We start from the raw sequence: 115,343 nt of genomic DNA on the forward strand, positions 1-115,343 counted from the left end.
CAGATATATTAAAAATACCACAATCTACTGTTTCTCAGCATCTATCAAAAATGAGAGGAAAGATCCTACGTTCGGAAAGAAGAGGATTAGAAATGTACTATCATATTGAAAACCTTAAAGCGTGTCAGATTGTTAGTGTACTAGGTTTATAGAAAAGTATTAGATAGCAAAAGTCCTCACAATTAGCGAGGACTTTTAAATGTGCTTAGATTAAATTTGTTGTGGTGCACCACCATGGTCGCCGACACTATATGTAGGAGCAGGGTAATGTCCATGAGTAGCAAGTTGGTCTGTTTGAGAAAACTGAGTAATTCCCACCGTTAACGCCCCAATAAAAGCAATACCAGATAATAATAAGTTAATTTTTTTCATTATTTTAACGCTCCTTTTTCGATGGATTTTCGTCTAGCTTGATAACAAATATGGAAATAGTCACTTACCTTTTTGTGGTTTTCTAATTTTCTACATATTGTAGCAAATAATTCAGCATATTCCACAACATAATCCCATAACTCTTCTTTCTCAAAGTATACAATTCCTTCTTGAATGATTTTTTCCAATTCTTCCAATGGAATATTTTTGTTTAAGCTATTTAAAATAGAGAAGTGATGCGTATATTCCTCGTTATTAATTCCCCTACAGATCTGTAATCCCTTATCAATGAGTTGGCTGGCTGCCGATTGTTCTCCTAATTTATAATGTTCCTTAGCTTCTAGGAAGATAGCCTTAAAGTGCGTAGGCATTTTAGCTGTTACCTCTGAAAGATGACGAATAGCTAAAGTAGACATGTTTTGATCAGAATATAGCCACCCTATTGTACTTCTTACATATAACAAGGAATCTTCTTCTTTATTCTTTTTAAGTAAATCAATTGCAGAATTTAGATATTCTTCTGCTTGTTCGTACTGCTTTAAATAGATACAGCAGCCGCCTAGCAAGCTATTACAAAAGGCTGTTTTCACTTCATAGCCTTCATGCTTCGAAAAGATTTCTTTTGATTTATTTGCGTATTCAATTGAAGTGAGCATGTTATAAGTATGGTGATAAAAAGTTGCGATTCTATAATAGAATTCAGCATGTTCAACTTCATCCGGTATATCTACTATTATCTTTTCTGCCTGTTTATAATGTTCCTCCGCCATAGTATAATTTGCGATAAAAGTGGCATGCATGGCTTTGAAAAAGTGATAATAAAAGCGAAGAAATTGGTCTGTAGGCATATCATAATCGCTAATAGTATCAAAACTATTTTTTTGAATACTAAGGCTATCTGTTAAGACTGTGTAACGAAACTCAAGTAGTGAGTAATATAGTAACAAATTTTGATCCTGACAATCTTGATTCAGCTCAGTACTTAACTTACTAATTTTTTCATCGATTTCCTTTTTTAGATTGGTAGCTTTTAAAACTTGTTGAGATAACATAGATTGGTACCAGTCGTTCAATAGAGAGGTTAATTGCTCATTTCCTTTTACTAATACACTCATTATATATTCCCCCATCCTATAGAAGTATCCTAATCCTATTTAATTAGTGTCATCATAGCAAAATAGCAGCATTATTTGAGTGATTTCGAGTTATTTTTCAACAAAATTCAGAAAAGATAGTTAATTTTTATCGATTTTATTTACACTAATACTTTAACTTGTACCAATTCACGCTTGCGTGAAAGGAGAGTGTCTGAAAATGAAAGCAGAACGAATTTTTGAGGGTACTAGTGAAGATGGAGTATGGAATAAGGCTATATTCAAGGTGAAAGAAGGTATCTATTATTATGTGTCTGAGAATAGTACCGTTGAGATAACTGGCCATGAATTGATAGTAAACATATTAGAAGACGTACACCAGGGAGATGATCATAATTTATTTGCTGTAAAAGGGGATGAAAGAGGCATTTTACAGCAGTTAGAGCTGGATGGTTTTGATTATCAAGATGTCGAATGGAATCCCCTTAATCTTTTGGATAATGAAATTCTTAGTAGTACGGATGCAATAGAAGAATGGGGAATTGATGCATCAACATTACGTAAAAGAATTAATGATTTTCCAAAAGGTTCAATTCGTAAAATTGGAACGACATATGCTGTTACTCGATTTAGAATGCGCTGCGTCTTCGGTTCAAATGAGAAATAAGTAAAAATACGATTGGGGAGTGAAGGTCAATGAAGAATTACATCAAGAGTTCTCAAGAGCAACTACTGCAAACCAATAAAAATGGTCGCACCTAAAACAAAAACAGCGTGAAACCATATCAAACTGGCTAAGAGAGGCATATATAGAGAAGATTAAGGTTCATAACCGTAGATTGAAGCCGAGAGAACATGAGGATGTTTTAGAAAGAGTAATGAGTAAAATCTATGATCGTGAAATTAGGATTTCAGATTACGAAGTAGAGAAGTATTACAAAGGGAAGATAAATAATTGGTATAACAAACAAATTTCACTTCATGAAAAAAGTGATGAGGAGAAGAAAATATGAAACATACTATCGGAAATGTAAGTACCTCATATATAATGCGTCTAATCCTAAGTGATTTAGACACATATATTACTGCATAGCTAATTGCTTCGAAGTCAAGATCACCCTGCATAGATTGGAAAATCTTATATGCGAACAGTTGCCAGGCGAACAATCCAGTGGCACGAAGGAGCGGATTAGGGTTTTCAGGGGCAAGGAGCACATTCTTGATGTTCTCCATTTGCTCTCCGAGGCGTGTATCGTCTTCAAAGTGCTCCAGAAGCTCACGAAGAATAGCCAGAATTAGTAACAATGGGGGGATTAATGTCAGTAAACCACTGCCTCCTGCAGCCGCAATCGCGGCGATTCCGGGGCCAATGACAGTTCCATTGCTGTCTACAAATTTCTCGATATCCTTAATTGTCTCTTTAAGCAATCCCTTGAGAAAACTAGCATCAGCACACGCACGCATCAATAAAGTAGGATTACCGGCCGTGTGGGGATTATCAGGATTAGGCCTGTACCCGTGATTTATACCAGCCATTGAGAAAAGTGGTCCCTGAATGCGCTCGTTGCATGTTTCTATAATGTGCCCTACCCTCTCTTTTCGACCTTGTGGGTCTATATCTGTGGGGAGCGCAAGTTCCCAGCGCTTGGTAATACCCACGAGGTTTCGCTGAAAATTCATATGTGGGGTAAGGCAAATTGCGATTTGTAGAAATCGTTGTTCCCCGACTACGGGAGTATGCGGATAGAAAAGTGGATTGGGTGGGATCGCAATATCTTTAAATAATGGACTGTTACGGCTCTTGATTTGGTGTTTAATGTCCTGCCAGATATGTAGTCGTCGTCGCTCGTATAAAGAATACTGAGGCACTGCTTTGAGCACAACGGAATAGATTACCCCAAATCTGCCAGCGGAGACAAGCACCGCATTGAAGAAATTATTATTTCTAATGATTTCGAAATTCTTGGGACCACCAAACTTTTTTTTCTAAACTCTTTCTTCAACATGGAATCATCAGTAAGCTGCGGATGATTATTGTTTACCGCCATCAGTTACAAGGTGTATCGCCATTACTGCATCAGCGATGGGGGGCGATCAAAATCTCCACCATGTGCACCTGTATTTAGTGCTCCAACGATAGTCTGACCGCCAGCACCGCCGAGGGTGGCGAATCCCCATGGTCCGCTATAATCGGCTTTATTGTCAACCTGGTCAATGATAAAGCCTGCCAAAGTGTTCTTATCGCCAATATCAACAATCTGATCTAGTTCGGCGTAGAGTTGGTAGATGCGTTTACCTGATTCGACATGCACTAGGTATGACTTCTGCTTTTTTTCTTTTTCAGTTTCAACCATGTGCTTGATGTAGTCTCGGTTCAGGCAATTAGGTATAACATTTGTAAGAGTCTTTCCCATGGCGCGATGAACGTCTCGAGGGTCGTTAGTTTCGATGAATGTGTGGTCGCTAACCGCTGCTTCCGAAAGGGCCCAGTGACTTCCGGCTGCTTTGAAACGCTGACCGGAAGGCCTGTTTTGGCAAAGTTCAATTAATTCTTCTAATGATTTAGGGTAGACAATTTTCGGAGCGTGAGATATGAAGTGTTTCCGTGTCCAAGGGGTGTTTTGTGACTCTTCAATAGGCATACTTAACTTCCTCCTTTAAGACGAAACTTTTTAAAGTAACGCATGTTTGCTTAACTTTCCCTTCGATTCATCTGTTTATTCAACTCTTAGGGTCTCCAGTAATTTTAGATTACTCTCCCTCGGGGGGAGGGGTGAAAATTCAGAAATTTATTTCAATCAAATTTAGGTGATATCGTATATCACCTAAAATCAAGATATTAATTGTTAATATTGATATGTAAGTACAATCGGTCACAAACTTCCACGTAGATTTTTAGTGTCTTTTCTAATTCAGCCTTAGAGAAAGATGAATTGTTTTTAGAAGAATTAACAAGAAGAGAATTCACAGATAATATTGTATTGAAATAAAAACATCAGGCAATTTTAAAAGTGGAATATTGAGTAAATGATATTAAATATAGCTACTATATCAATGAGAAAATAAGAATTGTGTTGATTCAAAACCTTATTTAATTACCATAAAAAAGACAGAAGTAGTTCATATATCCTTTAAAAAGGGTGTTATTTTCAAATGGAAATTTATTGTTATATGTATTATTTAAAAGAAATAGTTGTTTATAAATCCAACAAGCGTCATAAAATGCATATAAGTGCTAAATGTTTGATGTAATAATATAAAATATATTTCAGTAAGTTTATAAATCCAACAAACGTCATAAAATGCATATAAGTGCTAAATGTTTGATGTAATAATATAAAATATATTTCAGTATGTTTATAAATCCAACAAACGTCATAAAATGCATATAAGTGCTAAATGTTTGATGTAATAATATAAAATATATTTCAGTATGTTTATAAATCCAACAAACGTCATAAAATGCATATAAGTGCTAAATGTTTGATATAATAATATAAAATATATTTCAGTATGTTTATAAATCCAACAAACGTTTTTAAATACATCTAAGTGTCAAGTGTTTGATGAAGAAAAAATAAAATTACCGATATAACAGTATTTGATTAAGTTATGGGATAATGCTAATATAATTGTATTAATAAACCCAACAAACGTCATTGGATTATGCTTAATGCCAAAAGTTAGAAGATTAATTCATGTTTCATTTTATGAGTAAATTAAAAACCCAACAAACGTCATTGGATTATGCTTAATGCCAAAAGTTAGAAGATTAATTCATGTTTCATTTTATGAGTAAATTAAAAATCCAACAAACGTCATTGAATTGTGTTTAATGCCAAAAGTTAGAAGATTAATTCATGTTTCATTTTATGAGTAAATTAAAAATCCAACAAACGTCATTGAATTGTGTTTAATGCCAAAAGTTAGAAGATTAATTCATGTTTCATTTTATGAGTAAATTAAAAACCCAACAAACGTCATTGAATTATGTTTAATGCTAAAAGTTAGATGATTAATTTATGTTTTATTTTATGAGTAAATTAAAAATCCAACAAACGTCATTGAATCATATTTAATGACAGAATTTGATGTGTTTTAATGATCAAAAATGTTTTTTGAGTAGGCTTTGAGTACTGAAATAGACAAATGCTTATTTGGAAGTGCTGTTACTTAGTGTCATAACAATATGAGATAAAGGAGTAATGTGTAAGTGTCAGTAATGAGAGAACCTGAAATAAAAGAAAAATTTGCTAATCAAAGATTTACGACAAAAGAACTCTTTGAATTTTACAACGAGCTAGAAGGTGATTTAAAGCAAACAACATTTAGATGGAGAGTGTATCATCTAAAACAGCAAGGTGTAATCAAGACTGTTTCGCGAGGTGTTTATGAAATAGGTTCCGAAATTTTGTTTATACCAAAGCTGTCTAAGGATGCGAAGCGGATCTTTAGAAAGTTAAAAAACGAATTTCCTTATGTGGATTTTGTTATATGGGAAACAGAATGGCTTAATAATTTTATGGTTCATCAACCTAATACAATGAATATAATTGTTGAAGTAGAATCGGCGTTAATAAATGATATTTTCAACTTTTTATATTTAAACGAAAAAAATGTAGTATTAGCTCCACGAGATAATACAGCGACTAATTACATGCTAAAAGACGGGTATAGTACAATTGTTTCATCTCTAGTATTACACAAGCCAACTTTGCAAGTAGAAAAATTTACTGTTCCCAAGATAGAAGCCATTATTGTAGATTTATTCATCGATGAAATAATATTAACGTCATATCAAGGGCAAGAAAAAGTTAATATAATAGAAAACTTATTTAATGAATATACAATTAAGCGATCTACAATAAAACAATATGCTAGTAAACGTGGAGTACTGGATAAAGTTTTAGAATTTTTAAACGAAGAAACCAATATTGATTTTTAATTGTACGGGGGGATATTACATGATTGCAACTAGGACATTTGAAAGTGAATGGATTACGAATCTATCTAAAAAATTCGGAAGCGAAAGAGGAAGAGGGACTAGAAGTAATCCAGAGCTCGTAGAAAAAGTGACTAAAGCTTTACACTTATTAGAATTGTTAAGTCAAAGCGAACTAAACTTTATTTTTAAAGGTGGAACATCGCTACTTTTACTATTAGATAATATTCATAGATTTTCTATTGATATTGATATTATCGTTGAAAAGGAAAAGAATGAAGTAACTATACAAGAGTTAGAGGGAGTTATTACTGAATTAGTAGAAAAAAGCAGCGTCTTCAACGACTGGGAAGAAAGCGAAAGAAAAGCAAATGATGTTCCAAAGTCTCACTATAAGCTTCATTATAAATCAGCAGTAAATGAATCTCAGCCGCACTATATTCTTTTAGATGTTTTATTTGAAAAAAGCCATTATGAAGAAACTACTTTTAGAAGTATCAAGTGTGATTTCATTGAACATGAAGACCCGGAAGTTCAAGTTAAAATGCCTACCGTTGAATGTATACTAGGAGATAAATTAACAGCTTTTGCACCTTTAACGACTGGTATACCTTATATGAGAAATAAAGAATTAGAGATTATAAAGCAACTATTTGACGTTGAAAATCTCTTTGATGAAGTTGGAAATTTAGAAATAGTAAAACGCACATTTAGTCAATTTGCTCTACAAGAACTAAGTTATAGGGACAAAAAGGAATTGAGTGTAGATAATGTGTTAGAAGATATTTTTAACACATCTTTAATTATTTGTGCACAAGGTTCGGTTTGCGAAGGTGAGTTTAAAAACTTACAAGATGGTGTTACTCGTATTAAAGATTTTATCTTTAGTAAACAGTATATGTTCCGCGATGCTGTAATTAGTGCGTCGAAAGCTGCCTATTTAGCGCAGTTGCTTTTAAAAGGAAAATCGACTGTTGAGCGATTTAACAACAGTGATATGTCTGATTGGAAAGTTGCAATCCCGGTTAATGTGAGGCAAAGTGAAAATGATATTTGGCGTATAAGAAATATTAATACTGTGAAAAAAAGCTCTCCAGAAGCTTATTTCTATATCTATAAAGCGCTTGAGTTACATAATCAACAATAGCAAACTCATAGTTACTAATCACCTAGGTTAAGTGAACTACTCGCCACTTAGCAAAGCTTGAAGTGGGAGCTTCTCAGTTCCACGACGAAAGTAACCTTTCGTCTCCCTGAGCGTTACTTCGGGATGTTCCACCCCTAGATGTCCAACGTTTGGACGCTCTTTTGGTACGGTTGATATTTTACGCAGGAATCGAATGGATTGGTTTTCGCACTCTATTTTCTTCCTGCAACCTCATATATCAAGTTATCAAAGAGCTTCATATAGTTCGTTTATCAAAAGTTTTTGGCTATGCTAAACCGAAATTCAGCTCCCACCTACCGTTGGGCTACGCCCTTAACACGCTTGAGGAAGGAGAATTCTTTCGGGGAATTCGTTAAATATTTTATGCTGACTATGGAAGGGTTTTCCTTGCCTTTGAGCGTACAGCAAGATGAATGTCGTTAAGTAATATGTATACCTGTTGTACGTTGAAAAATACGGAAAAATTTACCTCTAGTTTATAGCACCATCCCCTAAAAGTGTTGGACATATGATAGAAATCCCTGTTTTCTAGATTGGAAAGTAGGGGTTTTTGTCATATATACACCATCTCATATATCAAGATGTATAGTAAATTTCATTAATTATTATGGTAGTTAATGAGACTTAAGAAAGAAGCATGTCCTTCCATTAAAAACCCCTCATATCTATAATTACTTCATTATCATTCAGTACCGCGAAAATTCAGAATATTCAATTTAAATAATATCAATTTACTATATCTTACATTTATGTAAGTATGGTTACAAATGGTTTGTGGTAATTATTGCAGAATTTTTTATAAACATGCGAGGTTAATCGCTCATAAATAATCTTTACTCTTGTAATGTAATTGAGAAACTGGAATAACATATTGTTACTTAGTTACATTATTGTACACGTCATATCTAATCAATTTGTGATGCTAAAAGAAATTTAATACACCGCAAACATTTTATTTAAAAGAAGGAAGGAGGGAAATGGAAAGGTTTAAAATATATGATGAAAACTATGTGGAAATTGTAAAAATGCTTCCGGAAAATCCATTGTATTAAAAAGAGACCTATTCTTAGTAAATAGAAAGATTGGCGTATTACTTGACTCTAATAATACCTATTTAGTTTTGGATAATTGATTTTTAAATACTTAAAAGAGAGAAGATTTGTGGTTTTAACTCAAGATGTATTAAAAGTCTAAATTAACTAGACAAAAAAGTACTACATTTTAATGTTGAACCTAGAAGAGGAGAGGACGTAAATGATAATCATTATAGTATTATGTGTAACAATTCTATTAATTTATGGTGTTTGGGAACGTATATTACATAAAAAGAGGTTACATTCGATACCAATTAGAATCAATGTAAATGGTATTCGAGGGAAGTCAACAGTTACAAGGTTAATTACTGGGGTTGTGAAAGAAGCAAATTATAAGGTCGTAGGAAAAACAACCGGAACATCGGCGCGAATGATTTATTGGTTCACAAAAGATGAATCACCAATAAAACGACGAAAAGAAGGACCAAATATCGGTGAACAGCGGAGAGTGATAAAAGAAGTATCAGATTTAGAAGCAGATGCTCTTGTATGTGAATGTATGGCAGTTCAGCCGGATTATCAAATTATATTTCAGAATATGATGATTAAAGCGAACATAGGTGTTATCGTCAATGTTTTGGAGGACCATATGGATGTCATGGGGCCCACGCTTAATGAAGTATCAGATGCATTTACGTCAACAATTCCATACAATGGTTATTTAGTAACAATCGAAAGCGATTATTTAGAGTATTTCAAAAAGGTAGCTAAACAAAGAAATACAAAGGTAATAACAGCGGATAACTCGAAAATTTCAGATGAATTTTTACGGAAATTTGATTATATGGTATTCCCTGATAATGCATCAATTGCCTTAGCTGTTGCCGAAGCAATGGGAATTGATGAAGAAACCGCATTTCATGGTATGTTAAATGCTCAACCAGATCCTGGAGCAATGCGAATTACACGATTTGGAGAAACACTAGATCCATCATTTTTTGTAAATGGATTTGCAGCAAATGATGCATCATCAACCTTGCGTATTTGGGAAAGAGTAAGTTCTTTTAAATATAGTGAGAAGGCTCCCATTATTATTATGAATTGTAGAGCGGATCGTGTGGATAGAACCGAACAGTTTGCTAAAGATGTATTACCATATATCGAGGCAGAAATATTATTAGCTATAGGAGAGACAACCACTCCTATTAAGGATTTTCATGAGAAAGGCGAAATACCTGCGAAGTTGTTTATTGATTTAGAAGGTTGGTCAACAGAAGAAATTATGAACGCCATGCGTCCGTATATCAGAGGTCGTATTGTATACGGTATAGGAAACTTTCATGGAGCCGCTACACCATTAATTGATGCAATTATAAAAGAAGAGTTAGTAAGCAAAGTTAGCTAAGAGCATAAGGAGGAAAATTAATGTTTGGATCAGATTTATATATCGCATTAGTATTAGGTGTTACCTTAAGCCTCATATATACAGAAAAGACGGGGATACTGCCTTCAGGATTAGTTGTAGCAGGTTATTTATCTCTAATTTTTAATCAACCTGTATTTATGTTAATTGTATTACTTATCAGTATTTTAACATACTTAATCGTAACACATGGTATAGCGCGTTTTACAATTTTATATGGTCGTCGAAAATTTGCAGCAATGCTTATTACTGGAATTTGCTTAAAACTTATATTTGATTACCTGTATCCTGTAATGCCATTTGAAGTTTATGAGTTTCGAGGTATTGGTGTCATTGTCCCAGGATTAATTGCTAATACAATTCAAAAACAAGGTTTGCCATTAACTATTGGTAGTACGCTTTTATTAAGTGGTCTTACATTCGGAATTTTAAACATTTATTATCTATTTTAAGGAGAGGGAAAATGCAAAAAAAATTAACATTCCAGGAAAAGCTCTTAGCATTTAGTAAAAAGACTAAGAAAAAAAACACTCTATATACATTAACTACATTACTTGGTATTTCCATAGCTTTAATCTGTTTTTCATTTTTTGAACGTATTAAAGCAACAGAATCGATAGCTGCTAATACAGAGGCAATATTTACGATGACAATGGTTGGTGATGTAATGATGGGACGAAATATAAAAGAAATTTCCGAACGCTATGGTCCTGCTTATGTTTTCAGATACACTTTACCATACTTTGAGAATTCAGATTACGTTAGTGGTAACTTTGAAAATCCTGTTTTACTAAAAACGAAGGAACAGTATGAAAAAGCAGAGAAATATATCCACCTAGAAACACAAAGACAAGCAGTTGCAGCTGCTAAAGAAGCTGGTTTTACAATCTTAAATTTAGCGAATAACCATATGATGGACTTTGGTGAAAGGGGATTAAAGGATACCTTACAAGTTTTTAAAGAAGAAAGTTTAGATTACATAGGAGCCGGGGGGAATTTAACGGACGCTAAAAATATTGTATATCAAGATTTAAATGGTGTGAGAGTTGCTTCACTTGGTTTTACAGATGCATATGTGGATGGATTTATTGCAACAAAAGAACAGGCTGGTGTATTGAATATGAATCCAGATATATTTTTTGAACTTATTAGAAAAGCTAAAAAATCTACAGAAGGGAATGCAGATCTTGTAATTGTTAATGCACACTGGGGAGATGAATATGATACTGAAGCAAACCCAAGACAAAAAGCATTAGCAAAAGCAATGGTTGATGCAGGTGCTGATATTATTATTGGGCATCATCCACATGTTCTCCAATCTTTTGAAGTTTATAAAAATAGTATTATATTTTATAGCTTAGGAAATTTTATTTTTGATCAAGGATGGACAAGAACAAAAGATAGTGCATTGGTACAATATCATTTACAAAATAACGGATTAGCAAAAGTTGAAATAGTACCTTTAAAAATTAAAGAAGGAACACCACGCCCAGTATCTGGTTGGTGGGATACGGAAAGGATTAATCGACAACTTACAAAAAAAACAAAGCATGAATCAATATGGAATGAAAAAAAGGGGAAGATAGAAATTACTGTGAATCACCAACGTATTCTTGACCATAAGAACGAAAGAGCTAATCAATGACAAAGATAAGGAGATAGTAGTTTGAATTTCTTTCATAAAATACGTGGCGTAAAATTATTATTTATTCTTTTCATAATATTAATGACATTAATATTTTACTTGGTTTATCATAATCGTATATTTTATTTTTATAATAAAGATAACGTACAAAAAAGGCAAAGCATAAAGGAAGATTTCGCATACGGAGTAAGCGCTTCCCATCCGCTTGCTGTAGATGAGGGCATGAAAATTTTACAACAAGGAGGAAATGCAATTGATGCGGCAATAGTAGTTTCATATTTGTTGGGAGTTGTAGAACCTTACGCTTCAGGATTAGGTGGTGGTGGTGGTATGTTAATTTTAAATGAACATGGGGATAGTAATTTTATAGACTACCGTGAAATCGCCCCCTCTCAAATTAACAATACAGGTAATACAGGAATTCCAGGGTTCGTAGCGGGAATGGAATTTGCACATAAAAAATACGGATCTATACAGATGTCGGAATTGTTAAAACCTTCCATTTACTACGCGGAGAATGGATTTGAAGTAGACGATATACTTTCTTCTCGATTGGCTGGTGCATATCATCGAATTTATTCGAAAAGGCTAAAAATCTTTTATCCTGATGGAAATCCAATTAATACAGGACAAAAACTTATTCAGACAAAATTATCCGACACTTTGAAAAATATTCAAGGAAAAGGTGCTTCGGTATTTTATCAAGGAGAGATTGCCAATGAATTGAATAAAGTAACTAATATCCCTTTGGTGGATATAAAAAAATATCAAATTGAAGAGAGAAAACCAGTAATTGGAGAATATTGTGGATATACAGTGTACACGGCTCCACCTCCTTTTTCTGGGGTAACATTGCTCCAAATGTTAAAACAGGCTGAAATAAATAATACTTATATAAGCGCTAATAATTTAGAAACTTATATAAAATCGATGGGTAAAATTACAAAATCTTCATATCAAGATAGGATTAAAACAATAGGGGATCCTAAATTTTCTAAAATGCGTTCAAAAGAATGGATTAGTGATCACTATTTATCAACATTAATTGAAGAGGCAGATAAATTACCTCTTGAAGAGGAGCACGAAAGTACAACGCATTTTGTTGTTATGGACAAATATGGAACGGTTGTTTCTGTAACTAATACTTTAAGTAATTTTTTTGGTACGGGAGATTATGTGCAAGGTTTTTTTCTAAATAATCAGCTAGCTAACTTTAGTAAAACTCCAAACCATATAGAACCAGGTAAACGTTCAAGAACGTTTATGGCGCCCACTATTTTAGAAAAAGAAGGGAAAGAAATTATAGGCATTGGGTCGCCAGGTGGAAATCGAATACCCCAAATTTTAACGTTAGTACTAGAAAGGTATCTCCATAGAAATTCTAGTTTACAAACTATTGTAGATGAGTCACGGTTTATCTTTGAAAAAGATAACTTATATACTGAGACTCTATTACCCTTCAATGTAGAGAAAAGCGTAGTTGAAGACGGTTATAACGTTATTTACAAGGATTCACCAGTGTTTTATGGAGGGGTACAAGCTTTAATCAGAGATGAAAAAAAGAATAGGATTAATGGAGCTGGAGATGGAAGAAGGAACGGATCTTGGAGATCTAACTAAAAAGAGGGAGAGTGCAGTTTGATGGTGAAAAATACAATAAAATGGTTGGTACCAATATTGGTTATAGCAGTATTACTTATTACACTTGGGAGCTTTAAACGTTCATCAACAATCACATCTGAGGAACAAGAAAAGATTGATTATCATGTAAACGTTGAATAGAAATTTCATCGTATATTATTAACAACTTATTATACACTTTGTTTGTTATATTAGACGAAAGTTCCAACCAGAAAACCAAATATGTTAGGACGTATAGTAATCCTAAAGGAAATGAGACGTACTCTTAATTTAATGGAGGTAGCATAATGAATTTAAACTTAAAAACAATAGGGTCTTGCACCCTTGTCGTAGGTATTTTATTAAGTCAAACATTTTGGGGAGATTCCGTAATGTTTGCAGCAGAAAAAAAGAGGGACTATATAAAACAAACTAGTTTTAAAACAAACGATATATTGGATTACTCTTATAATTCGAATTTAACAAAAGAATACGAAGATGAACAGTATCCTTTCACTTTAAAAATCCCTACTATTTGGATGGACCATGTGTATGTGAATCGAGATCAATTTGATGAAATTGCGAAAGGGACAATTAGTTTTGTTGCAAGTATTGGAGGGGAAAAATACCCTATTTGTAGTATTTTGATTTTTGATAATACCCCAGAAGTGATTGATTATATTGAATCAGGACCACTTAATAAGTTGAATGAAACCGATAATTTAATTTATGTATATAATCATGCAAGTCAATATCCTGTTGAATATTATGAAAATGAGAATTTTAAAACCATTTATGATAGCATTTATAACGAAACATCAAATGTAATGAAAAGTTTTAAATTACATTCATCAGTTAAGTAGGCTATACCTGTAGGTTAAACGGCTTAAATCCTGTATTCTAATGGGCTTAAGCCGTTTAATCTTTCTTATAACGTTCTTAATTGGAAGACTGTATATAATCATCTTTTGCTTGTTGTAACGCTTCAAATATCTCATTACTTATGTAAGTAATATTTTTTCACACTTCACCATATCTGAAAACCTTTCTATTGATACATGTTGGGTTTATTTAACATTTAGATTAAGGGCAAAGCGATTGTATGTAAAAAGGAGAGACGAAAATGCAAAAAAAAAACAAATTTAAAAAAGAAAATCAAAAGAAGTATAACAACTGTGACGACTGCAGGGATATTATTAACATCCCTGCAACCAACTTTAGCGGAAGAACAACAAAAAACGGATGAATTAATGGATGTAGAGGAAAAACAAGAGAATAAAGGTGAACAGATGGAGCCATCAAAATATGAAGGTTCAGTAAGGGGAGAAGATTCATTCCTGATTCAAGAATCTATGCCAAAAGAAAAAACGAACTAAATATGATACAAAAAGCTCAGGGTGTAATAGAACTATATACTGACGAGATAACTAATAAGACTAAGTACGTGCAGGGGAAAGTGAGAGGACTAGAATATGATTCGGGGATCACGCTGAGTGTTAAGGGCTCACCTGAATCTATATGCCATGATGTTAAAAAAATGGGGAATTCAAACTGAATTACAAATGAGGGAACACAAGTAACTGTACAAGAGGGAATTGCAAGTCCAACCATTAAAGATTACTATACAACAGATACCTATGCAAAAGGAACGGCCACAGGTGCAAATAAAGTAGCGCTTCAAAAAGAAGGAACGGTCTTTGAAATCACAGCGAGAGATGCGGCAAGTACAGAAAGTGAAAAAATAAAAGGGAACGTCCTTGGTGTAAAAATCAACATGACCGCAAAATAATTCTATCTGGGAATAGACAACTATATTTAACATCCATTGAAAAAGGGAAAGTCTTTGTGGATGGTAACTTACTTAGTTAAGCGGCAGTAATAGATGGCACATATAAAATCTATGCGAAAGATCTAGTGAGAGATACAAAACAGAAAGTAGAAATAGCAGGATTAATAAGTAGCAATCAAGAGATTGAGAGAATAACAGTAGAAGTAAAATAAAAAAGACAGAACAAGTTCGGTTCTGTTGTAAAGTTTGAAAAAAGCATAAACAGGTTGGTAAATGAGGAACAATATTTAGGAAGTAGCTAGTAATTGTTGAAGTTCATTGTACGTTGAAAAGGCGGAGTCTCTTTGAAGACTTCGCCTTTGTTTATATAGGGCATGAATAGTCTCAACACCTTTTCTTATGAATAGTTAACCTGTATTTTTAGGTTTTTGATGGATTGAATATCACATAAAGTCCCTACCACACATATATCCATTGCAATGCATACTAAATGCCTATAATATGAATGAAGCTATGATGTTAGGCCGTTAACCGATAATCATAGTGTATTCTACAATAATTGTAGAAAAGTATCGAATTTACTTATAAAGGTTTAGAGAAAGTCCAAATGAGTGTACCAAGTAATTTGTTATAAATTTCAAATTTAGAACTTTCTCTACTAATTCGTGAAGACGTTTATAGAATTCCACACAAAAATATAGTCACCATATATTTCGCAATCAGTAAAAACATGAAAAAGTACAGAGGTTTAATCTGTAACCTTGATAAAGGACATTAAAAAAAGTTAGGTAGCATCAAAAAGATGATTTCTGAATTCAACAGGTACCATCTTTTTGAAATTCCATTGATATCTATAATGATTATAGTATGTCATATATTTCTTAGCCTCTAGTTTTAACTCAGTAAAAGACTCGTAAGGTTTTATATGCGCCTCTTCCGTCAGATGACAAAAAATAATTCTTGTAGGGCGCTATCCCAATAGTTTTCTCTGGTTGACATGGATTGTCCGAGCTCTAGAGTTTTGACTAACTTTTGGTAGGGAGGGCTTGTGTAGTGGGCTCCTTGATCTGAATGAATATATGCATCTTCAGTCAATCGAATGGTCTTATTCATTTTTAGTTTATGTAGTGTTGTCGCTACGAGGTCTAATGTCATCTGTTCTGAAACATGGTAAGCTAAAATTTCATTGGTTAAGCCATCTAAAATTGTGGACAAATATGCCCATTTATTCTTACTGTAAACTACCTTATTACACATAAAATATCTTTCCATAATTCATCATCTACATTATAATTGTAACAAAATAAAATATACCTAAAGATAGGTTCATTTTACACATATTTCATTTGTTTAATTTTTGAAAGGAGAGAGACTGTGCGAAATATTTTAAATAAAAATTTACTAAGACATTTAACGTTCTTAGAAATCTTATACTCGGAGAGGGATTGGATTACTCTAGGGAATATCGCTAAAAGGATTAAATGCTCAGAAAAAGTGCTGAGGAATGACATTAAGTTAATAAATGATGACTTTGAACCCTTTCAAATAGACACTTCTTCAAGAGGGATTTTGTTAACTTACCCCCCTCACCTTTCTCGTGATTATATATACCAAAAAGTATTATCCATAAGTCCTGAATTTTCTTTTATTGAACGTATTTTCTTTAATGAAACATATGATTTAGAGACTATAGCGGAAGAATTATTCATTAGTTCTTCGTCTCTTAAAAGAATAATTAAAAGAATAAATAGATGTTTGGAAAAATATAGCATGCAAATAAAAAGTAATCCATGTACTATTATTGGGGAAGAAGAGAATATTAGAAATCTTATTATTCATTATATATATGAAAAATATGGAGTTTATGAGAATCCCTTTCCATATATCCAATTAGCAGCCCTTGATCAATTACTCGTATACGGAATAAAAAAGAATTACGTTCTAAATAATTTTCCAGATTTAACAAACCTAAAATATCGTCTAATGGTTAATATCATTCGACTAAAAAATAATCACTCAATAAACATAAATCAAAAAGTTCTAGATAATATTGATATAAGTATTTTAGAAAATGAAAATTTTTGTCAACTATTTAAAAATAGATTCCATCTTGAATTAAACAAAGAAAATTTACTTCAATTATTTCATAGCTTTTTAGATAACAAATATGCTTTTACCTATAAACAATTAGAAAAAAAGGTAGATAATAGAATCGAAAACGCTCACATTATTGTTCCTAAAATAAAAAAATTACTACGTATAATCTCTAATGAAATAAATATTCCTATTCAAAATGAGCGGCAGATTATTTTGAAATTTTACAATTTACAATATATATTAAATAAGCCAACTTATATATTACATGAAAAACGAAGATATTTTGCAGAAAATAACGCACATGAACTCTCACAATTAATTTTCATTTTAAAGAAAGAATTGAACAAATTCAAATACCATAAAAATTTTAAGTGGACACCAAGCTTTTTTAATGAAGCTTTTTATATTTTAATCACTAATTGGGAAAAAATATCTATTTCATTGAAATCTAGTATACCGACTATTGAACTTGGTCTATTTTGTGATTCGGACATAGCACACACTTTATTAATTAAAGATATAATTGACTATCAATTCGGAAATCTCGTTTGCACTCATGTTATTGAAGAATTAAATATAGATGCGTTTAAAAAGGCTTCAAAAAAATATGATTTAATAATTACAAATATATCCGGGATTAATGATATAGAACTACCAATAATCTGCATTAATACCGTTCCATTTATGTCAGATATAAGTAAGATACAAAAACAAATCTATTCCTTAATTAAAAGTAAATTTTCAAAGAGCGTAAATATTGAATTTTAGACTACTAGAAAACTTAATATTACAGCTAGTGAAACTTATGTAAGTGTGGAATGAATAAGATAAAAAAGAGCCGATTCTCATATCGAGAATCGGCTCTTTTTCTTTTTCGTGTCTCAATAAAAAATGTTAATCCCTATCTTTACAATGATTATTTTAGCATTATACTTTCAAAAGTTGAATATCATTATTTTCCGGATTGAAGGTAATAATTGAACGCTTTGAGTGGTGTTTTTTGTGATAATATGTTTGTGAGTATAGGTGGATCCGACATCTTTTTTTTTAGATTTTCTCCCTCAACCCCCCAATGTAATTGGGGGCTTTTTGAGCCTTCATAATTTTATTATCAAAGAAATACTTGTCTGTCAAATTACTTACAACGTTAAGCTTTGATAAATTGGTTAAACCTTGGTGGAAATAATTGATGTCGGAAAGTAAACTTTTGGTTGGGAGGTAATGACAGAACAATATAAGGCTTATATTGAAAAAGGAAATGAATAGCTAAAAAGAGATAGATGAGTTTTACAGCGTAGTTCATTCCTTATTGTATTCGCTATAAAAAGTATGAGGAGAGAAATTATGGATAAAGTAATAGATGCTTTTAAAAATCGTTCAGGAAAATCTTTAGGTTCATTAATTGTAATGATTATTGGGATTGTGACAATCTTTGGATATCAAGAAATAAGAATTGCGAATGTAAAAGATTTTTCTAACATTATAATTAACAGTAAAGATAGTTCGGTTATGATGTGGACATGGGGGATAAACCTTGTAAGTCTAGTTCTTAATATTGTAATGGTATGGTTATGGTTGAAAGATATATTGAAAGATAACAATTTGGATATGGATTCTACAATTGGAAGAGTTGTATCGTTACTTATAGCGGTTATCCATGTTGTATTTTCATTTATTTTCATTGGCTATATTTTTTCTAATTTATTAGGGATTGTAATGGTTATTTTAATCATTTCTGTGCTTGTTTGGGTATTGTTATTACGCAATAGGGGAAAAAAGAAAGTGAGTCAAAAAAATTCAAATCAATAAATCTACTAATAATTTACACCCCACCCCAAAAGGGCAAGCTGACTAACGTCAGTGGGATTCTTGCTACCAAAGGCGAAGGCCATTTCTGGTATCGCTGAGGTGCAAGACTGCGGTGTGCCATCACCACTCTCACGACAGAACGTATAGGTTCGTGAGCTACGGTACCATACCCATACCGTACAGATCATTGCTTGTTCCTATGTTTTAGCGTCTTGTTCTTGACGACACATATCATTTTACCGATAGCGTGAATTCGGATATCGAACTCCATATGATATCTTGTTTTCAAGGAACACATAGGCGTTTTAAAGACTTGTACTTGTCTATCGTTCAAGTATGATTAAAACACAACTGTTTTTCTATGAAAAAGCGATTCTTTCATTCCATGCCTAGAGGCGGACTAAAGTCCGATATGGGATTTCCTGTATCGCGAAATTTGTAATCTTGAAGAAGCGGTTATGACCGAATAAAGAATGGAAATTGTGAAGATACTTTCACTGTTGGATAAATACAAAACAGAACCTAACTTATACGGAAGGGTTCTGTTTTGTATGTCTAAATAGTTGTTTTACTTGTTCTATGGGCCTTGTAGGACTCGAACCTACGACCGAACGGTTATGAGCCGTTTGCTCTAACCAGCTGAGCTAAAGGTCCGTTACAGAGAAAAAGCACTCTTTCGAGTGTCTTCTCATGGTTGGGTTTAATAAGAATTTTTGCTTTTCGTACATATTGCACACACATATAAACAAATAACACAACATAACTATACTATGCTTATAAAAATAGGGATTGTGTTTTTTTTCGTTATTAAATGTAATTATAAAGCATTTTACTTTCTATCATTGTGATATCATTCGCATATGGAAGATATGGTCATGGTATCTTTCTATCCTGAGTAGTACCCCTATTGCGAGAGCCCTCATTGGTTGTGAGAGGGCTTTTTGTAATTTAAAAAAGAGTCAAATCTCTACGTGAGAACCAGCTCTTTTTTCGTGTCTCGAAAATGTTATTTCCCGTCTTACAATTTATAATAATACATATATGTATTGTTAGTAACCGTAGTGAAAATGTTAGCATGTTATTTTTTGCTTTGTTAAAGGAAATATTTAATCATTTTAAGTTGTGTTTTTGAGATATTATACTTATGAACCTTGATTTTATGGAATGCAAATTTCCGTTTTTCCTCTCTGTTAAGTCCCGAAATGTATGATTTGGGACTTTTTTTGTAACCTAAATGAAATTTAAAAGGTATATTTGCGATATCTTTTGTAAGGATAGTCATGTGAAAGGTGTCTATTCTAATTCAAGAATGGTTAAGGGTGACACGGAGATTATCTTAAGTGTTTTTGACGACACTTTAATATTTTATGCTGATTTGGAAGGGTTTTCCTTCCTTTGAGCGTACAGCAAACAAACAAGACATCAAAAAACGATCTTAGCGCTCACATCTATAGTCTACTGTACGTTGAAAGGGATGGAAAATACCCGATTTTCGCATCCTGTTTATTTCCGAAATGCCCTATTTCTGTTAATAAGGATAGGGTCTTTCCCCTGTTTTGAGAACAGTTATTACGAAATGGCTGCTCTTTTTTGTGTGAAAGGAGTGTGGTGGGATGAGGGAAATACTATCTATTATATTCTTACCATTCGGGTATCAAGTTGTACAAATTGGATTATTGATATAATTAAAGTAATTCGTGAAAAACGTGATGTTGCTAGGATGGTCGAGAAGGAAATGGAGCAATTGAAGGCGATGAGGAATAACAAAACAAACTCGAAGCACTGATGGTGAATAAAAAATACGGAATCACCCTATTTCTAGTTTACATAATGATTCTTTGAAACGAAAAGTCATGTGATGGATTTTTTCTTCGTTAGATGAAATAGTGTATCAATTTTTGTTTAAATGTATGTGATATCATTCGCATATGCAAGGTAAGGTCATTGTTACTTTCCTATCCCTAGGTAGTACCCTTTTATGAGAGCTCTCAATAGTTGGTTTGAGTGCCTTTTTTTATTTAAGTGCAATATAAAAAGAGCCTGATTTCTACATAAGAACAGGCTCTTTCTCCGTATCTTGATGCTACATGCCATTTCCCATCTGAGCAATACAAATTATATCATTGAATCTTTATGGTTAAATATTTTTATTTTCCCATTTAAAAGAAAAATTCTATATCCTTAGATGATACTTTTGTGAGATTATATGTATGAATCTATTATTGGAATTGACATATATTTTATTATAGTCTCATAAAATCGATTTGCAAAATAATCATTAATTTCATCTAAAAAAGAAAAAATAATAATCCATTTTTCTTCTTTATAATATACAATGAGTACACCATCAAATAAGCGTCTTAGTTGTTTCAAACTTCTAAGCCCCTAATCCCATTGTCTCATCATTGCAATGGGATTTTTGAATTTGCATAGCATTCACTTCATAAGACTAGAAAGGAATGATAGAAAATGAGAAAGAAAATTGCATTATGGGTGCTAGGTGTTATCGGAGTAATGATTATAGGTGGTGGAGTATATGCCTATAATGTATATTCAAAGGTCTCAAAAACATTAAATGAGGTTCATAAACCGTTAAAACGTGATCAAGGTAATAAACAAGAAGAAAAAATTAGTAAATCTCAACCTGTATCTATCCTATTACTAGGAGCGGATGAACGTGGTAATGACAAAGGACGTTCAGATTCTTTAATGGTCATCACTTTAAACCAAAAAAATAATTCAATGAAAACAGTGAGTATTCCTCGTGATACATATACAGAAATCGTTGGAAAAGGTAAAAGTGATAAAATCAACCATGCTTATGCATTTGGTGGTGTAGATATGGCTGTAGCGACAGTAGAAAAGTTCTTAAATATTCCCATCAATTACTATATTGAAGTGAATATGGAAGGATTTAAAGACATTGTGGATGCAGTGGGTGGCGTAGATGTTAATAATGATTTAGAGTTCTCTCTAGAAGGGAAGCATTTCCAAAAAGGGAATGTTCACTTAACAGGTGAACACGCTCTAGCGTTCACACGCATGCGTAAAGAAGACCCACGAGGCGATTTCGGACGTCAAATGCGTCAACGTCAAGTGATGCAGGCTGTTATTAAGAAAGGCGCAAGCTTCTCTTCTTTATTAAACTATGGTGATATGTTAACAGCGATTCAAAAGAACGTGAAAACAAACTTAACGCAAAATCAAATGTTTGATATGCAAAAGAATTATAAAAATTGTCTGCAGAACAGTGAGGATATCCAAATCCCAGGTGACGGTCACAAAGCCGCTGATGGTATTTGGTACTACTATGTTCCAGATGCAGCAAAACAGGATTTAACGAAAAAGTTAAGAGCACATCTTGATGTTACCAAATAACAAACCATGTTTATATTTTTCGCATGAAAAATACAGCTACTGAGGAGTATGCATGTGTGAAGTAGGGTATTAATAGAAAAAAAGCCAGGACTCAAATGGTGAGTTCTGGCTTTTTTTGTGTGTAAATAGGTAATAGGTTTAGCGGACGAAAACTTACTTATAAAGGCGTGATGATAATCACCACAATGAAATATTATCATACTACGAAGTATATGGGTGGTTATTTTTTACCTATATACAGGTAAAAAATGAAATAAATATAATAGAAGAGACATGTTATTAGAATTAGAGTCTGTTATTTGTTTTAATTTATTTAATTTGTGTGCTCCGTTTACGGAGCCTTTTTTTGTAGAATAAAATTAAAAGCACCTATTACTAAACTATCGTAATAGGTGCTTTATTATTATATGGACCTTGTAGGACTCGAACCTACGATCCTACGATCGAACGGTTATGAGCCGTTTAGTCCGATTAAATCATTGTAATGTTTCTTTGATGGGATGGTTCTCAAATGTTCTGAAAGCTAATCCTCCAGATACGAATTGTAGTATGGTTGGAATAAAGAATATTAAAGCTGATAGAAGTAAAGTTAATACTCCAATTATGGTTGATAATACGCTATATACTTTATATATTTTCTCCTTATGCATAAATTTTTGTGCCTTAAAAGCTTCAAAGAGAACATTGCATAATTCAATAAAAGCTAACACTGTTTTTTCTGTATCTAACGAAAAAACAGCGTTAGTTCTTATTATGAAATTATAAATAGACATTTAAGTATGAATTCGGCGGAAGGTGGAGCATCAAGGGATAAAGCGTGTTATTTCAGATTTGCTTAAAAGGAAAATTGCCCGCGAATTATTAAATTAGTATCCATATAAATCGGATGTTAAAAATATATAAGAATTGTAAACCCGTATCTACCAACATGTTAGAATAGTTTACAGTCCTTAATAGGTACATGCCAGGGAAATAAACGTTACTCGGTGACGGGGAGGCTAGAGGGGGGAAGAGTTCCTCGGAAAGAAAGTGTATTTTTCGATAGTAAATGAAAATTAAAAGCGTAGTTGAAATAGATTTATGTGAATAGTTCTTCTTTTTATTATCAAAAGTGTGTTGATATGTTCATTTTTGTTGTTGGAAGCGGAACTTTTTGAACTGTTATAGAAGTTGGGAGTATGAGATTCTATAAAAGAAGTATTGTTCTCATGACAATTAAATAATATACGCTGACTAGGGAAGGTTTCCCTTCCTTTGAGCGTACAGCAAGGTAAATAAATAGATAAAAATGTCGTATTCTGCTGTACGTTGAAAGGTGCGGAAAAACAACAGGGAAATATCAGTGTCATTTTTTATATATTGCACCATTAAAAGGCTCTGTTTGTTCTTAAGGGTCAAAACAATAGAACTTTTTGTGTACGAACTATCTCATATACCAAGACGTATAGTGAGTTCCTCTAATTGTTCTAATGACTGTTATTTTTTATTTGGCAAAACGAGGTGAAGTCTACGATGCGAAATAAAAAAGAATTGTTAAAGCAATGGAAAGCGGATCTGCAAGCTGCGAAAGAAGAAAAACAGAAAAAGAAAAGAGAGAAGAAGAGTAAGAAGTTTCATATTCCTGGTAATACAACTGATTTCATGAACAGAAAACATATATACCATAAAAGGTATGGTGTTTGGAAACAAAGGGATAAATAACGTGTGATATAGGAATGATTTTCCTTTCCTTTGAGCGTACAGTGGAACAAATCTGACATCAAAAAAGCAATCTTAGTGCTCACATCTATAATCTGCTGTACGTTGAAAGGTGCGGAAAACATCAGAGAAATATTGGTGTCATTTCTTGTATATATCGCACTATAAAAAAGCTCTATTGTTCTTAAGGGTCAGAACAATAGAGCTTTTTGTGTACGAACTATTCCATATACTAAGACGTATAGTGAGTTCCTCGGAAAGAAAGCGTGTTTTTTCGTTATTAAATGAAAATTAAAAGCGTAGTTGAAATAGATTTGTGTGAATAGTTCTTCTTTTTAGTATCAAAAGCGTGTTGATATGTTCATTTTTGTTGTTGGAAGCGGAACTTTTTGAACTGTTATAGAAGTTGAGAGTATGAGAATATATAAAAGAAGTATTGTTTTCATTACAATTAAATATTATACGCTGACTAGGGAAGGTTTCCCTTCCTTTGAGCGTACAGTGGAACAAATCTGACATCAAAAAAGCAATCTTAGTGCTCACATCTATAATCTGCTGTACGTTGAAAGGTGTAGAAAACACCCAGTCTAAGGGAAGTGTTATTTACCAACTAACCTGATTTTCTTCTAGCCATCTAATATTAACATGCATTCATTGTAGGACCACATCCTTAGATGGTTGGGAGAAAACTAAGGGTTGTTAGAGTTAGGGACGCATCCGTGAAATGTTATTATCGATATAATAGGTTTTATTCATATAGCGATAGCGATTCTTCAATCCAATACATAAGAAGGTTGTTCCCTTCCTTTGAGCGTACAGCAAGGTAAATTAATAGATAAAATGTCGTATTCAACTGTACGTTGAAAGGTGCGGAAACACCAAATGATTATTGAATTTCTGAGTGCTTATTTCTGTTATCTATTCTTAATTTGATAAGGAGTCATGTTTTCTTAATTGGAGAACAGGTTTTTTTGTCGTGCGCGAGCATTATTTCATATACCAAGACGTATAGTGAGTTCCTCTGATCGTTACGGCGGTTATTGCTTATGGAAGAGCAACGGAATGGTTGCTCTATTTATTATGTGAAAAGGAGAGTGGTGGGATGGGGGAAAATACTGTCTATTATATTCCTTATCATTCTGGTAGTAAGTTGTACAAATTGGATTATTGACATTATCAAAGTGATTCGTGAAAAACGTGATGTTGGAATAATAGTCATTGAAGGCATCGCACAAACAGTGGTGCTTTTTTATTGCCTTTATTAGCTCACTTGTTCGATATTGCTTTCCATCTTCCAAATGTATTTTTCTTTATGGCTACAGGAGGATTAAGTTATCACATTTTTAACAGTATTACAGCCAATTGCGCTCGTATTGGGTGGGACAAACGGATTCCGTCCTGGTTATTACAAAGTGTAGCAAATGAAATTGAGGGGAAAATGAAAATAAGAGAGGTATAGGAGAATGAGTAAAAATGATATGAATAAAAGAATAGGAAGAATATTAGGATATGAATCTCAAAGTGAAATGCGTCAGAAACAAACGTTACTACTTAGTCTGTTTTTTCAAAAATTGCAGAGGAAACAGTCTGTTAAGATGAATTGTAAAGGAGATTCCATTACGTATGGGTTAGATTTAACGAGTCCAGATAAACGTCCACCGGATCCAGATCAACCAGATCCAAATAGCACACGTGCATCTACAACGTATCCGGAATTTTTACAGACAATTATGGATAGAGTATATCCTGGCCTTGTGACGATTCATAAAATCAGTAAACCAGGTATGACCGCTGAGGGAGCGGTAAAAGCTTGGACAACAAATAATCAAGCGGATATATCGTTATTGATGTTAGGAATGAATGATGCAGCCTATGGAGGGTTAAAAGCATTTTTAGGGGCTTATCGACAAGTAATTGAGAGAGAGTTAAGTTGGAATACAGCCTGTATCATGTTGTTACCTACAAAAATCAAGGAAATTCAAGATATGACAACAGATGTTTTTCGCGGTTCCTTGATTCAGCTGGCAAATGAATATGGTATACCATGTTTAGATTTAGGGAAAGAACTTTTAAATATTCCAAGTAGTTTGTATTCTAATACAGCTCATTTCAATGGGAAGGGATATAAGTTTTTAGCTGCAAAAATCGGGGGTTTTTTAATAAATGGGACCTGTTTATATCCAACGAAAGTATCTAATAGTTCGTTATTAATTAGAGAACGGATGGATGGTGTGCTGTTTCTGTATGTAGATGATCATTCTATTATTCATCAAAATATGCATCCAACTAGTGATGACATGCTAATTGATAAAGGAATGGCAGTATCTTTAAAACCTGGTGGGAAAATGTTGTATAGTATGTATACAGAACAAGATAATTTAGTTTGTTTTCCAGCTGCATATTTAGGAGGAAATAACATAGCTAGGCTGACTTTAACACTAAATTTTGGTGTGGAGACGCAACGAATATCGAACTCGAATTCGTTAGGGTTTCAAAAAGCAGGTGCAACGTTCGATTCCAGTGTAACCTATACTACACCGAAGGATGGGAACTTTTATCCGAATTCTTCGCAAACTAGTGGAGATACATTTACTACGAATATAAGTGGGATTCGCTCTTTAGAGGAAAAAATGTTACTCATTCCCAAAAGCGGTTACCATACCATCTTGGTTGAGAATACATCGCAAGTAGATTGTATTTTTTATGGATTGGATTTTAAACCATATGGAGAGATTATGAATCAAGTGTACGCTCATCAGATACGATGAAATGAAAGTCATCTATAAAAGAAACATAATTGAAGTGGAATTTGACACTCCCACCCTTAAAGGGGCAAGCTGACTAACGTCAGTGGGATTCTTGCTACCAAAGGCGAAGTCCATTTCTGGTATCGCTGACGTGCAAGATTGCGGTGTGCCATCACCACTCTCACGACAGACCGTTATAGGCTCGTGAGCAACCATACCGTACAGATCGTTGCGTGTTCCTATGTTTTAGCGTCTTGTTCTTGACGACACATATCATTTTACCGATAGCGTGAATTCGGCTATCGAACTCCATATGATATCTTGTTTTCAAGGAACAAATAGGCGTTTTAAAGACTTGTACTTGTCCTTAATTCAAGTATAACCACTGTTTTTCTATGAAAAAACGATCCTTTCATCCCATGCCTAAAGGTGGACTAAAGCCCGATATGGGTGTTTCCGTATCGTAAAATCTGTAATAATTAGATGCTTCCTTTGAAGAGACAATGTATATCTAATTTTTGAAAAATCCTTCCTATATTATCATGCGTAAAAACGTTATATAAAATATAAAAATGACATACCAACCAAATATTTTCAGCTTTAACGAGCAAATTACTTAGATAGTATCTATATGAATCCTTTTATACATACTAATCAATAGTTAACTTATCAGGATATATTTTGCGCAGGAACCGAATGGTTTGGTTTTGCACTCTATTTTCTTCCAGCAACCTCATATAGCTAGTTTATCAAAAGTTTTTGGCTATCGTGTTTCACACGCTCGAGGGAGGATAAATGGTAATAGTTTTTTTAAAAAGTATACAAATTGCACTTGTAATGTATTTGTAATTAAGTAAATCTCAAATGAGAGAATATTTTGATAAGTCATATTTAAAGTGTTTCATTGTAGGAGTAGCAGTGTACATACTTATAATATTTTCGTATATATACCGTTAAGACAAAGAAAAATGGTTTTAAAATGTAAGTTTTGTATGATAAAATTATAATATTGTATACACTGAGTTGAAAATAACCTACTAAGGGAAGGAATATATATGAAAACTACATTAGAACATCTAGCTTATATAAAGATAAAAAATCAAATCCTTTCTGGTGAATATCGAGAAGGACTTCGTCTAACGGAGTCTAGACTATCTAAAGATTTAAATATGAGCAGAACCCCAATTCGTAATGCACTTTCTCGTTTAACATCAGAAGGAATTTTAAATCATCAAAGTCATTGTGGAATAACTGTAGCACATACAGGAACCCCAATAAAAAAAATCATTGAAGTTTTAGAAATTTGCTTAGTGTTCGTGAAACATACAATTGAAAAGGTTCGAAAAAAAAACGGAAGTTTTGATTCAATTCTACTAAATAAACATTTGAAAACCCTTTATGACACATTAGAACATCAAGATGAAATGAAGTATCACGTTACATTATGGGAAATTTACGAGATGTTAGTAATGCCAAGCGAAAATAATAGTATGATACAAATAATAAAAGAAACTAAAGAGAAACTTTTGCTAAATTCTTTAAATCAAACATATTTAAATGAATTAAACAGTTTGTTAGAACGTTTTATTTGTCATCTTCAAGGCGTAGAATACGAACAAGCAACATATACATTTGAAAGAATTGTAAAGGAACATATAATAAATCTCTTATGAAAAATAAATATATTCTATAAGTTGTTTTATTTGTTGTAAACTGATTTTTATCATTTTCCGACATTCATCTCCCACCTAAAATGTGAAGGTGTGAAACACCATTTTAGGTGGGAGATGAATGTCGGTAGGCGTAAGCCTACTTTTTTGTTTACTATTAAGAAGAATGCTAGAAAGTGAAGTGCAATCTATATTAATAAATAAAGCATATACATTTCGTATTTACCCGAATAAAAGACAAGAAATCTTAATTGTGAAAACGATTGGTTGTAGTCGATTTGTGTTCAATCGCTTCCTTACTATGTGGAACAATACTTACAAAGAAATAGGGAAAGGAATAACCTATCACTCTTGTTCTACCAAACTCCCTTAATTAATAAACAGAAGGATACGATATGGTTAAAAGAAGTAGATTTTATTTCCCTTCAATCCACATCGAAGCATCTAGCAGATGCTTTTTTACGTTTCTTCAAGAAAATGAACAATCTTCCACGATTTAAGTCCAATTAGAGTGAACTACTCGCCACTTAGCAAAGCTTGAAGTGGGAGCTTTTCAAGTTCCACGACGAAAGTTATCTTTCGTCTCCCTGAGCGTTACTTCGGGGTGTTCCACCCCTAGATGTCCAACGCTTGGATGCTCTCTTGGTACGGTTGATATTTTACGCAGGAACCGAATGGCTTGGTTTTCGCACTCTATTTTCTTCCAGCAACCTCATATATCAAGTTATCAAAGAACTTCATATAGCTAGTTTATCAAAAGTTTTTGGGTATGCCGAACCGAAATGCATCTCTCACCTACCGTTGGGCTACGCCCTTCACACGCTTGAGGAAGGAGAATTCTTTCGGTAAATTCGTTAAAATCGCCATGCCTGTATTGATGCTGAAAAGCTTTGCAACAGGATTTTCTAAAGTCTTTTTAAGAAATGAGAAAAGAACAGCAACAAAAAACTATCCGAATTTAAGGTTTTAATAACTTCTAAAGAAAATCATAAAATAATTTGTTTAGAAAGAGAAAGAGTCTTTAATAAAGAAAAATTCCACAGGCGTAAGTTTTCTTCGTATGTTTGATATCTTTTAACACTTTCGAATACATGTGTTCAGTTAATGCGTAATGTATACAATTTCATCTGAAATATATAAGTTGTTTTCTATTGTAATCAATAATTTCCCTTCAATGATTTAGGTGTTATAAAGAGTATTCGCGTTACTGGTATGTGAGTCTAATAGTTATTTTGTCACAAATTAGACACAAATATTAATACAAATTGTATGCAATTTGTATTAATATTGCTTTAAAGGGCAAGTGATTGTGTTCTCTCTCTCTACCTTTTATGCCCGAATTTTAACAGAGCGTATTTGTCGATTTAAATTCTCTTTCCCACAGAGTATAGAATAACCTCATGACAAAAGTGTATAGATAGCATATTTTCTTTTAAATTAATAAAAAGGAGAGAGAGTACCCAGCACTTGTCTATACCTGTTTTATCTATTATCCTCTTTCCTGCTGATGTAAATAAGAAACAAGTTTCCTGTGAGAATTACGTTATTTATAAGATTTATTGAAATGAGGATAAATAACAGCGATACAACCTCCGTCGACTAAGAGGAGCACGACATAAGTTTTATACGTATTTAAAAGAGTGAGTTGAGAACGATAATAATGTAAATCGAAAATTCATCTTCTGTATTCATAGATATATAAGAAATGTAAGCAAGAGTTTTTTCATTTTAAAGATTTGCTGAAAATTTAAAGTAAGGATGACAATAATGAAAGAAAAAAATCAATTGATTTTTAAAATTTTAGAACTAATGGACACATATACAAAGGGGCACAGTCAGAGAGTTGCTAAATATGCTACAATTCTTGCGAAAGCAACTAATAAGTTTAGTAAAGAGGAATTAAAAAAATTTCATTCTTCGTGTTTACTGCATGACATAGGTAAAATGGCCATACCTGATAAGATTTTAAACAAGTCTAATAGACTCACAAAAGATGAATTTAATATAATGAAACTGCATCCTCTTTTAGGTCTGCAAGTAGCACGGAGTATATCTTTAACGCAGTGGCATGAAGAAACAATTCGTTCTCATCATGAAAAGTGGGATGGAACAGGCTATCCAGATGGTTTAAAGGGAGAAGAAATTCCACTTACAGCCAGAATTATAACTATCGCAGACTCTTTTGATGCCATGACTTCTTACAGAGAATATCAACCAACATTATCTCCACGAGAAGCCTATAGGCGTATAAATGAAGGAGCCAATACACAATTCGATCCAGAGTTAATAATGATTTTTAATAGGGTTTATCCACAGTGGCTTGATATAATTCAGGCAGATTTCACTTAAACTATTCATTGTTTATTAAGCGTATGCTTTGCGTGAAGTGAAAATATATACTTTGGTAGTCAATCAATTTCTCAAAAATATTAGAGTAGATCTAATTCCTAACGGACATTCTGTTTTCATCGCGCCACCAAATTTATGAAACCCCTTTTCGCTACAAAAATTTTTTAGAGATTAATTTTTAGTCATGAACAATTGTTGTTTGAAATTGCTTATAATAATACTTCTATAAAATTCAATAAGATAAGGGATCTCCAAAAGTGCGGATAATATCAATTCCTAGTTGGAAAATAAAATACAGCATTTGTATGTGGGGTATTTGTATTATTACTGGTGCAATAACGAGAATGATGAGGGAAATTAATAATAGGATTATAGTTTATAAGTTAATACTTTTGACAGTCCTTTTCATTTTTACATTTTGGAGGAGCGTACCCTTTTGGAATAGCCTCATTTTTATAGAAAATTAGTTATTAGACTGTTCTGTATATCTTTATAAAATTATAAAGATATACAGAAAAATGAGAAACATATTTCATCAATATGTTTAATGGAAAAAGTATTTATTAAATTGATATGAGTTTTGGTTTTTATAACTAGGACGGAGGTTATTATGAGGAAATTTAGTATAGAAGAGATCTATCAGGAAATATTAGAGGGAAAAAGAACTCGATTTCCTGCGGGTACATGGAGCGAAGATCAAGATAAAGAAGCAGCCGAGAGAGTAACGAGATATTTAATTGAAGAGGTGTTGAATTGGAATGCAGAAGATTTAAAAAAAGGTTGGAACCAGAAGCTTATTATAGATAATAAACTTGCGGGGGTCCTTAGTCTAGTATTTAATGGCAGCCCATACGCAATGTTAAACCAGGTATATCCCAATAAATTTAAAGAGTGGGAATTCAAGTCAACGCCAATGAATTTTTGGACTGAGGAAAAAGGATTAGAAGCTTTAGAATGGACAATAGAGGAAAAAGAAACGTTAACTAGTGAACAAATAATTAGAACATATGGGTATCAATGGCTATTAAAAAATAAACTTGAAACTCCTTGTAGTTTGTTTTTTAATGGCAGCCCCTACTTAATGCTAAACACATTATATCCTAATCGTTTTAAAGAGTGGGAGTTTAAGTCAACACCTAATAAATTTTGGACAATTGAAAAATCTTTAGATGCCTTAAAATGGACAATTGAAGTAAAAGAAAAATTAACTGATAATCAAATACTAGAAGTATATAATTTAACTTGGATAAGAAAAAATAATTTATCTTCACCTTGTCAAATTTATTGGAGCAATCATCCCTATGCAATGTTAAATAATTTATACCCTAATCGTTTTAAAGAATGGCAGTTGAAGAATACCAGGCATCATTTCTGGACAAAAGAAAAAGCATTAATGGCTCTAAAATGGACAATAGAGGATAAAGAAAAATTGGATAGCGAAGAAATAAAAAAACTATTTAGCTTCAAGTGGCTGTGTCAACAAGGACTGAGGACGCCAGTAATGAGATTTTGGAAAAGTAGCCCCTATGCAATGTTAAATGAATTATATCCTAATTGTTTTAAAGAATGGGAGTTACGATCAACACCTAATAAATTTTGGACAGAGAAAAAAGCGATTGAAGCTTTAAAGTGGACAGTAGAAGAAAAAGAAAATTTAACAGTTGAAGAGTTAAAAGGAGTATGTAACAAGAATTGGCTGACGAAACAAAAGTTAAGGACTCCTTTTGATCGATATTGGAATAGTAATATAAAGGAAATGCTGAATGAGTTATCCCCTAAATAATAGTGAACTACCCGCCACTGAACCTCCTTACGGCCTGTTAGCTGGTAAGGAGATATTTGCGTTTATACCCCTACCATGACGACCATTCCATTTTGGACAAGTCCATTTTTATCTTAATAAAAATAGTATTTCGAATTTAAAGTAGTGTAGAATATCTCAATTCTCTTCAATACAATTGCATCATAGTAGAGCGGTAATTGCTAGTATCATTTTTTTCGTTTTTAAAAGAAAAAATGAGGTTATTCCAAGGTTTATTTCGTGGTTAAATATTAATGAAAGCGTAACCAATATATAATAATGGAGGGATAATAATGAACTTTAAGTCATCTAAAGTAGTAATGTGCACTTTATCAGTATTAATGATTTCTACAATTACTACTCCCAGTGCGTCGGTTTTTGCAGAAGAATCTAGGGTATCAAATCTAAATGTAGACCAGCGAGTAATAGCTCCATATGCCGAATCCTATATTGATACCGTACAGAATAGAATGAAAAAAAGGGATATGGAGTCAAAACGTACTAGTAAACCAATTGATATGCAAGCACAAATAATAGATGGATGGTTTTTAGCTAGATTTTGGATATTTAAAGATCAAAATAACAATCATCAGACAAATAGATTTATATCATGGTTTAAAGATAATATTTCTAGTTCAAATGGGTATGACAACATAGCAAAACAAATGGGCCTAAAAATAGAAGCATTAAGGGACATGGATGTAACAAATATAGACTACACATCTAAAATGGGTGATACTATATATAATGGTGTTTCAGAATTGAAAAATTATACAGGTTCAACTCAAAAAATGAAAACGGATAGTTTTCAAAGAGACTATACAAAGTCAATATCCACTGCAGTAACAAATGGATTACAATTAGGATTTAAAGTTACTGCTAAAGGGATAGTTGCTTTAGCGGGATTAGATTTTGAAACCAGTGTTATGTATAATTTATCATCTACTTCAACCGAAATAAGTACCATTTCGGATAAGTTTACTGTACCATCTCAAGAAGTTACATTACCACCAGGACATAAAGCAATAATAAAACATGATTTAAGAAAAATGGTGTATTCTGGAACGCATGATTTAAAGGGAGATTTAAACGTAACTTTTAATGATAAAGAGCTTGTGCAAAAATTTATTTATCCAAATTATAGAACGATTAATTTATCTAATATCAAAAAAGCAATGGCTGAAATTGACAAATTTAATAATGAAAAACCAGTTGATTTCTACCAATTAATTGGTAAAGGGAACCGTATAAAAAACGATAACACTTTATATATAGAGTCTCCTGCTAAATTTATTTTTGATGGAGCTAATCCGTATTATAGAGCAACATTCACGGAATATGATAAAGAGGGTAACCCTATTCAAACAAAGATGTTAAATGAAAATTATAAATTATAGCATAAATGGTATCGTGATTTTTTATAGAAGTGTTTATAGTTAGTAAAATTAAGAGTCCCTAATTTTAAAAAAGGGTCTACAAAAAAATTAACTCTGAATATTTTGTAGACCTCTCTGTATATTAATATGGTAGAAAGTCACAAAAGTACCGTTAGTTCATTTTGGGCAGACTTCACCTGTGGGGAAGTTTTTCTTTCTATTATATGCATGGGTTTTAACGCTACTCAATATAGAAGTGACTGTTTCATTAGTCAATCAAATGGGACACCATACAATGGAAACTATCTATCTGTATACAACCATAGGAAATTCTAATCGTCGTAGAGCAGTTGAACGACTCAAAAAATACATTAGATGCAGGTATTCATAATGGAGCAATTAAAGGTACGAAGGGACATTCTGGGGAATATAAAAATATACAATAAGTACAATGCTAAAAAGGAACCCTATATGGGGGTCACCACACACATCCATCAACTTAAGGATTTAGACTATTTTTGAAGTTAAAAGCACGTTACTATTTTCTTATGTTAATGAGAAAGGGTGACGCGCTTTTTATGAATATGCACCAAAAACAAGAGTTATCTTTATTTGCCGAAGAGCTATATCGATATATGTCTCCCGCTATACTTAATCAATTAGCTATAGAAGCAGGCGGGATGAAACGAAAACGCAAGTGCCACGGGCACCATTTCTTATCTTTGTGTGTATGGTTAAATCAACAAATCGCTACTACCTCTCTTACTCAACTTTGTAGTCAATTAGAAACTTCAACAGGAATTTTATTAAGTCCAGAGGGACTTAATCGACGATTTAATTCGGCTTCAGCAGCCTTCTTTCGCACTGTATTTACTACACTTTTACAAGCTGAAATTGGAGGAGTATCTAAGATTTCTCATTCTCTTTCTTCTTATTTTGAACGGATTCTCGTCCTTGATTCTACAACCTTCCAAGTTCCAGATCGATTCGCAACTACTTATCCTGGTGCCGGAGGATGTAGTCATACAGCTGGTGTGAAAATTCAACTAGAGTATGACTTGTTGAGTGGGAAATTTTCTGATGTGGAAATTGAACCAGGAAAACGAAGTGATCAGGTATATAGTGCGACTCGAACAGGCATGGCACAAAAGAATGAACTATATATCCGTGACTTAGGATATTTTCGTCTACAAGACTTTAAGTCTATTCAAGATAAGCAAGGATATTATTTATCACGTCTTAAGTTACCAACTAAAATATATAGAAAAGAATTCGAAACAGTCGTATGTAAAACAAAACCCGCTCAATTGAGACCGGTATATATACAAATTCATTTGGAAGACATCATGAAACAATTACAACCTGGCCAAGTGTATGAATTACATGATGTATATGTAGGGAGTAAAGACAAACTGCCTACTCGTATTGTGGTTTATAGATGTACCGAGGAGCAAAAACAGAAACGCCTACGTGAGCGAGCTATTCGCGAAAAGAAAAAAGGAATTACATATACAGAGCTTACAAAACTTTTACAAGGTATTACGGTATATATGACAAACATTCCTACGGAATGGGTACCAAAAGAGAAAATTTATGATCTATATTCACTGCGTTGGCAAATTGAGCTGTTATTTAAAATATGGAAATCTTGGTTTCAAATTCATCGTTGTAAATCTATTAAACAAGAACGATTAGAATGTCACCTTTATGGACAACTCATTAGTATTCTATTATGTTCTTCTACTATGTTTAAAATGCGAGAACTCCTGTTGCGTAAGAAACAGAAAGAGCTAAGTGAATATAAAGCGATGTACATAATTAAGGATTATTTTTTACTTTTTTACCAAGCATTACACAAAAACACCCAAGAATTATCAAAGGTTCTCCTTCGTCTGTTTAACTTCCTACAGCACAACGGACGAAAATCTCATCGATATGAGAAAAAAACAGTCTTTGATATTTTGGGTGTTGTATATGAGTATACCACTTCTACTCATCAGGTAGCATAGTAAAAAAATTGAATCCCGTCAGGGTTTATTTGATATGCCCACTTTTATAAAATCTATAAAAGATAATAAAAAACTATATGGAAAGACCACATTTTGTATAAAAATATACCTTAAGTTGATGGATGTGGGGTCACCACACATGCCCATCAACTTAAGAATGTTCACTACCCCCTAAGTACAAAAAAACGTTATTCTTTCTAAACACTCTAAGAAAAAACACCTATATATAAAATTTAATTAATTGGTATATACTTCTTGAAACCCTTACTTATAGTTCCATTATATCCATTTTTAGTGAAGAATTTATGTGCTTTTATTCTAGTTGCACTACTTAATAAGATAATTCTTGTGGCCCCCCTTGCAATTGATATCTATTCTACATGTTTCAATAACTTTTCACCTATCCCATTACCTCGAAAATCTTCATTTACAATCACATACTCTAGAACAGTATACGGTCTAAATTGATATCCAAGATCAAGGCAAAACGTAATAAATATACTTCCTTTGACGTTACCACTTTCCTCATAGACAAACAAGAAATTATTAGAATCATTCCTAATCTGCTCAATTCTTTCTGGTAAAACCTTAATGTTTTTGCTATATGGTGCTAATTTTTTATATAGATTTTCTATTACATTACTGTCCTTTGGTTCAGCTTCACGAATCATATAATTACCTACCTTTTGCATTTAATATATCGATGACTTAAATTATTTTAACATTCCGATTAAATTATATATCAAAACAAGACTTTTTTGGTATGATTTAGGAGAGTGGAGGATAAAAATGAAAAGAATTGGAATAATTGCAGCTTGGCAACCTGAACTGAATTATTTACACGAAGAATACCCGAGTAGAAAAGTTCGTAAAATTGCCGCGTGGGAATTCCATTATCATAGTATTAACAATTTAGAGATTATATCTGTTATAAGTGGTGTTGGAAAAACAAACTGTTCTAGTTGTACACAATTACTTATATCAGAGTTTCATCCTGATGAAATATATATGACAGGAATTTGTGGAAGTTTGTCAGATAGCATAAAGGGTGGCGAAATTGTCATTGCAAGACAAATGCTCCAACATGACGTTACTAATGCTGGAAAAGGCGATGATGTGTGGGACCTGTATACTGGTAGAACATCGATTATTGATGGCAAATCCTAATCTATTAGCGGCTCCACGCTGTTTATATATAATCTTAAATTCTTCATCAGATATTGTGTAATAACGCAATAGCTCTCGTTGATCCATGTATTCAGGAATTTCATAATAATACGCCCTTTGTGATGAAGTAAGAAGCTCCCTTGTTACCATATTATTCCCCCTATTTATTTAAATATCGATAAACTGTTGTACGAGAAACCCCTAACATTTGAGCTACATCTTTAATAGGGGTTTTATTGGCAACAAGGGTTTGTATCATATCGATTTCCTTTTCTTTTAGTTTCTCTGGTCTATCACCAAATCGCCCTCTTGCTCGTGCAGCAACTCTACCAGCTTCAGTTCGTTCACGAATTAAGTTGCGTTCGAATTCCGCAAAAGAAGCAAATAAATGAAACATAAGTTGACCAGTAGCACTTGAACGATTCATTGCAATATTTTCATGAAAACTATAAAAACTAATCCCTCGTTCATTCAATTCATTAACAATCTGAATAATGTGGCGCATGGTACGACCTAAGCGATCCAATCGCCAAACTACTAAACAATCACCAGGGCGTACAAATTGAAGCGCTTCCTCTAAACCTGGTCTTTTATCTTTAACTCCACTTAATTTAACTTGAAATATCTTATCGCATCCATAAGATTTCAAAGTATCAATTTGTAAGTCTAAATTTTGATCAATTGTAGATACGCGAACATATCCAACTTTCATTTTTTCCTCTCCTTTTTGTTCAATAACTTAATTCTGCATATTTATCTGAACATACATAAGTTTATAAGATTTTTGAACACAAAAAGAGGAGAAATCTCAAGATTTTTTGTCCAATATTATCATGTACAGAAACATACAATTTTCTGTACACAGGGTAAAGCAAGTTGATATTATTTTATCTCGTAAAATTTTGATTCGAGAGTGAGAGTTTTCCTTTATAAAAAAATGTCACTTAAATGTAACAAACTATTATTATGATTTAAGTAATCGCAAGATATATAAATTTCTTATTACGGTTATTTATTAGGAGGAAAAATAAATGTATAATAAAACAATTTTGATTACTGGTGGTACAGGTTCTTGGGGCCAAGAACTTATTAAACAATTATTAAGAAAATCACCGAAAGAAATACGAGTTTTTTCACGAAATGAAACGGTTCAATTTGAGATGCAACAAAAATTTGCTAATCATGATAATTTGAAATTTATCATTGGAGATATTCGTGATAAAGATGAACTAGTTTCTGCTTGTAAAGGTGTTCATTATGTGTTCCATCTTGCTGCTTTAAAACATGTTCCTGTATGTGAATACCAACCTTATGAGGCAATTAAAACGAATATAAATGGTACGCAAAATGTAATTGAAGCATCCATTCAAAGTAATGTAGAAAAAGTAATATATGTTTCAACTGATAAAGCTGCTGACCCATCTAATACATATGGGATGACAAAAGCAATTGGAGAGAAACTAATGATCCATGCAAATGTACAATCGAGTAAAACAAAGTTTATTTGTGTCCGAGGTGGAAATGTTCTCGGGTCAAATGGAAGTGTAGTGCCTATTTTTAAAAATCAAATTAAGGAACATTCAAAGATAGGTATTATGGATTTTGATATGACTAGATTTTTCTTAACAATTGAAGATTCAGTTGAATTGTTATTTAAAGCAACACATGAAGGAAAAGGTGGTGAAATTTTTGTGATGAAAATGCCAGCTTGTAAAATTACAGATTTAGCAGAGATTTTAATCGAGGATTCTCAAAAAAACAATGTACAAATAAAAGAATTAGGTATTCGTCCAGGCGAAAAACTAAGTGAACTACTTCTTTCTGGGGTTGAAAGTAAGACAAGTGTATGTTTTGATGAGGATTATTTTGTAGTATTGCCTACTATTCAAATAGACGGTCTTCAAGAATACTATTCAGATTGTCCACCTGTTACACTATCAAATTATAGTTCTCAACACGAGCTACTGCCAAAAAGTGAAGTAAAGCAAATGTTAAAAAGGGGTGGTTTCGTATCATGAAAAAAGATGCATGTCTTTTGATTACTGGTGTAAATGGTTTCACAGGACGGCACGCGTATCAATATTTTTCAAAGCTGGGTATAAACGTAATTCCCATGTTCCAAACTCACCCTGATACAATTAAGATTCCCAATAGTGTTGTATGTAATTTGACAAATAAAACGGAAGTGATGAACTTAATTAAGAGAATAAAACCTGATTACGTATTACATCTAGCAGGACAGAATTCTGTTTTAGAATCATGGAAGAATCCTCTTGATAGTCTCGAAATCAATATAATGGGAACTTCTTATTTATTAGAGTCACTAAGACAAGAAGTTCCAAATTGTAAGACACTTATTTTAGGATCGGCGCTACAGCATGATTTAACAAAAAGTACAATACCTCCACATCCATATAGTTTAAGTAAAACAATGCAAGCCATGATTGCCGATGCATGGGGAGAATTAATGGGCTCAAATATCGTTATAGCAAAACCCTCTAATCTAATTGGGCCAGGTGAATCTACAGGGATATGCTCTCTGATTGGAAAGAAACTAGTAGATATTGAAATGGGAAAATGTGAGCCAATCATTGAGATTAATAACCTCCAAAATACAAGGGATTATTTAGATGTTCGTGATGCAGTTGTTGCTTATCATATATTGCTGTGTGAAGGCGAGCAAGGAAGAAAATATGATATAGGATCAGGTATAAAACGTTCATTATTAGACGTACTAAAGATGTATAAAGAAATAACGAACCTAGATTTTCGGATACGAGAAACAAATAGTGTGAAGAGTAAAGATCAATCGGATTTAGTTTTACATGATATAAAAAAACATGACTGGAATCCTCAAATTCAATTCATAAATTCATTGCAAGATGTATGGGGATACATGAGAAAAAGAAAAACATAAAGGAGAAGTATAAAATGGCACTTTATCCTAAAAATAAGATAGATATATTCTCTATAAATATGAAAGGTAACGATACCATAAATATAAATATTCTTGATGAATTAAATTGGAGTGATCAGGAAAAACACGCATCGCTTTTGCTAAAAAAATAAAAGAATGCGTAACTTTTGTTGAGAGTAAAGAAATGTATCAAAAAATCCCGGGTATAGTAGGGAAAAATAAATTTGTCATACAGATATTTACTAAGTTTGAATCAAGCGAATATGGAAATGACTATTATGAAATTGTAGAGGATCTTTTGCTAAATAAAGGGTATGAATTAAAGGTTTATCAAACTATATAAAAAGTTTAATCAATTAGGAACTTCAATAAATAGTAAAAGAGAAAAATAATTTTCAATTGCTTTTGCCGCATTCATTAGGAGCAAATAAAACATGGACTATGTAACAGAGCTTAGAAAAATTGTAGGACATCGCCCTTTGATTTTAGTTGGAGCTGTTGTCATTTTAATTGATAAAGAAAGTCGCATCTTATTACAAAAAAGAAAGGAACCAAAAGGAGCATGGGGGATTCCCGGAGGGTTAATGGAACTAGGAGAATCGATTGAAAATACTGCTAAAAGAGAAGTGTATGAAGAAACAGGGTTGTTAGTAGAGGATCTTACACTATTTAATGTATTTTCTGGGGAGTCATATTTTAGAAAATTGGAAAATCAAGATGAATTTTATGCGACTACCATTGTGTATAGTTCTAAAAAGTTTAGAGGGAATTTGCAAATATCAGATGATGAATCTTTAAATTTACATTTTTATAAGATTGATAATTTGCCAGAAGCGATGCTAAAGGCACACAAAAGCATTCTTTATAACTTCTTGAAAACAACAGATGTTTAATAGTCTAGTTTGAGGACTATTGAGATGATAGAAATGGTCAAGGGAAGAAATTTCAATCTCAATTAATATAGCGCTAAGTATGTTACTAAATAATAAAGGTGGAATCATTTATGCGTAAAAGAATACTATTCACTGGGGGAGGTACCGCTGGACATGTCATGGTTAATATGGCACTAATCCCTGAATTTATTAAAAAGGAATGGGATATTCAATATATTGGGTCTCACAACGGAATAGAAAAATCGTTAGTTACAAATGTACCGTATCATAGTATTTCAACAGGGAAACTTAGGCGGTATTGGGATTGGAATAATATAAAAGATCCTTTCAAAATTATAAAGGGATGTTTACAGAGTTATAGATTAATTAAAAAAATGAAACCAGATATTGTGTTTTCAGCGGGCGGGTTTGTATCTGTTCCTGTAGTTATAGGGGCACGATTGAATAAGATACCTATTATTATACGTGAACCAGATAGTACTTTAGGACTTGCTAATAAAATAGCCCTTCCTTTTGCAACGAAATTTTGTACAACTTTCCCTGACACAGGGAAGAATTTAAACTCCAAAAAAACGACTTATATTGGTCCAATTGTAAGAGAAGAAATTCTAAGGGGTAATAGATTACGTGGAAAAGCCTTTTGTGGATTCCAACTAAATAAACCTATATTACTAATAATGGGCGGAAGTCAAGGCGCACAGTGGATTAATGATATGATAAGAAAAAGTTTGGATAAATTATTGATGGAATTTAATATTGTTCATATGTGTGGAAAAGGGAAAGTGGATTTATCTATTGAGATAGAAGGATACAAACAATTCGAATATATAGGAGAGGAATTACCTGATATACTCCATCTAGCTAGCATAGTAGTTTCAAGAGCGGGCTCGACCGCTATTTCCGAACTGTTGACTTTGAAAAAGCCAATGATTCTCATTCCACTTACTAGTGGTTCAAGTAGAGGAGATCAAATAATAAATGCAAAATATTTTGAACGTTCAGGGTACGCTGAAGTATTACTTCAAGAAGACACAAAACATGATACGTTTATTCATACGATAAAAAAATTATATAACAATAAAGAAACGTACATTCAAAATATGAATAACTTCAAAAGGGAAAATAACGAAGGGATACATCAGTTAGTTAATTTAATAAGTGAAACGTGTCAACCTAACTGATGAACTTGAGTTAGAATGTATAGTCTAATTCCTTCATGTAATCAATTGATCGAGGAGGATAAAACTGTGAAACATCTAAGAAAATTCTTAAAAAGGTTTTTAATCCTTATTTGTATTTTCATTCTTATTGGTATAGGTATATTATTCGGTACCGAATATGGTCAAGGGCTTCGTATAACCGTTGCTGAGAGTATACTGACTTCTCAACACCCACAATACGTAAAGTATACCTTCTTATCTCAAAAAGAGTTAGATAAATTGAGAGAAATTATTAATAATCCTAAATGGGAAAATAGTAATAATGGAATCTATAAAAGAATAGCAGAAAAAAGATTAAAAGAATTAAAAAACCAACCCTTAAAAATTGATGTAGAAACCATTAAAAGTAACAAAACCAGTCGCTTTCATTTTGAGGGGAAATTAGTTACTATTAGTAATCCTTTTAATGTCAAACTTGTTACCCATCAAGGTACACAGGGAAAAGAAAAGGGCGAAAAAATTAGTGTAATGGCAAAACGGAATGATGCACTTGTTGCCGTGAATGCGAGTGGATTTTCTGATGAAACAGGAAGAGGCGGAGGAAGTGTTGCAACTGGAATTGTAATAGAAGATGGAAAAATCATTGATACAAATCATGATAAGAATTCGCCTGCAATCATTGCTGGATTAACAAAATTTGGTGAAATGATAACTGGAAATTACTCCCCACAGCAACTACTGGATAAACAAGTTGTTTCTGCAGCAGGATTTATGCCACAGTTAATTGTAAATGGGGAAAAAATGATAACAGAAGGTGACGGAGGATGGGGTTCTGGACCGCGTAGTATAATGGCCCAGAAAAAAGATGGATCCATTATGTTTCTAGTCATAGACGGTCGACAGACACATAGTATAGGAGCTACGTTGAAGGAATGTCAAAATATTTTGTATGAAAAAGGAGCTATAAATGCAATGGCTATGGATGGAGGGTCTTCTGCTACCCTATATTTAGGGGGAGAAGTTAGAAATTCACCGTCTACTTTATCTCATGAGGATCGATTTTTACCGAATGCTTGGGTAGTAACAGCGAATCCAAAACAAAAAGTACAAATAAAAATAGATGGGAAAAGTACGGATCTTAATTCATTAACAGATCTAGACTAAAATATTATAACTAATCAAAACTAATGTATTATGGTGTAAATAGATGAAGAAGAACGTTGATGAAAGTAGATTCTTAACGAAATCGTATTTTATGCTTTAAGTCCAAACACGCGGTGGATAAACTCTTTATGATTTTGGACAGACTTCTCCCCTTGGAGAGTTTGTCCTTTTTTATCATATGTATGAATTCGATGTCAGCTAATGCTTCGTTGTCTAGTATTCTACTATACTTCGTATCCGCTTTGAATGGAGTGATAAACTTGTTCCGCCATGATATTGAAATATTGTTCTTTTTCAACTCAATTTCTATATAAGTAATCAAATGATAAAAATATATCAAGGTATAGGATCTAATGTGGAGGAAATTTATGAGTAAACTTGCTCAAAAATTATTTATAAATATATCAATTATAATTTTTCTTATTTTTACACTGTCATTATTATTGACAAACTATTTTTTACCTAAATATTACTTATATAAAATAAGGGGAAAAGTTAATATTGTGACGACACAAATACAAAATCAATCAAAAGAACAATTTATAAATAACATTCAAAATATGGAACAAAAGTATAATCTATCTATTGTGTATACACCTATAACAAATAAACCAGAAGATTTGAGTAGGTCTTTAAGTGAGGAACTTTCAAAGAAACGAGTTACATTAAATCGTTTTTGGATTGGAATAGAAAAATTAAAACAAGTAGAAAAAGGTGAAAAAGCTGGTGAATTATATGATCAAGGAAAATTAAAGGCCCAATTCTTTGCTAATTTACTCTCAAAAAAAGATATGTTTATTGTGGTAGGGGTTTCTATGGCTCACTCTGATGAAATGATAAATACACTTAATAATTTTAATGTTTTGATATTCAGTATTACTATTGTTATAGTAATCGTATTAGTATGGATACAATCTAAAAAGATTACTGATCCTTTAAAGCAACTGAGTACAGTTACAAAAGATATTTTAAGCTTAGATTTTAAACAAACTAATATAAAAAACAATGATGAAATTCAAGATCTGGCTGAGAGTATAAATGTAATGAGTAATAAACTATGCCAAGCCCATCACGATTTAACTCACAGAAATGAAAATTTAAAAAGAGTTATGGGTGATATTACACATGAATTAAAAACGCCTATTGCATTGATTAAAGCATACTCTCTTTACCGTTATTAAACAAACTGATAATATCTCAAATTCAATTGAAGAATTTTTGAATTTTGCAAAAAAATAGAACGGAATGAATTTAAAAAAGAACAATTTAATATAGTATCACAAATTCACAATGTTTTAAAAGCGCATGAAATTGAAATGAAATCCAAAAATATAGATGTATTTTTTAAATATCCACAAGATACGATACTTATATTTGGTGATAAAGAAAAAATAGAAATGGTTCTTAATAACTTTATTTCAAATGCAATTAGATATACAACAAATCAAAAAATAGAAATTAAGTTAGAGGAGTCTCGTGAACAGTTGTTGTTTAGTATAAAAAACGGAATAGAATTTTCAAATACAACTAAAATTGAGAAAATCTATTTGCCAACGTAAAGTATATAATTCATGTACCTGTTCCATCGGAACCCATTCCCAAGGTGTATTCGTCACGTACACGTTTAATCCAGCTACCATTTTACTTTTCTCTGAGTACGCTCTATTTTTAGACTTTTCTTTTTCCGAAATCTTTGCTCGCCGTTTTTGAAGTTGCTTTTCTGTTAATCGATTAAAAATAACACGTGCAAATAGTTGTTGTTTATCACTGATATAAGCATGTTTTAATTCAAATGTTTCTCCAGCCTGTAGTTGGTTTAAAAGCCGTTTCACATCGATCTGTATGTATTCCGATTGCTTCTTAATAGCACCATTTTTAAAGTATTCTGGATCTGGATTTTTCATATATACATTCTTATTTAATTTTAAACGAGACACATAGTATGTACCTCGTTGTTCCATTTGGTCTAAGTCTTCCAATGAAAAATAACCTAAATCACGAATACATAAATCTCCTGGTCGTAAGGTATCTAAGCACTCCGTGCCAAATGTTTTGTCATTATTTTTTCCTGGTCCAACTTGAAAGTTAAGAAATTCCTCACTGTGCAGATCATATTCTAATTGAATTTTGATTCCGGCTGTTTGAGCACAGCCTCCAGAGCCTGGATATACATTATCTAAAGCATTTGGCACCTGAAATACGGTGGCATCTAGGATACGGATTCGTCCAAAATAAGTGAAGAAATGGTTAAAAATTTGTGTTTGTTCACATATTTTTTGTTGTAACAGTAAAGAAAAAATATGTTGTAAAAACAAAACTGCTTTAGCGTTTAAACGTTTATTTAAGCCCTCAGGGCTGAGTAAAGTACCAGTGGCTGCATGAAGCCTACTACATAATCGTACTAAGGGATCACTTGCTACTCGTTGACTAATCCAAATACAAATCGTAGCCAAGTCTGAGCCGGAAAACTTACGTTTTCGCTTTATAAATCCGCTCTCTCTTGCGAGTTCGTCTAAAAATACAGGTGTAATATATCGTTGTAATTCTTCCACAAATGGTTGTAGTTCATCTTGTATCGAGAGATTCATAAGAAAATGTCATCCTTTCTAATCTAGCTTCTTTAGAAAGAATAACGTTGTTTTGATACTTGGGGCTAGTAAAGTTTTTTAGTTGATGGGCATTTATGGTGAAGCCTATTAAGCATACTTCTGCGGACAAAAAACAACTTCAAAGCAATAAAGCAATCTTTAAGACTATTTTTACATTTTCATAGTTACCGATAATAGGTATTATGTAGATTTTATCAATACCTAAATACCTCTAAAAATTATATATTTTAGTAAATGATGCTTATTGAAAAAGGGGCTATGTAAATGAAGATAAATAGGAGACAATTGGTAACAACTATATATCCAGGTCAGTTATTTAGCACTGCAATTTTACCCGAAGGCACAAAGTTTTTGAAATGGGAACTAGCGGGTGGTGGCGATTTAGACGATATTCTTTTTGATGTAATGGAAGATAAATTTTGGGACATGGATGACCTTATTTTTAGTGACGTTTTACACGAAAATCGAACTGAAGTGGTACAAAAAAAAGAAATGTACATTGATAATGTTAGGCATGCTACATCATTAGTTGGAATAAAAATATATGCTGTAATTTATGAATAAATAATTTGAATTAATAAAGAAGTCTCAATATTTCTCAATACCCATTTTTTTCTATAAATTGTATATTTTAGTTAGGTTGCTGTAGTAACCTAACTAAAATATACATTTATTATGAAAAGGGGAATGGATATGGAAACCAAAGCGACAGTAGAGATTGCAAGAGTAAGATCAAGTAAAGGACCACAACCAGGACAGAAAAATCGTTCAAGTGGTAACTTTAGTACTGAAAATCTCCCTGCAGGAACAAAATATTTAAAATGGGAGATTGAAGGTGGCGGGGACCCGGATTTTATTAGTTTTAATGTAATGGAAGATAAGTCTGCTGCAACAGACCCTACTCATTTCTCTGGTGTATTAAGTGGCAATCGAACAAGTGTCGTATCTAAAAGATCTCTTTATATTGCCAACCCTAAGAATGCTACATCTGAATTTACTGTAATCGTATCTGCTATGGTTCAATAAGTAAGATTGAGAAAAAAGAGCCTAAGAAATATTTCTTAGGCTCTTTTTTGTAGATTACCTTGGTGATCCTTTCTGTTTAGCTTGTTTAGAAAGAATAACGTTTTTTGATACTTGGGGGTAATAAAGTTTCTTAAGTTGATGGGCATGTGTGGTGACCCCTATATGGGATTTTAAAATGTTATAAAGCAAATATATAATGAATATGGACATCTTAGTGAATTTAATATATAGGAATGCTACATAAATTAGCATTTTTTCTCACACATCTCATAAATCAAGAATACTATTCATTTTGAGATACGAAGCATTTTTAGCTCAGAATTATAACTTGCTACTTATCAAAATATTAATCCTGAATAATAGAAATTAATACTTTTAGTAAAAGATTCCTCGACCATCCTAAATTAGTTTACTTTATGACGTTATTCATCTCAATGACATAAGAGTACTATTCATTTTGAGATTGCTTTTTATTAGTTTTAACAACTGCGTATAATAAAGATTATGTAAACTGTAGGATTAAATGTTTATACTGCTTACCCAATATCCCCCCTTTATTAAACTACATTTATAATATTTAACCTGTGTGAATGTGACTTTAAAATATAGTCACGATGTTTCTAAGAAAGTCGCAAAGGTTTAAATAAAGTTACGACGTTTCTAAAAAATTCCGATGCGTTATCCTTGAATAGATTCCTGTTAAATAGATAGGGAAAATAATAAAAATACTTTAAGCTAGTTAGAATTATTTGGTAACATTTGTTAGTGTGAAAATAGATATATTTATCTTTTGCTTGTTATAACACTTCAAATGTTTCACACTAAATAAATAATATTTTTTCAAGCTTCAACGTACCTCAAAACGATTCCATTGTTTATACATTTTCCTACACGTGACATGATATGAATCATTCTTGCTTTTTCTATTTTTCTCTTAAAACCATTTGACGTATATTAACGTGGATGGATTGATATCTATTCCCTATTAATATAGTGACAGCTTGATCAAACTTTTGAAATACCAACCCAATATTGTTTGAATGTCACAATATATAACTAATAATAGAGCTATTGTAAAGGTCTAAAATGGTGCTTAAATACGTGTGCGATTAAATTATTTATAATAATCCTATTAATTTTTAATTTCATTCTGCGCTACCTATAAATATGACAGACTAACAAAAGTAAATTATTTGTAGCAATGATTAACGAAAGATAATGATGCTGGAAATCTAATTATGGAAGATGAATTCTAATTTCGTCGATTTATATTAGTTTTACCATTTTAGCCAAGAAGACTTCTTCCTCAAGGAACGCTTAGTGAGTAGGTGGGAGATGAATTGACTTCGGACAAGGGATGGCAGGAATCCATCTTAATTGTTCGACATACATAAACTGTTACTTTACTATCTATCGAATATACGTTTGTTGTACAATAGAAACATACCGAAATGGAGGTGAAATGAATGATGATTAATAAAGCATATAAATTTCGTATCTATCCAAATAAAGCACAAGCAACCCTAATCAATAAAACGATTGGCTGTTCTCGTTTTGTATTCAATCATTTCCTATCTCTATGGGATAATGCATACAAAGAAACAGGGAAAGGTTTGACATATGGTACATGCTCTGCCAAACTCCCTGCCATGAAGAAAGAGTTTGTTTGGCTAAAAGAAGTGGATAGTATCGCGATTCAGTCGTCTGTTCGCAACCTTGCGGATGCTTATACACGCCTTTTCAAAAAACAAAACAATGCCCCGCGTTTCAAATCTAAGAAGAACAACGTACAATCTTATACCACAAAACAAACAAATGAAAACATTGCCGTTGTAGGAAACAAAATGAAATTGCCAAAACTAGATCTTGTTCGATTTGCCAAAAGTCGTGAAGTAATTGGACGTATTTTAAATGCTACAGTTAGACGGAACCCTTCTGGCAGATACTTTGTGTCATTGTTAGTTGAAACAGAAGTGCAAGAACTTCCGAAAACAAACTCTTACATTGGAATGGATGTGGGACTAAAAGATTTCGCCATTTTGTCAGATGGAACTACCTATAAAAATCCGAAGTTTTTTCGATCATTAGAAGAGAAGTTGGCAAAGGCACAGCGTGTTCTTTCTAGAAGAATGAAAGGATCTTTTCGCTGGAATAAACAACGAGTAAAAGTAGCTAGAATTCATGAATACATGACGAATGCTAGAAAAGATTACTTGGACAAAATCTCGACTGAAATCATCAAAAACCACGATGTTATCGGTATAGAGGATTTGCAAGTATCGAATATGTTAAAGAATCAAAAGTTAGCAAAAGCAATTAGTGAGGTATCATGGTCTGAGTTTCGAACTATGTTGGAATATAAGGCAAAATGGTACGGTAAACAAGTCATTGTTGTATCGAAAACATTTGCTTCAAGCCAATTATGTCTTGTTGTGGATATCAAAACAAAGACGTTAAAAATCTAAACCTACGTAAATGGGACTGCCCTTCTTGTCGTACACACCATGATAGGGATATTAACGCAAGTATCAATCTAAAGAATGAAGCGATAAGGCTTCTAACCGCAAGGACTGTGGAGATAGCCTAATAAATTAGAGTTCGATAGAACTCTTTACTTAGGAATCCCCCTCTTCTAAACGAAGTGAAAGTGGGGGTAGTTCAAAAGGGTTCAATAATAATATCTATAGTTATGTATTTTTTATATAATTAAAAATGATAAATTAACTATTTATTTATGTACACAAAAAGGTTTAAGTTTATCTATTCGGGATAGTGTAGAGCCTTGTTATAATGAAAATGAAGTTGCATCTATAAGCCTACTTATTGTTGAAGGTGATTAGCAATTGAGAAGATAAGAGATATTTTAGTATTTTAAAATCGAAATGTTGAATGAAGACGATCATAAACTTCTAAACAGAATTTTCAATTTGGTATATTTGTCTCACTTATTTAAATTATAATTGTTGGTAAATGGCGATAGGTATCGTCATTACTTTTGTTTTATTTTAGGCATATGGTTATCTTCTTTCAACTTTTACATGTAGTTAAGGTTCTTATCTAGGCGGTATAGAAACATGCGAAAAAGCCAAGGCTTTCTTGAAAGAGAGCTTGGCAGTTGTTTTATTTTTAGATATACTAAGATAAAAATAAATGTTGGTTTCTTCGGAAATTACTCTATTATATAAATGTATCCATCCAATGGTTTTTTACTTTAATTTAGGTTACATCGACTCTACATGGATTATATAACTAATATCATATTCTACAAAGGTTGTTTAATATTTTAACTTTCGAATAACGTTATATCTAGTTATTTGAAAGTGAAAGAAGTAAACAACCCAATACTATTCACCATTTAATATTATCTTTTTTTCTTTGGTTTCGTATAATCATGATTTCCATCATTATAATAAGAATAAGTGCCATGGACCTTTTAAGGTATACTTCAATGGAAAATCCATCATATTAAGCATAATAATTCCTGAACCTATTATGCTTATATAGAAAAATCTTTGTAGCAATAATGTTATCTCTACTCTAAACATATAACTTATAATAAATAGTAAAGTTAAAATAACCCACGATCCAGCGTGAATTTGATTAAACATTTGAAACATAAATATACCCCTGTTATTTGTAGAATTAACAAAATTTTTATTTCATATTCTAGAATGAATTGTATACACTCATCCGATTACATTTTCTGCATTAAATCTCAATAAGTATAGTCCTGCTGAATGTACAATTATCACAAGTAACATTCAAAATACGCTATATATTATTTTGAAGGTACTTAATCTAAGAAATTATATTTTATTAACCTTAGTTACAAAATAAATAACAAAACCTTGACTTGAAAAATGTAGTTCCCTTTTTAATAATTTTATTAGGAAATTTAATTACTTAAAAGTAACTTGTGATATTATTAACGAGTTGTCTATTTATTAGTGTTTTACTTTTATCAATAGATAGATGCATAAAAATAAGATGTTGCTTTTCAAGAGAATAATGGTTAATGATTTTAACAGCCTGTTCAGTATGGAATAATTCAATTAATGTAGCTTGTTCTTTATAAGTAAAATCCTTAAGTGTATTTGCAATATTTGATAAATCTTTTTGATAGAGTTCGTGTATCAAGTAATCATTTTTAGTAATAAGTAGCTCTTGTAAAACGTCTTTCATATATAATCCCCTCCGTAAAGTTTGATAAGATTATAATACAATTTAATGTCGACTAATCCCAAGTTCAATAAATACCGATTCCTAGGTAAAAAACAGTATATTTGTATGATGTTTCGCTACTAAATAGTTAATTATAAGAATAATTATATTTCCATTTCCATTTCTCTTTTAAAGACTATAAACTAATAGAAATTCAATTCATTATTTAAGAATGTTTTAAAAGTAAAATAGATTACATTTTAAACCGTACCAACGAGAATGGTCCAACCCTATATTTTTCGACTTAAGAAATTATGCTTCAATATTCTTCATTTTTTCATAAATGGCATCCCAATTATGAAAAGTGAAATTTTCTGTCATTCGATTAGAACAGTTAGTGAATATTAGACAGACGGCAAGAACAAGCCGTAAAAACGAAAAAATCTACATACTTGGTCATTTTATCGTTTAGCACAATTCATCGAGTACAAAGCGACATTAGTTGGTATTAAGATCCAATATGTGAACCCTGCTTATACAAGTCAAACCTGTCCGAAAGGTTCTGAAAAAAATAAGGCACAAGACAGAGAATACAAGTGTCAATGTGGATTTGAGAAACATCGTGATATCGTAGGGGCGATGAATATTCGCTACGCAACTGTGATTGGTGGTAATAGTCAATAAGCCTAAACACCTATATGGTCTGGTTTAGGAGGGGCAATGAGATGCCCTCATTATGAAGGCTGTTCAAAACAGAAATGGACTGCGAACGTTTGTTCATTCAAGAATCCCACCCGTTAATCCGTAAGGATTAGGGCTTGCGACTTCAGTCGTGGGAGTCTCAAAGGGATAATTATTAATTTACATTCATCCCGCATCACCAATACGGACTATTTTATTAGTGTAGTATTTTTTTAGATAATTTTTTGTGTCTAGCAATAAATTACTGTTATTAACGATTTCATCTTTATTAAATACGTCGTGTAAAGTGAGTAATATTACTAAATCATAATTTCGAATTAAGGAGTAATTTAATTCTATAGATGTATGAACTTCATTGTGTCTATCATGATAGGTTGTAGCTAATGGATCACAAAAAGATACCTCTGCACCTACCTCTTGTAACTTTTCAAGAATTTCTAGACTAGGCGATTCTCGTAAGTCATCAATATTTTCTTTATATGCCATACCAATTAATAATATCTTAGATCCATTTATTGGTTTTTTCGCTCGATTTAAGGCAGTCATTGCTTTGTAAACCGTATGCTCTGGCATCATTTGATTTGTTTCCTGTGCTAATTCAATAAACCTACTAAAAAAATTAGATTCTTTTGCCTTCCAGGAAAGGTACATAGGATCTAATGGTATACAATGTCCTCCAATTCCAGGACCGGGAGTAAAGCGCATAAACCCAAAAGGTTTTGTACTAGCAGCATCTATAGTTTCCCAAATATCAATATTCATTTTTTCGCAGAGCAATGCCATTTCATTAATAAATGCAATATTAATACTACGAAAAGTATTCTCTAAAAGTTTACTCATTTCCGCTATTTCTGCAGTTGCAACAGGTACTACTTGTTGTACAATTTTGCTATACAATGCTTGACCAATCGCAGTTGACTTTTTACTAACCCCACCTATTACTTTAGGAGTATTTTCAATTTTATATACTTCATTTCCAGGATCTACACGTTCAGGTGAATAGCAAATATGATAATCTTTATCTAAGGTATATCCACTTTCATCTAATGGTTTTTGAATCAATTCCTTAGATGTTCCCGGATACGTTGTACTTTCTAAAACAATCAATGTTCCTGAACGAAAATGACCTTGAATATCATTCACAGCTGCATTAATAAAAGATATATCCGGTTGATATGATTTAGTAAGTGGTGTTGGTACACAGATTATAATAACATCTGCCTCTCCTAAGCATCGCTTCTCTGTTGTTCCAAATAATAATCCTTTATTTACAACATTAGCTATCCTCTCAGAATGAATATCAATAATGTCTGATTTCCCCTTGTTTATTAATTGCACCTTCTCTTCACTTAAATCATAACCAATTACACTAAAACCTTTTTCTGCAAAAGATACAGCTAATGGCAATCCAACGTATCCTAAACCCATAACAACAATTCCTGCTTTATTTTGTTCTATTTTTTTTGATAGACTCATATTGATACCCCTTTTTTCATTAAGTTTAATTTATACTTTTCAGTTAACCCTTCTAACAATATATATTGTGATGACCAGTCTGTTTTTAAAAAGGCTTTTTTATAGTAGAGTAAGCTATCTTGAATTTCACCCAAACGTGCTGGCATCATTTCGGTTTTCAAGTTAGTCCCCATAATTTTATTTAAATAATTGAGCACTTGATAAATTATATCTGTATCATTAGTTGGGTACCAACAAACCCAAAACCGCCAGTTATCATTATTTTTTTGTCATATTTATTTCCTCACAATCTGGAAAATTAACCTGGATAGAATTTTATCTTTACTAATCAAAAGAAAAGTCATATAAGTAATAGCAGCTAGTATCAATTTAACTCCAATTGTTAAAATTTCATTATGGTGTACCAGTAAATTATCAATACATATAATAACCGCTCCCGTACAGACACTAAACAAACCATATTTTAATACGCCATATAGTAAATTGGGTAAAGAAATAAAATTACGGGAACTATACACTTGGACTAATAAAGTTGTTAGTATGCCAACATCAAAAGCAATGGCTGTACCAATACTATGTAAGTGGGTTACTAATAAAAAATTTGTACTCAAACTAATAAATGCACCGATAATAACTGATAAAGTAAAGGGCTTTTCTTTGCCTATTGTTAGTAATATTTGAACTCCAAAAATTTCTGATAGACCTGCTAATACTAATCCTGGGGCTAATGCGATTAATACATTAGAAGCAGATGAAAAAGAACTACCCAGAAAAATTTGGATTATGTCCTTTGCTAATATTGTTATCATTACCATAATGGGTAAAGTAGTAATGCAAGTATATTTTATAGAAAACTCAATCATTTCTTTGAATTCTTCTTTTTCTCCCCGTGTATAATGGTTTACCATGCGAGGCATCATTACAGTTGATAATGCGTTAATAAATCCCATACATATAATAATCAGCTTATACGCTTGGTTGTAAAAACCGACTGCAGTATTCCCTACAATGTGGCCTAAATAAATTTTATTTATTGACATATATATTAGAGACACGCATGGAATAATGGATAAAACTAATACTGATCTAATATGTTGTTTTATACCCAAAAATGAAAGCTTAATTTGTTTAATTTCTTTTAATAAAATGCTCCATGTTATAAACTGTCCAAAGAGAAGTGATAAACTACTTATTAGAACAAATTTCCACAAATCTTCCTGCGTTCTCACAAATATAAAAATAGACACGATAGTAAGTAATCGAATAACTGAGTTTCGAATCATAATTTGCTTTACTTTTTCCAATCCTATGAAATACCAAGCTACATCTAACCCTGTTGCAATTAAGGTAATTCCATACATCCAAAATAAATTATGATAGTTATTGATTTGAAAAATATAAAAAATATACGTGCTCAATACAATAATTGTCGTCATACATTGAACACTATAAATGGCACAGAATTCTGTATGAATTTCTTTTTTACTCTGTGCTGATGCAATTTGTTTTCTACCGTATACGCCAATATTAAGAACAATAAAAACCATAAAAATTTGAACTATCGAATTAACATAGGCATCTATCCCAATATTTTTCGGTCCTAATACTCTAGACACATAAGGCGTTGTAAATATGGGTGTGATAACAGTAAGAAAATGATACATAATTACAAAAAAGTAATTTGAAGTAATTTTCTGCATGAAATACTCCTCTTCACCTAATGAGGGGACTCTTCATAAATTTTTGAAATATGTTCCGCAAGTGAAACCCAGTTTAGATCATTTTCTACTTTTTCTTTAGCTCTCAATCCGAGCTTTTTACATATTTCAGGATTTTTAAGCAAATATGACACCGCTTCTTGTAATCTTAAAGATGACATCGGTCTAACAAGTAAACCAGATTCACCATGGCTTATAATATCTGGATTTCCACCAACCTTTGAGGCAACAATCGCCTTGGAACAAGCCATAGCTTCGATAATGGCAATGCTACACCCTTCCATTAAAGATGGTTGTACATATATGTCGGCAAGAGACATCCATTTTTTTATTTCTATATTAGCAACCTTTCCAATAAAGATTACTTTTGATTGATTAATATTTTGAGACTGAATCTTTTTTCTTAATTTTATTTGTTCACTTCCATCACCAATTATTATGATAGTTGTATCTGGATGTTCCTTTAAGATCCCAGAAATACTATCAATAAAATAGCGCATGCCTTTAATTGGCTCCATACGATTCGTTGTTAAAACCACCTTATCTTTCAAAGGAATATTATACGATTTTCGAATTTCTTCTACATCATTTTCATTTAAAACGAACATGCTTGGATTTACCCCATTAGGTAAATAGCAACTTCTTTCATTGCCAAACAGCTCTCCAGACATTTTCTCAATTTCTCTACTAGGACAAATAATAAAATCCGGATCTTTAATTAATGAATATATCTTCTTATAATTCCCTTCGTTGTACAACATACGGAACCAAGATAAATGATTTGTATAAACTTCCAATCCATCCACCTTTAAATTTCGTATTACCCTAGCATCTTTATTCAAGGTATGCCAATGTACGACATCAATTTGTTCTTCTTTTTGCAATTTATTAATTAAATTTCTCATTCGATAAATGTATTGCAAATCATTTAGCTTTCTCAATCTAGAAATAGGTACTCTTAATATCCTTACATTTTCAAAGTGTTCTTCTTTTACTTTTCCATATTCTGCTTGATATTGTGTTAAAATTGTTACCTTATGTCCCATGTTGCTCAGTGCATAACTCATTTCATGTACATAAACTGCTACTCCACCAATATTAGGTAAATAATCGTGACTGACCATCAAAATATTTTTAGGTATAAAAGGTTTCCTCATTAAACCGCCCCTTTAGTTGTTAAAACCACCTTAACTGTTTTTAAAATAATAAAAATATCGAGTAATAAACTATGATTCTCTACATAGTACATATCCAATTCTAATTTCTGACCATTGTTCATATCACTACGTCCATGAATTTGAGCCCAACCCGTGATTCCTGGCTTTACTTTTAAACGTTTTTGCTGCTCTTTCGAATAATATTTCGTTATTTCTGTTATCTCTGGTCTTGGACCAACGATACTCATATCACCCTTTAATACATTTAAGAATTGAGGCAATTCATCTAAGCTAGTTTTGCGAAGAAATAATCCTATTTTTGTAATATCTGGATCATGCCCTTCCGTCTTTTTAAACACAAAATCTTCGGGAACCCCATGAATCCAATCATATTTCACTTCAACAGGCCTTTGCTTATTATGATTAAATTTATACATTGAACGGAACTTATATATATTAAACGGTTTGTTATCTTTACCAGTTCTTTTTTGGATAAATAAAACAGGGCCACCATCCTCCAATTTAATTAGTAAAGCTATAATTAACATTAAAGGTGCTGTAAATAATAAAACTAAGCAACTAATTAATATATCTACACCTCTCCTTATTAGATAGAAAATAAATTTTAATAGACTTATAATTTTAAAAAGTAATTTTTCCATTACAGTAAATTCCCTCTCTTATAAACTCTCTTTAAAGTTGCATTAAATGCATAAAAACTAAAGTAATAGCCAGTAGAAAAAAAGCTTAAGTGCTGTGTTTTCCGATACATCTTCCAAGTTCCCTTGGCCATATTCCACTTATTACCGGATAATGATGATCCTGATACGCGATACTTAGCAAGTGGATGCTCAATTCCATATGCCATATGGCCTTTTTTTAAAATATTCAACCACGTCGCGGTGTCTTCTCCTACAGGAATTACTGGCATTTTAATATTCCCTGTTTTTTCTCTGTCAATTAACACTGTTAAGCATCCAATAATTGTATTTTTGAGAAGGTTTCGATATTTTATGGTTTTTGGAACCCATATAACGTTGATTACATTATCTGATGCATTACGAATAACCTCATAAGCGGAGTATACTAATCCTGCTTGATGCATCTTCATCAGTTCCAGTTGCTGTTCTAGCTTTTCGTGAAACCATAAGTCATCACTATCAAGAAATGCTATATAACGCCCTTTACTATTCTGTAAGCCAATATTTCTTGTTATAGCAACTCCTTGATTTCTTGATTGCTTTATAAAGCGTACTCTCTTATCTATTAAATAATCTTCGATAAATTCCTGAACTGATTCAGTAGAACCGTCATCTATTATTAATAATTCTAAATTTGTATATGTCTGTAGCAAAACACTTTCAATAGCCTCTTTTATATGCGAATTTGGATTATAACAAGGCATAATCACACTTACTAATTCATCATTATAAATGCTTTGATCCATAATTCACCTCTTCAATTTTCAGGTAAGCAATTAGATTTCTGGTACGTAACGATTGTCCTACTTCATTAACATGATATACAGAGTTATAGATTTTGGATTTGGGAACATAGTAGCTTTCGGGTTTTCCTATACAATCAAATTCTACAGACAAATATTGAACCAATTCTTGTAAATATCTACTGTTCATATACTCCGAAAAATACAAAGTGGATGGGAAGGTTAATTTCACATTGATTTGATTTTTTAAGCAATATTCATTAAAATCCAATAGGTTTTGAATGGATTCAGTCTCCTCAAATTTTCGAGGGAATTTAAGCGGCCTGTTTTTCTTTTCATCTAGTACAGTTCCCTTGACATCTATATATGCGCCACTGTCACTCAAGTTAAATTGCTTCTGTACATAAGCAAGATTCAATTTCATATTTGCTAATAGAAAATAGATCTGTTCTTTCAATGTGAATATCTTAAGTTTTTTACGATCGTACATTCGATAATATTCATATGCAAAAATATCATATGGTCTTTTATAATACAAAGAGTATGCAGGGCAAATAATTACTTCGTCTCCTGACTTCAAATATTCTCTTGCAAAATCTAATAAATACCCCATACCAAGTCCTACATTCGTCCCTAAATTTACCGTAGGAACAGCCAATTCTCGATTCATTTTATCTGTATTGAAACTATAAAGCACATCACTTCCACCAACAATTATTCGTTTTGGCCCGTGTATTTGATTTATATATTCTTTCTTTACCCTTTCTAATTGCCGAATACGTTGTATACCTTTGGAAGGATAAAAATAAAAATATACTAGTAAAATCAGGAAAAATAATATCATGGTTCCACTAATTAGGATAAAATAAAACAATTTTCTAATCCCCCTCCTTTTTTTCTATGAATTCTATGTTTATCATTCTTATTGCAAGCCCTAATGCGAGCCACAGATATCTTTTTTCAATAATGGTACTTAGGGCTATAGAACTAAAAATAAATACAATCACAATTAATAATGGTATAAGGTATTGAATTGTGTTAGTTATATGCCCATGTTTCATCCATATTCGTATAGAAAGATATAGTGATATAATAATAAGTCCCACAATTGCGAAAGAAAAAAATCCAATGCCCCCAATTGATTCTAGCCAAAAATTATGTGGGGCTCTATATGCATTTCTCATTGACTCATGCCCTGTTAAATAGGAATTAATTTGAATGGGAACGTTTCCTGCACCTATCCCTAAAAAATGACTGTCCCGAATAATATCCCATGACGTTTGATAAAGATTCATTCGCTCATCCGTAGAAGCACCTTTTTTCGTAAAAGCTGAAATTATTATTTGCTCTACTTTCATTTGAGAATTTTGTTGTAAAAAAGATTCTATAAGTAGGTAAACAGATAAACCAAAGACTATGAAAACAATACTTTTTCGCATATAAAATACAAAAATAATAGATACTTCTAATACAATAGCGATTATTCCCATTCTTGAATATGTTGTAATGATTAAATACAAACTGAGTAATAATAATAGAATAGCGAAATAGATGTTCCACGGCCTTACATTCATTCTCCATATTCTACAAAATACAAGTGGAAAAAATATTGCCAAAAACATAGCATAATCATTCGTGTTGTATAAGAATGCAGTAGGTTGAAATTTACTTGTTAATGTTTCATAAAAAAGAGAACCTGATAATGACATATGCCATCCAGTGAAAACTTCTATAATACCAATAAATATTGCAAGTATATAAAAGAATATGATCACATTTACAAAATACCGATAGCTTTTTTGGTCATAAACGTAGTAGACAATTAATAGAATCAAATAACATGCTTCGAAAATATAATAAATATACCTTATTGCTTCAATCCGTATCCCTGCCCAAAATAAACTAATACCACTACCAGCTAACCAAATACCTAATAAAATGAAATGGATTTTAAAATATGAAAGCCTATTCCATTCTTTTTTGTCAAAAAACAAAAACATAATACAATGTAACATTAGTAAAATTCTAAACAAGAAAATACTCTGATTACCTGGGATTCCAAGGTAAGATCCAAGAAATGATGTAACTAAGATTCCTATCCAAAGGCTATTAATTATTTTTTTGTAAGGTACGACTATAAATACCACACACACCACTAAAAATAACGGAAGAAATACACCATAGGGTATACTAGCGGTTACAACACTCAATAGGATCAGTAGGCTTACGAGTATCAACCTTTCTTTTTTTTGATCAAGGTTAAGGAAAGAAATCTTTTCGTACTGAGTTTTACTAGAATTAATAGTAAGAATAACTATTCATCTCATTTCTTCCATAATTTCTTCCATTTAATATGGTTCCTATTACATGTGTATTTGCCTGGCTTAAAAACTCCATGGTTACTTCTAAGTCCATTTTTTTAGTTAAACCACTCCGTATGATTACAATTACACCGTCACACATGTTACCTATAATTCTTGAATCACTCAGTAACAGTACAGGTGGTGTATCAATGATTACCATATCAAAATTTTCTTCTAAGAGCTTTATTACTTCTAGCATTCTTTCTGAGTTTATTAACTTAATAGGATTTGGTGGCAATATTCCTGTTGGAAGAATAAATAAGCCTGGTTGAACCGTTTCACTAATAAACTCTAATGGATTTTTTTCGGAAATTAATATATCTGATAATCCTATTTGCTCAAAAGTATTTAATTTTTTTGATAATTTCGCCTTATACATATCACCATCAACAAGTAAAACCCGTCTATTATTAGAAGCTAGACTTTTTCCTAGATTCCAAGCGCAAAAGCTCTTTCCCTCTCCTTTACTCCCAGATGTAATAACAATTGATCTTAATGCATTGTTTTCTAGATTTCTACTAAATTGCAAACTAGTTTGAATATGATGAAACTTTTCTTTTATAAAGTTCAAGCTTCTCTTTGATTTTTGAGATGGGTTATCCTTATGGCCAAACTTAAACATATATATCCTCTTCTCTGCCGTTTGTTAATGGTACATCTCCCAGCACAATATAGCCCATTTGTTTTATCTGCTCATTTTTGGTAATAATGGAGCTGAAAAATAATATTGTAAAAATAAATATTAAACTTGACATAATCCCCGTTATTGTTCCCAATATTAATTGAAATGTGATTGAAATCTCTTTTGCTTCTTCAGACTTTGATAAAACCTTTATATTCATTCCCTCAAATAATTGTTTGAACTTCTCTTGCGCATTTCCAGCAACTGCATTAGCTACATCAATTATTTCTTTATTATTTTCTCCTGTAACCTTCACATTAATAATTAAAGATTTTTCATCTGTAATTACAGTTACTTTATTTGAATTATTTTTTATGTGTAATTGCTTGTTCACTTCTTCCATCACTTTTTTACTTTGTACGATAGAAGAAAATGTATCTACTAATTGCATGCTAGAGCGTACATTGTCAAAATAATAGCCTTCTACATTACTCTTTGGCATAGAGACAATCAATTGAGTTGCAGTTTCAAACTTTGGTGGTAATATTTCTTTATTTAATAAGTAGACTATTGTGATAACTGTAATCGGAAGCATACTTATAATTAAAAAATGTTTCTTACACACTTTCCAAAAATCATTAAATGTAATCTTCTCCATCATTAGTACCTCTATTCAAATCTTACTTGTAATAGTTGTTCATATAATTGTTCTAGTTTTTTTGATTCACTCTCCCAGTTATAATGTTTTTCAAATGCTGCTCTACCTGACTCTGATAGAGTTCTAAAAAGTTGAGGGTTATTCATTAAATTTTCCGCTGCATCTGTTATGTTAGACAGGCTATAAGGATCAACTGTTATCCCGCAATTTGTTTCAAGTGTTAATACTTTCCAATCTGGGAAATCTGATATGATGCTGGGTAACCCCGCTGCCATATATTCATACAATTTTGTTGCTAGAGAATGTACAAAATTAGGATGCGGATATAGTAAACAAAGTCCTATATGAGCTGTTCTATAATGATTCCAAATTTCATCATATGGGATACGACCATAAAGATTTACTTCTTCTTCTATTCCTAATTCTGCAATTTTTTCAGTTAACTGTAGCTCCAGCGAGATATCCACTGGTCCAATTAGCTTCAATTGTATATCCTTGTAGCCTCTATCTTTCAACTCACTAATAAGCTCTAGCATGCCAAAGACATTTCGTTCAATTACAATATCTCCTACATAAATGAACGTGAATTTTTCTTCTTTTAAGACCTTTTTTTTAAGTTGCCATGTTGGGTAATTTAAAAGCTCTTTTTTCAATCCTTTATATTCTGGGTAGTTACTTACATACGACTTTTCTGCAAATATGACAGAGTTACAGACCTGCATAGCTCTTTTTTCTTTACCATGAATCCATGAAGAAAGTGGTTTTCGTATTAACTTAGGTATCCATTCTTTTGTCATTATTTGACTTGGAAAATGCTCATGCATATCATAAATGATGATAGCATCAGGTTTTTTTTTTCGTAATTTCTCAGCCACTATTAACAACTCAGGATCATGAAAATGATAATATAATGCATCGGATTTAAGCGCCTCTTTGTATAAATATCGCCAGCGAGATGGTCTATGCCATCTTGATTTATTAGGAAGTAAATGAACTTTTACGGAAGTATCTGTAATGGAGGTGCCATTTTCAATTGCATATAGGTCTACATGATAGCCATTTCGTGCTAAAGTCATTGCTTCCTTATAATATATTCGTGTATCTATCCATACATGGACAGAGCTGAACATAAATACTTTTTTCTTATCTAATCTAGATTTCACTTTTAACATTGCCCCTCTTTTTATATTTAATATTATTTTTTCAGATTTCCAATCTTCCATTCAATTGTTTTTTCATCCATTTCTTGCTTTACCGTTGGTTTATACACAACTTTTAACTCTTTTGTGCCTTTTGCTATATTATAATATCCATTTCCTTTTAAGCTTTTACCTACTGGAATCACATCGCCAAAGTTATCTTCTTTTCCGTACATCGGATATGTTTTCCCTTTATCATCTTGGATCACAAAATCACCGGCTCCAATTCCGTTGTCATCTTTTCCCTCATTTTTTATTTCAAATTGGACTTGAACAACCTGTTCTTGTTCCGACACAGTTTTATCTTCTATGATTTTGGCTCCGGTAACTTTTATTTTCATCTCCATCTCCTGACTCACTTTCTCTTTTCCAATTTCACTTTTCACTTCTTGTTGCTCCAGGCTTTCCTTCTTTATATCTTTTGCTCCTGTACAACCTGCTGAAAACAGAATGCTTGTCATACATACAGTGGAAATCATCTTTTTGGTTAGTTGTTTCATATATTTTATTCTCCTTATTTATAAACAAGTTCCATCCCATTCACATGCATAAGATGGAACTTGTTCTGTCTTTTTTATTTTACTTCTACTTTTGTTCTAGCAACTTCCTGATTATCACTTGTAAATCCTGCGATTTCTACTTTTTGTTTTGCATCTTTCACCAAATCTCTCGCATAAATTTTATATGTTCCATTTTCTACTGTTGTTTGACGAAGTAATTCACCATCCACTATAATTTTCACCTTTTGAATGGTTGCACTTACCGTTCCTTCGATATAGTTATCTGTTCCCAAATGGAAGGATTTTGCAGTCATAGTTGCTTCTACACCAAGTACGGTTCCTTGTGTCTTTTTACTTTCTGTGCCTGCCACATCTCGCGCTGCGATTTCAAAGACTGCTCCTTCTTTTTGAAGCGCTACAATATCTCCCGTATAAATCATATACGTTCCGTCTGCATTCACACCCGCTGTTCGCACTAACTTCCCATCTACATAAATCGTTACTTTACTTGCTCCTTTTGCGGTTCCTTTTACATAAGCATCCGTTGTGTAGTACTTACTGATAGTCGGTGCTTCTGGACGTTGTTTTACCAATACTGTTCCTTGTACCCTTTGACTTTCAGTACCTGCCGCATCTCGCGCTGCGATTTCAAAGACTGCTCCTTCTTTTTGAAGCGCTACAATATCTCCTGTATAGATCGTATACGTTCCATCTTGATTCACGCCCGCTGTTCTCATTAACTTTCCATCTACATAAATCGCTACTTTACTTGCTCCTTTTGCGGTCCCTTTTGCATAGGCATCTGTCGTATAGTAGTCATTGATAGCTGGCGCGTTTGGAGCTTGTTTTGCGAGAACTGTCCCTTGTGTCCTTTGACTTTCTGCGCCTGCCGCATCTCGCGCTGCGATTTCAAAGACTGCTCCTTCTTTTTGAAGCGTTACAATATCTCCCGTATAAATCATATACGTTCCGTCTGCATTCACGCCTGCTGTACGGATTAACTTCCCATCTACATAAATCGCTACTTTACTTGCTCCTTTTGCGGTCCCTTTTGCATAGGCATCTGTTGTGTAGTAGTCATTGATAGTTGGGCTCGCAATTCCTTCTTGTACCGTTAACTCTTTTGCTCCACTTACATTTCCTGCTTTATCTGTTAAGGTAATAGATACCACAGTTCCCGCTACTTGCGCTGCAATCTCAACAGAGAACTTGCCATCCTTGTCCACTGTTCCTGCTCCGATTTCAGCTCCGTTTTTCTCTTTGATAGAAACCTTCGCACCAGGTTCTCCTGTTCCTGTTACTTTCTTGTCTGTTGCTTTCACATCATCTACTTGCGGTGCCTCAGGTGGCGTCACATCTTTTACTGTAATTGACTTCGTTCCCTCATTCTCACCTTTTACTACTTTCACATCTAACTGTGTATCGGCCTTTTGTTTCGGAATTGTAATAGAAAAAGTACCATCGTCCGCTACTGTGCCTTTCCCAATTTCTTTTCCGTCTTTAACTTTCACGGTTACCTCTGCACCTGCGGTGCCTGTTCCCGTTATTTTTTCATCTTGATCTGTTACTTCATTTACAGCTGGAATTGCCCAGATTTCTTGCACCTTTACAGTCTTTACTTCACTTTCTAATCCCTTATCATTTTTTAAGTGAACAGAAATTTCAGTCCCGACTGGATAGGAATCCTCGATATCAATTTGAAGATTACCTTTATCATCCACTTTCCCTACAAATTCTGCCTCTCCAATTTTAGCAATGGCTGTTGTATTTGCTACTCCTGTTCCTTTAATCATTGTGTCAGTTGTATAAATTGGATTTATTTCAGGTGCTACTAATGGTGCTTGGACTTCTACCTCTGTGTACTCACTTTCTTTTCCTTCTATACTTTGTTTCACACCAATTTTCGTACCCGCTTTTTGAGGTTGATTCAATGCGACCTCAAAATTCCCGTTTTCATCGGCTTCGCCTCTATAAGTTGCTTTTTGATAGTTTGTCACCACTTCAATCTTCGCATATGGTTGTGCTGTTCCTGTTACCTTTTTATCTTTCGTTGTTAATGAGTTGACAACTGGTTTTTCCAGCTGTGTTGCTTGCACCGTTACTTCCGTTGCTTCACTTATACCAGCACTATTACTTGCTGTCACAGATAATTTTGTACCTGCTTTTTGTTTCGGAATATCAATGCTATAGGTTCCATTTTCATGAACCTCTCCCGTTCCTAGTTCTGTTTCTCCTGATTTTACACTCACCTTAGCACCTTTTTGCGCGCTACCCGTCACTTTTGTGTCTGTATCCTTTACTTCCTTTACGTCAGGAGCCGATGGTACGGTTACTTCTGTCCCTCCTGTTCCTCCCGCTATCTTTCGGACCTTTCCAAAATTTGAATTGTCCAAATTAGCATCAGTTGAATTTACGCCGGTACTTGTTGACCACTTAAAATATTCTACAGCTTTCCATGACATCCCCGGTAAACTCTCAAAATCAGCATTATCTTCCCATGTATTCACATCCCCGTCGTACAGAATAATATCAGAAGGATAACCACTAGAAGTAGTTAGTATTTTACCTGTTAGATTGCTGATACTATAACTAGCAGGATTAAATAATGTTACATTACCTATTAGCACACCATTCGAACCATTATCACCAGCAATATGGAAAGAACCTTTTTCTTCTACAACTCCTTTACGAATTGTGATCGCGCCTGCTACATCACTCGCACGGAACTCTCCACCTTCTTTGACTGTCAAATTTGTTATATTGATAGGAGTCCTGTCAATATTTGGTAGCATATTTACCTTTGCATTTTTCTCTAATAATACATCCACATTGCCATAAGTCCCAGCGCCTGTATACGTTGAGCCTTCACGAAATACTACGTCTGCCCCTTGGCAAAACATCATCCTTGACTTTTGACTCGTATTTCCTTCAATACCTACTTTTATTTTTTTAGAAGTTTGATTAGATAGTATACTACTTGAACCACTATAACTAACATCTTTTATGGTGTAGACACCACTAGAAGAAGTAGTACCCTCAATTCTCAAAAAACTGGACGAGGTCTCCGAACCTGTAATTTTTGCGTTTTTTAAGGTTACACCACCGGTTTCAGTATTACCAGCCCCGTTTACTTTTATTGATTTACTATGAAATATCTTGACATTCTGATCTGCATTCCCATTAATCGTAAGATTCCGTGACTTAGTTATTTGAATAGGAATTTCCTCATTTATCTGAATGTTTTTCATAACATTAACGGTTGTCACAGATTTATTTTGTAATGCTGTCTTGAATTCTTCAAATGTCGAAACATCCACTACTTTGCCCTCATCTGCTTCTGCATCTTGCACGCTATCCGTTATCCGGTTTTGTTGTTCTTGAATCGAAGTATTTTGTTCAACTTTACTTTCACTCGTTTCATTGCCTTTTGGTTGTTCTTCTTGTTCTGTAGCAGGGGCATCATTTGAATTCATTTGCTCCTGATTTTGAATTACTTCGTTTTCTTTTATATTATCCACCAATGTTTTCTCTTTTTTTGCTTCCGCATCCGTTAGTTCGATAGGTGTCTGATTCTGTTGTTCCTCTGCATAACTTGGAGATACACCTGTGAACAAAATGCCTGCTGTTGTCACGGTTGTTACAGTTGCCTTTAAATTCTTTTTTATGTTTGATTTTTTCTTCATTCTTACTCTCCTTTGTTTTAATAATTTTCTCTGGTTCGGATATAAAAGTTCTTGTCTCCAGCCAACCCCTCTATCGTGGTGTATCACCAGCTTATCTGATCCATTTACATTCATACTGTTCTATTCCGATCTTGTATGATTGTTTAAACTTCTATCCCCCTAATTTCTTTTACGTATATATATGTATCAGTTGTACATACAGCATACTATCCATGAGAAACTTGCTTCTTTTTCATCATCAAGAAAGAAGGATAGATACAACAGGTTTATACAAGCCTAGCATTCTCTCTATGCATTATGTAAATCTAAAAAACAAGCCGTACACGTTTCCCATGTGGGTATTTCTCTATCTATTGGAATCGGAATGCAAATGGATAGAAAAGACCTGTCTATAATCGGTTTAAAAAGAAGGAATTGAAATCCTCACTGCCTTTCATAAACAATTCTAATACAAATTGTATACAATTTTCATTAGAATTTGTGTCTATTTTGTGACGAAAAAGAATCTGATCCACATGTTATTGAATGGGATTCCCTTTGTATAACCTTGTTTATTCATAAAAACAACCGATTTTAACCCATATAGCATCCTTGTAAAATTGCATACATTATTTTTTTATGAATAGGTTTCAAAATGAATAGAAAGGATTAAAAGTACAAAGAAAACTTATTTATTTGGAAATTATTTTTATTGTCTCTTTCCTCAATAACCTAGATTCTGGTGTAAATATTTGAAGAAGAGCACAAATGATAGCAGGTTCCTAGCAGAATTGTATTTTATGCTATAAGTCCAAATAATTAATGGATGAACTCTGTTTTAATTTTGGACGGACTGATTCCTTAAATCACCCTATCCCTTTATGTAGTATGTATGGCGTCCACACCACTTAATATGGAGATTGCTATTTTAAATGATTTTAACCCTAATATAGAACGTACACTTTGATGATCTTGTTCTACTATATTATTTAGATATCTAACTTACATTGCCTTTACTCTTCTTTCGGTGCTTCGATAAGTAGGGTTCCTATCTACTAATATTGCGCCAAGATTCTATCGAACAAGACCATAGACACATGAATCATCGATTTTTTATGCAAGCTTTTCTAAAAATACAGGTGTAAAATATCATTTTTAACGAATTTTCCGACAGAAGACTCCCTCCTCAATATATTTGAAGGTGTGATAGCACCAGCAGATATATTGAGGAGGGAGATGAATGTCGGTTGGCGTAAGCCAAAATGTTTGCTACCATATACTTGTACAGATTGCTCTTTGATAACTGAAGATATGAGGTTGGTTGCAGAAAATTGTTGCAATTGTAAAATCTTCAACGTTCTATCGTCCCACGCTTGCCGAAGTTGCGAAAACCAAGCTAAAGTAGGGACCGTGGTGAGTTAACGTACAAGACATTTCAATTCTCACCGTATGAACTACGGGCAGAGTCTGCTAAGATAACTGGTGGTTACATCGGTGTTCGCAGGAATCCCCCACTTCAAACATCTCATAAGAGTGTTAAGTGGGGATAGTATCACATCGCTATCAAGCTAACAAAATACCCTCTAAAATAAAAAAAAGCTATTCTTTCTGTAGAATCATAGGAAAGAATAGCTTTTTTGTATCTGATGTATTACAACTATTTTCTCAAGAAATTCAAAACTTTTTATCTCTGAATATCTTACAAGACCTTGCTAGAAATGTTGGCCTTGTGCAAAGAATTAGTAAATACCAAGAAAAAGATTTAGTCGCTTTATATGCATGGATGAGTCAAAATATCGCTATGATTTCTTTAACTTTGTTATCTAGCTGTTTAGAAGTATCAACAGAAGTACTCATCAGTCCTCAGGGACTGAATCAACGATTTAATAAAGCTGCTGTCCAATTTTTCACAGCACATATTAGCTGAATTACTAAACTCAAAATCGTCCTCATCTATGCTGGTTTCTTCTCCATGTACTTCTGTTTTTAAACGTCTTGGTATTCTAAATTCAACTCCCAGATCTCTTTTCATTCATTTATCCGGGTTCAGGAGGATGTACTACACAGCCGGGGTGAAGGATTCAGCATGAATATGATCTATTAAGTGGACAGTTCTTACATATTCATACAGGTCAGGATAAACAACATGATCGATACTACGGTCCTCTTTGCGTCCCAACTGTGACAGCAAATGACTTGTGTATCCGAGATTTAGGTTGTTTTCATCTCAAAAATCTTCAACATACACATGATAAGAAAACTACGATATCCATCGTATCAAATCCAACACACAAATTCATCAGAAAAATCTCAAACTTCAAAAGTGGGATTGCCCTTCTTGTGGCGCATACCATGATAGAGATGTTAATGCAGAACTAAATCTCAGAAACGAAACAATTCGTCTTCTAACCGTGGGAACTACGGGATTAGCCCAATTCAATTAGAAATCTCCCATTTTAAACAGTCCGTGAGGATATTATGGAGTGAGTAGTTCAATGTTTTAAACCCTCTTTTGGTGAGATAATTTGTTTAATGTACACATTTATTTTTCACTTAAAAAGTACATGTGTAATATGCTCTATATCTTTTTGATTGAAATTTCGATAGATAAAATAAACGGGTATCTCAGAGGAGAAAGATTTGTTTCTATAATTTGTAATTATAAGATCATATTTTATATTATTATCTGACTTTCTATAGATATTCATTGATACTCCAAAGACATCTTTTAATGTTATATAAGCAAGTCTTTCATATATTTCATTTCCATAATACATAAATAACACATTTTTTTTAGGATAGATAAAATCAAGAATAAGCGTTGCATTTTGTGCCAGATGCCTTATATCATGTTCATTATATTTATTAAATGTAACAGTCTCATTCCATTTAGAAATAATAAATAAATTATTATTATACAGTTCTTGGAATCTGTGAGATAGATACGTAGGTGCAATAAACAAGTATTTTATTGGAAAGGAATAGTACTTAGCAATATAAACTTTTAAAAAATGATTGAACAATTCGCGTTTTAAGTAATCAAATTCTATATTGCTCCCCTCAATATCAGAATTCATCATATCTATCAACTTCAAAAACCATTGATAAGGTTTCCCATTTTTATCTTCGTAATATTTAAGAACGGCATTTGTTTGTTGAATATTACTAAATGAACTTGAGCTAAAATAGATAAAAATCTTTAATGCATCTTTTTCATTTTTTGATAATTTCACCATACAATAACCCTCAATTTCGAAAATTATTATATCAAAACAATTTGTTTGATTTGGAGCATATAAATTAGTAAATTCAATGTTCCTATCTGTAAATTTTTTTCCAGTAATTCTATAGATAGAAACATAAACCAACACTTTTAACAAGAAATAATCTACTTTTACTTCATAAAAATCAAGAGTCTTTTTAATATTTCGAATTAAATCATCTGGTAATGATATTGTAGGCATACATTGTTCTATACTGAGATAAAAAATCAAATAAAAATATCTAATATTAATTTCTTCCCCTTTTAGTTTAACAAAATCAGTTGTAAATTCTAATTTAAATTCATCTAGAATAGTATTATATTTTTTTAAAATTTTTTTTAATGTTACTTTATTTATATATAAAATTTGGGACCACTTTTCTAAAGAATAATGCTTATTATGAAATATCTCTATTAGAATTTTATAAATCACACTTTCTTGTAAATATGACATAATAATTGGAGCAAGAGTTTCAGTTGGGGGTTTATGTAATATATACCCTTTCGCCGTCCTGCTAATTATATCCCAATTTCTAGGCAGGCTATTTTTAAGCTCTCTAATTTCGTGTATGATAGTTCTGTCCGAGCAATTAACTTGCTTTGCTAACTCAATTGAAGTTACTTGTTCTTCAGTGATTAATATTTCAAGAATTTGAAGTTTTCTATTTCTGGATTTATCATGAATTAAACTTTTTATCATTTTATGCATTACATTCACTCCTAAAACCATAATTGTAGACATAACATTTTCTTTATCATTTTAGCCAAGAAGACTCCTTCCTCAAGGAACGCGAAGTGGGTAGGTGGGAGATGAATTGGCTTCGGACAAGGGATGGCAGGAAGCCATCTTAATTGTTCGACATATATATAGTGGTACTTGACTACCTATCGGATATCTGTTCGTTGTATAATAGATGCATATCGAAATGGAGGTGAAAGGAATGATGATCAATAAAGCTTATAAATTTCGTATCTATCCAAATAAAGCACAAGCGATCCTAATTAATAAAACGATCGGTTGTTCTCGTTTTGTATTCAATCATTTCCTATCTCTATGGGATAATGCATACAAAGAAACAGGAAAAGGTTTAACATATGGTACATACTCTGCCAAACTTCCTGCCATGAAGAAAGAGTTTGTTTGGCTAAAAGAAGTGGATAGTATTGCGATTCAGTCGTCTGTTCGCAACCTTGCGGATGCTTATACACGCTTTTTCAAAAAACAAAACAATACCCCGCGTTTCAAATCTAAGAATAACAACGTACAATCTTATACCACAAAACAAACAAATGAAAACATTGCCGTTGTAGGAAACAAAATAAAGTTGCCAAAACTAGGTCTTGTTCGATTTGCCAAAAGTCGTGAAGTAAATGGACGTATTTTAAATGCTACAGTTAGACGGAACCCTTCTGGCAGATACTTTGTGTCATTGTTAGTTGAAACAGAAGTGCAAGAACTTCCGAAAATACAATCTTATATTGGAATGGATGTAGGACTAAAAGATTTCGCCATTTTGTCAGATGGAACAACCTATAAAAATCCGAAGTTTTTCCGATCATTAGAAGAGAAGTTGGCGAAAGCACAGCGTGTTCTTCTAGAAGAACGAAAGGATCTTCTCGCTGGAATAAACAGCGAGTAAAGGTAGCTAGAATTCATGAATACATAGCAAATGCTAGAAAAGATTACTTAGACAAAGTCTCAACTGAAATCATCAAAAACCACGATGTTATCGGTATAGAAGATTTGCAAGTATCGAATATGTTAAAGAATCATAAGTTAGCAAAAGCAATTAGTGAGGTATCATGGCCACAGTTTCGAACTATGTTGGAATATAAAGCAAAATGGTAAGGCAAACAAATCATTGTCGTATCAAAAACGTTTGCTTCAAGTCAATTATGTTCTTGTTGTGGATATCAAAACAAAGACGTTAAAAAACTAAACCTACGTAAATGGGACTGCCCTTCTTGTCTTACACACCATGATAGGGATATTAACGCAAGTATCAATCTGAAAAATGAAGCGATAAGGCTTCTAACCGCAAGGACTGTGGAGATAGCCTAATAAATTAGAGTTCGATAGAACTCTTTACTTAGGAATCCCCCTCTTCTAAACGAAGTGAAAGTGGGGGGAGTTCAATAAATATCTATCATTTCATCATATTATTCTCTGTATTAGATTTAGAAAGGCGTAGATTGTTGTATATTTAGTAGTTCTGTTAATTGCATTACATTATCTTAGAGCTAATTGAACAAATCATTTCCATTTATCTTTACTTTACTGGGATAACCCAAGTGATTGTTATAAAAATGAATTTTCTAACAATAATATTTGAGATACTTATAGAGTGTCTTTAATGTTAGTACCATTGTGGGTATTTCGTTCTCTAAATCTAATACCATGGTCGGATATTATTATATAATATCATCATTTTGTATTTCTAAAGTCCAATAATGCTCTTTTTTCGTTTGTTGTTACAAAAACATTCTTAGAATCTCCTATAGCATTCCAGGCTATAATCCAGCTTTTTCTCCATGGGCATACAAATTGATAAATATTTTGTGTTTTATTAAATTCAAGGATCCAGTTTTGATGAGGAGTATGATTTAGGTTACATAACATTATTACACTTGTCCACATCTACATCTCGCTACTTCAATATAACTATATATACATATCTTTTGTTTCTCTTCCACAAAAAGTTTCTTGCAAAGTTGCTAATAATATCCCAGCATTCGTCACATTCAATACTGTTCTTTTAATATTTTTTCACATTTAACCTTTTCATCATTTATATGCCCCCTTTTCAAATATTCACTATTTTCAAAAATGCTTTCTTTGCACGATTTGTATACAATATAAGAACATCATTCTCACCCACTCATCCCCAGGAAACTGAAACCTTATCGATGTGAAATTCAAAGAAAACGATTTTATAATTCGATTTTATACTAAATAAACACAAAATGTATACAATTATTTGTTTTTTCACCTGAATTATAATTGTTTAAAAGACTGAATGATTTTCTACATGAAGCTACTTTCATAAAAAGAGTAAGTAGAATCACGATTTAAAGGAAGACGGCTTAAAATATATATCATATGTGATGTCTCCGAGATTTTGAAAGTGCGTGACGTTTCTATTTATCCGAATATCATTAGACTGCATATATTCCGTTATGAAAAGGTTATTGAAAATGCTTGGAGAACTAACAACGGATAAAGCCTCAGTATGACCTGACACGTTTAATAACTGAAAGGAAAGAGGTATCCCCCGATTCCGTAACTCTCTTTATTTGAATACACTCTTCCGTAAAATAATCTGATGATATATTTTCAGGAAGGACCACAGATTCATTCTGCACATTAATACCTACCTATTTGGCCACATCAATTACTCTTACAGGTTGTTCATTTAACGACTTCCTCGAAAGAATTCTCCTTCCTCAAGCGCGTGAAGGGCGTAGCCCAGCGGTAGGTGGGAGATGAATTTCGGTTTGGCGTAGCCAAAAGGCTTTGCTTTTTATTTTGCCTCTGATAAAATCAGTCTTATAAAGAATAAAGGTTGGTATACGAATGAAATTAGATAGCAATAATCATTCAGTGTTCTTGTTGTATTATCATCTTGTGTTGGTCGTAAAATACAGAAGAAATGTGTTCGATGATGATATATCAGACTATGCAAAAGACATGTTTGTCAGGTTATCCGAGAATTACAACATAACACTGGTAGAGTGGAATCATGATGTAGACCATGTTCATATTTTGTTCAAGGCACATCCGAATACAGAAATGACAAAATTTATTAATGCTTATAAAAGTGCAAGTTCTCGACTAATCAAGAGAGACTTTCCACAAGTGAAAAAAAAACTTTGGAAAGAGATGTTTTGGTCAAGAAGTTTTTGCTTACTAACTACTGGTAGTTCTCCAATAGATGTAGTAAAGAAATATATTGAAAACCAAGGTGAAAAGTGAGGTGAAATGATATGACAAAGCAGAATAAAGCCTATAAATTTCGTTTGTATCCAACAGAAGAACAAGCATACCTTATGCGTAAAACCTTCGGTTGTGTACGTTTCGTGTATAACAGAATGTTAGCTGAACGGAAAGAAGCGTACGAAAAGTACAAAGATGACAAGGAACAACTAAAGAAACAAAAGCTTCCAACTCCTGCAAAATATAAAGCAGAATTTGAGTGGTTAAAAGAAGTTGATTCATTAGCTTTGGCAAATGCTCAACTAAACTTGCAAACTGCCTATAAGAATTTCTTTAGTGGTCAAAATGACTTTCCGACATTCAAAAGTAAAAAAGACAGAAAGTCTTATACAACGAATGTAGTAAACGGAAATATTATGTTGCTTAATGGTCATATCAAATTGCCAAAACTGAAAATGGTACGTTTCAAACAGCATAGAGAAATACCACAAGATTATATGATCAAGTCATGTACGATTTCTATGACACCTACTGGTAAATACTATGTGTCCATCTTGACTGAATACGAAAAAGAGATTGTACAAAAAGAAGTAGAAACAGTTGTTGGGTTAGATTTTACGATGGGTGGATTATACGTTAGTTCTGAAGATGAGAAAGCCAATTATCCTAAGTTCTATCGTGAAATGTTAGACCAATTAGCAAAGGCACAACGAGTATTAGCAAGGCGCAATAAAGGTTCTCAGCGTTGGAATAAACAACGTATTCGTGTAGCTAAGTTACATGAGAAAGTAGCTAACCAACGTAAGAATTTCCTTCATCATGAGCCTAAAAAGTTAGCTGCTCATTTTGATGTTGTAGCTATTGAAGACCTAAACATGAAAGGAATGTCGCAAGCACTTCATTTTGGAAAAAGTGTCGCTGATAATGGGTGGGGTATGTTCACTTCTTTCTTAGCGTATAAACTAAATGAACAAGGAAAACAACTTGTGAAAATAGACAAATGGTTTCCTTCCACAAAAACATGTAGCGGTTGTGGAAATGTAAAAAATATGACATTGTCTGAACGAGTCTATTCTTGTATATGCGGTGTAAATCTCGATAGAGATTATAACGCAGCTATCAATATCAAAAATGAAGCAATACGCCTTTTAGCGTTAGCATAAATAGTAATAAAACAACCTTTGGAACAAGGGAGTTAGCTCGGCTGTCTTAGGACGAATTCGTTAGCTATCAAAAGTAACGACTAACCGAGAAGCCCACACTTCAAACAGTCCGTTAGGACGTTAAGTGGCGGGTAGTTCACTGTAGCTGTATCAAATGATAGAAGGTATGTAGTTTCATATAAAAAAATATAAAAAAATAGAAAAGTCCTTTAATCCCAACTGAAGATCTTATTTTCGGTAATTCTTGCATGTTTGTCTAAGCTAACAAATGTACCATTTAGACTCCGTCTAACAGTACATTTAGAGTACCTCCTGTCTTTGCAAACTTCACAAATCCGTCATTAAATAATTTGATTCTATCGTCCATGATAGTAATATTGCCATTTTTTGTTTCGTTATGTTAGGTTGGATTTTATTCTGTTTGGACTAGAATCGTGAAAAATCTAGCAGATGTTTCTTGAAAAATATCTGCTGAATTATTTAATGCATATTGAAGGGAAATACTATTTACTCCTTTTAACGTTGTTTTAATTGAGTGAGCCCAACAAATCCAGAATTATAGGTTAATCATTTTCCAGTTTCTTTATAAGTAGTAAGAAAGTGATTAAATACAAAAAGGAGGCTTATGCCTACCGACATTCATCTCCCACCTTCAAATTTTTGAGGGAAGAGCCTTCAATGGGAAACGTATAAAATATAAATCATTACCTGAATATTTTTTTCATGGAATATTGAAATTTTAAATCGTTTACAAAATTGTTTTTCTGATATGATTCATTATAGAAATTAAAATAATCATAAAAGGGGCTGAATTACATGAATAAAAAAAGAATAACCAAATCGATTATTACAATGGGTACAGTTGCATGTTTGGGTTCAAGTATTACATTCCTATCACCAAATGTAGCTAGTGCTGACGAAGTACAAAAAAAATATTTAGTCGAAACACAAAACCAAAAATCACAAATTGCCATGAAAAATGTTTATGCTAATATAGATAATATGCTAGCTTCTATACGTAATGACGCATTCAAATGGGAACGTACAACTTTTGTGTATGGTAATAAGTTTTCTGTATCTGGAATAAATATCAAGGAAAGTAATGTTACGAATATTGAACCGTTATTTTTAGGTTCTAATATATTTGTGAATAATTCAGATTTGGATCAAATGTATAATACTAGTTCTTTTAGCGAAGCAGTTACGAACACAACAACAACTACTACAACACATGGCTTTAAAGAAAGCACAGCTGGTAAAGTAAAAGTGAAAATTCCATTTATTAGTGAAGTGGAAATAACACAGACTCTTGAATATAATTTTACTAATTCAAATACAAATACTACCAGTAATACTAAAACAATAACTGTTCCTTCACAACCTGTTAAAGTTCCAGCAAATAAAATATACAAAACTGAAGTGTATTTTGAAAAGAAAAAAACATCAGGTAAAGTGGAAATGTACGCTGATGTACTGACAGGTGCACGAACACTTGGAGTAGTGAATTCTGTAGGAGCAATGCTTAAACATGCAAAAAAAACATATGATATAATTAATCATCCTTCTAATCCTGATATGGTCCGTTCAAAAGGAAATGGAACCTTTACTATTGAGTATGGTACGAATTTAATAGTTAAAACTTTTGACATAACCTCAGGTTCAAGATCAGCTACCTCTACTAATTTAGTTGATACTAAAGTCATACCTTTAAAATAAAGTCATCTCTATCTAACAAATAGCTAGAAGAGAAAGATTAATCCCACTAAAAGGTTAGGTTATCTAAAACGTAAAAAGCAGGGCTGAAGCCTTGTCTGTAGTAAGAACCGTTGGATATCCAAAGTATTTCCATCCTTATCAATTGCACGATAAAGATAGCCCCACTCCCGATGTCAGTCTCATCTAAATGTCAAATATGGTGTACAGTTTTGTTTTTCTTTTAACATATTTGATAGGTGACATTCCCATATTCATGAACCCAATACATGATGGTTGTTTGGTTAACTGAAACACCACGTTATTTCAGAATTTCAGAGACATCATGATAACTCAAAGAAGAACGACAGTAATAGCCAACGGCTACTAAAATAATATCTTTCTTGAACTATTTTCCTTTAAAATATCGCATCCAAGTTTCCTACAGTCTAGCTGACTTAAAAAACTTTGCAATAGAACCGTATTTTGCATCATTGTTGTGATTTATTATTTCAAAAACTAAAATAGATAATTTTAGCTGTGTTCGAACCTTTTAATAAGTCTCTTGTATGTGCACACCATATCCTAATTTCTCAAGAATATGTTCTTATATGAATATCAATTGGTATCATCGACTCACGTATATATTCTCACAAAACTCAAGATAATATCAGCTTACGTCATAACTGTTGCACATGCAGTAGATATTTTTCCTACTCCGTCTTTACCAGTAATGAATAAAAATGGTGTGAATGCTATTGTGTTTGGGTTATATAAGTTTGTCATTACCTTTTATCGTACGTGAATCATGACGGGAATTTTGAAATCCTGCGGATTTGACAAAGCATCTCTTTACATGTCTATGATCCTGTTCAATAAGATTGTTTAAACTTTTGATAATCCATTATATATAGGTATATAGACAAAGAACCTAAGATTGAACTATATGTTGAGTTATTGACCAAAAAATAAAAACATGGTATGTTTACTATACTTTATATATATTGGATAAACTAAAAAGACGAGATGCTGGAACATCCCGTCTCATAACTGCTACTGTCAAGGTGGCTGTTATTATGCATTATCTTTTTCTAGACCCACACTTGAGCTTTCTACGGCGATGAGTGGGTTTTTTGATGTCCTTTTTTTGCAGTTGCTTTCTTAATACGCATGCTGAAAGCTCACGCACAACTGCACTTGCAATCTCTTTTAAAAGTTCAAACGAAAATTCCATGTTATATCACCCTCTTTCCTTCCAAATGGAAAGAAGGGATAATAACAAGCCCACCTTCACACGATATACAGTTACACTTCTATTTTACCATATTTCTACGCTCTTAAATAGAAAATTCACGCAATTAAAGATCATTCATAATCTTATAGTTTAAGAATATAATCAACTTTTAGTTTACTATAATCTAAATATGTATACTTATAGTTTTTTTATTACATATTCCGTTTGCATTCTTCTATTGAGCTATCATTTTTATTGATTGAATTATTACCATAGTTTACAAATATATCAATATTGTTGATTATGAAGCTTTTTCTCTAATAATTTAGTTACCTTTTTTATAATTATAGAAAAATTAAACGAACAGATAAAAAACGACCTCTCAAATTCGTCTACAGTCTACTTTATTGTGGGAGTTAATACAAATGATTCAAAAGCATATATTCATCTGTAAAAAGAACATAGACCCCCTTAAAACGATTATCGATTTTCAAGGGGCTATTTTCTCTAAATAATCAATTCTTCTATTTCTTCCTTCACTTCTTCATATAAAATTTCTTCCGCAAACTTTTTGTAACCATTATATCCTTTTTTTGAGGATTTTTTCTTTATTGCTTCTACACCTTTGGATCAAGATATAGGCTTACATGCTGCTTTTTTTCTCTTGATTCCTCTTTTGATGTATTTTCAATTTCTTGCTTAAATATTTCTAAATCTCTTTTTAAATACAATCGTTCAGTAGATTTTCCTTTAGCAATTTCTTTACATGGTAATAAACCATCTCTTGCAGCATTATGTACATATGTCTTCGATTTACCGAGAAACTCTGCTGTTTCCTTTAATGTCAGAGCATCTTTATACATTTCAACAAGTCTTTGCACATCTTCTTCTTTAAAACGGTATCCGCCATCTGCTTTCCAAGTAGCAGGATTGATAGGTTCGATTTGTTTATACTTGATTAAATAGCTTAATTGATTTTTTGTTAAACCTACCCTGCCGCATACCTCTTCGAAAGATAAATAGTTCATATTTCACCTCATTCGAAACATTCATTCTAGTTGTTGTTTAAATTTTCTTAGCTGATACTTTGTCAAATCCATTTCTTTTACTACATCTTTTATTGAGTACTCTTTATACTGCAGATACTTGATCGGATTATCCATGTAACGTTCTCTTACCTTGCTTTATATTTCTATGATCCTGTTCGATGAGATTATTCAAATGCTTGATTGTACACTGAGTGGTATGCTTATAAAAGCCTTTTTCTCTCAATTTATTGAACGCTCAAAGTAACGTGGGAGCCTTGTCTGTTGTGAGAACCGTTGGTTCTCCAAATGTTTTCACTAGTCTTTTCATAAAGGCATATGCCGCTTGATGATCTCGTTTTTTGCGAAGTTGAATATCTAATGTGTGTCCATCTTTATCGATTGCTCAATAGAGATAACACCATTCGCCTTTCACTTTGATATAAGTTTCATCCAGGTGCCAAGATAGCTGTGCAGATTTGTTTTTCTTTTCCAAATCTGACAAATGAGATTTCCATATTCATGAATCCAACGCATGATGGTTGTTGGGTGAATCGAAACTCCACGTTCTTTCAGAATTTCAGAAACGTCACGATAACTTAAAGAAAAACGACGGCTACCAAAATAATGTCTTTCTAGAACTGTTTTCCTTTAAAATATCGCATTTGTGATTCTCCTCGCTTCTTTTTTCTAGACTGTAACTAGGTTTAAGAAACTTTGCAACAGAACCATAAAAAACTACTTTGTGGGAAATAATGTATAAGAGATAAATGGGTTTATCATTATCACGAAAAAGATCTATGTAATTGTTAAAATTCATCCTACAAAATAATGAAAAAATATAAAATTAACTGCATCCAGAAAAAAGTAAGCTATAAAAAAATTGAATAGGTGGTTTAAAATGAAAAAAATATCTATATTTAATAAATTATATAACATTGAATCAAAAAAGAAATTTATTCTGATTGTATACTTATTGTTCATAGTGCATCAGATATATGAATATTTTATTATTAAAGAGTTATTTACAATAAAGATAATAGTCCTCAAAATTACCTTTTTAATTTCCATTTTTTTCTTATCGAAAATATACATATTAAATAAACATATCAATACATTTTCAAAATATATGGTATTTACATTATTTATGTTTTACCAGATTGCTCATGATGTTTTATTTATTAACACTTTTAATCAGTATATAATTTCTCCTTACTTAGATTTTTTTGTAATCATCATTGCGCCATTATATTTAAGTAAAATATTTCTTCTTATTATTTCTATATGTGAGCTGATAAGATATTATATTTTAATATACTTTTTTCAAATTAATTACTTAGGCGAGTTAATGTTTACGCTTATTCTATCTATAGTTACCTCTTTTTTAATATTACTTACGCTAAAGTCTTTAAAGAAAGAAATACAATCGGAATCTGAGAAAAGAATCAAGGAAAATATGTTGTTAACGATGGAGATTTTAGAAATGAAAGACCCTTATACAAAAGGGCATAGTCAAAGGGTAGCAAATTATGCATTAAGCCTTGCTGAGGTAACAAAAAAATACGATAAAAAAGAATTAAGTACATTTTACCTTGCATGTTTACTACATGATATAGGTAAAATAGGAATATCTGATGAAATTCTAAATAAAACTTCGCAACTTACAGATGAAGAATATAATATTATTAAAACCCATCCCAATTTGGGTATTAAATTATTAGAAAATTTATCATTAATTGAGGGGTATGAGGGAATAATTTATTTTCATCATGAAAGATGGGATGGAAAAGGTTATCCAAATAAATTAAAACAAGATGAAATCCCTTTAAGTGCCAGAATTGTGTCCATTGCAGATGCATTTGATGCAATGACATCTTCTCGGTCTTATCGATCTGCCTTAACACCAGAAGAAGCTTATAGACGCATTATTGAAGGGGCAGGTTCACAATTTGACCCCGAGTTAATTAAGTATTTTAAAATAGCATATCCTACCTGGATTAAAAGTATGATTAGATGAGTATATGAGTCCTTTTAAATCAAGAAAGATGTCAATCGCAGCACCACCTCCTTACAAAAATATTAATAACTCTAAACAACGAAAAATAGTTGAATGCTAAAAAAATTGAAACTTCACAGGGTAACTTCCTTCACCGTTTAAATAACTTTGAACAGCTAATAACTTTAATTCTTCTGAATATGTATTAAATGTTGAACCTTTTCTAGTTATGAAAAACCCCCTCCAAGTACTAGTGTAACATCCATGTATGTACATGGTCTTTTTACACTGTCTACTTAAAGGGGATAATATCAAGTTTGGGCTCTTTGAATAAATATCCGTATACATAATTTTTCTGTGACTGCGATTGTCAAAAAAATAATATCATATTGAATAAACGCATAGAAGCATGGTTTTTTCTTTATTAGATGCAATAGTATGTAGATTTACTTTGGATAATTTGTAATATTTTTGGCACATGAAGTATATCGTCGGGGATATTCTTCTACGGTAGGTTGTTCCCTTTGCATAGGCTCCCAAATATGGTAATTGGGGGCTTTTTACTATGTAAGTTTATTAATGAAAAAGAGCCAGGACTCAAATGTGAGTTCGACCTTTTTTTGTGTAATAGGTTAAGCGAATAAAAACGTATTTATATTGTTCGTATACCAGCGCATCATGCGATCTTCACCATTCACAATACTTTCAGTGGCAAACATTTCTTCCACAACTGGCTGCAATTGGATTTTACTTCTTTTGATGACTGAACCTTTCCGCTTTCTACCGTTTCGATATAATTATCGTTGTATGGATGATACTTATAAATCTTCGTCATCGTCTTCACCTAAGTTATCGATCGCACTCAATCCTAATTCTTTAAAAAGCACTAACATTTGTTTGTTCACTCTCGGTAATTCTGTTACAGCATCATTTTTCTTAGTCCCTATTTGTTTTCCGTTTGACCACTTCACCATTACACCATTTTTCTTCACTTCCGAAATCAATTTTTCTTTCATGTCCCATAGGGCTAAGTAGTCTTCAACCAAGTCCTCATAATGGTTCCCGGCTATTTCATTCCGTTCCAACTGTGCAAGTAAGTCTCTACGAATCCGCATTCTTCTAGTCTCTCTGGACACTTTTGGCATCAGCCCCCCTTATACGGAAAATGAAAAAAATATAAACTCCCCCCTCGTTGCCAGTCCCCCAGATAAAAGACAAAATCTTTGACCCGGGGGTATCTTAAACAATCAATTCAAAATATCTTTCGATAAAATCCAAAATAAAAAAGACTTCTTTACAAGAAATCTTCAATAGATTGATTACATAATTCAATTCATTTTCATTTTGTAATTTTTCTTTTACTTTATCTAATGACATCCTCTTACACTTTCTTGTATTCACACAGTTTCTAATCTGACAGTAACGCCAATAAATATACTTTTTAAACAGATTCAGCATATTGAAGCATCAAGTCCGTATCGAATGTCTAACTACCATCATTAATAATCATACCTACCACTGTTCCTCATTCATAATAGGTTTCTTCTCAATCTTATCTAACCGTTCATGCACTTCATTGTGACATCGAATACATAAACATTGTAAGTTATCCAAATCTAACGCTAACTCTGATGTGTCTTCACTTATTTTATATGATGTACATTCTCAACAGGCTTATACTTTCCTCTTGATTTACATATCTGACATTCATAGTTATCACGCTTCATCGCTTTTTGCCTTAGCGTTTTCCACTCTCTTATAAATTCCACATTAGTTAAATAAATTTCCATCTTCTTCACTCCATTTCATAAAAAAAGAGCAGCTAGCAAAAGTTAACTGCTCCAATCATGGAATATGGTTAAGAAATGGGTTGTCTGTAATATTGAAAGAATAACTAATTTTATTCAAAGAGGACTTAATTATGTAAGAAAGAGCGTGCAACAGTTCACGCTCTTTTGAGATGAGAGATTCTGTGCCTTTAGAATCTCTTCTCTATACACGATATGAATATTTGCGGGAAGTGTGCAAAAAAAGAGTGCAATTATGGCGGTTGCTACGGCACTTCAAATTATTAAAAAAACACCGATAAAATAGGGATGAAAAGAAGGATATCTAAATGTGGAATTCATCGTATCATCATATTGCAAGTTCTTTGAAAATAGAATACGTTTCATGGGAATTGGTGATAAAAGTCATCATAGCGTGCCCATTATAATAAACGTTACTCGGTAACGCGGAGGCTAGAGGGGATAAGAGTTCCTCAAAGAGAAAACGTGTTTTTTCGTTTTTAGATGAAAATTAGAAGCGTGTTCAAAAAGGTGGTTATGTAATAATGTAAGTGTGGATGACAGCTCCACAAAATCAACCATAATCTTACGGCTAGGGAAGGGTTTTCCCTTCCTTTGAGCGTACAGCAAGCCAAAGAAAAAAACAGGCGATTTCGTATTCTGCTGTACGTTGAAAGGTGCGGAAACACCAACGTGATGATATCTTTTCTAAAAGTGTATTTTATATGCAATCTTAAAAGGAGTGAAGAGTATGAAATTAAAAAGTATATTTAAATGTCTTACAATTACAGCAATACTATCTCAAATTGCTGTATCTCCTGTAACATCATTTGCCGAAAATAGTAATGGGAAGAAAGCTGATAACAAAAGAAATGTAGAAGAAAAAAATAATATACAAGGACTAGTAGGATATTATTTTAAAGACGCACAATTTCAGGACTTAACTTCTATTAAAGTTGGTGAACAGAGTGATAAATTAATAGACAAGGCGAGAGTAATAAAAAATAATCAAACCATCCACTCTGTAAGATGGATGGGAAGAGTGACTCCATCTCAAACAGGAGAATATACCTTTTCTACATCATCTGATCAACATATCATCTTGCAAATTAATGAGGAAAATATTATTGATCAGTCTGAGATGAAAAAAACTATTAAATTAGAAAAAGATAAAGTATATGAATTAAAGATTGAGTACCGAAATACAAAGGATACTTTACCTGATTTACAATTATTCTGGTCAATAGATGGTAAAGTAAAAGAGCCAATTCCTTCACAAAATATCTTATTGCCTAATTTCTCTGAAAAGGAAAATCTACCTAATAATAAAAAAGATATGTTATTATTACCAAACTTTAATCTTTTTGATAATAGATCACATTCCTCAAAATTAATAGATACTGATAAAGATGGAATTCCTGATGAATGGGAAGAACAGGGTTATACATTTAAAAATCAACAAATTGTAAAATGGGAAGATTCTTATCTTGCACAAGGGTACAAAAAATATGTATCTAATCCATATAAAGCCCGAACTGTTGCTGATCCATATACAGATTTTGAAAAGGTATCGGGGCATATGCCAGAAGCAACAAAAGATGAAGCCAAAGATCCTTTAGTTGCTGCTTATCCAGCCATAGGAGTAGGAATGGAGAATTTATTATTTTCTAAGAATGAAAATGTTACAGAAGGTGCCTCTGGTACTAAATCAAAAAGTGTAACAGATACAAACACTAATACAAATTCTGTTGAGGTTGGTGGAGAAGTAGGAGGAACACTTAATCCATTTGCCCTTGCTTCTTTTAAAGTGTCTACAAAATATTCTCATTCTTGGACCAATAGTACAGCAATTCAAAATTCCGAGAGTGATTCTTGGTCAAAACAAATTGGAATTAACACTGCAGAATCTGCATTTTTAAACGCAAATGTTCGCTATTATAATGCTGGAACGGCACCTATTTATGAATTACGTCCTACATCAAATTTTGTATTTCAAAATTCAGGTACTTCAATTGCAACGATAACTGCTGGATCGAATCAAATTGGAAATAGTTTAGGACCTAGTGATACATATCCGAAAAGGGAGCAAGCACCTATTTCCTTAGATAAAGCAAACGAAGCAGGTACAGTTAAAATTGCAATAAATGGTGAACAATTAAATGCAATTCAAAGTCATAGTGAAAAATTAAATTTAGAAACGACACAAAATAAAGGGCAATATGGAATTTTAGATGACACAGGTAAGTTAATAACAGACGCATCTAAACAGTGGGATCCGATTCGAACAAATATTGATGCTGTTTCCGGTTCCTTAATACTAGATACTGGTACTAGTAAAGAGAATTTAGAGCGGAGAGTTGCTGCGAAAAATGAAAATGACCCAGAGGACAAAACACCTGAAATTACTATAGGAGAAGCAATTAAAAAAGCTTTTAATGCAAAAGAAAAAGATGGGCAATTATACTATACAGAACGTACTGGAAAAAAAATATATATTGACGAATCTTCAGTGAATCTTATTGGAGATAAAAAAACACAAAAAGAAATTGAAAAACAACTTGAACAAATGCAAGATAAAAAGGTATATAAAACTAAATGGAAAAGAGGTATGAATATTACTCTCCGTCTTCCAGTTGCTTATTATGACTTTGAAGCAAACGGAAACACAAATTGGTATTCTACTTATCAAGAAAATGGAGGGTATACAGGCAAGAAACATGGAATGATTGGTCAAAATGGAAATGGACATGCACAAAAAAATCTTGAATTACAACCATATACATCCTATACAGCTCGAGCATATGTAAAAACGACTTCTCCTACAGGTAAGAACAATGTAGTGTTTTATGCAGATAGCACTAAAAATGGAGATGGAAACGGTGCGAGACAGAATGTGACTATTGAGGGAGATAAGTGGCAGGTAATTGAATTTTCATTTAATACTGGTGGCCATCCGGAATATTTCCAAAAATTAGGTTTAAAAAATACAGGAAATACAAATTTACAATTTGATGATGTTTCAGTAACGGAATGGAGACAAGTTCTTGGAGGAAACCTCATTAAAAATGGTAATTTTGATGAAGGGAAAAATTATTGGAAAACTACTAATGGTGATTTTCTTTTTGAGATTAAAGATGGCTATTTAATAGGTAATAATCATAGGGTTGTAAAGAATGAGAAGTTTAAAGTAAAGCCCAATACAAAATATAAACTAGAATATGATCTTAGAGCAAATCCTGGATTTATATCTAAACCAAACATATCACTTATTGGAATTGGAACTGGATACAACACACAATTTGAAGATACAGCAACTTTGTCTAATGACTGGAAAACGTATAGCTTTGATTTTACTACTAAAAAAAATATAAATTATATTTACTTTGAAATTTATGATACTCAATCAGGTGGCTACTATAACTTAGATAATGTGAAGTTTAGAGAAGTTTGTTTGTAAATAATACTAACTTCATAATAAATTGCAACTCAAGATTTTCTACGATCTCTACAAATATATCAATAACAAAAAGCTAATTATTCTGAAATCACTGAGTTAGAATGGTTATTTCATTTAAGTGACTTCTTGGGTATGTGCTTGGTATTATACCGAGCACATACCCTTTAGTTTGGTCTTAATTCTTTTTGATATAGAAATTCTGATTTTATAATACCAAAGAATTTTTCAATCAATACGTTATCATATCAGTTTCCCTTGCAAGACATACTTTGTGTAATACCACGTTTGTTGAGGTAATAACAGTATTGTTTCATTTAATAATGTCAGCGTTGATCCGAATGAATAAGGAGCGTATCCTTACCTTTTAAATATTTGAAGGTTCGATCTAATAATTAAGATGCAGTTTATTCCTTATGTACAGGAAATCGGCTTTTTCTTTATGAAATTTTGCTTAGCGTACGAAATTCGCGTTTTGTTGGTGCTATCTATCCCATCACAATCAAGCTAAAAAAGTAAATACCCCCAAAACAAGAAAATTGGCCTCTTCAGGTGAAAAATTACGATTTATTGTATAATTGATAGGTCTGTTATTTGTTTTAATTCATTTGAAAAGAAAATCCCTTTAACGTGTGGCTTTCTCTTTTTTTTACAAGGTGGCTAATTACCTTAACATGCCCCCTCTCTGACAGTTCATTTTTCGAACCACAATAACTAAATAGAAATAAAACTCTCAAATCGAATTTTATTTCTATTTTTAGTATACTAAAATAAAGAGACAAGTCTCCTTTAGGCTATTTGAGTATGTTAATGAGTTCTAAGCAAACCCCCAATTTGTCTTTAATAGAATTGGGGGTTTGTAATTTACTCCACATACCCTTCGAATGAGTTTATGATCGCTTGTTTATTGACCAAAAAATAAAAATGTGGTATGTTTACTGTAGATTAAATATATATTGAATGCATATCCAATATATATAAAGTATAGTACTTAACTGAATTGCATAAACTAAAAAGACAGGATGCTGGAAACATCCCGTCCAATATGTAACTGCCGCTGTAAGGTGGTTGATTGCAAATTTTTAGTTATTTTCTTTTTGAACCCCCTTTTGTCTTGCCGGACGCGGTGGTTCTTTTACGTTTAATATTACTTTTAACTAACTTATTTGCATAAGCAGTTGCGTAAGTTGTTACGAATACTGTTATGAATAGTTTCGTAGCATCTTGTAATAATTGAAGTAAAAAATCCATATCGGTTACACCTCCTTTCCCTCTAAAATTAAGAGAAAGAAAGGGTGCAACCTCCCACCGCACGTCTGCAGTTACTATCCACATTATACCATAATCCCTACCGTATTAGGATATTATTAAAGTAACCCTTTTAATTTTGATAATAGCTTTATAGCTTTAAATTTGAAAAAGAAGTTTCTTAGTATGTAAACTAATATCGTACATTAATTAGTTTACTATAATATAAATATGTATACTTATAGTTTTCTTTTTTCATAATATATTTTCTATGGTTTATATCAGTTTGCTTTCTTCTATTGAGTGCCTTTCATCTTAATAAGTTAAATCGTACCGCATTTTACAAAAATATCAATATTATTGATTATGAATCTTTTTCTCTCATAATTCAGTTTCTTTTTTGTAATAACAGCAATTTTGACTGAACAAACAAAAAAAACGACCTTTCAAATTTGCTTGTAACCTATTTTGGTGAAGTAACTAATATTAACGTACTCAAAAATCAATAATCAACCATATGAAGTAAATAGGACCCTTAAAACGAATTTCGATTTTTGAGGGGCTGTTTTCGCTAAAAAATCTATTATTCTATTTCCTCTTTTACTTCTTCATATAAAATGTCTTCAGCAAACTTCTTGTAGCCGTTATACCCTTTCTTTTCAGCCTTTTTCTTTATTGCTTTTAATACCTTTTCATCAAGGTATAGACTTAAATGCTGCTTTTTTTCTTTTGACTCCTCTTTTGATCTATTTTCAATTCTTTCTTTGAAAATTTCCAAATCGTTTTTTAAGTACAATCGCTCAGTAGATTTCCCTTTAGCAATCTCTTTAAAGGGCAATATCCCATCTTTAGCCGCATTATGAACGTAAGTCTTTGATTTATTTAGAAATTCTGCTGCTTCTTTTAATGTTAAAGAGTCTTTGTATAATTCCTCTAACTTTTTTACATCTTCTTGCTCAAAACGATATCCGCCATCTGCTTTCCAGGTATCCAGATTGATAGGTTCGATGTGTTTATACTTAATTAAATAGCCTAATTGATTTTTTGTTAAACCTACCCTATCGCATACCTCTTCTAAAGATAAATAGTCCATTTCTCACCTCATCCAAAACTTTCATTCTAGCTGTTGTTTAAATTTTCTTAGTTGATACTTTGTTAAGCCTGTTTCATTTACTACATCTGTGATTGAGTACTCCTTATACTGCAGATACTTAAATGGATTTTCCATATAACGTTCTCTTACCTTATTAAATGTACTCTTTTTCGATAAAGAATTCAATTGCTCTCCTTTCTCTCTGATGGAATCGAAAATGGGACAACCTTTACAATGTTTGTAGTTTCTCTGTTTTGCCTGTTCTTGCTCATCTGCACAATTCACTGATAGGTTGTTCAGAGGGCAAATTGAACAATGGGTAACTTCTAAATTATAGATTTCATATAAAATTTTCCGACGTAGATTAGTCAAAAAAATCTCCTCCTACCAAAATTGGATTGAAATGTACAAAAAAACCAATTAAACATTTCCATTATACATCTTCTAAACAGAAACGTTAAATAATAAGGTGGAAATATATATTTAATCATTTCAATTTACACCACAATAAATAATGCATTTATTGTGGTATAATTAGAATCATAAGAGTTTATATAAAATATATGTGTGTCTTTTCATTCTATTAAAGGGTGTGTATAGATTTGAATATCATAAATTACGAACATAACAATCAACTTGTAAAATCCAAATCAGATTTTTTTGATAGCAGTCATTTTGAAAAAATTATGGGTATGGGTATTCGAAATATTGATTATTCTAAATTAAGTGAAGAATCATTAGTTTACTTATTTTTACATGATGAGCCTTCTTTAACAAAAAAACGAAGTGAACGTACAAAAAAGATATATCTGCATGATCTGTCTCATTTTCTTCGGTACATAAAAGAAAAAATAGGAACCATTCAGGATTTATCTCATAATGAGATGGAAATCTATTTCTATGAACTAAGTAAGAAGTATGCTGCTACTACATTACGCCGAAAGAAAACAGTAGTTCAGCAGTTTTTAAAATATATTTATGATAACAATGGACTCTCAGACAACTTTAGTAGTCGCCTTAAAAAAGTATCTCTAAAAAAAGAAGAGCTGGTCAACCGCGACCTATTTCCCGAAGAAGTGAATGAAATCTTAGATACATTGAAAAAAACAAATTTCTTTATGTATTCCTTGTTTTTCCTCCTTACCACTACCGGTCTCCGGATTGAGGAAGTTGCAAACGCAAAATGGGCTGATCTTGCATTCCATCCTTCTTTAAATGTCTATCTCTTACGTGTAATTGGAAAAGGAAATAAAACTAGAGAAGTTCGTATCTTTGAAGATGTACTCGACGATATCTGTCACCTGCGTCAATTACGTAAACAAACAAGTGAATTGGACGCCTCTAGTACATTTGCTTTTCTACCTAAAGCCGATGGCTCTTACTATAGGGCTGACTACTTATCAAAATATGTAGCAGAAAAAATTGAAGAAACAAACTTACCATTTCTACGTTATCGAAAAGATAGAATTACTCCCCATACCTGCAGGCACTTCTTTGCAAATCATTTGATGGGAAAAGGTGTCGAGCTTAAGAAAATACGTGACTATTTAGGACATGAATCTATTATGACGACAGAACGTTATTTAAGGGAACGTACAAGACGTCAAAACTTGGCCACAATAGATATAGGAAATTCATTATTTTAGTAAGTATATATAATAGGAAGAATATCGATTTTATGGTTTGAAATTTTGATTCAGTTTTAATTATTAGTTTGTGAATCTTTCACAAACTAATAATTGTTCTGAATCTTTTTCAACTAAATTGTTTGGTTGCTCTTTACTACCAGCAACAGTATAAATGATTCCTGCCGCCAAAACGATACTTGTTAATATAGATAATATTTTCTTCATATTGCACCACCCTGGTATATTATATTATTTTTTAGAAATTCTCCCACTATCTTTTTAGGGAATTTACTATAGAACCTATTACCTAAACACTCATATAGCTCAATTGACTTTTCAATTAAAGTAATATCATTCTTTGCTATCCCAAAATAACAATATTGCATTGGGGTCAAAAACCCATTTTTCTTTTCTAAACCACTTAGAATTTCAACTGCATTTTCATGCTTTCCCTTAATGATCTCTAAAAAAGCTTCTTCAGCAGGGTGATAAATGCTTAAACTCTCCAACTCTTGTTTATTAATTAGCTTAATAAAAACATACGTATTAAGAATCGACTGCTTTCTTTTAATTTCCCTTTCAAAATTACATGGCTCTAATTGCTCTAGAGATTTATTTATATACATGGATGCATGATCATAGCTTTCAAAGGTATGCTACACTATTACTATTACTATTGCTTTGTAGCTTTGTAGCTTCTTATATCTCAGACAATTATAAAAACCAAATAGGAAGGAAAAGCTTCCAAATTTGAGGTTTCAATGTATATAATTACTTGGCTAGCAATTTCCCTTTATGCAATTAGTTATTGTATTCTTCATTTGGGCAAATTAGGGTGATTTTCATGTAAAAAGGAGCAAATTTATTTTGCTCCTTTTTTATGTCTAAAGAAGTAATAATCGTCCTTGAAATAAACCATATTAAATTGTGTCGTGAAACATTTTTAATATGGTTTAATGCTAAGTTGAATGATCTTACTTTACTAAGTGTTGCTGAATCTCCTTAATTAAAAGTTCAGCCCCTTCAGAACTAAGTACAATTTGTCCATTAGCTAATGAAATGTTTTTTTCTGAAATATCACCAGTTATTGCACAAGCATCATAAGATTTGTATTTTTGTAAAATGATCTTTTCATCTTCTACAAATATTTCGATAGGATCTTTTTCTGCAATTCCTAACGTTCTTCTTAACTCTTTTGGAAGAACAATACGCCCTAATTCATCTATTTTTCGTGTAACACCTGTTGATTTCATGTTTATACCACCCTTTTTTTATTTCTAACTACTAATCACATATGAACAAACAGATTAAATGATGTTTTTCTGGTATCATCTGCATGTAATACTACAATTATATCTCTAAATTCCTTTGTCGTCTTTTATCTCGTTTTCTCTTTCTTTAGCTTCTAACATGAATTTAGCGTAAGTCATTATCTTTTCTAGCTCATTTTTGGACGCGTTATAATCTTTGATATAACGTTCTTTTCTTCCTGGACTCATATATTTATTCTTTTTCATTTCGTTTATTGTTTCTATATTCAAGATTTTTCGTTTTCCCTTTATCTCATATAAGAGTTTTAGATTTATAGCTAGGCCTATGCTCCAAAGAGTAAAACCGATTATGAAAGAAAGTAATAGCTGTGCTGAAAGAGAATTATCAATAATCATGAAATAGAGAAAATAAATAATCGAGATTGCAAACAAAAATGGATTATAGTATTTTTGTATATTTTTGTATTTATGTATTTTTATTTCGTGTTGCTTTTTTCTCATTTCAAGAGTTTCTAACATGTATAATTAATCTCCTTTTAAATGGGGCAACGACAAGATTGCTGTCATAGACCGCAAAGTATGAACCGATAAAATTTCCAAAGTGCACCGTACACTATTGGAAAAGGTTTATAGTAATCGTTTTTGCAATTATTTTTGGTAAAACTGAATGCTATTGATACCAAGCAAAATGCACGAACTAATTAAACATATAATTGCTCCAGTTAATCGTATTACGTCAGGGACATAAAACTTTTTAGTTTTTAACCACAGAACAAAATTCATTGTTAGGATAGTTATGGAAAAGATAAGGATAGATATGATAAAAGTTAAAATCCCCATCTTGGTAACACCTTCTTTGTTTAGTTGTAGTTCACATACAATAAATAACTTTATATATCGATTATATAATGATAATACTAAAATATAAATTGTACGATGAACACATTTTTCTTTCTTACTACCACACAGAAATTGTCCCTAGCTTTTTCTATGCCTACTTTTAATTGCATCAAGATTATAAGCACGTTATAATAGTCACCTAATTACATAAAAAGAGGTGCAGAAAATGAATAAGACAGAATTAACAAAATTAGTAGCAGAAAAAGCAGAACTTACACAAAAAGATGCAGCTGCAGCGACACAAGCTGTGTTAGATATGATAACAAATGCGCTAGATAATGGAGAGAAAGTACAGATCCTTGGATTTGGTACATTTGAAGTGCGTGAAAGATCTGCACGTACAGGACGCAACCCACAAACAGGTGAAGAAATGCAAATCGCCGCTTCAAAGGCACCTGCTTTTAAAGCTGGAAAAGAATTAAAAGCAGCAGTGAAATAATTATACATAGTGAAAAGGGATCTGATTATTGTTTATCGAATCCTTTTTTCTTTCATAAGACAAATTGTATTTTACTGCATCTCAAGAATGATAGGAGTACTAGAAATTATAGGGATATATAGTATAAGTACACCCGATATACACGAAGTTATATATAAGTATAAATTAATATATAATTTTATATAATTATGTTATAATAGTATTAACCAAGAAGCATCCAACAACTTTGATTAATCTTTACATTTTCTTTTGAGCTATATCAACATAAAAAAAGACATTGTACAGTGTCTTTTTTCTATGTTTTGCACCTTTAATTAATAGTTGTTAGAACTGCTTGCTTCTGCAAAAAGACTATCTGAAAAGACACTCTTATAGGAGTGTCTTTTCTTTATGCAAAAAATTACTTTTAAACAAAAAAAAAACTCTTTATGAAAGAACGCAAGTTCGTATACAACAAGAACGAATGTTCTTGTTTTTTGGGAGGGCATCACAGTGTATGACTATTCTATCTTGCCTATATCATGTAGTAAGCACGCGGAGTGAAATCTTTTTAATTCTTTCTTTCTAAACATATTGGTTTCTTTCGCAAGAATTGTAGCATATTTTTCCACTCTCTCACTGTGTCCTTTTGTATAAGAATCCATTAAATCTAGCAGTTTGAAAATCAATTGCGTATTTTCTTTCATTTATTCTGTCATCCTAATCTTAATTTTTTGACAAGCTTTTTGAAAATCCCTCTCCATTCTATTACGCACATATTAATGAAAGTAGGAGATACATTTTTGAGGAAAAAACCCAATTTATAGAGACCAAGCTTCATACTATAAAATATCCAATTTATCTCTAACCTATTCAATTTATACGAAGGTGCAGAAGCACAAACAGATGGGCTAGAGATGAATTGAAATTTGTGTAATACAACGTACGTTTCCAGAGTAGAATATATGTTTGTCACCCGTGAGAAGGGGAGTCAAACGTACAAGTATACTAAGTGATAAACAGTGAGTGTTACATCAAATTCCCTCTGTCTATTGGCTGTACGTACGTTATTTCTCCGGATGCCCAATGTTCCATTCGATCACTTTTTCATCCTTTTCTTTTTGTACTGTCGGACTATACACAACTTTTAACTCTTTTGTGTCTTTTGCTACTCGATAATATCCATTCCCTTTTAGACTTTTACCTGCTGGAATCACATCTCCAAAGTTATCTTCTCTCCCGTACATCTCATATGTTTTTCCTTTCTCATCTTTGATCACAAAATCTCCGGCTCCAATTCCGTTGTCTTCATTCCCTTCATTTTTTATATCAAATTGAATCTGAACAACCTCTTCTTGTTCTGACACGGTTTCATCTTTTACGATTTTTGCTGCGGTAACTTTCATTTTCATTGCACGACTTACTTTTTCTTTTCCAATTTCAGTTTGAATAGCTTGTTTCTCCACGTTTTCCTTCTTTGTATCTGTTGTTCCCGTACAGCCAGCTGAAAATAGAATACTTGTCATACATACAGCTGGAATGATTTTTTTGATTACTCGTTTCATATACTTGTCTCCTTATTCATAAACAAATCCCACCCATATATATAAGATGGATGGGATTTGTCCTACTTATTTCTACACTTTGGCATTTTTTATTTTACTTCTACTTTTGTTCTAGCAACTTCCTGATTACCACTTGTAAATCCTGCGATTTCTACTTTTTGTTTTGCATCTTTCACCAAATCTCTCGCATAAATTTTATATGTTCCATTTTCTACTGTTGTTTGACGAAGTACTTCACCATCCACTATAATTTTCACCTTTTGAATGGTTGCACTTACCGTTCCGTCGATATAGTTATCTGTTCCCAAATGGAAGGCTTTTGCAGTCATAGTTGCTTCTACACCAAGTACGGTTCCTTGTGTCTTTTTACTTTCTGTGCCTGCCACATCTCGCGCTGCGATTTCAAAGACTGCTCCTTCTTTTTGAAGCGCTACAATATCTCCCGTATAAATCATATACGTTCCGTCTGCATTCACACCCGCTGTTCGCACTAACTTCCCATCTACATAAATCGTTACTTTACTTGCTCCTTTTGCGGTTCCTTTTACATAAGCATCCGTTGTGTAGTACTTACTGATAGTCGGTGCTTCTGGACGTTGTTTTACCAATACTGTTCCTTGTACCCTTTGACTTTCAGTACCTGCCGCATCTCGCGCTGCGATTTCAAAGACTGCTCCTTCTTTTTGAAGCGCTACAATATCTCCTGTATAGATCGTATACGTTCCATCTTGATTCACGCCCGCTGTTCTCATTAACTTTCCATCTACATAAATCGCTACTTTACTTGCTCCTTTTGCGGTCCCTTTTGCATAGGCATCTGTCGTATAGTAGTCATTGATAGCTGGCGCGTTTGGAGCTTGTTTTGCGAGAACTGTCCCTTGTGTCCTTTGACTTTCTGCGCCTGCCGCATCTCGCGCTGCGATTTCAAAGACTGCTCCTTCTTTTTGAAGCGTTACAATATCTCCCGTATAAATCATATACGTTCCGTCTGCATTCACGCCTGCTGTACGGATTAACTTCCCATCTACATAAATCGCTACTTTACTTGCTCCTTTTGCGGTCCCTTTTGCATAGGCATCTGTTGTGTAGTAGTCATTGATAGTTGGGCTCGCAATTCCTTCTTGTACCGTTAACTCTTTTGCTCCACTTACATTTCCTGCTTTATCTGTTAAGGTAATAGATACCACAGTTCCCGCTACTTGCGCTGCAATCTCAACAGAGAACTTGCCATCCTTGTCCACTGTTCCTGCTCCGATTTCAGCTCCGTTTTTCTCTTTGATAGAAACCTTCGCACCAGGTTCTCCTGTTCCTGTTACTTTCTTGTCTGTTGCTTTCACATCATCTACTTGCGGTGCCTCAGGTGGCGTCACATCTTTTACTGTAATTGACTTCGTTCCCTCATTCTCACCTTTTACTACTTTCACATCTAACTGTGTATCGGCCTTTTGTTTCGGAATTGTAATAGAAAAAGTACCATCGTCCGCTACTGTGCCTTTCCCAATTTCTTTTCCGTCTTTAACTTTCACGGTTACCTCTGCACCTGCGGTGCCTGTTCCCGTTATTTTTTCATCTTGATCTGTTACTTCATTTACAGCTGGAATTGCCCAGATTTCTTGCACCTTTACAGTCTTTACTTCACTTTCTAATCCCTTATCATTTTTTAAGTAAACAGAAATTTCAGTCCCGACTGGATAGGAATCCTCGATATCAATTTGAAGATTACCTTTATCATCCACTTTCCCTACAAATTCTGCCTCTCCAATTTTAGCAATGGCTGTTGTATTTGCTACTCCTGTTCCTTTAATCATTGTGTCAGTTGTATAAATTGGATTTATTTCAGGCGCTACTAATGGTGCTTGAACTTCTACCTCTGTGTACTCACTTTCTTTTCCGTCTATACTTTGTTTCACACCAATTTTCGTACCCGCTTTTTGAGGTTGATTCAATGCGACCTCAAAATTCCCGTTTTCATCGGCTTCGCCTCTATAAGTTGCTTTTTGATAGTTTGTCACCACTTCAATCTTCGCATATGGTTGTGCTGTTCCTGTTACCTTTTTATCTTTCGTTGTTAATGAGTTGACAACTGGTTTTTCCAGCTGTGTTGCTTGCACCGTTACTTCCGTTGCTTCACTTGTTCCTGCACTATTATTTACGACCACAGATAATTTTGTACCTGCTTTTTGTTGTGGAATCGTAATCGTATAGGTTCCGTTTTCATCGACAGTTCCCGTCCCCAGTTCTTTGCCTGCTGCCTGTATGCTAATTGTGGAGCCTACCTGAGCTGTCCCCGTTACTTTTGTATCTGTATCCTTTACTTCATTTACTTCCGGAGCTGATGGGATTTTTTCTGGTGTCTCACTCGCTATCTTTCGGACCTTGCTAAAATCTGCGCCGTTCAAACTAGGATCACTTGAACTTACGGTAGTATTTTTTGCCATCTTAAAATGTTCTACAGCTTTCCATGACTTCCACGGTTCACCCTCAAAATCAGCACTATCTATCCATGTATTCACATCCCCGTTGTACAGTGAAATACTACTAAAACCAGAATTAGAAAATATTGGACCTCCCTTATTGCTGATACTGTAACTAGCAGGATTCATTAATGTTATACTACTACTTCCTAGCAAACCAGTGTTTTTATCACCAGCAATATGGAGAGATCCTCCTTCTTCTACAACTCCCTTCAAAATAGTGACAGAATCTAGTACCTCACTCGAACGAAACTCTCCACCCTTGTGAACTATCAAACTATTTAAATAGAGGTCTCCATATAAAGCGTTTGGGATAGCTTTCATATGTACTTTTGCATTTTTCTCTACTATTACATTAGATAGACTAAAAACAGGACCTTCCCACGTTGAGCCTTCACGAAATACTGCATCTACATACGTTGGTTTACTACGTTCATTTTGTATTACATTCCCTTCAAAATATACTCGAGCACGGTTCGAAGAACTATAAAGACCAGTAAATAAACTTCCTGTACCTGTATGTCTAACATCTTTTAGGTTTAGGACAGAACTATTATTAAGGGACATAAAAGAAGACGGCGACGTTCCAATAATTTTTGCGTTTTTTAAGGTTATACTACTACTATTACTACCATTTATGTCTATGGTTTTTTCACTATATATACTGATATCCTTATCTGCATTCCCATTAATCGTAAGATTTCGCGAACCATATAGAGGAACTTTGATTTGCTCATTTATCTGAATAGTTTTCATAACATTAATGGTTGTCACAGATTCATTTGCTAATGCTGTCTTGAATTCTTCGAATGTCGAAACATTCGCTTCTTTCTCCACCACATATGATTCTGCATCTTGCACGCTATCTGTTATCCGGTTTTGTTGTTCTTGAATTGAAGCATTTTGTTCAACTTTACTTTCACTCGTTTCATTGCCTTTTGGTTGTTCTTCTTGTTCTGTGGCAGGGGCATCATTTGAATTCATTTGCTCCTGATTTTGAATTACTTCGTTTTCTTTTATATTATCCACCAATGTTTTCTCTTTTTTTGCTTCCGCATCCGTTAGTTCGATAGGTGTCTGATTCTGTTGTTCCTCTGCATAACTTGGAGATACACCTGTGAACAAAATGCCTGCTGTTGTCACGGTTGTTACCGTTGCCTTTAAATTCTTTTTTATGTTTGATTTTTTCTTCATTCTTACTCTCCTTTGTTTCCTTATTTTTCTCTATGCATACTTCGATTAATTCTCAGTTCTTGTCTCCATCCGATCTTTTTATCTCTTATCCATTCACTTTGATACCTTTCTCATCTTCCTCTTTTAGAGGCTTTTAAAATTTGTATCATCTCCTACTCATCGGAGAATCTATATCTTATACATATCCTTATTTCTATCAATCTAACAGACCGCATAATAACCATATGAAACTTGCTTCCTTTTTTATATTCGTGAACAAAGAAGGATAGATGAAACAGGTTTATACAAGCCTATCACTCTCTCTATTCGTTATGTGAATTTAAAAAGGTAAGAATTAAAGACTGCTATCTATAGACTTTAATTCCTCAATGGAAGTAAAACCCCTCATCAAAGAATAAGATTTGTTTTTAATTGGACATAGATAAAAAGAAAAGATTGAAAACGTCTACATGCCTTACATAAACAATATTAATACAAATTGTATACAATTTGTATTAATATTTGTGTCCAATTTGTGACATGATAAGTATTGTATTTACCTATTAGTAAAGGGCATTCCCTTTGAAACATCTGACTTCTTACATAAAAACACTCCATTCCACCCCCTATATTACTCACATGAAAGTGCATACCTTACGCTGTTAACAGAAGAGAAGGCTTCGAGAATACATGTACAGTATCGAAAGAAAGATTACTCCTGTGGGAATTCTTTTTAGTTCGCTCTTTTTTGGATAATCCATTTTAAAAATTACATGCAAAGATATATGTTTTGGGGGTTCTGGTGCAAAAACAAAATTCATTCAAGCGGAAATATTATCAACCTGAACTAATCTTATTCACAGTAAGATGGTACCTGCGGTACAATTTAAGTTTTCTGTTTTTTTAATCTAAAACTGGCTTTTTCCCAGATTAGTTGAAATTAATATACTTAGAGGTACAAACAGTTAAAGGGTGTGAGGTGTCCTATGAAAAATATTTTGAGTTCGTTAGATTCTAAAATTCAATATCTAAGCTACGAGTTTATGGGGGACCAAATTATTTTTCAAGCTAGAACGCGATTTATAAAAGCTACACGCCCATATTGTGGGATAGAAACACATAAAGTACATTCAAAATACCAGCGGTATTTCAAGATATGACCTGATCAAGAAAAACTGGGACACAAATTAGGTTACGCAATCGATTTTGACACCCAATTCAATACTGAATGGGGACGAACAAAATGGTAATATATATAAACAAATTCGGCCATCAACTGATTAACTTGAGATAAAGAAACAAGTTTTTCTCCATGTAATCATTCACGTTTAAAGATACTAAAGAACGATTCAATTACTGCGTTATCCAAACAATTTTCCTTCCGAGGCATACTTTGCTGAATCGTTTATTGTTTACAAAAATCCGTAGCCTTATAACTGGTAAATAGTGATCCTTGATTACTATGAAATAAAATATTCTTTTGTTTTCCATATCTGTTTTTTACTTGTTAAATTGTATCTTTTACTAACTGAGCACCTTAGCAAGTATCCAGCGAATAGCCAAGCACCCGCCGGGTGCTAATATCTAATGCAGCACAAAAATATACTTTCATTCCATTCACTAAACGAAATTCATTGATGTCACATGCAACGGTTGGTATTTCTTTCTTACCGGGTTTAAATAAACGCTCTAGTACATTAGGAAATATAATGTGTTCTCGCTTTCGTTTCTTATAGTAAGTGACAACTTTTGACGTCACTCTGACTTTGTATAACATTTTTTTCACTTGAGCAAATTCAGCCATATACGGTCTCGACTCTTTTGAACTGCTCTTCTTTTTTGTTGGCTTCGGATTTGCTGTTGACATGTGCTATCACCTCATTATGTATTCTTTAAACATATTTCTTTCTTACTTTATCAACTGATAGTATGTTAGCTAATTTCAGCGTTCTAACTTGTTGCTTTTGCATGCAATACACTAGTACACGATTTTGATATATCTTCCTTGCGATTACTGTCCTTTGAGAGAAATCTCCTGAATCTTTCATGTAAATTAATTCGATAGATATTTTTTGATCGAGTGAACATTTAAATAGAAGATTCATGTGATAACATCCAATAAGAACATTTTTTTCCATATAACTATATTACGCACGTTCTACTTGCAGGTTTTTTTCTAAGGGGGATTATACAATCAACGAAATATATTTTTCCTCTCATGCGGTAAAAAACGAAATTGTTCAAACCCTTTATATTGTGGTATATTGTTATCGAGCTGTTGTTATATTGTATATGCAATATGGATTGGAAAACAAAACATCTTATCAAGTCACTCAAGAGAAGGCACTCGCAAGAGTGCTTTTCCTCTTAATAACGGACCTTTAGCTCAGCTGGTTAGAGCAGCAGATGGCTCATAACCGTCCGGTCGTAGGTTCAAGTCCTACAAGATCCATATAAAATAAGCTCCTATTACGATAGCTCAGGTAATAGGAGCTTAAATTTTTAAAAAATTACATAACATACTCACTTAGCGAATATATGATTACCGATTACTGCAACCGTTTGGCGTGTAGTAATCCACTTATCTGTAGAGGTTTTGGGATTATAAAAATAAAGCCAATCAGAATTCTTTCCACTTGTAGAAAGCGCTTCATATACCACCATTCTTGCTTCAGGTGTCGCTGGATGATTACTCCTACCATCTGTAATAGGAGTAAATGCATATCCATATTTAATAGGCTCATAAATAACTTTTGTAATTGTGTCTGGGAAACCATCTGCATTTACACGATTTAATATAACTTTTGCTACTGCTACTTTCCCCTTATAAGGCTCTCCTCCTGCTTCTGCAGTAACCAAACAAGCCATTAAATCTTTTTCTTTTTCTGAAATACCTGTATTAATCATTAAATGTTGACCTACATAGATTCGCTCATTTATATCATTAGCTTGCTTAATAGAATTTATAGATATATTAAATCGTTTCGCAATGGCTTGCAATGTATCCCCTCTTCGAACCTGGTAAACAACTTGTGCTAAATTCTGTACATCACTTATTATTTTTCTTTGAGACGCAGACTCATTAGATTTATCTTCATTTAAAATAGTCAAGCGTTCACCAATGTAAAGCTAATCACTTGTTTTGTGATTAGCTTGCCTAACAGATTGAATAGTCACCCCATATTATTTACCAATATTCCAGAGTGTATCGCTTTCTTTAACAGTATGAACAGTTGCTGCTGCCTCTCCTTGGTTCGATAATAATGTAATCATTGTGGCAGACAGAATTATACCACTTTTTACTTTATGTAACTTCATCTGATTCCCTCCGAAAATTAGTTAATTATTGGTATTTAAAATTTGTATAGAACATTTATCATTTTAGCCAAGAAGACTCCTTCCTCAAGGAACGCTTAGTGAGTAGGTGGGAGATGAATTGACTTCGGACAAGGGATGGCAGGAATCCATCTTAATTGTTCGACATACATAAACTGTTACTTTACTATCTATCGAATATACGTTTGTTGTACAATAGAAACATACCGAAATGGAGGTGAAATGAATGATGATTAATAAAGCATATAAATTTCGTATCTATCCAAATAAAGCACAAGCAACCCTAATCAATAAAACGATTGGCTGTTCTCGTTTTGTATTCAATCATTTCCTATCTCTATGGGATAATGCATACAAAGAAACAGGGAAAGGTTTGACATATGGTACATGCTCTGCCAAACTCCCTGCCATGAAGAAAGAGTTTGTTTGGCTAAAAGAAGTGGATAGTATCGCGATTCAGTCATCTGTTCGCAACCTTGCGGATGCTTATACACGCCTTTTCAAAAAACAAAACAATGCCCCGCGTTTCAAATCTAAGAAGAACAACGTACAATCTTATACCACAAAACAAACAAATGAAAACATTGCCGTTGTAGGAAACAAAATGAAATTGCCAAAACTAGATCTTGTTCGATTTGCCAAAAGTCGTGAAGTAATTGGACGTATTTTAAATGCTACAGTTAGACGGAACCCTTCTGGCAGATACTTTGTGTCATTGTTAGTTGAAACAGAAGTGCAAGAACTTCCGAAAACAAACTCTTACATTGGAATGGATGTGGGACTAAAAGATTTCGCCATTTTGTCAGATGGAACTACCTATAAAAATCCGAAGTTTTTTCGATCATTAGAAGAGAAGTTGGCAAAAGCACAGCGTGTTCTTTCTAGAAGAATGAAAGGATCTTCTCGCTGGAATAAACAACGAGTAAAAGTAGCTAGAATTCATGAATACATGACGAATGCTAGAAAAGATTACTTGGACAAAATCTCGACTGAAATCATCAAAAACCACGATGTTATCGGTATAGAGGATTTGCAAGTATCGAATATGTTAAAGAATCATAAGTTAGCAAAAGCAATTAGTGAGGTATCATGGTCTCAGTTTCGAACTATGTTGAAATATAAGGCAAAATGGTACGGTAAACAAGTCATTGTTGTATCGAAAACATTTGCTTCAAGCCAATTATGTTCTTGTTGTGGATATCAAAACAAAGACGTTAAAAATCTAAACCTACGTAAATGGGGCTGCCCTTCTTGCCTTACACACTATGATAGGGATATTAACGCAAGTATCAATCTAAAGAATGAAGCGATAAGGCTTCTAACCGCAAGGACTGTGGAGATAGCCTAATAAATTAGAGTTCGATAGAACTCTTTACTTAGGAATCCCCCTCTTCTAAACGAAGTGAAAGTGGGGATAGTTCAACTCCCTACAAACTCGCCCTCAAAAATAATTCAAAATTATTTTGACCAAAACATACCTCTTATAGGAACTATTTCGTAAATTTGAGTTCCACAGGGATCATTTAAAAATAAGCTCTGATTATAATAGTCTGGATGAGCTTTAAATTTTCTTTTCAAATGACATAATAAACATACTAAGATTAGTAGTGCAGACCAAGGCATTGGTTCGCACTACTATTTTTTATATAGTAGAAGTGAAGAGAGGGGCGTGGGTGCTTTGGAATCCTGAATCCGTAAAAAACTGACCTTCTTCACTTACCTTATTTGAATCAGTTTTTAGTATGTTGGTCCTCGAGATCGTGTATAAGAAATGGGAATCGATAAGTGTAAGTTGAAGACTTCAATTCCACCTGAGGAGGAACTATATGAAACACGTAACTGCACTTGATGTCAGTATGGGTAAAAGTTATATGATAATTTATAATACACAAAAACAATGTGTATTATAAAGCGAAAACAAGCATTCTAAGCCTGATTTTGAAAAGCTACAAGAAAAGATACATAAGCTTACAGATGAGACTGGTGAATCACCTGAAATTGTGTTCGATGCAACAGGGATCTATTCCAGATAGCTATAACAATTTATGCAAGATAACCAGTATACATATTGTTTATTAAACCCATTAGAAGCCAAACTACAATGTGATTCCTTGCGGATTCATAAGACAGACCGAAGCGATGCACACCGATTAGCTCTTACTCATTTTATAGTTACCCGAAGGGTATCTACTGGAACTAATAACTTATTCTATCAGTTAAAATCTCTTTCTAGATTATATAGCGAACTGGATGGTGAATTATCAATGATTCGCAGCCATATTCATAAAGTAATCCAATTAACATTTCCAGAATTGGAAAGAATGTTTACCAGTAAATCTGATTTGTTTTTAAATTTCGTTCAACTATTCCCCCACCCAGATTGTGTTTTAGGTCTTTCTAAAACTATTATAAAAAATCGTATTCGTGCCAACACCGATAAAAAGTATCAAATATCACGGTGGAGAAAAAAGCGATTCAGATACTTGAAATAGCGAAAACTTCCTATCCTGCTGTTTCTCAGAACGATGTTCTGTGAGATCAACTCAAATTATACGCAAAGCGCTATCAAGAGCTTCTTCGCCAAAAAGAATGCTGTATTAACAAGATGGTGTATGTAGCCGAGCAACGTACAGAATACGATATCATTCTCAGTCTTCCTGGGATTGGGCCGAATACTGCCGTACGCTTGATTGCTGAAATAGAAGATATTACTCGTTTTAATAATAACAAGCAACTCAATGCATTTGCTGGCATTGATATACGCCGTTTTCAATCCGGTAAAACCTTTTTTAAAGATAAAATCAATAAAAGTGGAAATAAACATTTCCGGAAGCTCCTTTTCCTCATCATCCAAAACATGATTAAACAACGACGTTACGGACAAAATCATATTGTTGAGTATTACGATAAATTAAAAACGCAACCTTATAACAAATGTCATAAAGTTGCGTCCATTGCATGTGTAAATAAGTTATTGAAGCTTCTCTTCTACCTCATTACACATAATATGTACTATGATTATCAGTTAACCGCCTGAAACCATAGTTTCATTCATCACACCATATCTTCCCCCTAGTAAAAAATGGACACATATTAAGGGTATTTGGTTTGCATTCTAATTGACTTAAAATCTCTGACATTTAATCAATTAGAACTCTAAAAAACAGTTGACTAATCGTAAGAAAGCACCCAATCGTACTTGGGTTCTTTTTGAGGGAGAAAATCTAAGAAAATAGATGTCGACTCCATCATTGACTCAAACGGATACTCTCCTACTTTTTTCAAAGTTAACATTTCCTTTCGTTCGGTAAAAAATACATTTGTGTATTTGCGGATAAATCTTACCATCAAACAAACCGTCTTAGTTGCTTCCAGCCTCTAAGGCTACACCCCATTGGCCTCATCATCGCAATGGACTTTTTGTCTACAATAAAAAAGCCCCCAATATATACACTGAGGACCATAAAATAATAAAATAATAAGTGACAAAAAAAATCAAACATAAAAAAAAGCTTATTCACATATTCTCACAAAAGAACAAATCACACCATATCATTTTTTACCTTGTATACGGATAAATTTGATTTTACACATCTTTTAACATATACCGTACTCTTAATTCCCTCAAGTTTCTATATCAAAAGTCCCTCGAAATGCACTTACTATGTTCTAGCATTTTATACACGTTTTAAAAGAGAGTATTTTCCTTTCCTCACTCTATCATCTCAACGTTTTTTCAACAACTTATAATACAGATTATATTTCTAAAACCCCTATCTTTCTGATGAATAAAATACAATATCCCATGTGTATATCTGTAAAATACACATCCGAAAACACTTAAAAATAAAACCTTTTCGATTAATATACATCACACATACAATTATGAAAAGAATAAAAACACTTTAAATTGTATTAATATTTCACTAAGGAATGCTCGTTTACTATTTTCTTCTGTATCAGCTTGGGAAATGTAACGAACAAAAGCATGCTGAATTTTTCTATGTGATAAGAAAGAGACGATTTGAAGTATACACCTGCTGTATCTTTTTCTTTCTCCTAAAACAGCTTGTTTCTATCTGTCACATTAGAAAAGGAAATGTACTCTTTGTTCTGGTTTGCATTCGATATTCTAGCAAACTATCATGACCAGCCATACAGTAAAAAAAGAGAGATTCCTACCATCATTTCATAACCTAACAAAAAACAAGGAGAGTTCGCATGACAAAAAAATCGAAATTGAAATATAATTTAAAAGCAACGGGAACAACCGTGACAACGGCAGGTATTTTATTAACGTCCGTACAACCTAGTTACACAGAGGAACAACAATTAAATGTACCCATTCAGCAGCAACCGTCAATGGATGAAATGAAATAAAATAAAATAAAAGAAAGTAGAACAAATAAAGGAAGAAGTTGTTCAAGGCCAACAAGAAAATCAGAAACTGGATGCAGTGCCAGATGAAGCAACAGAAAAGGATGTTTCAACATTCGAAGAATTTGAGGCAGCAATACTGGATGTATCTGTGACAACGATTAATATTATGAAAAATATACAATTTAAAAAAGATTTGGAGTTTTCTTTGAGTGGTAGCCGAAAGCTAACGATTAATGGGAATGCAGATAAAGACATCACCATAGATCATGACAAATATTCACTAAGATCTAGTACGAATATTAATGGTGGTTCTAGCTTTAATCTTAAGAATGCTAACATTGTAGGGAAGATGGCGGATACTGGGTTCTTCATTTCTAACTACACAGGCTCAACTAACATAGCCGATGTTACATACAACAACATGGATAAGAAGGTTTCTTTTGTGGAGAACCATCATTTGTGCCATAACGCGGTAACCAAATAAAATTGCTTGTACATGTTGTAAATTGTATTCACCATACATGTGATGAGCTACATATAAAACTATCTTCCAGCCTTCAGCTTTACACTTTCATCAATAAATGCTCGGGACGCTTCTGCTAATTCTCTTTTATCGATGAAAGTGTATCATCTTCCACATCTAACACTAAAAATTTTGCGTTAGGATTTACTCTGGCCAAAAAATCTTTCGCCTCCACAATGGCATCATTCACACTTACATAACATCCATAGGCATACGCCGCATGAGGGATACCGTAACTCTCTAAATTCGCTACATGGTCATTATATAAATGATCTACAATGTGTTTTGTCATGATTTATCGTCTCCTTCAAAGAGTTGTTGTTTGATTTCTGATACATCTTTAGAGATAGATTCAAACGCTTTTGCTTGTTCTTCGATGACTTCTTGGTTCTTTTCAATTACTGTTTGATACTTATCTTCACTTTGCTCATTTCTTTTGTTGTTTGCCCATAATAACTATCCTGCAAGCATGGCCCATGAACCTTGCTGTAAGAACAGCTTGAAGATGTCCTCCTCCATCGTTCTCACCTTCTCGTATGATTAAGTTAGGTTTTTTAGGGACGGGATGTACCTATAAACCCAAGGGTATCTATTTTTATGAGATACTTATATTTGTAGATAGAGTGTTGCCGACCACCTCCTTGAATCTTTGTATTCGGTTGAAAGAATGGTACCTCTGTCTAATAAGGGGTCCCACCCCATGTCCATCAAGCTAACAAAGTAAATTACTAGATACGAAATGATCCTTGTTTCAAAACTAGCAAGTGATAAAAAAGTAGGCATGCTAAATAAGCCTATTAAAACGTGATTTTTTCGCTAGGCAGCTTGTCTATGCTTCACCGTCGTTTTATACACAATCCCTAGAATATCAAAGACGGTCATCTTCTTATGTCTATGACATTTACGACCGTTCTTTTTGAGCAGTTGATAAAGGCGATGCAGAATTTTTAAAAATTCTTCTGTGCCAACAGCTATCGCTTGAAACAGTAACGGAAAGTAATCTTTAATTATGTAAATCGCTTTGTATTCACTCAGCTCCTGCTTTTTCTTTTCAAGCAGAAACTGGCGCATTTGAAACATCGTAGAAGAACAGAGGAGAATGCCGATCAGTTGTCCATATAAATGGCACTCTAGGCGTTCTCTTTTTATATTTTGACATTTATCAATTTCAAAGAATGACTTCCACGTTTTAAACAAAATTTCAATCTGCCAACGAAGTGAATATAATGAATGCACGTAGTTCGTCGGTACTTCTTCTAGCGACGTATTCGTGATATATACATTCATGCCCATTAAACGTTTACTTTTATCCTTCATGACAATGCCTTTCTTCTTTTCGCGTATCGCTTGGTTTTTCAGACGTGTTTGTGTTTGATCATCGGTTAAACGATGGATAATGACACGTGCTGGAAGTTTCTGATTTTGGCCAATGTATGCCTCGGGGATTTCCATCGTTTCACCAGGGATTAGACTAGACATCATTTGTGTCATATCAAGCTGGATGTATTCTGTTTGCTTTTTTAACGTACCATTATTGAAGTATTCTGGTTCAGGGTTCTTGATATAAATGCGTGTATTCAACTTCAACCGTGAGATATAGTAAGCCTCTTTATCATGAATGGTTTGTAAGTCTCCTAAATCGAAGTAACCAAGATCACGTAAACACAAATCGCCTGCTTCTACGGTTTCAAGACAGATGGTACCATATGTTTTATCATTATTCTTTCCTGGTCCAAGCTGCACGTTAAGGAATTGACCACTAAGTAAATCATATTCCAATTGGATTTTCACGCCTGCTTTATTACTACTCCCACCTGAACCTTGATAGTCAGTGGCGAATTGATCAGGTAGTTGAAACACTGTTGCATCTAGAATACGGATACGATTGAAAGTAGAGATTATATGTGCAGAAAGTGAGTGATTTGAACAGAGTTTTTGTGTGAGAAGAGAAGTAAAGACTTCTCGAAGAAATGTGACAGCTGCTGGATTAAAGCGTTGATTCAGTCCTTTTGGACTCATGAGTGTAGCTGTACTTGCATAAAGCTGACTACATAATCGAGTAAGAGAATCGCTTGCTACGTGTTGACTAATCCAAATACATAAAGCGACCAAATCTCTTGCGCCATACTTACTTTTACGTTTTACGAAACCCGTCTCCTGCGCGGGCTGTTGAAGGATACTTGGAGATAGATATCGCTGTAGTTCTTCAGCAAATAAATGAAACTCATCTTGAATCGATAGATTCATACAAAAACGCCATCCTTTCTGTATATTTCTACAAAAAGAATAGCGTTTTTTTCGTTTTATGGATACAATTTTTTAGCTTGATGGAGATGCGGTGGGACCCCAATTATGTATCGGGTGCTTCGTCCTGACACGTTGTTCATATTAACCTCGCTTTTCTCTCTCAAAAAACGGCATGCAGGCCATCTCCGGCTTGCTCAAATCAGCGGCTAAGAGAGCAACACCGATTTCGCCTTTATAAAGACTGTCCTTCGTGAAAGCATAGGTTTGAATAAGGTTCGCTGCCCGATTGGCTAACTCGCGGGCGCGGTATACCCATTCTTTGTCGCCAGTATATTTGTAGACATTCAGCAAAGAGTAAGCTCGACCCGTGTAACCGCAGCATAAATCCGCCATCCGCTCCGTGTCTTCCCACGCATTCCATGCCGCCTTTTGAGCCAGCGTCAGGTACTTTTCCGCATTCAGCATTTCATAGGCATATGTCCACAGAAAAACAAATCCCGTACTGCCATTACACCATCCCGCGGTATAATCGTCAGAACGTCTTGATCCTAACTTCCGTTTCCATCGAACTCCTCGGCCGAACACTTCTGCACAACCAGCCAACTCTTCCAGACGATCAACCAAAGATGAGGGGAATGTGCGGTTCGCCGATTGACACCATCGCATCGTTGCATACAAAATACCTGCCCATCCGTGTGCAATTCCTAAAAAAGAAAGCTCTGTAGCCTGCTGAATTGGGGGCAAAGTATCAATTTCAGCCCAGATGCTTTGCAGCGTGCAATCTCCCAATTTCAACAAGGGTTGCGGATCGATTAAATCGTTGTCCGGCAGAACATCCAACAACTGAGAGCAAGCAAGCAATGTACTCGACTTGCCGAGAGTCAGATCCAAATTCTCACAAGGTTGCAGAGAAACTTGAACAAAATCATTAAGTGCATGTTGCAAAGAGACCATATCGCCCATCGCTTGACTGATCAACGCCTGAACACAATACACCCCGCTTACGGTGTGATAAGGCGAAACGAGTCCGACCTTCTCAGGGATCAGTTCAGGAGCGCTGTAAAATGAGTTCGGATTCCCAGCTTGATGGGCCGCTTTGGATGCCCATTGATCTGCCAAAGCCAACAGAGCAGGGCTGTTCTGCAAACAAGCGAGCCTGTAAAAAAAGTAAGCAATCCCAGCCGCTCCGAAATTAAGGGAGCAAGTAGGCTCTGAGGTGATACCCGTTTGGAACAAGGATCCGTCCGTTCCGGCCCGTTTCAGAACCTCTCTCAAAGTTTCGTCTAAAAGGAGAGTGCGTGCTTCTAACCGGTTGGGCATTTCATCCTGTTGTTCCGATACAGCCACCTGTTTCAATGCTTCTAAAAATTCTGCAACAGACGAAAAACGCTCAGACGGGTCCTTGTGTAATGCTTTTGCCAACACCGCCTCCACTTCAGGCCAAGGTTGTGCGGACTGAACAAAGAAAGGCAACGTATGATCTTCCGCAATCTGCCTTCTCATTTCCTTTTTCTCCACAGCAAATTTCAGATAATGAGAACCGGTGAACAAGTAGTACAACAAGACAGCCAACTGGTACTGCTCTCCCGCAATCGATGCTTTCGGCGGTCTGAGATTCTCAAGACGTGCTTTTGCATATTCGGGTTCCAGATACTCCCCCATGCCGCCCCTTGGTGGTTCTCCAAGATGATTGAGAATCTCTGACCTCGCCAAGCCATAGTCCAGAATCTTAACGCTACCATCGCTTTCAACCAGTAAGTTCTTCTCATGGACATCGCCATGAATGACTTTTTGCTGGTGAAGACAAGAATAGGCTTCCAGAATGTTGCACGAGAGGGACAACAGTTTACGCCTGCTCTCGATGAAGGGAAGTTTGAGATATTCTTTGGCGGCGATATGGGCGTGAACACCAGAGACCCATTCCAGGAAAAGGTATTCTCGATCTTGATACATCCCCGCTTCAAGCAAAGTGGGGAAAACAGGCCCTTTCAGGTGCTGGAGAACCGCTTTTTCCCGTTTTAACGATCCTGCCATCTCCAGATGGTCACCCGGACGGATCATCTTCAGAGCAGCAATGCGTCCCGACGCGTCCTGTACCTGATACAATTCCGTGTCTTCCAGCACTTGAATGACTCGAACCACTTCGTAGTTGCCGAACATCGTTCCAGGTTGCAGGGTAGACACGATTTTTTTACTTTCTTCAGAACCTAGGGGAACGAGGAAACGAGCAGAGATCATGTTTTTTAACAACGGGTAAGCCCCCTCAATCGCTTCTTCAGGATCGCATTGTTGTGTGATGCTGAAATTGAGAACGGCTTGGACGATCGTTTTTGGCGTCTGAAACTCTTTCAGCAAAGCCGTCGTTGCCGCATCTATCATTTTGGCCGTCGAACGCAATCCTGGACGCGATATGGCATAGGACTCCTCTTCACATTCCATTTGCTCCAGTATGTCCTTCGAGAACTCCTTGGCAGGCGTTAGAATCACATCGGCCGGCAATACAAAAATTCCTGTGACAGACATCCGCTCACTCCTCCTCCCGACTCCAACCCTTTTCCCAAATCGTTTGCAACGGCCGCCAGTTCTCCGTGTCCACCCCGTCCATCCGCAGGCGGTCTAAAGCGAATTGCCATGGCTCCAGATGACCGGAGTGCGCTGTTTTGGCCAGTAACAGGTATGTAGCCAAGCGATTGGTAAGCCACAAGCGCCAACTCTGTCGCTCCTGCCAACCAAGCACCTGCTGATGCTCTTTTGGCGGGTCCACTCCCCACGATAGCAGTCCGTCACCCGCAAGATTGGATGTGAAAGGAACTCCATGAGCGGGGCACCCCTGCAGTTTCTGTCCAATCTTATGTGCGGTCTCCTGTAGTTCCTCGTAATTTGTGAAATATGCGACCATCTTATCGGGCCGCAACATGCCGTACACATCACTGCCGATCTTAAAAATGGGAACTTTCACTTCCGTCAGAACATCCAACATCGCTGAAAACGCTTCTTGCAGGAATTCACAATGCGGACTCAGATACAACTTATAAGTCCCAGTTGACTCACTTAACGATGCCCGCTTTTGTCGAGACCGCCACACCATCCATCCGTCATGGGAAGGACGTTTCGAAACTTTTGCCCAATGCTTTTCGAGTACGTCTTGATTGACCCCGCCCGAAGGAGTCACATGGCGCAAAATAGAGTCTGTCGATGAAAATATTGCTTTCCACTCAGGAGTGACAGGCATCCGATTGTAAAAATAGAGCCTTGCGGACAGGCTGGCTGCTTCATTGATTTCTAAGTTTTGTGCGTATGTAAGGGCAGCGATGGACAATTTGGCAAGAGGGTCCTTAGCAGAAACGGACAAAGCGGATTCACAAATGAACGGATGGGCATCAGCACCCGAAAGAAACGCCCCGTTCCACTTCATTTCTAAAATTCCATCCAAGACAAGTTCTCTAACAGATCCCTCACCTGTTTTTTCCAAGGCCGATTTTACATCGTGAGGAAGCGGACCTGCTTCTTGTAACGAGTAAAAAAGCGATGCTACATTGCGGCATGCAGATTTGACCCCGAGGCTTGTATGATTTTTAGGCAGAAGAATCCCGAAGAAATCAGGATCCTTCTGCAAGTCTGCATACGCCTCACGATACGCGGTTGACAAGCGATCAAACGGGACAAGGTCGTAGCAGCGATTCGAACGAAATTCAAGGTCTAATACAGACTTGTAGAAAACAGATGACATAAAGCACCTCTCCATATAATGACTTTTAGGTATCGGTAGTCTGGCTGTTCGGTTGTAGCAACCCTTTTTGTTGCCTCACTTCTTCAAGTAGGGCACTCAGTCTATTTTCCATTGCCTTCGCTTCTTCGATGCTCTTCAGTTGGATCTTTTGCGATGTTCAGTATCTTTTCTTGGAGTTCCACACTCTCCAATGCCTGTTTCAGTTCTGCTTTCAGCAAAGAGAACTCTTCGGGGTTGTTGATGATGCGTTCAGCTACGAAAATGCTGATCCCACAGTTGGTGTGGCCCGTGCATCTAGAGCATGAAGTGCATGTAGTACAACCACTACACCTCGAGCACGCACCGCAGCCCCGAGGCTCAATGACCTGATGAGCGCCCCCACCATGATTTATGTCGTCATTTCCAGCAGCAACGATACGGATCATCAGATCTTTCGTTCTAAATTCCATATACATACCTCCTTTTTAAATTGGAATATTGAAGCTCAAGTTAATGGTGTCCAATTCTCTATTATCTATACCGCATGGGCAGACAGGCGCTGACCGATATCTAACAGCTTAAACCGCTTGGTAGGTGGCATTAACTGTATAAGTTGATAACAAGCTGAATTCGGTTCAATCCCCCAATAATATCCCTCTATTTTATATTGTTCCTCATAAATGGACACTTTATTCATGTTAGGTATCCTCTTATATTAAATGTGTCAATTGTACAATAACGATACATTTAATATAAGAAACGGTACTTTTTTCTTTCTAAATAGTAATTGGTTAGCGTAGAAAAGTAGTTTATTCATCCCAAAGGGGATTCTAGGATATGTTTTTCCTATTTTTTTGGTGGTATCCTATCGCCATCACGCTAAGATGGATTTATATCCATACTATAAAAAATATTATTCTTTTGTTAACCACATATACGAAAGGATGGCGTTTTTCTATGAATCTATCAATTTCTGATGAATTACAATTATTCACCAAAGAATTACAGCGATATATGTCACCACATGCTTTAGAACAATTAGCTAGAGAGATAGGATTTGTTCAACGAAAAAGTAAATATCGTGCACAAGATTTAGTAGCTCTTTGTGTTTGGTTAAGCCAAAACCAAAACATAGTAAACACTTCATTGACACAACTATGTAGTCGATTAGAAGCCAACACAGGTATTTCTATGAGTCCAGAAGGACTCAATCAGCGCTTTAATTCTCAAGCTGTACAGTTGTTACAACAACTCTTAGCGCATTTACTTCACCAACAATTTTGTTCTTCTAGCAAGATTCCAACTTTGTATACAAACTATTTTCGGCGTATTCGTGTATTAGATTCTACACATTTTCAGGTTCCAGATAAATTTTCTTCTACATATCAAGGTTCAGAAGGTAGTGGTCAAAATGCTGGTGTGAAAATTCAACTAGAGTATGATTTACTAAGTGGTCAGTTTCTACATGTTCATGTAGGATCAGGAAAGCACAATGATAAAACGTATGGTTCTACTTGTTTAAAGTCCCTTCAACCTAACGATATATGTATACGTGATTTAGGATATTTCGACTTAAAAGACTTACATACTATAGAAGAGTGTAATGCTTATTTTATTTCAAGATTAAAACTCAATACACGTATATATCAGAAGAATAAAGAGCCTGAATACTTTCAAAATGGAACAATAAAAAAGCACTCTGAGTACATCCAATTAGATATGGAGCAATTCATTAATCAATTGTAGTCAGGTGAAACATATGAAATTCCTGAGATTTATATTGGAATGTATCAAAAGCTTCCTGCAAGACGAATTCTGTATAAATTAACTGAAACGCAAATGCAACGTAGACAAAAGGATTTAGCATCTAAAGAACATAAGAAGCAAATTACCTATAAAGAACGCAGTAAGCGGCTTAGTGCAATTAACTTTTACATTACAAATATTCCTTTGGAATATCTACCAAAGGAGCAAGTATACGATTTTTACTCCTTACGATGGCAAATTGAACTTATCTTTAAAACATGGAAATCATTTTTTCGTATTCATCACTGTAATTCTGTAAAATTAGAACGACTAGAATGTCACTTATACGGGCAATTAATAAGTATCCTTCTTTGTTCCTCCACCATGTTTCAAATGCGCCAATTACTCCTCATCAAGAAGAAACGAGAATTAAGCGAATATAAAGCGATTTATATCATAAAAGATTATTTTCCACTTATTTATCAATCTTTACAAAAAGACACCCGAGAATTAACAAAGATATTGTTTCGTTTGTTCAATCTCTTACAGAAAAACGGACGAAAATCCCATAGGTATGAGAAGAAAACAGTCTTTGATATCTTAGGCGTCGTATACAAATTTTCTATGTCTCACAATCAAGTAGCGTAATCCAAAAAAATTGAAACCCAATAGGATTTATTTGGTATGCAAATCTTTAAAGAACTTACACTGGATCTTTAAAAGAAAGAAAAAATCTCATGTAAAATTAAACTTATATAAGCTTAACTTGATGGGCATGGGTTCCCACCCACATTTTAACGAAAATATACGCTAAGCAAATTTCGACATAAAATAAGCCGGACTTTCTACTCTAAGAAAAATCCGGCTCTTATTTTTAGACTTGTTGTAAAGGACGAAGGGATTCTAGCGTTGTAGTATCTTTCATATTAAATCGGTACTCACCTAAAAAGTTGATAATGCTCCCATCCTAGTGGTGAGATATGTTTTAATAGTTCTGCGTTAAACCCATGCGTACTTCTTAGCATTTCTACAGCTTTGCTTAAATATACGGTGTTCCATATAATGATGGCATTAATAAGAATGCTTAATACACTTGCTCGTTGCAATTGGTCTTGGAGAGCACGTTCACGGAATTCTCCGTGTTTCCCAAAAAATATTGCTCTTGCTAGTGAATTCATTGCTTCCCCTTTGTTTAATCCTCGTTGGACTTTTCTACGTAACGTTTTATCTGAAAGATAATCTAAAATAAAGATAGTCTTTTCAATTCTACCCATTTCTCTTAATGCCTTTGCTACTTTATTCTGGCGAGTATAAGAACCTAATTTGCCCATAATTAGTGCACCGGACACTTTTCCTTCTCGAATTGAATGGGCTATACGTAAAACGTCATCATAATTTTCATAAATCAATTTCATATTCACTTGTCCCCTTATAAGACCTTCTATATTTGAAAAATCTTTAGGTGA

84 protein-coding genes, 2 tRNA genes and 31 pseudogenes (2 of these 117 cut by a window edge) are annotated in these 115,343 nt (G+C 33.5%); 57 read left to right on the forward strand and 60 right to left on the reverse strand.

Annotated elements, in window-relative coordinates; all coding sequences use genetic code 11:
• Positions 1-152 carry the 3' portion of an ArsR/SmtB family transcription factor gene (locus QCI75_RS29180; RefSeq protein WP_353762019.1) on the forward strand. Its footprint begins 142 nt before the window's first position, so 152 of the gene's 294 nt are visible here — the last part of the coding sequence; the start codon falls outside the window, past its left edge; the stop codon is at positions 150-152.
• A gap of 58 nt (positions 153-210) precedes the next feature.
• Here QCI75_RS29180 and QCI75_RS29185 read toward each other — a convergent pair whose 3' ends face one another.
• Both QCI75_RS29185 and QCI75_RS29190 read right to left on the reverse strand, forming a co-directional pair.
• Entirely contained in the window at positions 211-372 is a 162-nt protein-coding gene (locus tag QCI75_RS29185; protein WP_353762020.1) for a hypothetical protein, read from the reverse strand.
• On the reverse strand, positions 372-1,487 hold the full coding sequence (locus tag QCI75_RS29190) for a response regulator aspartate phosphatase (protein ID WP_353762021.1): 1,116 nt from the start codon (positions 1,485-1,487) through the stop codon (positions 372-374). Before QCI75_RS29190 ends, QCI75_RS29185 begins: the two co-directional genes overlap by 1 nt.
• A 199-nt stretch (positions 1,488-1,686) precedes the next feature.
• On the opposite strand from QCI75_RS29190, the gene QCI75_RS29195 reads away from it, so the two are divergent.
• Together QCI75_RS29195 and QCI75_RS29200 are read left to right on the forward strand one after the other, a co-directional pair.
• Positions 1,687-2,133, forward strand: coding sequence for a helix-turn-helix domain-containing protein (locus tag QCI75_RS29195; RefSeq protein ID WP_353762023.1), 447 nt, complete (start codon positions 1,687-1,689; stop codon positions 2,131-2,133).
• A 29-nt stretch (positions 2,134-2,162) separates the two neighbouring features.
• Positions 2,163-2,479: pseudogene (locus QCI75_RS29200) on the forward strand (transposase).
• Here QCI75_RS29200 and QCI75_RS29205 read toward each other — a convergent pair.
• Together QCI75_RS29205 and QCI75_RS29210 are read right to left on the reverse strand one after the other, a co-directional pair.
• Positions 2,370-3,146 (reverse strand): hypothetical protein, encoded by a 777-nt coding sequence (locus QCI75_RS29205; protein WP_353762184.1) that lies wholly within the window; start codon positions 3,144-3,146, stop codon positions 2,370-2,372. The pseudogene QCI75_RS29200 and the gene QCI75_RS29205 overlap by 110 nt on opposite strands.
• A gap of 389 nt (positions 3,147-3,535) precedes the next feature.
• Positions 3,536-4,108 carry a hypothetical protein gene (locus QCI75_RS29210; RefSeq protein ID WP_353762024.1) on the reverse strand — a complete coding sequence of 191 codons (573 nt, stop codon included), beginning with the start codon at positions 4,106-4,108 and terminating at the stop codon, positions 3,536-3,538.
• Between the two features lie 1,580 nt (positions 4,109-5,688).
• Here QCI75_RS29210 and QCI75_RS29215 point away from each other — a divergent pair.
• The 9 genes from QCI75_RS29215 to QCI75_RS29255 all read left to right on the forward strand — a co-directional run bounded on the left by QCI75_RS29215 (position 5,689) and on the right by QCI75_RS29255 (position 14,674).
• A complete protein-coding gene (locus QCI75_RS29215) occupies positions 5,689-6,411 on the forward strand; it encodes a DUF6577 family protein (RefSeq protein ID WP_353762179.1) in 723 nt (240 codons plus the stop codon).
• A 19-nt stretch (positions 6,412-6,430) separates the two neighbouring features.
• A complete protein-coding gene (locus QCI75_RS29220) occupies positions 6,431-7,555 on the forward strand; it encodes a nucleotidyl transferase AbiEii/AbiGii toxin family protein (RefSeq protein WP_353762025.1) in 1,125 nt (374 codons plus the stop codon).
• 1,275 nt (positions 7,556-8,830) lie between these two features.
• Positions 8,831-10,015, forward strand: a complete 1,185-nt coding sequence (gene pgsB, locus QCI75_RS29225; protein WP_353762026.1) for a poly-gamma-glutamate synthase PgsB — start codon at positions 8,831-8,833, stop codon at positions 10,013-10,015.
• A gap of 20 nt (positions 10,016-10,035) precedes the next feature.
• Positions 10,036-10,485: a poly-gamma-glutamate biosynthesis protein PgsC gene (pgsC, locus tag QCI75_RS29230; protein WP_353762027.1), complete on the forward strand. Its 450-nt coding sequence runs from the start codon at positions 10,036-10,038 to the stop codon at positions 10,483-10,485.
• Positions 10,486-10,496: 11 nt separating this feature from the next.
• The gene (locus tag QCI75_RS29235; RefSeq protein WP_353762028.1) at positions 10,497-11,678 is read left to right on the forward strand and encodes a CapA family protein; all 1,182 of its coding nucleotides are present in this window, start codon (positions 10,497-10,499) and stop codon (positions 11,676-11,678) included.
• Positions 11,679-11,759: 81 nt separating this feature from the next.
• Positions 11,760-13,298 (forward strand): gamma-glutamyltransferase family protein, encoded by a 1,539-nt coding sequence (locus QCI75_RS29240; RefSeq protein WP_483299489.1) that lies wholly within the window; start codon positions 11,760-11,762, stop codon positions 13,296-13,298.
• Between the two features lie 21 nt (positions 13,299-13,319).
• Positions 13,320-13,460, forward strand: a complete 141-nt coding sequence (locus tag QCI75_RS29245) for a CapE family protein (RefSeq protein ID WP_000240488.1) — start codon at positions 13,320-13,322, stop codon at positions 13,458-13,460.
• A 146-nt stretch (positions 13,461-13,606) separates the two neighbouring features.
• Positions 13,607-14,161 (forward strand): hypothetical protein, encoded by a 555-nt coding sequence (locus tag QCI75_RS29250; RefSeq protein WP_353762032.1) that lies wholly within the window; start codon positions 13,607-13,609, stop codon positions 14,159-14,161.
• Positions 14,162-14,473: 312 nt separating this feature from the next.
• Positions 14,474-14,674: a hypothetical protein gene (locus QCI75_RS29255; RefSeq protein ID WP_353762033.1), complete on the forward strand. Its 201-nt coding sequence runs from the start codon at positions 14,474-14,476 to the stop codon at positions 14,672-14,674.
• A 700-nt stretch (positions 14,675-15,374) separates the two neighbouring features.
• Here the strand turns inward: QCI75_RS29255 and QCI75_RS29260 are convergent.
• Positions 15,375-15,482: pseudogene (locus tag QCI75_RS29260) on the reverse strand (IS6 family transposase); the annotation flags it as partial.
• A gap of 389 nt (positions 15,483-15,871) precedes the next feature.
• Positions 15,872-16,332, reverse strand: a pseudogene (locus QCI75_RS29265) (DDE-type integrase/transposase/recombinase); the annotation flags it as partial.
• Positions 16,333-16,461: 129 nt separating this feature from the next.
• Between QCI75_RS29265 and QCI75_RS29270 the strand changes: the two are divergent.
• Both QCI75_RS29270 and QCI75_RS29275 read left to right on the forward strand, forming a co-directional pair.
• Entirely contained in the window at positions 16,462-17,952 is a 1,491-nt protein-coding gene (locus tag QCI75_RS29270; RefSeq protein WP_353762035.1) for an AcpB/EbpR/MafR family transcriptional regulator, read from the forward strand.
• A gap of 576 nt (positions 17,953-18,528) precedes the next feature.
• Positions 18,529-18,993, forward strand: a complete 465-nt coding sequence (locus QCI75_RS29275) for a hypothetical protein (protein WP_353762036.1) — start codon at positions 18,529-18,531, stop codon at positions 18,991-18,993.
• Between the two features lie 580 nt (positions 18,994-19,573).
• On the opposite strand, the gene QCI75_RS29280 is transcribed toward QCI75_RS29275, so the two are convergent.
• Positions 19,574-19,647: transfer RNA gene (locus QCI75_RS29280), tRNA-Ile, on the reverse strand.
• A 940-nt stretch (positions 19,648-20,587) separates the two neighbouring features.
• On the opposite strand from QCI75_RS29280, the gene QCI75_RS29285 reads away from it, so the two are divergent.
• A complete protein-coding gene (locus tag QCI75_RS29285; protein ID WP_353762037.1) occupies positions 20,588-20,779 on the forward strand; it encodes a hypothetical protein in 192 nt (63 codons plus the stop codon).
• Between the two features lie 416 nt (positions 20,780-21,195).
• On the opposite strand, the gene QCI75_RS29290 is transcribed toward QCI75_RS29285, so the two are convergent.
• A complete protein-coding gene (locus tag QCI75_RS29290; RefSeq protein ID WP_353762038.1) occupies positions 21,196-21,366 on the reverse strand; it encodes a hypothetical protein in 171 nt (56 codons plus the stop codon).
• Between the two features lie 96 nt (positions 21,367-21,462).
• Here QCI75_RS29290 and tagU point away from each other — a divergent pair, with 96 nt between their 5' ends.
• From tagU to QCI75_RS29340, 10 genes and pseudogenes are all read left to right on the forward strand, one after another.
• Positions 21,463-22,371, forward strand: coding sequence for a polyisoprenyl-teichoic acid--peptidoglycan teichoic acid transferase TagU (gene tagU, locus QCI75_RS29295; RefSeq protein WP_353762039.1), 909 nt, complete (start codon positions 21,463-21,465; stop codon positions 22,369-22,371).
• 1,512 nt (positions 22,372-23,883) lie between these two features.
• On the forward strand, positions 23,884-24,072 hold the full coding sequence (locus QCI75_RS29300; protein WP_353762040.1) for a hypothetical protein: 189 nt from the start codon (positions 23,884-23,886) through the stop codon (positions 24,070-24,072).
• Positions 24,073-25,286: 1,214 nt separating this feature from the next.
• A pseudogene (locus QCI75_RS29305) lies at positions 25,287-25,528 on the forward strand (phage holin family protein); the annotation flags it as partial.
• A gap of 4 nt (positions 25,529-25,532) precedes the next feature.
• A complete protein-coding gene (locus QCI75_RS29310) occupies positions 25,533-26,837 on the forward strand; it encodes an SGNH/GDSL hydrolase family protein (protein ID WP_353762041.1) in 1,305 nt (434 codons plus the stop codon).
• Positions 26,838-27,871: 1,034 nt separating this feature from the next.
• A complete protein-coding gene (locus QCI75_RS29315; RefSeq protein ID WP_353762042.1) occupies positions 27,872-28,489 on the forward strand; it encodes a GntR family transcriptional regulator in 618 nt (205 codons plus the stop codon).
• 187 nt (positions 28,490-28,676) lie between these two features.
• Positions 28,677-28,990: pseudogene (locus QCI75_RS29320) on the forward strand (helix-turn-helix domain-containing protein); the annotation flags it as partial.
• A 1,263-nt stretch (positions 28,991-30,253) separates the two neighbouring features.
• Positions 30,254-30,835 carry an HD-GYP domain-containing protein gene (locus QCI75_RS29325; RefSeq protein WP_353762043.1) on the forward strand — a complete coding sequence of 194 codons (582 nt, stop codon included), beginning with the start codon at positions 30,254-30,256 and terminating at the stop codon, positions 30,833-30,835.
• 610 nt (positions 30,836-31,445) lie between these two features.
• A complete protein-coding gene (locus QCI75_RS29330) occupies positions 31,446-32,618 on the forward strand; it encodes a DUF4046 domain-containing protein (RefSeq protein ID WP_353762044.1) in 1,173 nt (390 codons plus the stop codon).
• Positions 32,619-32,929: 311 nt separating this feature from the next.
• A complete protein-coding gene (locus QCI75_RS29335) occupies positions 32,930-34,033 on the forward strand; it encodes an ETX/MTX2 family pore-forming toxin (protein ID WP_353762045.1) in 1,104 nt (367 codons plus the stop codon).
• A gap of 557 nt (positions 34,034-34,590) precedes the next feature.
• Positions 34,591-36,021 (forward strand): IS4 family transposase, encoded by a 1,431-nt coding sequence (locus tag QCI75_RS29340; RefSeq protein WP_353762046.1) that lies wholly within the window; start codon positions 34,591-34,593, stop codon positions 36,019-36,021.
• A 233-nt stretch (positions 36,022-36,254) separates the two neighbouring features.
• Here the strand turns inward: QCI75_RS29340 and QCI75_RS29345 are convergent.
• A pseudogene (locus QCI75_RS29345) lies at positions 36,255-36,692 on the reverse strand (GNAT family N-acetyltransferase).
• 118 nt (positions 36,693-36,810) lie between these two features.
• Here QCI75_RS29345 and QCI75_RS29350 point away from each other — a divergent pair.
• Positions 36,811-37,176, forward strand: a pseudogene (locus QCI75_RS29350) (phosphorylase family protein); the annotation flags it as partial.
• On the opposite strand, the pseudogene QCI75_RS29355 reads toward QCI75_RS29350, so the two are convergent.
• Both QCI75_RS29355 and QCI75_RS29360 read right to left on the reverse strand, forming a co-directional pair.
• Positions 37,174-37,338 (reverse strand): annotated as a pseudogene (locus QCI75_RS29355) (DUF4158 domain-containing protein); the annotation flags it as partial. The pseudogenes QCI75_RS29350 and QCI75_RS29355 sit on opposite strands and share 3 nt — an antisense overlap.
• Positions 37,339-37,348: 10 nt before the next feature.
• On the reverse strand, positions 37,349-37,900 hold the full coding sequence (locus QCI75_RS29360) for a recombinase family protein (RefSeq protein ID WP_353762047.1): 552 nt from the start codon (positions 37,898-37,900) through the stop codon (positions 37,349-37,351).
• Positions 37,901-38,219: 319 nt separating this feature from the next.
• Here QCI75_RS29360 and QCI75_RS29365 point away from each other — a divergent pair, with 319 nt between their 5' ends.
• From QCI75_RS29365 to QCI75_RS29405, 9 genes are all read left to right on the forward strand, one after another.
• A complete protein-coding gene (locus QCI75_RS29365; RefSeq protein ID WP_353762048.1) occupies positions 38,220-39,206 on the forward strand; it encodes a UDP-N-acetylglucosamine 4,6-dehydratase family protein in 987 nt (328 codons plus the stop codon).
• Positions 39,203-40,105 carry an NAD-dependent epimerase/dehydratase family protein gene (locus QCI75_RS29370; RefSeq protein ID WP_353762050.1) on the forward strand — a complete coding sequence of 301 codons (903 nt, stop codon included), beginning with the start codon at positions 39,203-39,205 and terminating at the stop codon, positions 40,103-40,105. Before QCI75_RS29365 ends, QCI75_RS29370 begins: the two co-directional genes overlap by 4 nt.
• A 14-nt stretch (positions 40,106-40,119) precedes the next feature.
• Positions 40,120-40,257, forward strand: coding sequence for a DUF6572 domain-containing protein (locus QCI75_RS29375; RefSeq protein ID WP_353762051.1), 138 nt, complete (start codon positions 40,120-40,122; stop codon positions 40,255-40,257).
• Between the two features lie 32 nt (positions 40,258-40,289).
• On the forward strand, positions 40,290-40,448 hold the full coding sequence (locus QCI75_RS29380; protein ID WP_353762053.1) for a hypothetical protein: 159 nt from the start codon (positions 40,290-40,292) through the stop codon (positions 40,446-40,448).
• A 91-nt stretch (positions 40,449-40,539) separates the two neighbouring features.
• A complete protein-coding gene (locus QCI75_RS29385; RefSeq protein ID WP_353762054.1) occupies positions 40,540-40,998 on the forward strand; it encodes an NUDIX hydrolase in 459 nt (152 codons plus the stop codon).
• Positions 40,999-41,108: 110 nt separating this feature from the next.
• Positions 41,109-42,179 (forward strand): undecaprenyldiphospho-muramoylpentapeptide beta-N-acetylglucosaminyltransferase, encoded by a 1,071-nt coding sequence (locus QCI75_RS29390; protein WP_353762055.1) that lies wholly within the window; start codon positions 41,109-41,111, stop codon positions 42,177-42,179.
• A gap of 66 nt (positions 42,180-42,245) precedes the next feature.
• Complete coding sequence (locus QCI75_RS29395) at positions 42,246-43,322, forward strand: phosphodiester glycosidase family protein (protein WP_353762056.1); 1,077 nt, start codon at positions 42,246-42,248, stop codon at positions 43,320-43,322.
• A 368-nt stretch (positions 43,323-43,690) separates the two neighbouring features.
• A complete protein-coding gene (locus QCI75_RS29400) occupies positions 43,691-44,503 on the forward strand; it encodes a HAMP domain-containing protein (RefSeq protein ID WP_353762057.1) in 813 nt (270 codons plus the stop codon).
• A 135-nt stretch (positions 44,504-44,638) separates the two neighbouring features.
• The gene (locus QCI75_RS29405; protein ID WP_353762058.1) at positions 44,639-44,881 is read left to right on the forward strand and encodes a hypothetical protein; all 243 of its coding nucleotides are present in this window, start codon (positions 44,639-44,641) and stop codon (positions 44,879-44,881) included.
• Here QCI75_RS29405 and QCI75_RS29410 read toward each other — a convergent pair.
• Positions 44,858-45,910 (reverse strand): annotated as a pseudogene (locus tag QCI75_RS29410) (IS4 family transposase); the annotation flags it as partial. The gene QCI75_RS29405 and the pseudogene QCI75_RS29410 overlap by 24 nt on opposite strands.
• A gap of 285 nt (positions 45,911-46,195) precedes the next feature.
• Between QCI75_RS29410 and QCI75_RS29415 the strand changes: the two are divergent.
• From QCI75_RS29415 to tnpB (QCI75_RS29430), 4 genes and pseudogenes are all read left to right on the forward strand, one after another.
• The gene (locus QCI75_RS29415) at positions 46,196-46,495 is read left to right on the forward strand and encodes a hypothetical protein (RefSeq protein WP_098223837.1); all 300 of its coding nucleotides are present in this window, start codon (positions 46,196-46,198) and stop codon (positions 46,493-46,495) included.
• 129 nt (positions 46,496-46,624) lie between these two features.
• Positions 46,625-46,957, forward strand: coding sequence for a hypothetical protein (locus QCI75_RS29420; RefSeq protein ID WP_016097133.1), 333 nt, complete (start codon positions 46,625-46,627; stop codon positions 46,955-46,957).
• 1,163 nt (positions 46,958-48,120) lie between these two features.
• Positions 48,121-48,213: pseudogene (locus QCI75_RS29425) on the forward strand (site-specific integrase); the annotation flags it as partial.
• Between the two features lie 210 nt (positions 48,214-48,423).
• A pseudogene (gene tnpB / locus QCI75_RS29430) lies at positions 48,424-49,544 on the forward strand (IS200/IS605 family element RNA-guided endonuclease TnpB).
• Positions 49,545-50,361: 817 nt separating this feature from the next.
• Here the strand turns inward: tnpB (QCI75_RS29430) and QCI75_RS29435 are convergent.
• Together QCI75_RS29435 and QCI75_RS29440 are read right to left on the reverse strand one after the other, a co-directional pair.
• Positions 50,362-50,574 (reverse strand): DUF1516 family protein, encoded by a 213-nt coding sequence (locus tag QCI75_RS29435; RefSeq protein WP_353762059.1) that lies wholly within the window; start codon positions 50,572-50,574, stop codon positions 50,362-50,364.
• 286 nt (positions 50,575-50,860) lie between these two features.
• A complete protein-coding gene (locus tag QCI75_RS29440; RefSeq protein WP_353762060.1) occupies positions 50,861-51,139 on the reverse strand; it encodes a hypothetical protein in 279 nt (92 codons plus the stop codon).
• Between the two features lie 352 nt (positions 51,140-51,491).
• On the opposite strand from QCI75_RS29440, the pseudogene QCI75_RS29445 reads away from it, so the two are divergent.
• Positions 51,492-51,802: pseudogene (locus tag QCI75_RS29445) on the forward strand (zinc ribbon domain-containing protein); the annotation flags it as partial.
• Between the two features lie 183 nt (positions 51,803-51,985).
• On the opposite strand, the gene QCI75_RS29450 reads toward QCI75_RS29445, so the two are convergent.
• The 14 genes and pseudogenes from QCI75_RS29450 to QCI75_RS30640 all read right to left on the reverse strand — a co-directional run.
• On the reverse strand, positions 51,986-53,296 hold the full coding sequence (locus tag QCI75_RS29450; RefSeq protein ID WP_353762061.1) for a nucleotide sugar dehydrogenase: 1,311 nt from the start codon (positions 53,294-53,296) through the stop codon (positions 51,986-51,988).
• Complete coding sequence (locus QCI75_RS29455; RefSeq protein ID WP_353762063.1) at positions 53,293-53,457, reverse strand: hypothetical protein; 165 nt, start codon at positions 53,455-53,457, stop codon at positions 53,293-53,295. The genes QCI75_RS29450 and QCI75_RS29455 overlap by 4 nt, the downstream gene beginning before the upstream one ends.
• A 114-nt stretch (positions 53,458-53,571) precedes the next feature.
• Positions 53,572-54,996: an oligosaccharide flippase family protein gene (locus QCI75_RS29460; protein WP_353762064.1), complete on the reverse strand. Its 1,425-nt coding sequence runs from the start codon at positions 54,994-54,996 to the stop codon at positions 53,572-53,574.
• 17 nt (positions 54,997-55,013) lie between these two features.
• On the reverse strand, positions 55,014-56,171 hold the full coding sequence (locus QCI75_RS29465) for a glycosyltransferase family 4 protein (protein ID WP_353762066.1): 1,158 nt from the start codon (positions 56,169-56,171) through the stop codon (positions 55,014-55,016).
• Positions 56,171-56,833, reverse strand: coding sequence for a sugar transferase (locus QCI75_RS29470; RefSeq protein WP_353762067.1), 663 nt, complete (start codon positions 56,831-56,833; stop codon positions 56,171-56,173). The genes QCI75_RS29465 and QCI75_RS29470 overlap by 1 nt, the downstream gene beginning before the upstream one ends.
• On the reverse strand, positions 56,833-57,618 hold the full coding sequence (locus tag QCI75_RS29475) for a glycosyltransferase family 2 protein (RefSeq protein WP_353762068.1): 786 nt from the start codon (positions 57,616-57,618) through the stop codon (positions 56,833-56,835). Before QCI75_RS29475 ends, QCI75_RS29470 begins: the two co-directional genes overlap by 1 nt.
• Complete coding sequence (locus tag QCI75_RS29480; protein WP_353762069.1) at positions 57,599-58,489, reverse strand: hypothetical protein; 891 nt, start codon at positions 58,487-58,489, stop codon at positions 57,599-57,601. Before QCI75_RS29480 ends, QCI75_RS29475 begins: the two co-directional genes overlap by 20 nt.
• Positions 58,490-58,493: 4 nt before the next feature.
• Positions 58,494-59,825, reverse strand: a complete 1,332-nt coding sequence (locus tag QCI75_RS29485) for an O-antigen ligase family protein (RefSeq protein ID WP_353762070.1) — start codon at positions 59,823-59,825, stop codon at positions 58,494-58,496.
• Positions 59,826-59,913: 88 nt separating this feature from the next.
• On the reverse strand, positions 59,914-60,600 hold the full coding sequence (locus QCI75_RS29490) for a tyrosine-protein kinase family protein (protein WP_353762071.1): 687 nt from the start codon (positions 60,598-60,600) through the stop codon (positions 59,914-59,916).
• Complete coding sequence (locus QCI75_RS29495; protein ID WP_353762072.1) at positions 60,593-61,258, reverse strand: YveK family protein; 666 nt, start codon at positions 61,256-61,258, stop codon at positions 60,593-60,595. Before QCI75_RS29495 ends, QCI75_RS29490 begins: the two co-directional genes overlap by 8 nt.
• Before the next feature lie 11 nt (positions 61,259-61,269).
• Complete coding sequence (locus QCI75_RS29500; protein WP_353762074.1) at positions 61,270-62,481, reverse strand: glycosyltransferase; 1,212 nt, start codon at positions 62,479-62,481, stop codon at positions 61,270-61,272.
• The gene (locus QCI75_RS29505) at positions 62,454-62,957 is read right to left on the reverse strand and encodes a DUF4352 domain-containing protein (RefSeq protein WP_353762075.1); all 504 of its coding nucleotides are present in this window, start codon (positions 62,955-62,957) and stop codon (positions 62,454-62,456) included. Before QCI75_RS29505 ends, QCI75_RS29500 begins: the two co-directional genes overlap by 28 nt.
• Before the next feature lie 74 nt (positions 62,958-63,031).
• The gene (locus QCI75_RS29510) at positions 63,032-66,640 is read right to left on the reverse strand and encodes an Ig-like domain-containing protein (RefSeq protein ID WP_353762076.1); all 3,609 of its coding nucleotides are present in this window, start codon (positions 66,638-66,640) and stop codon (positions 63,032-63,034) included.
• 798 nt (positions 66,641-67,438) lie between these two features.
• Positions 67,439-67,621, reverse strand: a pseudogene (locus tag QCI75_RS30640) (IS6 family transposase); the annotation flags it as partial.
• 616 nt (positions 67,622-68,237) lie between these two features.
• On the opposite strand from QCI75_RS30640, the pseudogene QCI75_RS29515 reads away from it, so the two are divergent.
• Positions 68,238-68,928 (forward strand): annotated as a pseudogene (locus QCI75_RS29515) (IS4 family transposase); the annotation flags it as partial.
• Positions 68,923-69,063: pseudogene (locus QCI75_RS29520) on the forward strand (zinc ribbon domain-containing protein); the annotation flags it as partial. The pseudogenes QCI75_RS29515 and QCI75_RS29520, both read left to right, overlap by 6 nt.
• 105 nt (positions 69,064-69,168) lie before the next feature.
• On the opposite strand, the gene QCI75_RS29525 reads toward QCI75_RS29520, so the two are convergent.
• Positions 69,169-70,623, reverse strand: coding sequence for an AcpB/EbpR/MafR family transcriptional regulator (locus tag QCI75_RS29525; protein ID WP_353762077.1), 1,455 nt, complete (start codon positions 70,621-70,623; stop codon positions 69,169-69,171).
• A gap of 199 nt (positions 70,624-70,822) precedes the next feature.
• Here QCI75_RS29525 and tnpB (QCI75_RS29530) point away from each other — a divergent pair.
• The 4 genes and pseudogenes from tnpB (QCI75_RS29530) (at position 70,823) to QCI75_RS29545 (ending at position 76,694) form a co-directional block, all read left to right on the forward strand.
• Positions 70,823-71,943, forward strand: a pseudogene (gene tnpB / locus QCI75_RS29530) (IS200/IS605 family element RNA-guided endonuclease TnpB).
• Between the two features lie 1,512 nt (positions 71,944-73,455).
• Entirely contained in the window at positions 73,456-73,854 is a 399-nt protein-coding gene (gene tnpA, locus QCI75_RS29535) for an IS200/IS605 family transposase (RefSeq protein ID WP_353762078.1), read from the forward strand.
• Between the two features lie 11 nt (positions 73,855-73,865).
• A complete protein-coding gene (locus tag QCI75_RS29540; protein ID WP_353762079.1) occupies positions 73,866-74,978 on the forward strand; it encodes an RNA-guided endonuclease TnpB family protein in 1,113 nt (370 codons plus the stop codon).
• An 816-nt stretch (positions 74,979-75,794) separates the two neighbouring features.
• The gene (locus QCI75_RS29545) at positions 75,795-76,694 is read left to right on the forward strand and encodes an ETX/MTX2 family pore-forming toxin (RefSeq protein WP_353762080.1); all 900 of its coding nucleotides are present in this window, start codon (positions 75,795-75,797) and stop codon (positions 76,692-76,694) included.
• A gap of 110 nt (positions 76,695-76,804) precedes the next feature.
• Here the strand turns inward: QCI75_RS29545 and QCI75_RS29550 are convergent.
• The 6 genes and pseudogenes from QCI75_RS29550 to QCI75_RS29570 all read right to left on the reverse strand — a co-directional run.
• Positions 76,805-77,067, reverse strand: a pseudogene (locus tag QCI75_RS29550) (IS6 family transposase); the annotation flags it as partial.
• A gap of 390 nt (positions 77,068-77,457) precedes the next feature.
• Positions 77,458-77,568 (reverse strand): annotated as a pseudogene (locus QCI75_RS29555) (IS6 family transposase); the annotation flags it as partial.
• Between the two features lie 183 nt (positions 77,569-77,751).
• Positions 77,752-77,904 (reverse strand): hypothetical protein, encoded by a 153-nt coding sequence (locus tag QCI75_RS29560; RefSeq protein WP_353762081.1) that lies wholly within the window; start codon positions 77,902-77,904, stop codon positions 77,752-77,754.
• Positions 77,905-78,411: 507 nt separating this feature from the next.
• Positions 78,412-78,932, reverse strand: a pseudogene (locus QCI75_RS29565) (helix-turn-helix domain-containing protein).
• A gap of 21 nt (positions 78,933-78,953) precedes the next feature.
• A pseudogene (locus QCI75_RS30645) lies at positions 78,954-79,088 on the reverse strand (transposase); the annotation flags it as partial.
• Positions 79,084-79,558: pseudogene (locus QCI75_RS29570) on the reverse strand (IS6 family transposase); the annotation flags it as partial. The pseudogenes QCI75_RS30645 and QCI75_RS29570, both read right to left, overlap by 5 nt.
• A gap of 287 nt (positions 79,559-79,845) precedes the next feature.
• Here QCI75_RS29570 and QCI75_RS29575 point away from each other — a divergent pair.
• Positions 79,846-80,946, forward strand: coding sequence for an HD-GYP domain-containing protein (locus QCI75_RS29575; protein WP_483299490.1), 1,101 nt, complete (start codon positions 79,846-79,848; stop codon positions 80,944-80,946).
• A gap of 797 nt (positions 80,947-81,743) precedes the next feature.
• Here the strand turns inward: QCI75_RS29575 and QCI75_RS29580 are convergent.
• From QCI75_RS29580 to QCI75_RS29590, 3 genes are all read right to left on the reverse strand, one after another.
• Positions 81,744-82,070 (reverse strand): P27 family phage terminase small subunit, encoded by a 327-nt coding sequence (locus QCI75_RS29580; RefSeq protein WP_353762084.1) that lies wholly within the window; start codon positions 82,068-82,070, stop codon positions 81,744-81,746.
• Positions 82,071-82,437: 367 nt separating this feature from the next.
• Complete coding sequence (locus QCI75_RS29585; RefSeq protein WP_353762085.1) at positions 82,438-82,539, reverse strand: hypothetical protein; 102 nt, start codon at positions 82,537-82,539, stop codon at positions 82,438-82,440.
• Positions 82,540-82,568: 29 nt separating this feature from the next.
• The gene (locus QCI75_RS29590; RefSeq protein WP_353762086.1) at positions 82,569-82,715 is read right to left on the reverse strand and encodes an HNH endonuclease; all 147 of its coding nucleotides are present in this window, start codon (positions 82,713-82,715) and stop codon (positions 82,569-82,571) included.
• A 748-nt stretch (positions 82,716-83,463) separates the two neighbouring features.
• On the opposite strand from QCI75_RS29590, the gene QCI75_RS29595 reads away from it, so the two are divergent.
• Entirely contained in the window at positions 83,464-86,169 is a 2,706-nt protein-coding gene (locus QCI75_RS29595; protein ID WP_353762087.1) for a binary toxin-like calcium binding domain-containing protein, read from the forward strand.
• Between the two features lie 179 nt (positions 86,170-86,348).
• On the opposite strand, the pseudogene QCI75_RS29600 reads toward QCI75_RS29595, so the two are convergent.
• The 4 genes and pseudogenes from QCI75_RS29600 to QCI75_RS29615 all read right to left on the reverse strand — a co-directional run.
• Positions 86,349-86,525: pseudogene (locus tag QCI75_RS29600) on the reverse strand (IS3 family transposase); the annotation flags it as partial.
• Between the two features lie 727 nt (positions 86,526-87,252).
• Positions 87,253-87,417 (reverse strand): hypothetical protein, encoded by a 165-nt coding sequence (locus QCI75_RS29605; RefSeq protein WP_353762088.1) that lies wholly within the window; start codon positions 87,415-87,417, stop codon positions 87,253-87,255.
• A gap of 580 nt (positions 87,418-87,997) precedes the next feature.
• Positions 87,998-88,507 carry a helix-turn-helix domain-containing protein gene (locus tag QCI75_RS29610; RefSeq protein WP_353762089.1) on the reverse strand — a complete coding sequence of 170 codons (510 nt, stop codon included), beginning with the start codon at positions 88,505-88,507 and terminating at the stop codon, positions 87,998-88,000.
• Between the two features lie 21 nt (positions 88,508-88,528).
• A complete protein-coding gene (locus QCI75_RS29615; RefSeq protein WP_353762090.1) occupies positions 88,529-88,879 on the reverse strand; it encodes a transposase in 351 nt (116 codons plus the stop codon).
• 230 nt (positions 88,880-89,109) lie between these two features.
• Between QCI75_RS29615 and QCI75_RS29620 the strand changes: the two genes are divergently transcribed.
• A complete protein-coding gene (locus tag QCI75_RS29620) occupies positions 89,110-90,153 on the forward strand; it encodes a tyrosine-type recombinase/integrase (protein WP_353762091.1) in 1,044 nt (347 codons plus the stop codon).
• A gap of 63 nt (positions 90,154-90,216) precedes the next feature.
• On the opposite strand, the gene QCI75_RS29625 is transcribed toward QCI75_RS29620, so the two are convergent.
• The 4 genes and pseudogenes from QCI75_RS29625 to QCI75_RS29640 form a co-directional block, all read right to left on the reverse strand.
• Positions 90,217-90,360 carry a hypothetical protein gene (locus tag QCI75_RS29625; protein ID WP_353762092.1) on the reverse strand — a complete coding sequence of 48 codons (144 nt, stop codon included), beginning with the start codon at positions 90,358-90,360 and terminating at the stop codon, positions 90,217-90,219.
• Positions 90,357-90,791 (reverse strand): annotated as a pseudogene (locus QCI75_RS29630) (AimR family lysis-lysogeny pheromone receptor); the annotation flags it as partial. The pseudogene QCI75_RS29630 and the gene QCI75_RS29625, both read right to left, overlap by 4 nt.
• Positions 90,792-91,109: 318 nt before the next feature.
• Positions 91,110-91,388: an AbrB/MazE/SpoVT family DNA-binding domain-containing protein gene (locus QCI75_RS29635; RefSeq protein WP_353762094.1), complete on the reverse strand. Its 279-nt coding sequence runs from the start codon at positions 91,386-91,388 to the stop codon at positions 91,110-91,112.
• A gap of 105 nt (positions 91,389-91,493) precedes the next feature.
• Complete coding sequence (locus QCI75_RS29640) at positions 91,494-91,925, reverse strand: hypothetical protein (RefSeq protein ID WP_353762095.1); 432 nt, start codon at positions 91,923-91,925, stop codon at positions 91,494-91,496.
• 547 nt (positions 91,926-92,472) lie between these two features.
• On the opposite strand from QCI75_RS29640, the gene QCI75_RS29645 reads away from it, so the two are divergent.
• A complete protein-coding gene (locus QCI75_RS29645) occupies positions 92,473-92,745 on the forward strand; it encodes an HU family DNA-binding protein (protein WP_353762096.1) in 273 nt (90 codons plus the stop codon).
• 506 nt (positions 92,746-93,251) lie between these two features.
• Here QCI75_RS29645 and QCI75_RS29650 read toward each other — a convergent pair.
• The 3 genes and pseudogenes from QCI75_RS29650 to QCI75_RS29660 all read right to left on the reverse strand — a co-directional run.
• Positions 93,252-93,431 (reverse strand): annotated as a pseudogene (locus tag QCI75_RS29650) (HD domain-containing protein); the annotation flags it as partial.
• A gap of 360 nt (positions 93,432-93,791) precedes the next feature.
• The gene (locus QCI75_RS29655; RefSeq protein WP_353762097.1) at positions 93,792-94,289 is read right to left on the reverse strand and encodes a DUF4352 domain-containing protein; all 498 of its coding nucleotides are present in this window, start codon (positions 94,287-94,289) and stop codon (positions 93,792-93,794) included.
• A gap of 89 nt (positions 94,290-94,378) precedes the next feature.
• A complete protein-coding gene (locus QCI75_RS29660; RefSeq protein WP_353762098.1) occupies positions 94,379-97,957 on the reverse strand; it encodes an Ig-like domain-containing protein in 3,579 nt (1,192 codons plus the stop codon).
• Between the two features lie 781 nt (positions 97,958-98,738).
• Here QCI75_RS29660 and QCI75_RS29665 point away from each other — a divergent pair.
• Positions 98,739-98,831, forward strand: a pseudogene (locus QCI75_RS29665) (IS6 family transposase); the annotation flags it as partial.
• Positions 98,832-99,473: 642 nt separating this feature from the next.
• On the opposite strand, the gene QCI75_RS29670 reads toward QCI75_RS29665, so the two are convergent.
• The gene (locus QCI75_RS29670; RefSeq protein ID WP_353762100.1) at positions 99,474-99,803 is read right to left on the reverse strand and encodes a hypothetical protein; all 330 of its coding nucleotides are present in this window, start codon (positions 99,801-99,803) and stop codon (positions 99,474-99,476) included.
• 25 nt (positions 99,804-99,828) lie between these two features.
• Positions 99,829-100,041: a hypothetical protein gene (locus QCI75_RS29675; protein WP_353762180.1), complete on the reverse strand. Its 213-nt coding sequence runs from the start codon at positions 100,039-100,041 to the stop codon at positions 99,829-99,831.
• 270 nt (positions 100,042-100,311) lie between these two features.
• Between QCI75_RS29675 and QCI75_RS29680 the strand changes: the two genes are divergently transcribed.
• A tRNA-Ile gene (locus QCI75_RS29680) sits at positions 100,312-100,388 on the forward strand.
• Between the two features lie 71 nt (positions 100,389-100,459).
• Here QCI75_RS29680 and QCI75_RS29685 read toward each other — a convergent pair.
• A pseudogene (locus QCI75_RS29685) lies at positions 100,460-101,254 on the reverse strand (cell wall hydrolase).
• Between the two features lie 244 nt (positions 101,255-101,498).
• Between QCI75_RS29685 and tnpB (QCI75_RS29690) the strand changes: the two are divergent.
• From tnpB (QCI75_RS29690) to QCI75_RS29705, 4 genes and pseudogenes are all read left to right on the forward strand, one after another.
• On the forward strand, positions 101,499-102,620 hold the full coding sequence (tnpB, locus tag QCI75_RS29690; RefSeq protein ID WP_353762101.1) for an IS200/IS605 family element RNA-guided endonuclease TnpB: 1,122 nt from the start codon (positions 101,499-101,501) through the stop codon (positions 102,618-102,620).
• Between the two features lie 478 nt (positions 102,621-103,098).
• Positions 103,099-104,309 (forward strand): annotated as a pseudogene (locus QCI75_RS29695) (IS110 family RNA-guided transposase).
• A 1,184-nt stretch (positions 104,310-105,493) separates the two neighbouring features.
• Complete coding sequence (locus QCI75_RS29700) at positions 105,494-105,652, forward strand: hypothetical protein (RefSeq protein WP_353762102.1); 159 nt, start codon at positions 105,494-105,496, stop codon at positions 105,650-105,652.
• 148 nt (positions 105,653-105,800) lie between these two features.
• Positions 105,801-106,136 carry a pectate lyase-like adhesive domain-containing protein gene (locus QCI75_RS29705; protein ID WP_353762182.1) on the forward strand — a complete coding sequence of 112 codons (336 nt, stop codon included), beginning with the start codon at positions 105,801-105,803 and terminating at the stop codon, positions 106,134-106,136.
• Here QCI75_RS29705 and QCI75_RS29710 read toward each other — a convergent pair.
• The 7 genes and pseudogenes from QCI75_RS29710 to QCI75_RS29740 all read right to left on the reverse strand — a co-directional run.
• Positions 106,072-106,455, reverse strand: a pseudogene (locus QCI75_RS29710) (GH25 family lysozyme); the annotation flags it as partial. The gene QCI75_RS29705 and the pseudogene QCI75_RS29710 overlap by 65 nt on opposite strands.
• Positions 106,456-106,463: 8 nt before the next feature.
• Positions 106,464-106,694: pseudogene (locus tag QCI75_RS29715) on the reverse strand (BhlA/UviB family holin-like peptide).
• A gap of 297 nt (positions 106,695-106,991) precedes the next feature.
• Positions 106,992-108,422 carry an IS4 family transposase gene (locus QCI75_RS29720; RefSeq protein ID WP_353762104.1) on the reverse strand — a complete coding sequence of 477 codons (1,431 nt, stop codon included), beginning with the start codon at positions 108,420-108,422 and terminating at the stop codon, positions 106,992-106,994.
• Between the two features lie 141 nt (positions 108,423-108,563).
• Entirely contained in the window at positions 108,564-110,945 is a 2,382-nt protein-coding gene (locus QCI75_RS29725) for a lanthionine synthetase LanC family protein (RefSeq protein WP_353762105.1), read from the reverse strand.
• A gap of 4 nt (positions 110,946-110,949) precedes the next feature.
• Positions 110,950-112,152 carry a hypothetical protein gene (locus QCI75_RS29730; RefSeq protein ID WP_353762106.1) on the reverse strand — a complete coding sequence of 401 codons (1,203 nt, stop codon included), beginning with the start codon at positions 112,150-112,152 and terminating at the stop codon, positions 110,950-110,952.
• 101 nt (positions 112,153-112,253) lie between these two features.
• On the reverse strand, positions 112,254-112,601 hold the full coding sequence (locus QCI75_RS29735; protein WP_353762107.1) for a hypothetical protein: 348 nt from the start codon (positions 112,599-112,601) through the stop codon (positions 112,254-112,256).
• 65 nt (positions 112,602-112,666) lie between these two features.
• Complete coding sequence (locus QCI75_RS29740; RefSeq protein ID WP_353762108.1) at positions 112,667-112,828, reverse strand: hypothetical protein; 162 nt, start codon at positions 112,826-112,828, stop codon at positions 112,667-112,669.
• Positions 112,829-113,088: 260 nt separating this feature from the next.
• Between QCI75_RS29740 and QCI75_RS29745 the strand changes: the two are divergent.
• Positions 113,089-114,525: pseudogene (locus tag QCI75_RS29745) on the forward strand (IS4 family transposase).
• Positions 114,526-114,751: 226 nt separating this feature from the next.
• Here QCI75_RS29745 and QCI75_RS29750 read toward each other — a convergent pair.
• Positions 114,752-115,343 (reverse strand): annotated as a pseudogene (locus tag QCI75_RS29750) (Tn3 family transposase); its annotated part runs 744 nt beyond the window's last position; the annotation flags it as partial.

The sequence above is a fragment of the Bacillus cereus group sp. RP43 genome, from assembly GCF_040459645.1.
Lineage (GTDB): Bacteria > Bacillota > Bacilli > Bacillales > Bacillaceae_G > Bacillus_A > Bacillus_A mycoides_C.

Bases quoted from the DNA above. Each gene is read 5' to 3' on its own strand.
- QCI75_RS29185 (WP_353762020.1), bottom strand. From the start codon at position 372: ATGAAAAAAATTAACTTATTATTATCTGGTATTGCTTTTATTGGGGCG.
- QCI75_RS29190 (WP_353762021.1), bottom strand. From the start codon at position 1,487: ATGAGTGTATTAGTAAAAGGAAATGAGCAATTAACCTCTCTATTGAAC.
- QCI75_RS29195 (WP_353762023.1), top strand. From the start codon at position 1,687: ATGAAAGCAGAACGAATTTTTGAGGGTACTAGTGAAGATGGAGTATGG.
- QCI75_RS29205 (WP_353762184.1), bottom strand. From the start codon at position 3,146: ATGAATTTTCAGCGAAACCTCGTGGGTATTACCAAGCGCTGGGAACTT.
- QCI75_RS29210 (WP_353762024.1), bottom strand. From the start codon at position 4,108: ATGCCTATTGAAGAGTCACAAAACACCCCTTGGACACGGAAACACTTC.
- QCI75_RS29215 (WP_353762179.1), top strand. From the start codon at position 5,689: ATGAGAGAACCTGAAATAAAAGAAAAATTTGCTAATCAAAGATTTACG.
- QCI75_RS29220 (WP_353762025.1), top strand. From the start codon at position 6,431: ATGATTGCAACTAGGACATTTGAAAGTGAATGGATTACGAATCTATCT.
- pgsB (WP_353762026.1), top strand. From the start codon at position 8,831: ATGATAATCATTATAGTATTATGTGTAACAATTCTATTAATTTATGGT.
- pgsC (WP_353762027.1), top strand. From the start codon at position 10,036: ATGTTTGGATCAGATTTATATATCGCATTAGTATTAGGTGTTACCTTA.
- QCI75_RS29235 (WP_353762028.1), top strand. From the start codon at position 10,497: ATGCAAAAAAAATTAACATTCCAGGAAAAGCTCTTAGCATTTAGTAAA.
- QCI75_RS29240 (WP_483299489.1), top strand. From the start codon at position 11,760: ATGACATTAATATTTTACTTGGTTTATCATAATCGTATATTTTATTTT.
- QCI75_RS29245 (WP_000240488.1), top strand. From the start codon at position 13,320: ATGGTGAAAAATACAATAAAATGGTTGGTACCAATATTGGTTATAGCA.
- QCI75_RS29250 (WP_353762032.1), top strand. From the start codon at position 13,607: ATGAATTTAAACTTAAAAACAATAGGGTCTTGCACCCTTGTCGTAGGT.
- QCI75_RS29275 (WP_353762036.1), top strand. From the start codon at position 18,529: ATGGATAAAGTAATAGATGCTTTTAAAAATCGTTCAGGAAAATCTTTA.
- tagU (WP_353762039.1), top strand. From the start codon at position 21,463: ATGAGAAAGAAAATTGCATTATGGGTGCTAGGTGTTATCGGAGTAATG.
- QCI75_RS29300 (WP_353762040.1), top strand. From the start codon at position 23,884: ATGCGAAATAAAAAAGAATTGTTAAAGCAATGGAAAGCGGATCTGCAA.
- QCI75_RS29310 (WP_353762041.1), top strand. From the start codon at position 25,533: ATGAGTAAAAATGATATGAATAAAAGAATAGGAAGAATATTAGGATAT.
- QCI75_RS29315 (WP_353762042.1), top strand. From the start codon at position 27,872: ATGAAAACTACATTAGAACATCTAGCTTATATAAAGATAAAAAATCAA.
- QCI75_RS29325 (WP_353762043.1), top strand. From the start codon at position 30,254: ATGAAAGAAAAAAATCAATTGATTTTTAAAATTTTAGAACTAATGGAC.
- QCI75_RS29330 (WP_353762044.1), top strand. From the start codon at position 31,446: ATGAGGAAATTTAGTATAGAAGAGATCTATCAGGAAATATTAGAGGGA.
- QCI75_RS29335 (WP_353762045.1), top strand. From the start codon at position 32,930: ATGAACTTTAAGTCATCTAAAGTAGTAATGTGCACTTTATCAGTATTA.
- QCI75_RS29340 (WP_353762046.1), top strand. From the start codon at position 34,591: ATGAATATGCACCAAAAACAAGAGTTATCTTTATTTGCCGAAGAGCTA.
- QCI75_RS29360 (WP_353762047.1), bottom strand. From the start codon at position 37,900: ATGAAAGTTGGATATGTTCGCGTATCTACAATTGATCAAAATTTAGAC.
- QCI75_RS29365 (WP_353762048.1), top strand. From the start codon at position 38,220: ATGTATAATAAAACAATTTTGATTACTGGTGGTACAGGTTCTTGGGGC.
- QCI75_RS29370 (WP_353762050.1), top strand. From the start codon at position 39,203: ATGAAAAAAGATGCATGTCTTTTGATTACTGGTGTAAATGGTTTCACA.
- QCI75_RS29375 (WP_353762051.1), top strand. From the start codon at position 40,120: ATGGCACTTTATCCTAAAAATAAGATAGATATATTCTCTATAAATATG.
- QCI75_RS29380 (WP_353762053.1), top strand. From the start codon at position 40,290: ATGTATCAAAAAATCCCGGGTATAGTAGGGAAAAATAAATTTGTCATA.
- QCI75_RS29385 (WP_353762054.1), top strand. From the start codon at position 40,540: ATGGACTATGTAACAGAGCTTAGAAAAATTGTAGGACATCGCCCTTTG.
- QCI75_RS29390 (WP_353762055.1), top strand. From the start codon at position 41,109: ATGCGTAAAAGAATACTATTCACTGGGGGAGGTACCGCTGGACATGTC.
- QCI75_RS29400 (WP_353762057.1), top strand. From the start codon at position 43,691: ATGAGTAAACTTGCTCAAAAATTATTTATAAATATATCAATTATAATT.
- QCI75_RS29405 (WP_353762058.1), top strand. From the start codon at position 44,639: ATGAAATCCAAAAATATAGATGTATTTTTTAAATATCCACAAGATACG.
- QCI75_RS29415 (WP_098223837.1), top strand. From the start codon at position 46,196: ATGAAGATAAATAGGAGACAATTGGTAACAACTATATATCCAGGTCAG.
- QCI75_RS29420 (WP_016097133.1), top strand. From the start codon at position 46,625: ATGGAAACCAAAGCGACAGTAGAGATTGCAAGAGTAAGATCAAGTAAA.
- QCI75_RS29435 (WP_353762059.1), bottom strand. From the start codon at position 50,574: ATGTTTCAAATGTTTAATCAAATTCACGCTGGATCGTGGGTTATTTTA.
- QCI75_RS29440 (WP_353762060.1), bottom strand. From the start codon at position 51,139: ATGAAAGACGTTTTACAAGAGCTACTTATTACTAAAAATGATTACTTG.
- QCI75_RS29450 (WP_353762061.1), bottom strand. From the start codon at position 53,296: ATGAGTCTATCAAAAAAAATAGAACAAAATAAAGCAGGAATTGTTGTT.
- QCI75_RS29460 (WP_353762064.1), bottom strand. From the start codon at position 54,996: ATGCAGAAAATTACTTCAAATTACTTTTTTGTAATTATGTATCATTTT.
- QCI75_RS29465 (WP_353762066.1), bottom strand. From the start codon at position 56,171: ATGAGGAAACCTTTTATACCTAAAAATATTTTGATGGTCAGTCACGAT.
- QCI75_RS29470 (WP_353762067.1), bottom strand. From the start codon at position 56,833: ATGGAAAAATTACTTTTTAAAATTATAAGTCTATTAAAATTTATTTTC.
- QCI75_RS29475 (WP_353762068.1), bottom strand. From the start codon at position 57,618: ATGGATCAAAGCATTTATAATGATGAATTAGTAAGTGTGATTATGCCT.
- QCI75_RS29490 (WP_353762071.1), bottom strand. From the start codon at position 60,600: ATGTTTAAGTTTGGCCATAAGGATAACCCATCTCAAAAATCAAAGAGA.
- QCI75_RS29495 (WP_353762072.1), bottom strand. From the start codon at position 61,258: ATGGAGAAGATTACATTTAATGATTTTTGGAAAGTGTGTAAGAAACAT.
- QCI75_RS29500 (WP_353762074.1), bottom strand. From the start codon at position 62,481: ATGGAAGATTGGAAATCTGAAAAAATAATATTAAATATAAAAAGAGGG.
- QCI75_RS29505 (WP_353762075.1), bottom strand. From the start codon at position 62,957: ATGAAACAACTAACCAAAAAGATGATTTCCACTGTATGTATGACAAGC.
- QCI75_RS29510 (WP_353762076.1), bottom strand. From the start codon at position 66,640: ATGAAGAAAAAATCAAACATAAAAAAGAATTTAAAGGCAACTGTAACA.
- QCI75_RS29525 (WP_353762077.1), bottom strand. From the start codon at position 70,623: ATGTCTACAATTATGGTTTTAGGAGTGAATGTAATGCATAAAATGATA.
- tnpA (WP_353762078.1), top strand. From the start codon at position 73,456: ATGAAATTAGATAGCAATAATCATTCAGTGTTCTTGTTGTATTATCAT.
- QCI75_RS29540 (WP_353762079.1), top strand. From the start codon at position 73,866: ATGACAAAGCAGAATAAAGCCTATAAATTTCGTTTGTATCCAACAGAA.
- QCI75_RS29545 (WP_353762080.1), top strand. From the start codon at position 75,795: ATGAATAAAAAAAGAATAACCAAATCGATTATTACAATGGGTACAGTT.
- QCI75_RS29560 (WP_353762081.1), bottom strand. From the start codon at position 77,904: ATGGAATTTTCGTTTGAACTTTTAAAAGAGATTGCAAGTGCAGTTGTG.
- QCI75_RS29580 (WP_353762084.1), bottom strand. From the start codon at position 82,070: ATGCCAAAAGTGTCCAGAGAGACTAGAAGAATGCGGATTCGTAGAGAC.
- QCI75_RS29590 (WP_353762086.1), bottom strand. From the start codon at position 82,715: ATGGAAATTTATTTAACTAATGTGGAATTTATAAGAGAGTGGAAAACG.
- QCI75_RS29595 (WP_353762087.1), top strand. From the start codon at position 83,464: ATGAAATTAAAAAGTATATTTAAATGTCTTACAATTACAGCAATACTA.
- QCI75_RS29605 (WP_353762088.1), bottom strand. From the start codon at position 87,417: ATGGATTTTTTACTTCAATTATTACAAGATGCTACGAAACTATTCATA.
- QCI75_RS29610 (WP_353762089.1), bottom strand. From the start codon at position 88,507: ATGGACTATTTATCTTTAGAAGAGGTATGCGATAGGGTAGGTTTAACA.
- QCI75_RS29625 (WP_353762092.1), bottom strand. From the start codon at position 90,360: ATGAAGAAAATATTATCTATATTAACAAGTATCGTTTTGGCGGCAGGA.
- QCI75_RS29635 (WP_353762094.1), bottom strand. From the start codon at position 91,388: ATGAAATCAACAGGTGTTACACGAAAAATAGATGAATTAGGGCGTATT.
- QCI75_RS29640 (WP_353762095.1), bottom strand. From the start codon at position 91,925: ATGTTAGAAACTCTTGAAATGAGAAAAAAGCAACACGAAATAAAAATA.
- QCI75_RS29645 (WP_353762096.1), top strand. From the start codon at position 92,473: ATGAATAAGACAGAATTAACAAAATTAGTAGCAGAAAAAGCAGAACTT.
- QCI75_RS29655 (WP_353762097.1), bottom strand. From the start codon at position 94,289: ATGAAACGAGTAATCAAAAAAATCATTCCAGCTGTATGTATGACAAGT.
- QCI75_RS29660 (WP_353762098.1), bottom strand. From the start codon at position 97,957: ATGAAGAAAAAATCAAACATAAAAAAGAATTTAAAGGCAACGGTAACA.
- QCI75_RS29670 (WP_353762100.1), bottom strand. From the start codon at position 99,803: ATGTCAACAGCAAATCCGAAGCCAACAAAAAAGAAGAGCAGTTCAAAA.
- QCI75_RS29675 (WP_353762180.1), bottom strand. From the start codon at position 100,041: ATGAATCTTCTATTTAAATGTTCACTCGATCAAAAAATATCTATCGAA.
- tnpB (WP_353762101.1), top strand. From the start codon at position 101,499: ATGATGATTAATAAAGCATATAAATTTCGTATCTATCCAAATAAAGCA.
- QCI75_RS29700 (WP_353762102.1), top strand. From the start codon at position 105,494: ATGACAAAAAAATCGAAATTGAAATATAATTTAAAAGCAACGGGAACA.
- QCI75_RS29720 (WP_353762104.1), bottom strand. From the start codon at position 108,422: ATGAATCTATCGATTCAAGATGAGTTTCATTTATTTGCTGAAGAACTA.
- QCI75_RS29725 (WP_353762105.1), bottom strand. From the start codon at position 110,945: ATGTCTGTCACAGGAATTTTTGTATTGCCGGCCGATGTGATTCTAACG.
- QCI75_RS29730 (WP_353762106.1), bottom strand. From the start codon at position 112,152: ATGTCATCTGTTTTCTACAAGTCTGTATTAGACCTTGAATTTCGTTCG.
- QCI75_RS29735 (WP_353762107.1), bottom strand. From the start codon at position 112,601: ATGGAATTTAGAACGAAAGATCTGATGATCCGTATCGTTGCTGCTGGA.
- QCI75_RS29740 (WP_353762108.1), bottom strand. From the start codon at position 112,828: ATGAATAAAGTGTCCATTTATGAGGAACAATATAAAATAGAGGGATAT.